90 protein-coding genes, 4 tRNA genes and 3 pseudogenes (1 of these 97 cut by a window edge) are annotated in these 100,452 nt (G+C 72.0%); 53 read left to right on the top strand and 44 right to left on the bottom strand.

The window, feature by feature from the left end; genetic code table 11:
* The first annotated feature begins 332 nt into the window (after positions 1 to 332).
* The 3 genes from IE239_RS06690 (at position 333) to IE239_RS06680 (ending at position 4,562) form a co-directional block, all read left to right on the top strand.
* Positions 333 to 2,768: a helicase-associated domain-containing protein gene (locus IE239_RS06690; RefSeq protein ID WP_190148303.1), complete on the top strand. Its 2,436-nt coding sequence runs from the start codon at positions 333 to 335 to the stop codon at positions 2,766 to 2,768.
* A gap of 75 nt (positions 2,769 to 2,843) precedes the next feature.
* Positions 2,844 to 4,265: an ATP-binding protein gene (locus IE239_RS06685; RefSeq protein ID WP_190148302.1), complete on the top strand. Its 1,422-nt coding sequence runs from the start codon at positions 2,844 to 2,846 to the stop codon at positions 4,263 to 4,265.
* A 69-nt stretch (positions 4,266 to 4,334) separates the two neighbouring features.
* Positions 4,335 to 4,562: a hypothetical protein gene (locus tag IE239_RS06680; protein ID WP_190148335.1), complete on the top strand. Its 228-nt coding sequence runs from the start codon at positions 4,335 to 4,337 to the stop codon at positions 4,560 to 4,562.
* Between the two features lie 140 nt (positions 4,563 to 4,702).
* Here IE239_RS06680 and IE239_RS06675 read toward each other — a convergent pair whose 3' ends face one another.
* Positions 4,703 to 6,025, bottom strand: coding sequence for a wax ester/triacylglycerol synthase domain-containing protein (locus IE239_RS06675; RefSeq protein WP_190148301.1), 1,323 nt, complete (start codon positions 6,023 to 6,025; stop codon positions 4,703 to 4,705).
* 415 nt (positions 6,026 to 6,440) lie between these two features.
* On the opposite strand from IE239_RS06675, the gene IE239_RS06670 reads away from it, so the two are divergent.
* Both IE239_RS06670 and IE239_RS06665 read left to right on the top strand, forming a co-directional pair.
* Entirely contained in the window at positions 6,441 to 7,637 is a 1,197-nt protein-coding gene (locus IE239_RS06670) for a macrolide family glycosyltransferase (RefSeq protein ID WP_229877849.1), read from the top strand.
* Complete coding sequence (locus tag IE239_RS06665) at positions 7,634 to 8,101, top strand: acyl-CoA thioesterase (RefSeq protein ID WP_190148300.1); 468 nt, start codon at positions 7,634 to 7,636, stop codon at positions 8,099 to 8,101. The genes IE239_RS06670 and IE239_RS06665 overlap by 4 nt, the downstream gene beginning before the upstream one ends.
* Before the next feature lie 96 nt (positions 8,102 to 8,197).
* Here IE239_RS06665 and IE239_RS06660 read toward each other — a convergent pair whose 3' ends face one another.
* The 3 genes from IE239_RS06660 to IE239_RS06650 form a co-directional block, all read right to left on the bottom strand.
* Positions 8,198 to 10,162, bottom strand: coding sequence for a copper resistance CopC/CopD family protein (locus IE239_RS06660; protein ID WP_190148333.1), 1,965 nt, complete (start codon positions 10,160 to 10,162; stop codon positions 8,198 to 8,200).
* A 442-nt stretch (positions 10,163 to 10,604) separates the two neighbouring features.
* On the bottom strand, positions 10,605 to 11,216 hold the full coding sequence (locus IE239_RS06655; RefSeq protein ID WP_190148299.1) for a GNAT family N-acetyltransferase: 612 nt from the start codon (positions 11,214 to 11,216) through the stop codon (positions 10,605 to 10,607).
* The gene (locus IE239_RS06650; protein WP_190148298.1) at positions 11,209 to 13,383 is read right to left on the bottom strand and encodes a penicillin acylase family protein; all 2,175 of its coding nucleotides are present in this window, start codon (positions 13,381 to 13,383) and stop codon (positions 11,209 to 11,211) included. The genes IE239_RS06655 and IE239_RS06650 overlap by 8 nt, the downstream gene beginning before the upstream one ends.
* 75 nt (positions 13,384 to 13,458) lie before the next feature.
* On the opposite strand from IE239_RS06650, the gene IE239_RS06645 reads away from it, so the two are divergent.
* From IE239_RS06645 to IE239_RS42910, 4 genes are all read left to right on the top strand, one after another.
* Positions 13,459 to 14,202 carry a siderophore-interacting protein gene (locus IE239_RS06645; protein WP_190148297.1) on the top strand — a complete coding sequence of 248 codons (744 nt, stop codon included), beginning with the start codon at positions 13,459 to 13,461 and terminating at the stop codon, positions 14,200 to 14,202.
* A 24-nt stretch (positions 14,203 to 14,226) separates the two neighbouring features.
* Entirely contained in the window at positions 14,227 to 14,829 is a 603-nt protein-coding gene (locus IE239_RS06640) for an HhH-GPD-type base excision DNA repair protein (RefSeq protein ID WP_190148296.1), read from the top strand.
* 240 nt (positions 14,830 to 15,069) lie between these two features.
* The gene (locus IE239_RS06635; protein WP_190148295.1) at positions 15,070 to 15,384 is read left to right on the top strand and encodes a hypothetical protein; all 315 of its coding nucleotides are present in this window, start codon (positions 15,070 to 15,072) and stop codon (positions 15,382 to 15,384) included.
* A gap of 46 nt (positions 15,385 to 15,430) precedes the next feature.
* A complete protein-coding gene (locus tag IE239_RS42910) occupies positions 15,431 to 15,562 on the top strand; it encodes a hypothetical protein (protein ID WP_268254491.1) in 132 nt (43 codons plus the stop codon).
* A gap of 169 nt (positions 15,563 to 15,731) precedes the next feature.
* Here the strand turns inward: IE239_RS42910 and IE239_RS41855 are convergent.
* Positions 15,732 to 15,986: pseudogene (locus tag IE239_RS41855) on the bottom strand (helicase HerA-like domain-containing protein); the annotation flags it as partial.
* A gap of 208 nt (positions 15,987 to 16,194) precedes the next feature.
* Between IE239_RS41855 and IE239_RS06625 the strand changes: the two are divergent.
* Together IE239_RS06625 and IE239_RS06620 are read left to right on the top strand one after the other, a co-directional pair.
* Positions 16,195 to 16,491 (top strand): type II toxin-antitoxin system VapB family antitoxin, encoded by a 297-nt coding sequence (locus IE239_RS06625; protein WP_004943146.1) that lies wholly within the window; start codon positions 16,195 to 16,197, stop codon positions 16,489 to 16,491.
* 199 nt (positions 16,492 to 16,690) lie between these two features.
* Entirely contained in the window at positions 16,691 to 17,359 is a 669-nt protein-coding gene (locus IE239_RS06620; protein ID WP_190148331.1) for a LytR C-terminal domain-containing protein, read from the top strand.
* A 102-nt stretch (positions 17,360 to 17,461) separates the two neighbouring features.
* On the opposite strand, the gene upp is transcribed toward IE239_RS06620, so the two are convergent.
* Positions 17,462 to 18,097: a uracil phosphoribosyltransferase gene (gene upp, locus IE239_RS06615; RefSeq protein WP_190148294.1), complete on the bottom strand. Its 636-nt coding sequence runs from the start codon at positions 18,095 to 18,097 to the stop codon at positions 17,462 to 17,464.
* 156 nt (positions 18,098 to 18,253) lie between these two features.
* Between upp and IE239_RS06610 the strand changes: the two genes are divergently transcribed.
* The 9 genes from IE239_RS06610 to IE239_RS41850 all read left to right on the top strand — a co-directional run bounded on the left by IE239_RS06610 (position 18,254) and on the right by IE239_RS41850 (position 24,101).
* Positions 18,254 to 18,454 (top strand): hypothetical protein, encoded by a 201-nt coding sequence (locus IE239_RS06610; RefSeq protein ID WP_190148293.1) that lies wholly within the window; start codon positions 18,254 to 18,256, stop codon positions 18,452 to 18,454.
* 325 nt (positions 18,455 to 18,779) lie between these two features.
* Entirely contained in the window at positions 18,780 to 19,331 is a 552-nt protein-coding gene (locus IE239_RS06605) for a tRNA adenosine deaminase-associated protein (RefSeq protein WP_190148330.1), read from the top strand.
* Positions 19,332 to 19,381: 50 nt separating this feature from the next.
* Positions 19,382 to 19,813, top strand: coding sequence for a tRNA adenosine(34) deaminase TadA (gene tadA / locus IE239_RS06600; RefSeq protein ID WP_190148292.1), 432 nt, complete (start codon positions 19,382 to 19,384; stop codon positions 19,811 to 19,813).
* A 57-nt stretch (positions 19,814 to 19,870) separates the two neighbouring features.
* Positions 19,871 to 19,955, top strand: a tRNA-Ser gene (locus tag IE239_RS06595).
* 227 nt (positions 19,956 to 20,182) lie between these two features.
* Positions 20,183 to 20,359: a hypothetical protein gene (locus tag IE239_RS06590; RefSeq protein ID WP_167467658.1), complete on the top strand. Its 177-nt coding sequence runs from the start codon at positions 20,183 to 20,185 to the stop codon at positions 20,357 to 20,359.
* 41 nt (positions 20,360 to 20,400) lie between these two features.
* Positions 20,401 to 20,694, top strand: coding sequence for a Dabb family protein (locus tag IE239_RS06585; RefSeq protein ID WP_190148291.1), 294 nt, complete (start codon positions 20,401 to 20,403; stop codon positions 20,692 to 20,694).
* Between the two features lie 208 nt (positions 20,695 to 20,902).
* Positions 20,903 to 21,787, top strand: coding sequence for an RNA polymerase sigma factor SigF (locus IE239_RS06580; RefSeq protein WP_229877847.1), 885 nt, complete (start codon positions 20,903 to 20,905; stop codon positions 21,785 to 21,787).
* A gap of 299 nt (positions 21,788 to 22,086) precedes the next feature.
* Positions 22,087 to 23,013, top strand: coding sequence for an RNA polymerase sigma factor SigF (locus tag IE239_RS06575; protein ID WP_190148289.1), 927 nt, complete (start codon positions 22,087 to 22,089; stop codon positions 23,011 to 23,013).
* A gap of 845 nt (positions 23,014 to 23,858) precedes the next feature.
* Positions 23,859 to 24,101 (top strand): hypothetical protein, encoded by a 243-nt coding sequence (locus IE239_RS41850; RefSeq protein WP_229877846.1) that lies wholly within the window; start codon positions 23,859 to 23,861, stop codon positions 24,099 to 24,101.
* A 373-nt stretch (positions 24,102 to 24,474) separates the two neighbouring features.
* On the opposite strand, the gene IE239_RS06565 is transcribed toward IE239_RS41850, so the two are convergent.
* Entirely contained in the window at positions 24,475 to 24,672 is a 198-nt protein-coding gene (locus IE239_RS06565; RefSeq protein WP_069773421.1) for a hypothetical protein, read from the bottom strand.
* Between the two features lie 412 nt (positions 24,673 to 25,084).
* On the opposite strand from IE239_RS06565, the gene IE239_RS06560 reads away from it, so the two are divergent.
* From IE239_RS06560 to IE239_RS06545, 4 genes are all read left to right on the top strand, one after another.
* A complete protein-coding gene (locus IE239_RS06560) occupies positions 25,085 to 25,660 on the top strand; it encodes a MarR family winged helix-turn-helix transcriptional regulator (RefSeq protein WP_190148287.1) in 576 nt (191 codons plus the stop codon).
* A 94-nt stretch (positions 25,661 to 25,754) separates the two neighbouring features.
* Entirely contained in the window at positions 25,755 to 28,262 is a 2,508-nt protein-coding gene (locus IE239_RS06555) for an MFS transporter (RefSeq protein ID WP_491591136.1), read from the top strand.
* 114 nt (positions 28,263 to 28,376) lie between these two features.
* Complete coding sequence (locus tag IE239_RS06550; protein WP_190148285.1) at positions 28,377 to 29,198, top strand: YceI family protein; 822 nt, start codon at positions 28,377 to 28,379, stop codon at positions 29,196 to 29,198.
* A 154-nt stretch (positions 29,199 to 29,352) separates the two neighbouring features.
* A complete protein-coding gene (locus IE239_RS06545) occupies positions 29,353 to 29,823 on the top strand; it encodes a PPOX class F420-dependent oxidoreductase (RefSeq protein WP_190148284.1) in 471 nt (156 codons plus the stop codon).
* Between the two features lie 30 nt (positions 29,824 to 29,853).
* On the opposite strand, the gene IE239_RS06540 is transcribed toward IE239_RS06545, so the two are convergent.
* The 8 genes from IE239_RS06540 to IE239_RS06505 form a co-directional block, all read right to left on the bottom strand.
* Complete coding sequence (locus IE239_RS06540; protein ID WP_190148283.1) at positions 29,854 to 30,618, bottom strand: TetR/AcrR family transcriptional regulator; 765 nt, start codon at positions 30,616 to 30,618, stop codon at positions 29,854 to 29,856.
* Between the two features lie 167 nt (positions 30,619 to 30,785).
* A complete protein-coding gene (locus tag IE239_RS06535; RefSeq protein WP_190148282.1) occupies positions 30,786 to 32,390 on the bottom strand; it encodes an MFS transporter in 1,605 nt (534 codons plus the stop codon).
* A 140-nt stretch (positions 32,391 to 32,530) separates the two neighbouring features.
* Positions 32,531 to 34,750 carry a glycosyltransferase family 39 protein gene (locus tag IE239_RS06530; protein ID WP_190148281.1) on the bottom strand — a complete coding sequence of 740 codons (2,220 nt, stop codon included), beginning with the start codon at positions 34,748 to 34,750 and terminating at the stop codon, positions 32,531 to 32,533.
* A complete protein-coding gene (locus IE239_RS06525) occupies positions 34,747 to 36,417 on the bottom strand; it encodes a bifunctional glycosyltransferase family 2/GtrA family protein (RefSeq protein ID WP_190148280.1) in 1,671 nt (556 codons plus the stop codon). Before IE239_RS06525 ends, IE239_RS06530 begins: the two co-directional genes overlap by 4 nt.
* A 14-nt stretch (positions 36,418 to 36,431) precedes the next feature.
* Positions 36,432 to 38,135, bottom strand: coding sequence for a sensor histidine kinase (locus tag IE239_RS06520; protein ID WP_190148279.1), 1,704 nt, complete (start codon positions 38,133 to 38,135; stop codon positions 36,432 to 36,434).
* Entirely contained in the window at positions 38,132 to 38,872 is a 741-nt protein-coding gene (locus IE239_RS06515; protein WP_190148278.1) for a response regulator transcription factor, read from the bottom strand. Before IE239_RS06515 ends, IE239_RS06520 begins: the two co-directional genes overlap by 4 nt.
* Before the next feature lie 318 nt (positions 38,873 to 39,190).
* Positions 39,191 to 40,063, bottom strand: coding sequence for a DUF2797 domain-containing protein (locus IE239_RS06510; RefSeq protein ID WP_190148277.1), 873 nt, complete (start codon positions 40,061 to 40,063; stop codon positions 39,191 to 39,193).
* Positions 40,064 to 40,367: 304 nt separating this feature from the next.
* Positions 40,368 to 40,775: a RidA family protein gene (locus IE239_RS06505; RefSeq protein WP_190148276.1), complete on the bottom strand. Its 408-nt coding sequence runs from the start codon at positions 40,773 to 40,775 to the stop codon at positions 40,368 to 40,370.
* Positions 40,776 to 40,913: 138 nt separating this feature from the next.
* Here IE239_RS06505 and IE239_RS06500 point away from each other — a divergent pair, with 138 nt between their 5' ends.
* Positions 40,914 to 41,294, top strand: a complete 381-nt coding sequence (locus IE239_RS06500) for a winged helix-turn-helix transcriptional regulator (protein WP_190148275.1) — start codon at positions 40,914 to 40,916, stop codon at positions 41,292 to 41,294.
* Between the two features lie 214 nt (positions 41,295 to 41,508).
* Here IE239_RS06500 and IE239_RS06495 read toward each other — a convergent pair whose 3' ends face one another.
* The gene (locus IE239_RS06495; RefSeq protein WP_190148274.1) at positions 41,509 to 41,802 is read right to left on the bottom strand and encodes a hypothetical protein; all 294 of its coding nucleotides are present in this window, start codon (positions 41,800 to 41,802) and stop codon (positions 41,509 to 41,511) included.
* A 116-nt stretch (positions 41,803 to 41,918) separates the two neighbouring features.
* A pseudogene (locus tag IE239_RS41845) lies at positions 41,919 to 42,034 on the bottom strand (XRE family transcriptional regulator); the annotation flags it as partial.
* Positions 42,035 to 42,294: 260 nt separating this feature from the next.
* On the opposite strand from IE239_RS41845, the gene IE239_RS06485 reads away from it, so the two are divergent.
* Entirely contained in the window at positions 42,295 to 43,818 is a 1,524-nt protein-coding gene (locus IE239_RS06485; RefSeq protein WP_190148272.1) for an FAD-binding oxidoreductase, read from the top strand.
* Here IE239_RS06485 and IE239_RS41840 read toward each other — a convergent pair.
* Positions 43,751 to 44,047, bottom strand: coding sequence for a hypothetical protein (locus IE239_RS41840; protein WP_229877855.1), 297 nt, complete (start codon positions 44,045 to 44,047; stop codon positions 43,751 to 43,753). The two genes, IE239_RS06485 and IE239_RS41840, sit on opposite strands and share 68 nt — an antisense overlap.
* Here IE239_RS41840 and IE239_RS41835 point away from each other — a divergent pair.
* Positions 43,961 to 44,167 (top strand): hypothetical protein, encoded by a 207-nt coding sequence (locus IE239_RS41835; RefSeq protein ID WP_229877857.1) that lies wholly within the window; start codon positions 43,961 to 43,963, stop codon positions 44,165 to 44,167. The genes IE239_RS41840 and IE239_RS41835 overlap by 87 nt on opposite strands.
* 230 nt (positions 44,168 to 44,397) lie before the next feature.
* On the opposite strand, the gene IE239_RS06475 is transcribed toward IE239_RS41835, so the two are convergent.
* A complete protein-coding gene (locus IE239_RS06475; RefSeq protein ID WP_229877844.1) occupies positions 44,398 to 45,498 on the bottom strand; it encodes an META domain-containing protein in 1,101 nt (366 codons plus the stop codon).
* A gap of 131 nt (positions 45,499 to 45,629) precedes the next feature.
* Here IE239_RS06475 and IE239_RS06470 point away from each other — a divergent pair, with 131 nt between their 5' ends.
* Positions 45,630 to 45,929 carry a hypothetical protein gene (locus IE239_RS06470; protein WP_190148271.1) on the top strand — a complete coding sequence of 100 codons (300 nt, stop codon included), beginning with the start codon at positions 45,630 to 45,632 and terminating at the stop codon, positions 45,927 to 45,929.
* Positions 45,930 to 46,084: 155 nt separating this feature from the next.
* Here IE239_RS06470 and IE239_RS06465 read toward each other — a convergent pair.
* Positions 46,085 to 46,157: transfer RNA gene (locus IE239_RS06465), tRNA-Arg, on the bottom strand.
* Between the two features lie 241 nt (positions 46,158 to 46,398).
* Positions 46,399 to 46,489: transfer RNA gene (locus IE239_RS06460), tRNA-Ser, on the bottom strand.
* 157 nt (positions 46,490 to 46,646) lie between these two features.
* On the opposite strand from IE239_RS06460, the gene IE239_RS06455 reads away from it, so the two are divergent.
* Both IE239_RS06455 and IE239_RS06450 read left to right on the top strand, forming a co-directional pair.
* Complete coding sequence (locus tag IE239_RS06455; RefSeq protein WP_190148270.1) at positions 46,647 to 47,177, top strand: SSI family serine proteinase inhibitor; 531 nt, start codon at positions 46,647 to 46,649, stop codon at positions 47,175 to 47,177.
* 553 nt (positions 47,178 to 47,730) lie between these two features.
* On the top strand, positions 47,731 to 52,308 hold the full coding sequence (locus IE239_RS06450) for a hybrid sensor histidine kinase/response regulator (protein WP_190148269.1): 4,578 nt from the start codon (positions 47,731 to 47,733) through the stop codon (positions 52,306 to 52,308).
* 92 nt (positions 52,309 to 52,400) lie between these two features.
* On the opposite strand, the gene IE239_RS06445 is transcribed toward IE239_RS06450, so the two are convergent.
* A complete protein-coding gene (locus tag IE239_RS06445; RefSeq protein ID WP_190148268.1) occupies positions 52,401 to 52,982 on the bottom strand; it encodes a TetR/AcrR family transcriptional regulator in 582 nt (193 codons plus the stop codon).
* Positions 52,983 to 53,113: 131 nt separating this feature from the next.
* On the opposite strand from IE239_RS06445, the gene IE239_RS06440 reads away from it, so the two are divergent.
* On the top strand, positions 53,114 to 54,352 hold the full coding sequence (locus tag IE239_RS06440; protein ID WP_229877842.1) for an MFS transporter: 1,239 nt from the start codon (positions 53,114 to 53,116) through the stop codon (positions 54,350 to 54,352).
* A 324-nt stretch (positions 54,353 to 54,676) separates the two neighbouring features.
* Here the strand turns inward: IE239_RS06440 and IE239_RS06435 are convergent, their stop codons facing one another.
* The 5 genes from IE239_RS06435 to IE239_RS06415 form a co-directional block, all read right to left on the bottom strand.
* The gene (locus tag IE239_RS06435) at positions 54,677 to 56,356 is read right to left on the bottom strand and encodes a long-chain fatty acid--CoA ligase (protein ID WP_190148267.1); all 1,680 of its coding nucleotides are present in this window, start codon (positions 56,354 to 56,356) and stop codon (positions 54,677 to 54,679) included.
* 118 nt (positions 56,357 to 56,474) lie between these two features.
* Positions 56,475 to 57,023 carry a SigE family RNA polymerase sigma factor gene (locus tag IE239_RS06430; RefSeq protein WP_190148266.1) on the bottom strand — a complete coding sequence of 183 codons (549 nt, stop codon included), beginning with the start codon at positions 57,021 to 57,023 and terminating at the stop codon, positions 56,475 to 56,477.
* A 386-nt stretch (positions 57,024 to 57,409) separates the two neighbouring features.
* Positions 57,410 to 58,579, bottom strand: a complete 1,170-nt coding sequence (locus IE239_RS06425) for a lipid-transfer protein (protein ID WP_190148265.1) — start codon at positions 58,577 to 58,579, stop codon at positions 57,410 to 57,412.
* Positions 58,576 to 58,971 (bottom strand): MaoC family dehydratase, encoded by a 396-nt coding sequence (locus IE239_RS06420; protein ID WP_190148327.1) that lies wholly within the window; start codon positions 58,969 to 58,971, stop codon positions 58,576 to 58,578. The genes IE239_RS06425 and IE239_RS06420 overlap by 4 nt, the downstream gene beginning before the upstream one ends.
* A 26-nt stretch (positions 58,972 to 58,997) precedes the next feature.
* Positions 58,998 to 60,041: a bifunctional MaoC family dehydratase N-terminal/OB-fold nucleic acid binding domain-containing protein gene (locus tag IE239_RS06415; protein WP_190148264.1), complete on the bottom strand. Its 1,044-nt coding sequence runs from the start codon at positions 60,039 to 60,041 to the stop codon at positions 58,998 to 59,000.
* 193 nt (positions 60,042 to 60,234) lie between these two features.
* Between IE239_RS06415 and IE239_RS06410 the strand changes: the two genes are divergently transcribed.
* Positions 60,235 to 61,149: a bifunctional DNA primase/polymerase gene (locus tag IE239_RS06410; RefSeq protein ID WP_190148263.1), complete on the top strand. Its 915-nt coding sequence runs from the start codon at positions 60,235 to 60,237 to the stop codon at positions 61,147 to 61,149.
* A gap of 83 nt (positions 61,150 to 61,232) precedes the next feature.
* Here IE239_RS06410 and IE239_RS06405 read toward each other — a convergent pair whose 3' ends face one another.
* Positions 61,233 to 61,949, bottom strand: a complete 717-nt coding sequence (locus tag IE239_RS06405) for an LAETG motif-containing sortase-dependent surface protein (RefSeq protein WP_229877841.1) — start codon at positions 61,947 to 61,949, stop codon at positions 61,233 to 61,235.
* Between the two features lie 426 nt (positions 61,950 to 62,375).
* On the opposite strand from IE239_RS06405, the gene IE239_RS06400 reads away from it, so the two are divergent.
* Positions 62,376 to 62,660 carry a hypothetical protein gene (locus tag IE239_RS06400; protein WP_190148262.1) on the top strand — a complete coding sequence of 95 codons (285 nt, stop codon included), beginning with the start codon at positions 62,376 to 62,378 and terminating at the stop codon, positions 62,658 to 62,660.
* Between the two features lie 124 nt (positions 62,661 to 62,784).
* On the opposite strand, the gene IE239_RS06395 is transcribed toward IE239_RS06400, so the two are convergent.
* From IE239_RS06395 to IE239_RS06370, 6 genes and pseudogenes are all read right to left on the bottom strand, one after another.
* Positions 62,785 to 62,871: transfer RNA gene (locus IE239_RS06395), tRNA-Ser, on the bottom strand.
* 202 nt (positions 62,872 to 63,073) lie between these two features.
* Positions 63,074 to 64,225 (bottom strand): ABC transporter substrate-binding protein, encoded by a 1,152-nt coding sequence (locus IE239_RS06390; protein WP_190148261.1) that lies wholly within the window; start codon positions 64,223 to 64,225, stop codon positions 63,074 to 63,076.
* Positions 64,226 to 64,343: 118 nt separating this feature from the next.
* Positions 64,344 to 64,616: pseudogene (locus tag IE239_RS41830) on the bottom strand (nuclear transport factor 2 family protein); the annotation flags it as partial.
* Positions 64,617 to 64,761: 145 nt separating this feature from the next.
* A complete protein-coding gene (locus IE239_RS06380; protein ID WP_190148260.1) occupies positions 64,762 to 65,184 on the bottom strand; it encodes a nuclear transport factor 2 family protein in 423 nt (140 codons plus the stop codon).
* On the bottom strand, positions 65,175 to 65,981 hold the full coding sequence (locus tag IE239_RS06375; protein WP_190148259.1) for an MBL fold metallo-hydrolase: 807 nt from the start codon (positions 65,979 to 65,981) through the stop codon (positions 65,175 to 65,177). The genes IE239_RS06380 and IE239_RS06375 overlap by 10 nt, the downstream gene beginning before the upstream one ends.
* 232 nt (positions 65,982 to 66,213) lie before the next feature.
* On the bottom strand, positions 66,214 to 66,570 hold the full coding sequence (locus IE239_RS06370; RefSeq protein ID WP_190148258.1) for a hypothetical protein: 357 nt from the start codon (positions 66,568 to 66,570) through the stop codon (positions 66,214 to 66,216).
* 126 nt (positions 66,571 to 66,696) lie between these two features.
* On the opposite strand from IE239_RS06370, the gene IE239_RS06365 reads away from it, so the two are divergent.
* Entirely contained in the window at positions 66,697 to 67,134 is a 438-nt protein-coding gene (locus IE239_RS06365; RefSeq protein ID WP_190148257.1) for a MarR family winged helix-turn-helix transcriptional regulator, read from the top strand.
* Between the two features lie 153 nt (positions 67,135 to 67,287).
* Entirely contained in the window at positions 67,288 to 67,596 is a 309-nt protein-coding gene (locus IE239_RS06360; protein ID WP_268254490.1) for a transposase, read from the top strand.
* A 320-nt stretch (positions 67,597 to 67,916) separates the two neighbouring features.
* Here IE239_RS06360 and IE239_RS06355 read toward each other — a convergent pair whose 3' ends face one another.
* Entirely contained in the window at positions 67,917 to 69,548 is a 1,632-nt protein-coding gene (locus IE239_RS06355; protein ID WP_190148255.1) for a S1C family serine protease, read from the bottom strand.
* Positions 69,549 to 69,832: 284 nt separating this feature from the next.
* Here IE239_RS06355 and IE239_RS06350 point away from each other — a divergent pair, with 284 nt between their 5' ends.
* The 3 genes from IE239_RS06350 to IE239_RS06340 all read left to right on the top strand — a co-directional run bounded on the left by IE239_RS06350 (position 69,833) and on the right by IE239_RS06340 (position 72,877).
* Positions 69,833 to 70,669 (top strand): glycerophosphodiester phosphodiesterase, encoded by an 837-nt coding sequence (locus tag IE239_RS06350; RefSeq protein WP_190148254.1) that lies wholly within the window; start codon positions 69,833 to 69,835, stop codon positions 70,667 to 70,669.
* 274 nt (positions 70,670 to 70,943) lie between these two features.
* Complete coding sequence (locus IE239_RS06345) at positions 70,944 to 71,582, top strand: ATP-binding protein (RefSeq protein ID WP_190148253.1); 639 nt, start codon at positions 70,944 to 70,946, stop codon at positions 71,580 to 71,582.
* A 329-nt stretch (positions 71,583 to 71,911) separates the two neighbouring features.
* A complete protein-coding gene (locus tag IE239_RS06340) occupies positions 71,912 to 72,877 on the top strand; it encodes a DUF5926 family protein (protein WP_190148252.1) in 966 nt (321 codons plus the stop codon).
* 276 nt (positions 72,878 to 73,153) lie between these two features.
* Here IE239_RS06340 and IE239_RS06335 read toward each other — a convergent pair whose 3' ends face one another.
* The gene (locus IE239_RS06335; protein WP_190148251.1) at positions 73,154 to 73,747 is read right to left on the bottom strand and encodes a hypothetical protein; all 594 of its coding nucleotides are present in this window, start codon (positions 73,745 to 73,747) and stop codon (positions 73,154 to 73,156) included.
* A gap of 56 nt (positions 73,748 to 73,803) precedes the next feature.
* The gene (locus IE239_RS06330) at positions 73,804 to 74,469 is read right to left on the bottom strand and encodes a bifunctional DNA primase/polymerase (protein ID WP_190148250.1); all 666 of its coding nucleotides are present in this window, start codon (positions 74,467 to 74,469) and stop codon (positions 73,804 to 73,806) included.
* A gap of 523 nt (positions 74,470 to 74,992) precedes the next feature.
* Between IE239_RS06330 and IE239_RS06325 the strand changes: the two genes are divergently transcribed.
* Complete coding sequence (locus IE239_RS06325) at positions 74,993 to 76,549, top strand: PP2C family protein-serine/threonine phosphatase (protein ID WP_190148325.1); 1,557 nt, start codon at positions 74,993 to 74,995, stop codon at positions 76,547 to 76,549.
* A 90-nt stretch (positions 76,550 to 76,639) separates the two neighbouring features.
* Positions 76,640 to 78,097: an aminopeptidase P family protein gene (locus IE239_RS06320; protein ID WP_190148249.1), complete on the top strand. Its 1,458-nt coding sequence runs from the start codon at positions 76,640 to 76,642 to the stop codon at positions 78,095 to 78,097.
* Between the two features lie 99 nt (positions 78,098 to 78,196).
* On the opposite strand, the gene IE239_RS06315 is transcribed toward IE239_RS06320, so the two are convergent.
* Positions 78,197 to 78,652: an ATP-binding protein gene (locus IE239_RS06315; protein ID WP_190148248.1), complete on the bottom strand. Its 456-nt coding sequence runs from the start codon at positions 78,650 to 78,652 to the stop codon at positions 78,197 to 78,199.
* 241 nt (positions 78,653 to 78,893) lie between these two features.
* Here IE239_RS06315 and IE239_RS06310 point away from each other — a divergent pair, with 241 nt between their 5' ends.
* From IE239_RS06310 to IE239_RS06270, 9 genes are all read left to right on the top strand, one after another.
* A complete protein-coding gene (locus tag IE239_RS06310) occupies positions 78,894 to 79,775 on the top strand; it encodes a hypothetical protein (protein ID WP_190148247.1) in 882 nt (293 codons plus the stop codon).
* 127 nt (positions 79,776 to 79,902) lie between these two features.
* A complete protein-coding gene (locus IE239_RS06305) occupies positions 79,903 to 80,664 on the top strand; it encodes a YcnI family copper-binding membrane protein (RefSeq protein ID WP_190148246.1) in 762 nt (253 codons plus the stop codon).
* A gap of 161 nt (positions 80,665 to 80,825) precedes the next feature.
* Positions 80,826 to 81,473: an SCO family protein gene (locus IE239_RS06300; RefSeq protein ID WP_190148245.1), complete on the top strand. Its 648-nt coding sequence runs from the start codon at positions 80,826 to 80,828 to the stop codon at positions 81,471 to 81,473.
* Positions 81,470 to 81,940: a copper chaperone PCu(A)C gene (locus IE239_RS06295; protein WP_373308062.1), complete on the top strand. Its 471-nt coding sequence runs from the start codon at positions 81,470 to 81,472 to the stop codon at positions 81,938 to 81,940. Before IE239_RS06300 ends, IE239_RS06295 begins: the two co-directional genes overlap by 4 nt.
* 13 nt (positions 81,941 to 81,953) lie before the next feature.
* Entirely contained in the window at positions 81,954 to 84,047 is a 2,094-nt protein-coding gene (locus tag IE239_RS06290; protein WP_190148244.1) for a copper resistance CopC/CopD family protein, read from the top strand.
* A 7-nt stretch (positions 84,048 to 84,054) separates the two neighbouring features.
* Positions 84,055 to 85,515 (top strand): iron uptake transporter deferrochelatase/peroxidase subunit, encoded by a 1,461-nt coding sequence (gene efeB / locus IE239_RS06285; RefSeq protein ID WP_229877839.1) that lies wholly within the window; start codon positions 84,055 to 84,057, stop codon positions 85,513 to 85,515.
* A 138-nt stretch (positions 85,516 to 85,653) separates the two neighbouring features.
* Positions 85,654 to 86,586, top strand: a complete 933-nt coding sequence (pheA, locus tag IE239_RS06280) for a prephenate dehydratase (RefSeq protein WP_190148243.1) — start codon at positions 85,654 to 85,656, stop codon at positions 86,584 to 86,586.
* Between the two features lie 581 nt (positions 86,587 to 87,167).
* The gene (gene serS, locus IE239_RS06275) at positions 87,168 to 88,445 is read left to right on the top strand and encodes a serine--tRNA ligase (RefSeq protein WP_190148242.1); all 1,278 of its coding nucleotides are present in this window, start codon (positions 87,168 to 87,170) and stop codon (positions 88,443 to 88,445) included.
* On the top strand, positions 88,442 to 89,260 hold the full coding sequence (locus IE239_RS06270) for an HAD family hydrolase (protein WP_190148241.1): 819 nt from the start codon (positions 88,442 to 88,444) through the stop codon (positions 89,258 to 89,260). Before serS ends, IE239_RS06270 begins: the two co-directional genes overlap by 4 nt.
* Before the next feature lie 530 nt (positions 89,261 to 89,790).
* On the opposite strand, the gene IE239_RS06265 is transcribed toward IE239_RS06270, so the two are convergent.
* The 5 genes from IE239_RS06265 to IE239_RS06245 form a co-directional block, all read right to left on the bottom strand.
* Positions 89,791 to 90,033 carry an SGM_3592 family protein gene (locus IE239_RS06265; RefSeq protein WP_190148322.1) on the bottom strand — a complete coding sequence of 81 codons (243 nt, stop codon included), beginning with the start codon at positions 90,031 to 90,033 and terminating at the stop codon, positions 89,791 to 89,793.
* Between the two features lie 129 nt (positions 90,034 to 90,162).
* Positions 90,163 to 90,882 carry an ABC transporter permease subunit gene (locus IE239_RS06260; RefSeq protein ID WP_190148240.1) on the bottom strand — a complete coding sequence of 240 codons (720 nt, stop codon included), beginning with the start codon at positions 90,880 to 90,882 and terminating at the stop codon, positions 90,163 to 90,165.
* Positions 90,883 to 90,892: 10 nt separating this feature from the next.
* Entirely contained in the window at positions 90,893 to 91,804 is a 912-nt protein-coding gene (locus IE239_RS06255) for an ABC transporter ATP-binding protein (RefSeq protein ID WP_190148239.1), read from the bottom strand.
* Positions 91,801 to 92,709: an ABC transporter permease gene (locus IE239_RS06250; RefSeq protein WP_190148238.1), complete on the bottom strand. Its 909-nt coding sequence runs from the start codon at positions 92,707 to 92,709 to the stop codon at positions 91,801 to 91,803. The genes IE239_RS06255 and IE239_RS06250 overlap by 4 nt, the downstream gene beginning before the upstream one ends.
* Positions 92,699 to 93,676 carry an ABC transporter ATP-binding protein gene (locus tag IE239_RS06245; RefSeq protein WP_190148321.1) on the bottom strand — a complete coding sequence of 326 codons (978 nt, stop codon included), beginning with the start codon at positions 93,674 to 93,676 and terminating at the stop codon, positions 92,699 to 92,701. The genes IE239_RS06250 and IE239_RS06245 overlap by 11 nt, the downstream gene beginning before the upstream one ends.
* Before the next feature lie 600 nt (positions 93,677 to 94,276).
* Here IE239_RS06245 and IE239_RS06240 point away from each other — a divergent pair.
* The 4 genes from IE239_RS06240 to IE239_RS06225 all read left to right on the top strand — a co-directional run bounded on the left by IE239_RS06240 (position 94,277) and on the right by IE239_RS06225 (position 99,804).
* Positions 94,277 to 96,097 carry an SDR family oxidoreductase gene (locus tag IE239_RS06240; RefSeq protein WP_190148237.1) on the top strand — a complete coding sequence of 607 codons (1,821 nt, stop codon included), beginning with the start codon at positions 94,277 to 94,279 and terminating at the stop codon, positions 96,095 to 96,097.
* Positions 96,098 to 96,933: 836 nt separating this feature from the next.
* Positions 96,934 to 97,497 carry an RNA 2'-phosphotransferase gene (locus tag IE239_RS06235; protein ID WP_190148236.1) on the top strand — a complete coding sequence of 188 codons (564 nt, stop codon included), beginning with the start codon at positions 96,934 to 96,936 and terminating at the stop codon, positions 97,495 to 97,497.
* 452 nt (positions 97,498 to 97,949) lie between these two features.
* Positions 97,950 to 98,840 (top strand): LLM class flavin-dependent oxidoreductase, encoded by an 891-nt coding sequence (locus IE239_RS06230; protein ID WP_190148235.1) that lies wholly within the window; start codon positions 97,950 to 97,952, stop codon positions 98,838 to 98,840.
* A 76-nt stretch (positions 98,841 to 98,916) separates the two neighbouring features.
* Positions 98,917 to 99,804: a Cof-type HAD-IIB family hydrolase gene (locus IE239_RS06225; protein WP_190148234.1), complete on the top strand. Its 888-nt coding sequence runs from the start codon at positions 98,917 to 98,919 to the stop codon at positions 99,802 to 99,804.
* On the opposite strand, the gene cydD is transcribed toward IE239_RS06225, so the two are convergent.
* Positions 99,788 to 100,452, bottom strand: partial view of a thiol reductant ABC exporter subunit CydD gene (gene cydD / locus IE239_RS06220; RefSeq protein WP_229877838.1) — the 3' end only. The gene runs 2,884 nt beyond the window's last position; the window shows 665 of its 3,549 coding nt (coding positions 2,885–3,549); the start codon falls outside the window, past its right edge; the stop codon is at positions 99,788 to 99,790. The two genes, IE239_RS06225 and cydD, sit on opposite strands and share 17 nt — an antisense overlap.

The following is a 100,452-nucleotide window of genomic DNA, read 5'->3' as shown; positions in this document are numbered from 1 at the left end:
CCAACCTGCGGGGCCCCTGAGGCTTCCGCTCATCCCGAATCTCGAAGTCCATCGCATCCCCTGAGCTGGGGTGTTGCGACGACCACTAGAACGGAAGTTCGCGGTGGGGCCCTTCGTCGTGCGTGGTTGCACTTTTGGTTGCGCTTACGCCCGGCATTCAGAACATTTCACCGAACAGTCAGGCGCGCGCTTCCACACACAAGCCGCCAACGCCTGCTGGGAGGAACCTCTCTGATGCGGCACTCGCCGGCCATGGAGGTACGCCATTCTGGAAACCCGGCGCCGAGCCTCCCGCCCGACTGCGACTCCCCGGCCTGACGAGGTGCACCCCCATGAAATCCCGATCAACGCTGGCGACATGGCTGAGCAGCCTCGACGGCTCTCGTCTGGCACGCGTGCTCGAAGCACGGAAGGACGCCATGTCCCCTCCGGGGCCGCGCTCGGTGGGGGAACTGGCGGACCGTCTTCAGCGCCCCGGATCGGTGGCACTGGCCCTGCCACGGCTCGTGCTGCCACACCTCCAGGTGGCCGAGGCGCTGGCGGCGCTGGGTGCGCCCACGTCGCGCGATGCCCTGGCAGAGCTGCTGGGGGCGACGGACGACGAAACCACCCGCGAACTGGACGTCGTACTGGAAGTGCTGGCCGATCAGGCTCTGGTCTGGCCGGACGGCGCGGGGAAACTCCGCATGGCCGGACCACTGCGCCAGGCATGGGACGCGCCCTTGGGACTGGATGCGCCGCTGGAGCGGCTGCTCGCGGGCGCGACCTCCGAGGACCTGCGCGGCATGCTGGCTGCCCTGGGCATCAAGCCGCCGGGCACCAAGCCGCAGCGTCTGGCCGCACTGGTGGCACATCACAGCAACCCGGAACAGGTCGTCCGACTGGTCTCGAAAGCTCCTGCGGCAGTTCGGAAGCTGCTCGAACGCCGCGCGGAGGGCACGCCAGGGCAGCCGCAGTCCATCGTGTTCGGCGCTCCCGGCCCCGGCCTCGAACCGGGCGCCCGGTGGGCACTGGAGCGGGGACTCCTGATCCAGGATCGTCACGCCTACGGTCCGGCCCGTATGCCGGCCGAGGTGACGCTCTCGCTGCGCGGACCCGGCTGGCACGCTCCGTTCGCACCACTCCCGCCTTCCGTGCGATCGGCGTCCGTCACCCCGGCCGAGGTGGACCACGAGGCGTCGGCCGCGGCCACGGCGTTCGCGTCCCGTGCCGTCTCGGTCCTGTCGGCCTGCTCGGGCACCGCGCCGACCCGACTGAAGTCCGGCGGGATCGGGGCGCGTGAACTGGCCCGCATCGGCAAGGCCGCGCAGGCCGACGACGCCGTCGTACGCCTTGTCCTTGAGACGGCGTACGCCGCCGGACTCCTGGGCCGGGACGGCGATCGCGTGGCGCCCACCGAGGCGTACGACGCCTGGGCGGAGCTGGAACCCCCGGAGCAGTTCGCGGTACTGCTCCAGGCATGGCGGAACCTGCCGCTCACCCCGACCGAGTCGCGCGATGAGGACAACAAGGCGCTACCCGCTCTCGCGGGAGCACCACCCTGCAATGGCTGCGTGCAGTCTCGCCACGGGCTCTTGGACGCAGCCGGACAGCTTCCGGCAGGGCAGGGCGCAACGGTCACCTCGGGTCTGGGGCCCCTGGTCACCTGGCACCGCCCGCTCGCCCACTCATCGCCCCTGGACGGGACACCGTTCGCCACCGTGATCCGTGAGGCCGAAATTCTCGGCGTACTCGCTCGCGGCGCTCTGTCCGCCTTCGGTATCCATCTGCGGACCGGCGACACGGAGGCGCTGGGCATGGAGTGCCGACGGCTGCTGCCCTCGGCCACCGCGACGGCACGGATCGGCGCCGATCTCACCGCCGTCGTCACCGGCACGCCGTCCGCGCGACTGGCCTCGCTCCTGAACTCCGTCGCCGACCGTGAGACCAGCGGCACGGCATCGGTGTGGCGGTTCAGCGCCGGCAGCATCCGCCGGGCACTGGACGCCGGCCGTGTCTGCGACGACATCACGGCCGACCTGGCCGCTGTCGCCGCCGGGCCGCTGCCGCAGCCGCTGTCCTACCTGATCGCCGACACCGCACGCGGCCACGGCCGCGTGCGCGTCGCCCCCGCCGCCTGCGTCATCCACGGCGACGAACCCGCTCTCCTGGCCGAACTCGCCGCCCACCGCAAGCTCGCCAAGCTCGGGCTCCAGCAGTTGGCGCCCACGGTGCTGATCAGCCGCAGCCCGCTCGACACGACCCTCGCCACGCTCCGGGCCGAGGGATACGCCCCCGTCGCCGAGACGGCCGAGGGCACGGTACGGGTCGAGAAGCCCCGACCTCAGCGGGCCGCCGCGCCGGTGCCGGCTCCGCGCGGCGCCGGCGCGAGGGACAGTGGCCGGATCGCTGCCACAGGCACGGCGAAGAAACCCGCCCCAGTCGACCCGAACACCTTGGCGGCCCAGTTGCTGGCCGCACCACCGACGACTCCGGAACCCGCGCCGTTCGACGGAGGACCGCCCTTCGCCACGGACACCGAGGAGATCGTCGCAGGGTGGGCGAAACACCTGCCGTACAGCGACGTCCGCCAGCTCGCCCACGCCATCGACGCCGACGCACCCATCATCGTCGACTACGTCGCCACCTCGGGGAACCGGACAGTACGCACCCTCAGCCGCCTCGAGCTCGACCCGCCCTACCTCGAAGCCTGGTGCCACCTGCGAGAGGACAAACGCGTTTTCACCCTGTCCCGCATCCACGGCGTCATGAGCCCCGTGCCCGAATAGAGAGAGTCGGCAACCAGGATCGGTATCAATAGGGATAGTATCTCTGGCGATACTATCCCTACCGGGAGGCTTGCCATGCGTCGTTTCATCGGACGGGATCGCGAGCTGAACGTGCTCGGCACCGCCTTGCAGGCGGTCCGCGATGCCGTCGGGTCGGCGAAACCGGGGCAATGCGTCCTCATGCGGGGAAGACGGCGGGTCGGCAAGTCCAGCCTCGTCGAGGAGTTCCTCCGGCGTACCGAGACGCCGTACCTCTTCTTCACCGCTGCGGGCGGCACGGCACAGGACGAACTGACGGAGCTGCTCGACGCCGTCGCCAGATGCAACCTGCCGGAGCGGGAACTGTTCTCCGAGGAGACCCCGGCGCAGTGGAACGCGGCCTTGAGGCTGCTCGCGGAGATGCTTCCCGACGACCGCCCGAGCGTGGTGGTCATCGATGAGGTTCCGTATCTCATGGACCGCATCGACGCCTTCGAGGGCATGCTCCAGCGGGCATGGGACCGGCTGCTCAGCCGAAAGCCGGTACTTCTCCTCCTCGTCGGGTCCGATCTGTCGATGATGGAGGCGCTGAACAGCTACGACCGCCCCTTTCACCAGCGGGGGCGGGAAATGATCGTCGGGCCCCTCAACCCCGCCGACATCGGCGAGATGCTCGCCCTGTCGCCGGCGGCCGCGTTCGACGCCGCGCTGGTCACGGGGGGTCTTCCCCTGATCTGCGCGGAGTGGCGGGCCGGGGCCGACGTCTGGGAGTTCCTCCGCGACTCGCTGGACAACCCCATCTCGGCCCTGCTGGTCTCCGCCGAACGCTCCTTGGCCGCGGAGTTTCCACCACAGGCGATGAGCAGGGAGGTACTGCGGGCCATCGGATCCGGGGAGCGGACCTTCACCAACATCGCGCGCGCGGCCGGCGGTATCGCCCACACCACTCTCACCCGAGCCACAGACGTGCTGACCGAGAAACGGGTCGTGGCCGCCGAACTCCCCCTCTCCCTGAGGCCGTCGAAGGAACGCCGCTACCGGGTGGCAGACCCCTACCTGCGTTTCTGGCTCGCGTTTCTGGATCCGCACATGGCGGAGATCGAACGGATGCGGGGGGATCTCACGCTGAGCCGCATCCAGGAGCAGTGGACGAGCTGGCGGGGCCGCGCTGTCGAGCCCCTGGTGCGGGAATCCCTCGCCCGTCTCCTGCCGGACGGGCCCCTGCCTGCCGCCCCGGCGATCGGCGGGTACTGGACCCGCAGCAACGACATCGAAATCGACTTGGTGGGCGCCGACCGGCAGCCGGTGGCCAAGCAGTTGCTCTTCCTCGGCTCGGTCAAGTGGCTGGAGAACTCCGCGTTCGACAGCCACGACCTGGCCGCACTGCAGAAGCACCGGGCAGCGATCACCGACGAGCCGGTACCGCTCGTCGCGGTCTCCCGCAACGGAGTCGGTTGTTCCGGCCTCCAGGCCGTGTACGGTCCCCAAGAACTGCTCGGCGCCTGGCTCAGGACGTGAGCGGGAACTGGACCCGGCGGGCCCGGCGCTCGTCATCGAGGCCGCACGGCTGGGGAGCGAGCCGACCGAGTGGAGCGGCTGCTCGTCCCGCGCGCCGAGACCGAGACCCTGCTCGCCTGTGCCGCGGCGCCTGCGCCTGGCTCCCGCTGCGGAGGCTGCGTCCAACTGCGCCTGGGCCTCGACATCCGCTGGTACCCCTGCCTCCGAGAGGACGACGGCGCATGGTGGCCCGCGGCACCAGCCAACAGTGACCCGGTCACCGCGCTCACCGCGGCCCGGTCGCAGAACGGCGGTTGAAGAGGCGATTCCCCACCGACCGGAGGCCACGGGCAGAAGCTGGACACACACACTGCCCCGCTTCCCTGGTTGCACTTCTGGCTGGGTCACCGGCGTACAGCGCCGTTCAGAAGCTCCGCCCGCACCCGCTGCACCGCAGGTCAGCACGTTCGTCCGGTGTCGTCCGGCGTCTGCGCCCGCGCCTGCTCCGCGCACCGCTCCGCCAGCGAGGCGAGTTCGGCCAGGAAGGCCTCAGCCAGGAGGGCCGCGTCCTGGCTGCCCGAGTTGGTGGCGACGCTCAGGGTGTGGCCCTGGGCGCAGCCGCCCAGGGCGAAGGTGGCCGTGCCGGCCGGGGGCACCATGGGGACGATGTTCAGGCTGCGCAGCGGTCGTCCGGCCAGGGTGGGCGCCTGTTCGCGCAGGTGGACGTAGGAGCAGGCGGCCGGCGCGTAGGCGGGGGCGAAGATCTTGCCGCCGGCCAGCGCCATGGTCGCGCCGGGAAGTGCCGCGAGCGTGCCCTCGACGAGTCTCTCCGAGGTGCTCCGGGTCCGGGTGACGGTCGTCAGCAGGCCGGTGCAGGCGGTCAGCCGCGCCGCCGGGTCGGCCAGCGTCACCGGCGCGGGGACCCGCACGTTGGCGAACGCGTTGCCCAGGAACTCCCCGCAGTCGTCGGGGCGTTCGTCGACCGGAACCGACAGCCAGACCGGCCGGGGGGCGGATCCGGGGGCGGCGTCGGAGTCGGTGTCGCGGTCGCGGAGCCGGGAGCGCAGGACTCCGGAGACCGCCGCCAGGAACACCTCGTTGGTGGTCGCCTTGCGCGCCGGCGCGGCTTCCCGCGCCGCCCGCAGAACGTCGGCGCGCAGCGCGACGAGCGCGTAGGCCGGCTCCCGTGCGCCCTGGTGCGGCAGGGGCACGGCGCGTCCCGCGGTCAGCAGCCCGGGCGGGCCGCCCGCCGCCGCGGCGGGGCGCGCCGTCCGCCGCCGGGGGCCGGGCACCGCCAGGGAGGCGGCGCCGTCCAGTGGGCGGCCGTCGTCGAAGAGAGCGCGCAGCAGGGTCGTCAGGGAGCGACCGTCGAGCAGGCTGTGGTGCATCCGGAACAGCAGGGAGAACTCGCCCCGCGTCGAGCCCCGCAGGAGGTGCAGTCCCCACGGCGGACGGCCCGCGGGGAAGGGGGTGTGAAACCACTGCCGCACCGCGTCCCGGAGAGTGCCGTCGACGCCGTCGACCTGTCCCGCCGGCTCGTGGCCGTCCGCGCGGGCCCAGCGGTGCCGGCCGGTCCACCAGGCCAGGCCCGGCCGGGCGCCCGGGGCGACCAGGGTCTGGGTGAGACGCGGCACCGCCTTCCACCGCTCCTCCACCAGCGCCCGCAGCTCGTCCAGCGCGGGCGGCGCGCCCGTGAAGTCCAGCGCGATACCGGCGTGGGGCGGGCCGAACGGCCAGCGGGCCATCCCCTCTTCCAGCAAGGGCAGATGCGATCCGGGCATGAGACTGCTCCTGTCGTGGGCCGTCCTTGTCATGGGCCGGTCCTGTCATGGGCCGTCCCTGTCATGGCCCGGTCCTTTCGTGGACCGGCCGCCGGCGGACGACGTCCTGTACCCCCAACGGCCGATCGGACCGGCGGTCACGTGGCACGCCTCCCGCGGGGTGTCAACGCGCGGGCGCGCAGGCTCCCTGATGGGGTGACACTGCAGCAGGTTTGCGGTCGGGAGCGGTGTCGGAGCGCCTTTAATCGGGACTCCGCGTCCGCGTTCGCGTTCGCGTCGGAACGCCCCGTCACCCGTCCTCGGTCCCCGCCCGTCCTCGCCCCCATCCCCCCCCGGCCCCCATCCCCATCCGCCCCCGGTCCCCGCCCGTCCTCGGTCCCCGCACCGGCTCCGCGCCGGACAGGAGTTACGTGTCGTGCCTGGTACCCGTGCGCATCCCGCGCACATCGCCGTGTTCAACGTCCCGATGCACGGACACGTGAATCCCACGCTGGGGGTCGTCGAGGAGCTCGTACGACGGGGGCATCGGGTCACCTACGCCATCACCGAGGACTTCGTGCACCAGGTGAAGGCGGCCGGCGCCGAGCCGGTGTTCTACCCGGACACGGGGGACGGTTCGGAGGCGCCGGAGGAGATGGGCGAGGGCTTCGCCCGGGTCGTCCGGCTGGCGCTGGCCGGCCTGCCCGCGCTGACCAGGGCGTACGACGGGGACCGGCCCGATCTGGTGCTGTGCGACGTGTACGGCTTGGCGGGTCTGCTGCTGGCGGCCCGCTGGCAGGCGCCCACGGTGGTGGCGTCTCCCACCCACCTCGCCTACGACGGCATCGTCCCCGAGTTCTTCGGCGTGCCCGGGCTCCCCCAGGTGCCGGGCTTCGCGGAACTCGTGGCCGGTTTCGCCGAACACGGGGTGGACAGCGCGCGGATCCAGGATCTCGTGCGGCCGGAGCACGCCGTCGCGTTCTTCCCCCGCGCCTTCCAGCGCAGGTCGGACACGGTCATGGCGCGGCACGTCGCCTATGCCGGGCCGGCCCTCGGGGACCGTTCCTACCAGGGCTCCTGGCAGCCCCCGCGGCAGGACCGGCCGGTGCTGCTGGTGTCGCTGGGCTCCCAGTTCAACCGGCGGCCCCAGTTCTACCGGGCCTGCGTCGAGGCCTTCGCCGAGCTGCCCTGGCATGTGGTGATGTCCGTCGGTTCCGCCGTCCCTCCGGACGGGCTGGGGTCGCTTCCCGACAGCGTCGAGGTGCATCCGCACGTGCCCCAGCTGGCCGTGCTCGCGCAGGCGGACGCCTTCGTCACGCACGCCGGGATGGGCGGCACGATGGAGGCGCTGCACCACGGCGTTCCGCTGGTGGCGGTCCCGCAGATGGCCGAGCAGCGGATCAACGCCGCGCAGATCGAGCGCCTGCGGCTCGGCGTCCATCTGCCGCGCGAGACCGTCACTCCGGAGGCGCTGCGCGAGGCCGTGCTGCGGGTCTCGTCCGACCGGGGCATCCGCGCCGCCGTGGCGGACATGCGCCGGGAGATCGCGGCGGCGGGAGGGGCGGGCGCCGCCGCGGACCTGATCGAGCGGGCCCTGTCGGCCCGCAGCCCTTCTCTAGGAGTCACGTCTTGACCCACGCCCTGGCGGCCGACGTCCGCCGCACGACCACCGCGGCGGACTGCCGGCCGCACCTGTATCTGCGCCAGGTCCGCATGAGCGACCTGGACTCCATGAACCATGTGAACAACGTCCGGCTGCTGGAGATGATCCAGGACGCCCACATCGACATGTTCTATCTGCGCCCCGGGCTGCCCGGCCAGGAGATCCGGCCCCGGTTCGTCTACGCACGCCACGAACTCGACTACTCGGAGCCTCTGACGCTGCAGCCGGAGCCCGTCACCGTCACCACCACGATCGGCGACCTGCGCCGCTCGTCCTTCCGCGTCACCAGCCGGGTCACCCGCGACGCCCGGGTGTTCTGCACCTGTGTGAGCACGGCCGTCGCCTACGACCCGGACGCACGCTGCTCCCGCCGTCTGGAGGAGGCGGAACTCGCGCTGGCCGCCCGGCACGCGACGCCCGAGGCGGGACGCTGAGTTCGGACGGGACGCTGAGCCCCGGCCGCCCCCTGTCCTTCCCGGCCGGCGCGTGTGTGCGGGCGGGTCGGCGGGTCGGCACGCCGCCGGGTCGGCTCAGCGTTCGATCCGGACCGGCTTCGACTCGCTCACCTGGTCGATGTCCGACACCCGGATCGTCACCTTCATCTCCCACTCGCCCGGCATGGGCAGGTTCACTGCGTCGGCGCCCCAGTAGCCGCCGCGGTTGGCGATCCTGGAGTCGAGAGGGCCGAGGTCCCGGTCGGGAAGGCTGAAGGAGATGCGCAGTTCGGGGACGCTGACGAAGCCGCCGTCGGGGCCGTAGACCACGGCCTGGAGCTTGTTGCCGCCGACCCGGCCCGGGTCCAGGGTGACCTGCACCTTGCCGCGCAGTTCGCCGGTCTCCGGGGAGCCGAGGGAGAAGGGGACGTCGGTCACGGAGGCCACGGGCAGCCCGGCCGACTGCTCGGACGCCGCCGCCTCGGCCGCCGCCCGGCCCGGGAGAGTGCCGCTCAGCACGGTCGTCAGGACGAGGACGACGACCGAGACCGCGACCTCGGCCAGCACGGAGCGGCGCAACGACCGACGCCTGTCCTCACCGGCCGGGGCGAGCGGCCGGGGCTCGTGGTGAGACCGCTCGGGAGCGGCGGGCTCCTCGGTCCGGGGGTCCTCGGCCTGCGGGACACCGGACGACGGTGAGTCGTCCGACGGCCGGTGCGACGACGAGCCGCCCACCGGCTCCGGCACCCGGACCTCCTTCCTGAGCGCCACGGTCGCCCCCGCCGCCACGGTCGCCCCTGCCGCAACGCCGGTCTCGGCCGCCCCGGCCGCCACCCCGGCCTCGGTCTCCCCCGCCGTCGTGGCCGTGGCGCCCGTGGTCTTCGCCGTCGTCGTCCGCGCGGCGCCGTGCACCGTCCGGCGTGACCACGCCCCCGCCAGCAGCAGCAGCGCCACGGCGGCGAGCTTGGCCAGCAGCACCCGCCCGTACGTGGTGTCCGTCAGGGCGGACACCGAGCCGAGGCCGCGCCAGGACTGGTAGACGCCGGTCACCACCAGGACCGTCACCGACAGGGCCGCGAGCCGCGAGAAGCGGTTGACCACGTGCGAGGGGACCGACGCGCGGTGGAGCAGGGTGAGCAGGGCCGTCAGGCCGCCCAGCCAGGCGGCCATCGCGAGCAGGTGCAGCACCGAGGAGGTCATCGCCGCAGGGACCTGGATGCCGGCCGACGCGTGCTCGGCGGCCGCCCAGGTCAGGGTCAGGCCGACCGCCAGCGCGGCGCCGGTCAGCAGGGCCGGACGGGACGGCCGCCCGCCGTCGCGTTCCCTCAGCAGCCCCCGCTGCCGCCGGAGGAGGACCGCGACCGCCGCCAGCAGGGCGAGGCGTGTGACCAGGGCCAGGCCCGGGCGGGTGCCCAGGGTGCGGGTGAGACCCGAGGGGTCGAGGGCTTCGGCCGGGCCGGCGCCGGTCTCGTAGGGGGCGCGCAGCAGGAGCAGGAACACCGTCGATCCGACGAGCGCCCACCAGCCGGCGGACAGAAGCCGGCGCAGCGGCCGGATGTCGGGCGGACCGCAGACGGCGACGAAGACGGCCGTTCCCACGAGGAGGGCCGCGGCGAGGTAGGCGACGTAGCGGCCGATGTTGAACAGGCCGCTGGTGGCCGGGTCCTCGACGGAGGCGCTGGGCAGGGTGGGCGGGACGGCGGAGGGCCTGCCGACGGAGAAGGTGAACGCGCCGGCGATCGGGTGGCTGTCCGCCGACACGACCCGCCAGGCCACCGTGTACGTGCCGGTGCCGAGGTTGCCGGGCAGGGTCACCCGCGCGGTGTCGGCGCGGCCGTCCACGTGCTCGGGCCTGCCCGTGCGCACCCGCTGGTTGTCGGGGTCGAAGACGCGGAAGGAGTCGTCCAGCAGGGCCACGGACTCGGTGAAGGCGAGGGTCATGGAGCGGGGGGCCGTCTTGACGACGCTTCCGTCGACGGGGTCGGCGCCGCGCAGGGCCGCGTGCGCGGAGGCCGGTCCGCCGCCGAGGAGGAGCAGGACCAGCACGGAGCCCAGCAGCACCAGTCCCCGAAGCCGCCGTCGGCCGTCGCCTCGGCGGCCACCGCCATGACGGCCGTCGCCGTGGCCCTCACCGTGGCGGTCACCGCCATGACGGCCGTCGCCGTGGCGGTCATGGCGGTGGCCGCCGTCACCCTCGCGACCGTCGCCTTGGGACCCGCCGCACTGTCGTCCGTCCTCGTGGCTTTCGCTCACGTCACCGCTCCGCCTTGCTCGAGGCCTGCTCGGAACTCGTGATCCGAGACTCGCGTGCTCGCCGGTACGTACGCATGCACAGGGCATCCGGTTCACCGGGCCGGCCTCCTCCCGGCCGATGCCGGACCCACGGCGCTGTCCGCGCCGACGCCGAGCGGCCCCCGGCCCGTGGCCGCGCCGGGGGCCGCTCGGGGGCCGTGTCGGGGGCTGCACCGGGAGCCGTCACGCGGGGGCCGTCGCCGTGGAGCCGTCACGCGGGGAAGACGGTCTCCCGGCGCAGGAAAGCGAGTTGGGCCCTCTTCTCCGGCAGGTACACGTCGGGCAGGTCGACCTCGGGGAGCGTGGCGACCGGGCCCGCCTCGAAGCCCTGCCGCAGGAAGCGGGCGACCGCCTTGGTGTTGCGCACGTCGGGGTCCACCACGACGCGCCGCCGGTCCAGGCCGAGCAGCACATAGGAGGCGAACACGCCCATCAGCGCCGCCGACCAGCCGGGCCGCGCGCCCCCCTCGTCGGCCGGTGCGAGGAGCACGTGGACGCCGATGTCGCCGGTCTCCACGTCGTAGACCTCGCCGACCCGGTCCGCGGTGGGCTCGTAGGTCTGCAGCAGGGCGACCGGGACGCCGTCCAGCTCGGCCAGGAAGGCATGGTGGGTGTCCAGTGCGTCCAGGTGGGCGTACGTCTCGGCGACCTGGTCGCGCGTCAGTCCCGTCATGCCCCAGAACGCGGCCCGCTCCTCGCTCACCCACGCGTGGACGGTCGCCGCGTCCTCCTCGGGGTCGAGGGGGCGCAGACCTACGGCGCCGAACCCCTCGACGGTCTGCTCGTGGACGTACGCGTGTGCGGGCGCATGACGGTCATCCATGGTCGCTCTCCTTCGTCAGCAGTGCCCAGTCGGTGACGACCGGGGCCAGCTCGCCCTCGAGCCACAGAGGGAGCTGGTCGTGGTGGTGGGGGTGGCCGGGGAGGCCGGACGCGCCGAAGGGGACGACCCACAGGCTGTCCTCGCGGCGGGCCAGGTCCCACACGTAGCGGGCGGCGGGGCCGCGCGCGGCGAGGTCGGTCCAGCCGGGCACGGCCGACGTGCACAGCACGCAGTCGTGGTCGCCGTCGAGAGCCGGGGCCTCGGGGACCGGGGCGTCGGGGGCCTCGCCCGAGGGGTCGGGCAGGGCCCGCCAGGGGGCGAGGCGGTGGGTGTCGCCCCAGCGGGCGTCCGGCTGTGCGGCGAACGTCTCGGCGGTCTCCTCCACGGCCTCGCGCAGGAGCCGCTGCCGGTCGATTCCGTACAACTCCCTTGCGCGCAGCAGGTGTTCCAGGGCGAAGCCGACGCGCGGAAGCAGGGCCAGCCAGGGCAGGAAGACCTCCGGGTAGGCGGGCGGGGTGGTCAGGCCCGCGAAGGCCGGGTGGGCGGCGAGGCGGCGGACGAGGGCGCTGCGCAGGGTCGCGAAGCGGGCCGCGTCCCGGCTGTCGGCGTCCATGCGGCGGTCCCAGCGCAGGAGCCGTTCGCGCAGGTCGGCGGCCGGTCCGGTCAGCCCTTCGAGGGCGGAGAGACGGTCCAACAGGGGTGCGGCGGAGGCGAGATACGTGTCCGTGTGGAGCGCCGGCATGTCGGACGCGGACCATCGCCGGCGCTGCGCCAGCAGGGCGCGGATGCGGTCGGCGCGGTGCGGCGCGGCGAACTCGACGCCCAACTCAGTTGCGACGCCTCGCTGGTTGGCCATCACGGCGACGCCGTCGGTCAGTCCCGCGCGGGGCATCTCGTGCCAGCCGGTCCACTCGTGACCGGGCTCCCAGGCGGGGGCGAGCCGCGCGCCGTTGGACTCCGCGCGCAGCGGCACCCGGCCCGCGACCCGGTGCAGCAGGCCGCCCTCGACGTCGGCCGCCTGGACGACGTCGACCGGCTCGGCCCAGAGGTCGAAGGCGCGGTCCACGTCGGCGACCCGGCGGGCCCGGAGCAGGGGCAGCAGCGCCTGGAAACCCAGGTCGGCGGTGACGCGGGGCGGATAACGCAGGGCGAGGGCGAGCGGGGCGCCGTCGACGAGGCCCTCGCTGTCACCGAGAGACTCGCCGTCACCGAGAACCTCACCATCGACCAGGCGCTCGCCGTCGCCGAGGCCCTCGGGGCCGCCCGCGATCACCGGCCCCCGCTCGGTCTCCAGCACCTCCACCTCGACGGTGTCCCCGCCCGCGACGCGCACCGGCTCGGTGTGGCGGGCGACCCGCCGCCAGACGCCGTCCGGGCCGAGCGCCTCGACGCCCGTTCCCGTGCGGCGCAGCCGTTCGCGGTAGAGGTCCTGGTAGTCGGCCATGGCGTTGGTGATGGCCCAGGCGACCGTGCCGGTGTGGCCGAAGTGCGCGATGCCCGGGACGCCGGGGACGGCGAGGCCGACGACGTCGAACTCGTCGCAGGCCAGGCGGATCTGCTGGTAGACGCCGGGATCCTCGACGAAGCGGTGCGGGTCGCCGGCGATGACGGCCTGGCCGGTGACCGTGCGGTCCCCGCTCACCAGCCAGCCGTTGCTGCCGGCGGAGCCGGGGCCGTCGGCGGCGAACAGGCCGACCGCCCCGGGGCCGAGCCGGCGGGCGGCCTCCTCGCGCCACAGTTTGGCGGGGAACCCGGCGAACAGGATGTGCGTGGCCAGCCAGACGGCGAGCGGGGTCCAGGGCTCCCAGCGGCCCGGCGCGAGGCCTACGGCCGCGAACTCGGGGGCGTCGGCGGCGGCCAGGCCCTCGTTGACGCCGTCGACGTACGCCCGGACCCAGTCCGCCGTCTCCGGGTCCTGCCTCTCCAGCGCGGAGAAGCAGCGTCTCGCCGTGTCGTCGAGGCGGGCGCGGCGCACGAACACGTCCCAGGACAGGGCGTCGGGGCCGAGGAAGGCGGCCGAGGCGCCACGCGCGCGGTGCCGCTCGACCTCCAGTTGCCAGGCGCGGTCGCGTGCCGTGACCAGCCCCTGGAGACGGGCGAGTGCGAGGGCGCTGTCGGCGCGCAGATGCGGGACGCCCCAGGCGTCGCGGTAGATCTCGGTGGTCACCCTGTGGCCCCTTTGCGCTTTAGGTTAGGCTGCCCTAAGTATTCTGCGGAATCGTACGCGAGGGGCGGGCAGGTCATGGCGCAGGGGCGGGGCTGGGAGGGCGCGGTCCTCCGCATGATGCGGGCGAAGGACTTCACCCTCACCGTCACGGGCACGCAGGACGTCACAGACCGCTACCGCCGGCTGCGCCTCTCCGACGGCGGGCTGCTCGCCGCCACCGGCGTCCATCCGACGATGTGGGTGCGGCTCTGGTTCAAGAACGCGGGCCGGCCGCACCAGCGGGCCTACACCCTGGTCGACCCCGACCCGGCGGCCGGCGCCTTCGGCCTGGAGTTCGCCCTGCACGACGGCGTCGCCAGCGACTGGGCACGGGCGGCGAAGCCCGGCGACACCATCGAAGCGACCGTCCAGGGCACCGGTTTCACGTCCCCCTCCCCGGCCCCCTCCCACGTCCTCGTGATCGGCGACCCGGCCTCGCTGCCCGCCGTCAACTCCCTGCTCGGCGACGGCGAGAGCGCGCTGGGATCCGCCCCGGCGACCGTCTGGTTCGAGAATTCCGCCGAGGACTCGGCCGGTCTGCCCTTCCTGACCGACCCCGCGCGCCACGAGATCCGGCACGTGCCCCGGCGGGACTCCGGCGGCCATCTCGTCGAGCGGGTGAAGGCGGAGCTGCCCGGCCTGCTGCGGGCCACCCCCGACCCGTACGTCTGGATCGCCTGCGACACCGGCACCACCCGGACGCTCTCGGCGTACGTGCGCAAGGAGCTCGGCGTCCCCAAGGAGCGGCTGCACGCGCTCGGGTACTGGCGCGCGAGCTGAGGTCCCAGGCGGGATCATCGACGCATGGACGCCACCCTTCACCTCTCCCAGGACCCCGAGGCGGACGAGCTTCTCGGCCGCTCCCCGCTCGCCGCGCTGGTCGGGATGCTGCTGGACCAGCAGGTTCCGATGGAGTGGGCGTTCAAGGGGCCCCGCACGATCGCCGACCGGCTCGGCGCCGACGACCTGGACGCGCACGACATCGCCGCCCGGGACCCGGACTCCTTCGCCGCGCTCCTCTCCGAGAAGCCGGCCGTGCACCGCTACCCCGGCTCCATGGCCAAGCGCGTCCAGCAGCTGTGCCAGTACCTCGTCGAGCACTACGACGGTGACGCCGGGGCCGTCTGGAAGGACGTCGCCGACGGCAGGGAACTCCTGGGACGCCTGGAGGGGCTGCCCGGCTTCGGCAAGCAGAAGGCGCAGATCTTCCTCGCCCTGCTGGGCAAGCAGCTCGGCGTGCGCCCCACGGGCTGGCGTGAGGCGGCCGGCGCCTACGGCGAACCGGAGTCCTTCCGCTCCGTCGCCGACATCACCGGGCCGGAGTCCCTGACGAAGGTACGGGCCCACAAACAGGAGATGAAGGCAGCGGCGAAGGCCGCGAAACCGGCCAAGGCCAAGAAGAACTGAAGAACTGAAGAACCAGCGAACACCCGAGCGCGGCCCGCCGGCCCGGGGCACTGTCTGAGCGGGGGCCCGCCCGGTTCGGAGTCCGGCGGCCTGGAGCACCGCCCCCGACGGGTGGCCTCCGGCAACCGGACGCTCCCGCCCTCCTCCCCGCGCGCCCGCCCGCGGGTCGCGTGTGCGCCGAACGGGCGTATCCGGGCCCGTCGTGCTGAACCCCGTGCGGGTCGCGGGGAAATGCCTTCCATGGGCACCGCACGCAGTCACTCCCGCAGCCACGGCTGGCTGCGCGTGCTCGTGCTGCTGCTCGCGCTGCTGGCGCCGAGCGCGCCCTCCGAGCTCTCCGCACCGCCGGTCGCCGCCGCCGAGATCGGGGAGTACGACGTCCTCGGCGCGGCGCTGCGGCCCGCCCCCCGCGCCCACCGTCCCGCCGCGCCCCTGGGCTCCACGCCCCGTCCGGCTCCGGCCCCCGCGGCCGCGACGGTCCGGCCGCTCCCCGCCTCGCCGGCCACCTCTCCGTACACCGTGCGCTGCCTGCGCACCGTGGTCCTGCGCTGCTGACGGGCACCGCGCCGAGTCCAGTCAGTACGACGCGAGGAGCACCGTCATGCCCACCGACCCGTACGCGGTCCTGCGCGCCCTGCTGCGCGCGGAGGCCGTCCGCAGCACACCCCCACCGGCACCGCAGACGAAACGGCAGCCCCGTCCCGAACAGCCGCAGGCGAAGCGGGACCGCTGACCGGTCGGCGGGGGCGGGGCCCCGCAGCCGCCGCCTCCGCCGGGCCGATGCCGTCGATGCCGTCGATGCCCTCGATGAATGCCGTCGATGCACTTGATGCCCTCGGCTGCCCCAATTCCCCGGGTCCGGTCGGATCCGTCCGGCGTGGCGCTCGGCGGGGGAAGCCGGTCGCCGACCATTTCTGGCCGACTTCCGCCGCCCTGGCCCGCGCGCCCGGCCGTGCACCGTCCCGGGGGCCGGTCCCGGACAGGTCGCCCTCGACGTCGGCGTGGCCGAACGGCATGCCCTGCGCCGAGAGCTGCCCGGCCGTCAGCCGCAGCGTTCCTGTCCCGCAACTCCCGGTGGCGTCCGCACCCGGCCCGTTCCTGTTCAGTGCCGGAGCCCGCTCCTGTTCAGTGCCGGAAGGGGGGCGCGCGCGGCACACGGACGCCGGGCAGACGCCGCCCCCAGCACAGCGCCCCAGGCGAGGGCAGGGCCCGTGACGCGCGCCCCACGACGAGGTCAGCGGCGCTCGTCGACTCGCCCGCCGACGGGCCGTCGATCCGTTTTACCCCTGTTCATCATGTCTTTTCCAGCGTCGCACTCCGTCTCCATGGCTGCGCCCGGAACGTCTGGACCGGTAGGCTTTCCGTGTGATCTTCAAGCGCATCGGAAACGGCCGGCCGTACCCCGACCACGGCCGGGAAAGCACCCGGCAGTGGGCGGACGTCGCGCCGCGCCCGGTCCGCCTCGATCAGCTGGTGACCACCAAGCAGCAGCTCGACCTGGAAACCCTGCTCGCGGAGGACTCCACCTTCTACGGCGACCTGTTCGCGCACGTCGTGAAATGGCAGGGCGACCTGTATCTGGAGGACGGGCTGCACCGGGCCGTGCGGGCGGCGCTCCAGCAGCGCCAGGTGCTGCACGCGCGCGTGCTGGAGCTGGACTGACGCAGGAGCGGCCCCGCCGTGCCGTCGCACGACCGGATCGACATGGCCTCGTCGGCCGCCCCGTTCGCCCCGCAGCGACCTCGGACTGATCCTTTCGGGTTCTTTCCCCTGCCCCCACCCGGTGTCGGATGATCGTTTATTAGTCACGGCCGCCCGGGCGCACTACGCTGCGCCCATGAGCATGCTGACGCCCCCGGGCATGGGCGGTAAGTACCGGATCACGGGGGACAAGTACCCCCGCATGCGCCCCCACCGGCGACGCGGCAGGCTGGCCGTCGTGGTCGTCGCGTGCGGCGCCGTGCTCGGCGTGGCCGGCTGGGGCGCCCTGCAGCTCATCGACGTCTTCACAGGCGGCGGAGGGACGGCCACGGCCGCCGACGCCTCCTGTTCCCGGAAGACGGCCGGGACGAACAGGACCAAGGCCGGGGCGGTCCCCTCCGCGGCCGCCTCGCCGTCCGCCTCCGCAGCGGGCGTCGGTGCGGGCTCGGTGCCCAAGCCCGCGCAGATCACCGTGAACGTCTTCAACGCCACGACCCGCAGCGGCCTGGCCAAGACCACCGCGGACGAGCTGAAGAAGCGCGGCTTCCGGATCGGCGAGGTGGGCAACGCCGCCAAGCAGTACGACAAGAAGGTCACCGGCGCCGGACTGCTCCTCGGCCCCGCCTCCTCGCTCAACACCTCACTGCCGGTTCTCGCCACCCAGCTGACCGCCGCCGAGCGCCGCACCGACGCGGCCCGTGCGGGCACGGCCGTCGACCTGATCATCGGCAACGGTTTCAAGTCGCTGACCAGCCGTCCGGACGCCGCCAGGGCGCTGACGGCCCTGACCGCGCCGAAGCCGACGCCGTCCACGAAGAAGGGCTGCTGAAGCCCCGCCGAGGAGCCGGGAGCGGGAGCCAGAGCCCCGCCCGAGGGGCCCCGCAGGGCGCGAGGCCTCCAGACGGGCCGGCGGACGGACCCGCGGGACGGCCTACTCGGCCGCTCCGTACAGCCGGTCGCCGGCGTCTCCCAGACCCGGGACGATGTAGCCGAGCTCGTTGAGGTGGTCGTCGACGGCCGCCGTGACGACGGTGACCGGCGCGCCCGCGAGCTCACGCTCCATGATCGCGACGCCCTCCGGGGCGGCGAGCAGCACGACGGCCGTCACATCGTCGGCGCCACGCCGGATCAGCTCGCGGATCGCGGCGACCAGCGTGCCGCCGGTGGCCAGCATCGGGTCCAGGACGTACACCTGCCGGCCGGAGAGGTCCTCCGGCATGCGCGTGGCGTAGGTGGACGCCTCCAGGGTCTCCTCGTTGCGGATCATGCCGAGGAAGCCCACCTCGGCGCTCGGCAGCAGCCGGACCATGCCGTCCAGCATGCCGAGCCCCGCGCGCAGGATCGGCACGACGAGCGGCCGCGGGTAGGAGAGCTTGACGCCGGTGGTCGAGGCGACCGGCGTCGTGATGTCGACCTGTTCGGTGCGCACGTCACGCGTGGCCTCGTAGGCGAGCAGGGTGACCAGCTCGTCGGCCAGCCGGCGGAAGGTCGCGGAGTCCGTGCGCCGGTCGCGCAGCGTGGTGAGCTTGTGGGCGACCAGAGGGTGGTCGACGACGTGGAGACGCATGTCCACAACAGTAACGGTGCCCACCCCGCCCGGCGTCCCCACACACAGTGAACCTTTCCCCCCGACTTGAGCCGTTCGTCGGCATCAAACCGCCCGTCGGAGGGAAAGCGAGGGGCAGGTATGACGACGAACCGGGGTACCCGGGGTGGTGTGCTGATGCCTGACCTGCCCGACGAATCGCCCGAGGCGGCCGGCCGCGCCGACCGCGCCGAGAGTGACGCCGAGCGCCGCCGACGGCGCGCCCGGTTCCTGCGCGAGCTGGCCGAGGCCCGCGAGCTGCGCGACCGCGTCCAGCCGCGCCGCGCCAAGACCGCCCGGCTGCGCCACGCGATGCGCATGCGCACCTTCCGCTGGTAGCGGCGGCCGTGCAGGACTTGGGGCATTCGGGGAAGATCGCCACCGTCACGGGGGCCGCGTGGGGGTGGGGGTGCGTGGCCGCACGGCAAACCCGCGTACGATCCGCTCGTGGCCGCAACTGGTGCGCTGGTGAGTCGCTCACGGACGTCACCGCGGACGTGCGATCAAAACCACCGGACACAGGGAGCCGAAGACGTCCCCTGAACGCCTTGTTTCTGCCACGATTCCGAGTGGGTGGGGCTCGGAGCCTGAGCTCTCTCTCCGCCCGCAACCTCCGCCGGGGGGACCCCCAACCGGCACGCCTATGACCAGTGGGAGAGTCACGGTGTACTTCGCCGCACTGCTCGCGCGCACCGAAGACGGGTGGGAAGCGAGCGACACGGAGCTCGACGATGTGGAGACCCTGTCGGATCTGGCCGACCTGGCCCGGGAAGCCTCTCCCGACGAGGACACGGTGCTCGTGCTGATCGAACAGGAGGGCTCCTGGTTCGGGGTCGTCCGCATCGACGGCGAGGAGGACCCTCGCATCTACGTTTCCGACGCCGCCGCGGCCGCCCGCAGCTCGTACGGCGAGATCCTGCTCACCGACGAACTGCTCGGCCGGGACCCGGGTGACGAGGACGTCCTGGACGCCCTCGACCTCGACGGCACCGAGGACGGTGAGGCCGACGACGAGATCCAGGACGACGACGAGGAAGCCCAGGTCGTCGTGGGCGGCGGCTCCGCCGAGGCCGTGCCGCACGGCCCGGTCGGCGACGTCCGCATCCTCGACGACCTCGGCGTCGGCGAGAAGGAACTGAGGGCGCTGTCCGAGGACGCCGTCAACGAGATCGCCGAGGCCCTGGGCGCCTCGGAGGTCCTGGAGACCGTCCGCTGACCGCACCGCAGACGCCGTCGGACCCCGTACGCGACCGCTGGCGGGCCGCGATGCGGCTCGCCCTGGACCAGGCCCGGCTCGCCGCCCGGGACGGAGACGTCCCGGTCGGCGCCGTCGTGCTGGCCGCCGACGGCACGACGGTCCTCGCGACGGGCCACAACGAACGCGAGGCCGGTGGCGACCCGACGGCGCACGCCGAGGTGCTCGCCGTCCGGCGGGCGGCCGAGGCGCTCGGGGAGTGGCGGCTGTCCGGCTGCACGCTCGTCGTGACGCTCGAACCGTGCACGATGTGCGCGGGCGCGATCACCCAGTCCCGGCTGGACCGGGTCGTCTACGGCGCGCGGGACGACAAGGCGGGTGCGGTCGGCTCCCTCTGGGACGTCGTCCGCGACCGCCGGCTCAACCACCGCCCCGAGGTCGTCCAGGGAGTCCTCGCCGAGGAGTGCTCCGCACTGCTCACGGAGTTCTTCCGGGAGCGCTGAGACGGCCGCCCGATACCGATTTCAAACCGGGGCTCACCTTGCTGTAAGGTCTCCCTCGGTAGCGTGTCCGAGCGGCCGAAGGAGCTCGCCTCGAAAGCGAGTGTGGCGCAAGTCACCGAGGGTTCAAATCCCTCCGCTACCGCTGGTGGACGAAGGGTCCGGCTCATCGAGCCGGGCCTTTCGCGCGTCTCCACGCCCCTTTTTCCCGCGCCCCGCTCTCCCGGGCGCCGTTCCCGCCGGCTTGCGTCCGGAGAGCGGGAACCTGTTCACGAACGCGCCGTGGCGTTCAAAAGCGGTGTGTAAATAGCACTTCCAGATACACTCGCGGCCGTCAACACGGGCCCGAGCGGGCACTACAGGGGAGGCCAGGTGGCGGTGAACGCCAAGAAGATCGCCGTCTACATGCTCGTGGTCTTCGTGCTCTACGTGATCATCACCGACCCCGCGAAGGCGGCGGACTACGTCCAGATAGGCTTCCAGGGCATATCGGACGCCGCCAAGGCCATCGGCGACTTCTTCACCTGGCTCGCCGACGGGGCCAAGTAGCCCGGGCTCGCAGGAGACCGTCGTACGCACAAGGAGTTCCCATGATCCGCCACCTGGTCCTCTTCAAGCTCAACGAGGGCGTCGAGCGCGACGACCCCCGGGTCGTGCGGGGCGAGGCGGCCTTCCGCGCACTGGACGGGAAGATCGAGGAACTTCGCTTCTGGGAGCTGGGCTGGAACGTCAGCGACCGCCCCATCGCCTACGACTTCGCGATCAACTCGGCGGTCGAGGACGCGGACGCCCTGAAGCGCTACCTGGAGCACCCGGACCACCGGTCGGGCGTCGCTCTGTGGCGCGAGTTCGCCACCTGGGTGGTCGCCGACTACGAGTTCTGAGCCGCCCCGCCCGGCACGCCGCGCCCGCGGCACGGAGCCCTCCGCCCTGACGGCGGAGGGCTTTCGCACGTCCGAGGAGACGAGAAAGCCCCAACTTGACCCCCAACACGGCATTATGAGGTGCTTGCACACAGTGCACATGTCTTGTGATGCTATGACCGCTTTTGACGGATGAGTTGACCGATGTTGACCTGACGAAGAGGTGGCGTTGACCGTGTCGGCCAGTACTGCGCCGCCTCAGGAAGAGGCACCCCCGGCACCCGCACCGGCCCCCGCCCTGGAAACCGTGCCGGAGGCCGCCACGGAAGCCGCGCCGGCCCCGGAGCGGCGCCGCGGCGCGGACACCCGGGCGCTGACCCAGGTGCTCTTCGGCGAACTCAAGGAACTCCAGCCGGGCACGCCGGAGCACAACCGGGTGCGCGGCGCGCTCATCGAGGCCAACCTCCCCCTCGTGCGCTACGCGGCGGCCCGCTTCCGCTCGCGCAACGAGCCGATGGAGGACGTCGTCCAGGTCGGCACCATCGGTCTGATCAACGCCATCGACCGCTTCGACCCGGACCGGGGCGTGCAGTTCCCCACGTTCGCCATGCCCACGGTCATCGGCGAGATCAAGCGGTACTTCCGCGACAACGTCCGCACGGTCCACGTGCCGCGCCGGCTCCACGAGTTGTGGGTGCAGGTCAACAGCGCCACCGAGGACCTCACCACCGCCTTCGGCCGTACCCCGACGACGGCCGAGATCGCCGAGCGGCTGCGGATCGCCGAGGACGAGGTGCTGTCCTGCATCGAGGCGGGCCGCTCGTACCACGCGACCTCGCTGGAGGCCGCCCAGGAGGGCGACGGCCTGCCCGGACTGCTGGACCGCCTCGGCTACGAGGACCCGGCGCTGGACGGCGTGGAGCACCGCGACCTCGTCCGACACCTCCTGGTCCAACTGCCGGAGCGGGAACAGCGCATCCTCCTCCTGCGGTACTACAGCAACCTCACGCAGTCCCAGATCAGCGCCGAACTCGGCGTCTCCCAGATGCACGTGTCCCGGCTGCTCGCCCGTTCCTTCCAGCGGCTTCGCTCCGCGAACCGCATCGAGGCCTGACGGGGCGGGACACGTCACTCGATAAGGGATCGCACGCCCGACCGAGTCGTCACCGTTGGGAGCGAATCACCCACCTCGGCCTTTCCCGACGGATTCGCGCTGAAAAGCCGTCAGACCCCCTGTTTCCAGGGCTGATTCGTCACTCACATGTCGACATGTCACTACAGCGTGTTGCCGACATGTGACATTCTGCCGGAAGAGCGTTTGCCGGGGCTTCGGCTCCGGTATTCAGGTGAAGGCTGACGTTCCTCAAGCGGGGGCGTTGCGCCGCGACCGTCCCGCGACCCAAAGGGGGTGGCATGTCCGCAGAACAGGGCAGCTCGAAGGTGCTCACGCTCACGCTCACGCCGAGCGAGTCCGCGCCCGTCGCGCCTGTCGCGCCGGTCGAGCCCGATGTGCTCGACGTGCTCGACGACGTCACAGCCCCCGAGGCCCCCGAGGCCCCGGCTCTCACGGCCACGGGGGCCATCGACACCCGCACCCTGTCCCGCTCCCTGTTCCTGCGACTGGCCACGCTCGCCGAGGACAGCCCCGAGCGCGTCTACGTCCGGGACACGCTGATCGAGCTCAACCTCCCCCTCGTGCGCTACGCGGCGGCCCGCTTCCGCTCGCGCAACGAGCCCATGGAGGACATCGTCCAGGTCGGCACCATCGGCCTGATCAAGGCGATCGACCGCTTCGACTGCGAACGCGGCGTGGAGTTCCCGACGTTCGCGATGCCGACGGTCGTGGGCGAGATCAAGCGCTTCTTCCGCGACACGTCGTGGTCGGTGCGCGTCCCGCGCCGGCTGCAGGAGCTGCGCCTGGCCCTCACCAAGGCCAGCGACGAGCTCTCCCAGAAGCTGGACCGCTCGCCGACGGTCGCCGAACTCGCCGTGGTGCTGGGCGTGTCCGAGGAGGACGTCGTCGACGGCCTCGCGGTCGGCAACGCCTACACGGCCTCCTCGCTGGACTCCCCGGCCCCGGAGGACGACGGCGGCGAGGGCTCCCTGGCGGACCGCCTCGGTTACGAGGACACCGCGCTGGAGGGCGTGGAGTACCGGGAGTCCCTCAAGCCCCTCCTGGCCAAGCTTCCGCCCCGCGAGCGCCGCATCATCATGCTGCGCTTCTTCGCCAACATGACCCAGTCGCAGATCGGCGAAGAGGTCGGCATCTCCCAGATGCACGTCTCCCGCCTCCTCACCCGGACCCTGGCGCAACTGCGCGAGGGCCTGATCTCCGACTAGAGCCCGTCGTCCGGCCGTCCGGAGCGGGGTGGGACCCTCCCAGGGAGCGCGTCCCGCCCCGCGTCCGTCGCCTGCCCCAACGCCCCTTCTCGTGAGTCGAGTTCGCTCCCGCTCGTCCGTCAGGACGGGTGGAGGCGGCGACCGACCGGGACCGGGGGCTGCCTTCTGGCGAGTCGGAGGCTGTTTCTTCCTGACGAGCCCACAGCTCTTTTTCCTGACGAGCCGAGAGCTGTTTTCCCGACGAGCCGAGGCTGTTTTCCTGACGCCACGTCAGGCAGACTGCCGGGATGCGAAGTCCGACACGGGCACGTGGCCGGCGACGCGCCGCATGGGGTGCGTCGGCGGCTGCCGCCGTCGTCGTGGGAGCGGCGGGACTGGCCGTCGGCTGCGGAGGCGGCGGCCACGGCGGCGACTACGTCGCCATCGGCGCGGCAGGGGGCCCGGCGACGCCGGGCCCGGGCGGCACGGCGGGCCCCACGGGCGGGGTGCGTCTCGTCCCGTTGGACGGGCAGGCCGACGCCCCCGGCGGCACACCCGGTCCGAGCGTTCCGGCGACGAGCGCGGCGGGGGCGGCGACCAGCGCTGCCGAACCGCGAGGCCGGACGCCCGGCTCCGCGCCCGCTTCCGGCGCCGGAGGGGCTCCGGCGCGGGGCGCGCCCGACGAGGCCGGCGCCGCCGGTCGCACGTCCCCCGGCCCGCCCGCACCGCCACCACCACCTCAGCCCTCGTCACCGGCGTCTTCGCCGACGTCGCCGGGTTCGTCCGGCGCTCCGCCCGCCGGACCGGCCTCCCTCGCCGTGAGCGAGCCCGTCCGTGTGAAGACGGATCAGCGATGGTGCGAGGACGTGACCCTGACCTTCGTCAACTCCGGTGGCACCGCAGTCGGTTCGGGGACGATCACCTTCGGCTCCCATGTCGTGGATGTGCTCGGCACGGACTGGGCCACCCGCGAGTCGACGGCCCCGCTGCCCACCCCGATCCCCGCCGGGACGCGCATGAAGCGGACCTGGACGGTGTGCGTCGACGCGTGGCGCGTACCCCTGGGGATGCACATCGAGACACGTGACGTGTCGGTGCGGTGGGAGTGAGGACCAGAGCCGGAGCCAGAGCCAGAGCCGGAGTGCGGGTGTGAGTAGACGTCTGAGTGGGATACGGGCCGGTGCGGCAGGCAAGAAGAAGCCGTGAAGCAGAGGACCCCGTGCGGCAGAGGACTCTGAAACAGAGTCAGTAAGGCATGGCCCGCGAGGCCGGGCCCGTGTGGGAGAGCCGAGGGAGCACCCGGGCGCGGCGACGGTGAGGCGCGGGCCCTGAGACGGGAGGGCGCAGGCGCGACGACGGTAGGGGCGCGGGCGCGACGACCGGCACGGGCGCGGCGACGTCGTCGGGACGACGTCCCGTGCCGGTCGTCGCGTCCGTGCTCGCCCGGGCGCCCGCGCCCACCCGCGCTGCTTCGTAGGGAAGTTACTTCAGCGCGAGCCAGGCGACTGCCGCGACGATCACGACAGCGGCGACGATGCCGACGATCAGGCCGATGCGGGAGCCGGCCGGCGCGGGGGCCGGCTGAGCGGCCCGAGGGGCGCCCTCGTCGACGAACGCGCGGAACATCTGGGTGCTGCCGGCGGGGTCGTGGTTGCCCTGGGGGCCCTGGGTGTTAGCCATGGGCCGAGACACTAGCGAAAACGGGTGGGCGAGCCCAAGCGGGGGTCCTCGCGGAGTTCCTGGCACCCGCCCCGAGGGAGTCCCGGCCGGGCGGCGGCCCCGGCCCGAGACAGTCAGGCCGCGGCGGTGGCGTGCGCCCGCAAGAGTCCGGCCCGGGACGTTGGTGTGCTGCTGCCAGAGTCCGGCCGGGGCGGTGGCGTGCTGCCGCGTGAGTCCGGCCGGGGCGGTGGCGTGCTGCCGCGTGAGTCCGGCCGGGGCGGTGGCGTGCTGCCGCGAGTGGGCTTTCCACCTGCGCATTTACCGCAGCGATACTTGCCTTTGCCAACTTTTTGTGGCCCTGGAGCCCACTTTATTTGCCTGCAGCAACCAATCGCTTCTATGGTTGCCCTAAGCAACGATACCGGGAGGTGTGATGGCAGGGCAGGCGCAGTACGAGGAGCTGGCGCGTCAGCTCAGTGCCGTCGGGGCGGTGAAGCGGGATCTCGGGCGGATCCTGCCGCAGGACTGCCCCGCCGGCTCGGCCGCCGTGCTGGCCCTGCTGGGCAGTCACGGCGACATGCGCCTGAGCAACCTCTCCGAGCTGCTCGCCGTGGACATGTCCGTGACCAGCCGACACGCCGCGCACCTCGCCGACCGGGGCTGGATCGAACGCTCCCCCGACCCGGCGGACAAACGCTCACGCATCCTGCACCTCACCCCCGAGGGGCACGCGATGCTCGTCGAACTGTCCCGCCGCAGCGCCGGCTTCCTGGCCGAGCGGCTGAGCGACTGGTCCGACGCCGAGGTCGGCCAGCTCATCGGACTGCTGACCCGGCTGCGCGCCAGCTTCGGCGACTGCCGCACGGTTCCGCACCGGCCGCCGCCTCCCCCCGAGTCCCCGCCTCCCGCGGCTCACCCGCCTGCCGTTCCCGCCGTCCCGGTGAGCGAACCCACCGTCCCGGTCAGCGGACGGACACCGACCACCCGTACACCCGCACAAGCGACGTAAGAGAAGGAAGCCCATGGCAACGACCACACCAGCCGGTGTGCGGGCTCACGCGAAGCACGGCGGAGGGTCCCACGGCTCCGCCGGTGACGCTCCGATGACCCACCGGCAGATCATGGAGGCGCTCTCCGGGCTGCTGCTCGGCATGTTCGTGGCGATCCTGTCCTCCACGATCGTCTCGAACGCCCTCCCGGAGATCATCGGCGACCTCGGCGGCGGCCAGTCCGCCTACACCTGGGTCGTCACCGCCGCGCTGCTGTCCATGACCGCGGCCACGCCCCTGTGGGGCAAGCTCTCCGACCTGTACAGCAAGAAGGCGCTCGTCCAGATCGCACTCGTCATCTACGTGCTGGGCTCGGCCGCCGCCGGTCTCTCCCAGAACGCCGGCATGCTGATCGCGTGCCGCGTCGTCCAGGGCATCGGCGTCGGCGGTCTGTCCGCCCTCGCGCAGATCGTGATGGCCGCGATGATCTCCCCGCGTGAGCGCGGGCGTTACTCCGGCTACCTCGGCGCGACCTTCGCCGTGGCCACCGTCGGCGGCCCGCTGCTCGGCGGCGTCATCACGGACACCAGCTGGCTGGGCTGGCGCTGGTGCTTCTACGTCGGCGTGCCCTTCGCCGTCATCGCGCTCATCGTGCTGCAGAAGACCCTGCACCTGCCCGTCGTGAAGCGGGACGTCAAGGTCGACTGGAGCGGCGCCTTCTTCATCTCCGCGGCGGTCTCGCTGCTGCTGGTCTGGGTCACCTTCGCCGGTGACAAGTACGACTGGCTGTCCTGGCAGACGGCCGCGATGGTGGGCGGCTCGATCGTGCTCGGCCTGATCTTCGTGCTCGTCGAGTCGAAGGCCGCCGAGCCGATCATCCCGCTGCGGCTGTTCCGCAACCGCACCATCACGCTGTCGTCGCTGGCCTCGCTCTTCGTGGGCGTCGCGATGTTCACCGGCACCGTGTTCTTCAGCCAGTTCTTCCAGCTGGCCCGGGACAAGTCGCCGACGATGTCGGGTGTCATGACGATCCCGATGATCGGCGGTCTGTTCATCTCCTCCACGGTCTCCGGCCAGTTCATCACCCGGACCGGCAAGTGGAAGGTCTGGCTGGTCAGCGGCGGCGTCCTGGTGACGGCCGGCCTCGGCCTGCTCGGCACCATCCGGTACGACACGGACTACTGGAAGATGGCCGTCTTCATGGCCCTGCTGGGTCTCGGCATCGGCATGATGATGCAGAACCTGGTGCTCTCCACGCAGAACCAGGTGGCGCCGTCCGACCTCGGCTCGGCCAGCTCCACGGTCACGTTCTTCCGCTCCCTCGGCGGTGCGGTCGGCGTCTCCGCGCTGGGCGCCGTGATGGCCCACCGCATCACCGACTACGCCCAGGACGGCATCGCCGGCCTCGGCCCCGAGTACGCCTCCCTCGCCGGCGGTTCGAGCTCGTCGAGCGAGATCCCGGACATGGACAAGCTGCCCGCGCCGCTGCGCACGGTCATGGAGAGCGCCTACGGCCACGGCATCGCGGACGTCTTCCTGATCGCGGGCGGCCTCGCCCTGCTGGCCTTCCTCATCACCCTGTTCATCAAGGAGGTCCCGCTGCGGACCAGGGGCGCGCTGGCGCAGGCCGCCGACGCGGACGCGGACACGGCGCCCCTCGCGGACGCCACCCGCGCCACGGAGGCGACCCCGGCTCCGGTTTCGGCTTCGACCGCGGCTTCGACCGCCGGTTCGGCTCCCGCTGCCTCCGCTTCGGCCGCTTCCGCGGTTCCCGCGGTTCCCTCCGTCGACACGGCTTTCGCCGGTGAGAAGGCCCCGAGCCGGGCCGTCGCCACCGTCGAGGCCCCCCACTCGCCCTCGGGCGGCATCCCCGTGCACGGCTTCGTCCGCGGTGCGGAGAGCGCGCCCGTCCCGCAGGCCGCCGTCACGCTCATCTCGCTCGCCGGACGGCAGCTCGGCCGCTCGGTCGCGCAGGGCGACGGTACCTACGCGCTGGACGCGCCGGGCACGGGTTCGTACGTGCTGATCGCCTCCGCCGACGGCTTCCAGCCGCAGGCGTCCACGATCGTGGTGAACGGCGAGCCGGTCGCGTACGACATTCTGCTCAGCGGGACCAGCGGGCTCAGCGGCGTCGTGCGCGCCGCCGAGTCGGGCGAGGCCGTCAAGGACGCGATGGTGATCGTCACCGATGTGCGCGGCGATCTGCTGGCCACCGCCGCCACCGGTGAGCAGGGGGAGTTCTCCTTCACGGAGCTGGTCCCGGGCGCGGTGACCGTCGCGGTCAACGCCGTCGGTTTCCGGCCGCGCGCCCTGCCCGTCGAGATCGGCGCGACGGGCGTGACCCGCGCGGACGTCGTCCTCGACGCGGGCGCCCAGCTCCAGGGCATCGTCCGGGCGCCGCACGGTCCGCTGGCCGACGCGCGGGTGACGCTCGTGGACGCGGCGGGCAACGTCGTCGGCACGGCCACGACCGGTGTGGACGGGGCGTACGCCTTCGCCGACCTCGACGGCGGCGACTACACCGTCATCGCGACCGGCTACCCGCCGGTGGCCACCGCGCTGACCGTGTCGGGCGCCGGCGTCGACGGCCACGACATCGAACTCGCCCACCCCGGCGAGTAGTCCGGACGGACATCGGCTCCGGCCCGGTGCGGGGCGACCCCCCGCACCGGGCCGGTCCGGTTTTCGCAGTGTGGCCGGTGTGATCGGCCTGAGCAGTGTTGAGGAGTACATGAGATGGGACTGACCGCGAAGATCCGCACGCGGGACGGGTGGGCCGTGTCGCACGCGGTCGTCACGGTGACCGACATGACGGGCGGCCAGGTGCTGCGCGCCGAGGCCGACGCGGAAGGCGCCGTGCGCGACACGACCGAACTCGCCCCGGGCGCCTACACGGTGATCGTCACGGCCGTCGGGTACGCGCCCGCGGCCTCCAGCGCGATCGTGACGGCGAGGGGGCGCGCCGAGGTGGGGACCGTGACCCTGGCCCGGCAGGGCGGCACGGAGCTGCCCCCGCCCGGTCCCTGGACCGTCGACCCCGCGCACTCGACCGTCGGCGCGGTCGCCCAGCACCTGGGCATCTCCAGCGTCCGCGGCCGGTTCACGGAGTTCACGGCGGCGATCGAGGTCGCTCCGGACGACGTCGCCCGCTCCCGTGTGGAGGCGGTGATCCGGGCGGCCTCCATCGACACGGGCAACGCCATGCGCGACACGCATCTGCGCTCGTCGGACTTCCTCGACGTCGAGACGTACCCGGAGATCACCTACCGTTCGACGGGTCTGACGCCCGCCGGCCCCGACCGCTGGACCGTCCACGGCGAGCTCTCCCTGCACGGCGTCGCCCGTCCGGTGAACCTGGAGCTTGCCTACCTGGGCACCGGCGCGGACCCGTGGGGCGGCACGCGGGCGGCCTTCCGGGCCACGACCGAGCTGCGGCGCGAGGACTTCGCGATGAACTACAACCAGGTCGTCCAGGCTGGCATCGCGGCCATCGGCACGACCCTGAAGGTGGAACTGGACGTCCAGGCGGTACAGGGCGACGCCCTGCCCGGGGTGTAGGAAGCTCCCCCGACCCGCCGACGGGCAGGCAGGTCCGCGGTTGAGTCTTCGGCGGGCGGGTCGGCCGGGTCGGCGGGGCGGTCGGCGGGGCGGACGCGGTCGTGAACCCGGCAGGGTCAGCCGGAACCCGCGGTCCGCCGCCTAGGCTGACCCCATGGCACCGAACATCGCGACGAACACCAAGGTCTCCCTGGACGAGTTGCTGGACTTCGTCCGCCCCCGTCACCGCGCGATCCTGCTGACCCGGCGCACCGACGGCGGCCCCCAGGCCTCGCCGCTGACCTGCGGGGTCGACGACTCGGGGCGGATCGTCGTCTCCACTTATCCCGAGCGGGCCAAGACGCGCAACGCCAAGCGCGACGACCGGGTCGGCATCCTCGTGCTGAGCGACGACTGGGACGGCCCCTGGGTCCAGATCGACGGCACCGCGGAGGTCATCGACGCGCCGGAGTCCGTCGAGCCGCTGGTGGAGTACTACCGCAACATCGCAGGCGAGCACCCCGACTGGGACGAGTACCGGCAGGCCATGCTGAAGCAGGGCAAGTCGATCATCCGGATCACCCCGCAGCGCTGGGGCCCGGTGGCCACCGGCGGCTTCCCGGCCCGGCTCGTCCCACAGGACTGAACCACGGCCGGCCCCGCGCCGGGCACCGGCTCAGCCGCGTCGCACCATCGCCTCGATGCCCGCCACCAGCAGGTCCAGGGCGAAGGTGAAGTCGCGGTCCATCATCTCGGCGACCGTGTCGCCGCCGCGGGCCGCCATGAGGTTCCGGGACTGCTCGACGACGTCCGCGGTGTCCGGGGCCTCGGCCGTGGCGGTCATGGCGTCGCGGAAGTACTCGTCCGGGGTCAGGCCGGTGTCCGCGACCCGCGCGAAGAAGTGGCCCTCGATCGTCCCGTAGCCGTACACGAACTGGAAGACGGCCGAGATCGCGCCGGTGACGCCGTACGCGGGCAGACCCGTGCGCAGCACCACCTGCTGGACCGCGCGGGAGAAGCGCAGGGAGTTCGGGCCGATGTTGAGGTAGCGGCCGGCGAGCGGCGACAGCCAGGGGTGCCGGACCAGCAGCCCGCGATAGGACGTGGCCAGTGCCCGGATCTGCTCGCGCCAGTCGGCGTCCTCGTCGTGCGGGTCGGGCAGGTCCTCCAGCTCGCCGAAGGCCGTGTCCAGGGCGAGTTCGAGAAGGTCGTCCTTGGTGTCGACGTACCAGTACACCGACATCGCCGTCACGTTCAGCTCTGCCGCCAGCCTCCGCATGGAGAACTTGGCCAACCCCTCGGCGTCCAGCAGCCGTACGGTGACCTCGGTGATCCGGTCCCGGTCGAGCCCGGAGGGCTGCCCCCCGCCACGCCCACGCCGACGCGCCCTGCCTTGCAGCCACACACTGTGCCGCGCGGCATCCTTGGCGGTCTCGGCCATGGCTGGGCACCTTCCTGGACTTCCGGTCACTGGTGAAGATGCTAAGCGGAGGCGACGACGGGCACGGCGGCCCGCCACGGCAACGGGTGCGCTGCCGGCACGGACACGCTTCGGGCGGCGCGGAGACGACTGACGGTGGAGCCTCCCGAGGGGGCGGCCCCGGGGGGTCACCTGGCCTGAATCGGTGGCTTTCCCCCGCGGTCCTCCCGCCTCCCGCCGTCGTCCCGCCTCTCGCCGTCGTCCCGCTCGTCCCGCTCGTCCCGCTCCTCGCGCTCCGCCCTGCGCAGCAGGCCCGCGGCCAGCACCCCGCCCAGCAGGACCGCCGAGGCTCCGAGCAGCTGACTGGTCTCCAGGCCGGCGGAGAACGAGCCGACGATGCGTGACCTCTCCCGCGCCGACCCGGCGCCGGCCAGCGCCGTCGGGAGCGACTCCGCGGCGAACCGCGCGGTCAGCACCGCCCCGAGGACGGCGACGCCCAGCCCGTTCCCGAACTCCGCCACCGTGCCGTTGAGGCCGGCCCCCACCCCCGCCTTCGCCGGCGGTATCGAGCTCATGATCGCGTGGGCCATCGCCGGACCGGCGAGCGCCGTTCCCACCCCGATGAGCACCAGTCCCGCCGCCAACCCGGCGTACCCGTCGGCGGCCAGGGCGATGGACACCAGCCCCGCCGACACCGACACCATCCCCGCCAGCACCGACAGCGGCCCGCCCAGCCCGGCCATCACCTTGGCCGACAGCCCGGTGAAGTTGAGGGCCACGACGGTCAGCGCCAGCGGCGCGGTCCGCAGGCCCGCCTCCAGAGGGCCGTATCCGAGGACGAACTGCAGCTGCAGAGTGAGCAGGAACAGCGCTCCGGCCATCCCGAAGGTGACCAGCACCGCGCCGGCCACCGCGCCCGTGAACCGCCGGTTGCGGAAGAAGGCCAGGTCGAGCATGGGATACGGGATCCTGCTCTCCCAGCAGGCGAACAACGCGAGGACGACGGCCGCCACCGCCGCACTCGCCAGCACTCTGGAGGACGTCCAGCCGTGCGACGGGCCGGAGATGATCGCGAAGACCAGTGAGGTCATGCCGATCGTGGACAGGAAAGCGCCGAGCAGGTCGGGACGCTCGCCCTGCGGATTCTTCGACTCGGGAACCATCGAGACGACGGCGACCAGACCGAGCGCCGCCACCGGCAGGTTGATCAGGAAGATCGCACCCCACCAGAAGTGGTTCAGCATGACGCCGCCGATGAGGGGGCCGGTCGCGAAGCCCAGCGAGTTCACCGCCGCCCAGACGCCGATCGCCTTGGGCTGCTGTTCGGGCGTGAAGATCTGCATCACCACGGCGAGCGTGGTCGTCAGCAGCAGCGCGCCGCCGACCCCCATCCCCGCCCGCGCTGCGATCAACTGGGCGGTGGAGTCCGCGAGACCGGCCACCAGGGAGCCCACGCCGAACAGCGCCAGGCCCGCGGCCAGCAGCTTCTTCCGGCCGTACCGGTCTGCGGCACTGCCCGCGGTGAGCAGCAGACCGGACTGCACCAGCGCGTACGCGTTGATCATCCACTGGATGTCGGAGGTGGCCGCTCCCAGCTCGCGGGTGAGCGACGGGATCGCGACGTTCAGGACGGTGTTGTCGAGCACCACCGTGAGCTGCGCGAGGCAGATGACGCCCAGGATCAGCCAGCGTCGGGGGTGCCCCTGCGGGGACGGGGACGGGAGCGGGGGCGGGGACGCGGAGGGTGAGGGAGGCGGGGGCGGGGAGGTGGGAGGGGGCGAGGACGGCGTCATGCCGTACACCGTAGAAGGATTCCCATACGACGTACAAGGAATTTACCCGGGGGCGTCGTCCAGGCGCCGTCTCGCCCCGCGACATGAAGAAGGGCGGTGGCATTCAGCCACCGCCCTTGCCCCGGCCGTTCGGTGAACGGTCAGCCGCTCGTCTTCTGCGTCAGGTCGTAGAAGGTGGCCGAACCGACCGTCACCTTCTTGAAGTTGGCCTCGACCCAGGTGGTGATCTGCGAGGACGCACCGGTGCTGTTGCCTGCCGGGCCACCGCCGCCCGAGCCACTGCTGATGAAGTAGTGGATCCTTCCGTCGGCCACGTACTGCTCGAACTGTGCCGGCGTCGGGGACGGGTCGGTCCCGTTGAAGCCGCCGATCGCCATCACGGCCTCGCCCGTGGCGAGTTGGTAGCTCGCGGCGTTCTGAGCGCCGACCGCGGCCGCCGCCCAGGTGTACTTCCCGGAGTCGGCCTCCAGCAGCCTCTTGGCCTCGTCGGTGACCGATGCGCCGTTCAGCAGCCCGCCGGCACCGCCACGGCCGCCCATACCGCCGCCGTCGCCGGTCCCGCCGCCCGGCATGCCGTTCTGCTGGTTCTGGCCGGGCGCGCCCCCACCGGGGAAGCCGCCCGTGCCACCGCCCTGCTGGTTCTGACCCTGCCCCTGACCCTGGCTCGGGCCCTGGCCCTGGCTCGGGCCCTGTGTGGTGCCGTTGCCGTTTCCGGTGCCGTTCTGCTGGTTCTGGGCGCCGGGGCCGCCGCCGAACCCGCCTCGGCCGCCGCGTCCGCCGCCGCCCGGACCGCCGCCCATCATGCTCGTGCCGGCCGGACCGGCCGTCACGATGGAACCGGTGTGGCCCTCCCGCAGCGTGCTGACGGTGTACGCCGTCGGGCCGGCCAGCGCGGCCACCAGGCCCACGGAGGCCGCAGCGACGGCGAGCCGACGGCTGATCCGGCCCGCGAAGATCAGGCCGAGCGCGGCGGCCAGACCGCCGACCAGGACCAGCCACTTCAGCCAGGGCAGGTAGTCGGGGGTGCGGTTGAGCAGGACATAGCTCCAGCCCGCGGCCGCCACGACCGAGGCCGCCAGGGTGATCGAGGCCCGGAACCCGGCCCGCCTCTCCCACAGGGTGGCGGCGCCCATGCCGGTCACGGCGGCGATGTAAGGGGCGAGCGCCACCGTGTAGTACTGGTGGAAGATGCCCGCCATGTAGCTGAAGACGACCACGGTGATCAGCAGCGAGCCGCCCCAGACCAGGAACAGGCCCCGGGTCGCGGACGTCCGCCTCAGCTTCCGTGTCGCCACCAGGCCGCCGGCAAGCAGGATCAGCGCGGCCGGCAGCAGCCAGGAGATCTGCCCGCCGATCTCGGAGTTGAACATCCGGTCCCAGCCGGTCTCGCCCCACTGGCCCGTGTTGCCGCCGCCACCGCCGCCGCCGCCGACGCTGCCCGTCTCCTCGCCGTTGAGGCGGCCGAGACCGTTGTAGCCGAAGGTCAGCTCCAGGAAGGAGTTGTTCTGCGAGCCGCCGACGTACGGACGGGACGACGCCGGCCAGAGCTCGACGATCGCCACCCACCAGCCGCCGGACACGACCAGCGCACCCGTGGCGACGGCCAGCTGGCCGAACCGCTTCTTCAGGCCCACCGGGGCGCACACCGCGTACACGATCGCCAGCGGCGGCAGGATCAGGAAGGCCTGGAGGGTCTTGGCGAGGAACGCGAAGCCGATCGCGACCCCGGCCCACACCAGCCACCTGGTCCGGCCGTCCTCCACCGCGCGGGCGGTGAAGTAGCAGGCCACGGCCATCAACAGGGCCAGCATCGCGTCCGGGTTGTTGAACCGGAACATCAGCGCGGCGACGGGCGTCAGCGCGAGCACGGCGCCCGCGATCAGACCGGCCACGGGACTGAACCGACGGCGCACGGAGGCGTACACGACGGCGACCGTGCCGACGCCCATCAGCACCTCGGGCGCGAGGATCGCCCAGGAACTCAGGCCGAAGATCCGGACCGACAGCGCCATCGGCCACAGCGAGGCCGGGGGCTTGTCGACGGTGATGGCGTTGCCCGCGTCCAGCGAGCCGAAGAAGAAGGCCTTCCAGGACTGGCTGCCGGCCTGGACGGCCGCGGAGTAGAACGAGTTCGCGTACCCGGAGGCGCTCAGGTCGTAGAGGTAGAGCAGGAGCGTGGCCGCCAGAAGGCCGAGGAAGGCCGGGCGGGCCCAGCGCGGGTCCTCGGGCCGGCCGCGCCAGAGCCTGTGCGGAAGGGGCTGCCTGGGCTCGCCCGCGTCAGGGGCGGGGACGGCCGGTTCCTGCGGGGCCGCGGTGGAGGGCGGGCCCCAGGCGGTCGGCTGGTCGAGATGGGTGGTCATCGGGCGTCCCCCGGCTCGATGTCATGGGGGCGCACCGGCTGCATCCGCATGGTGGCGTCCCTCCAGGTGTCGTCCGCGGTTTCGCCGGCACGGAAGCGGTGCGTGGTCGGAGCGCTGCCGTGCGGGTCGGCGACCGGGCCCTGCGGCAACGGCGATGGCAACGGCGATGTCAGCGGCAGCGGTCCGAAGGGGCCGCCGGCCTGCGCGGACGCAGTCGTCGGACGCGCCGTCGGGGACGTGCCCGCGGTCGGGTACGCCGAGGAGGACGGACCCGCAGCCCGGTGAGCCGAGGAGGACGGGTGCGCGGGAGAACCGGAGGAGCCGGAGCCGGGCATGGTGGGGGCGGCCGTGGTGCGGTCGGGCGTGGTGGGGGCGGCCGTTGAGAGGGTGGGGGCCGCGGGCGTCGCCGTCGCCGGGTCCGCGCCGTCGCGCCGGTCGGAGAAGACCCACACCCGCAGGAGCAGGAAGCGCAGCACCGTGGCGGCGAGGTTGGCGGCGACGAGCACCGCCAGCTCGGTGGAGTGCGCGGGGTCGGAGCTCGCGGCGTTCAGCGCGGCGAGCGAGCCGCTGGTCAGCGCGAGGCCGATACCGAAGACGACCAGGCCCTGTGCCTGGTGCTTGACGGCTCCGCCGCGGCCGCGCACCCCGAAGGTCAGACGCCGGTTGGCGGCCGTGTTGGCGACCGCGGAGACCAGCAGGGCCAGCGCGTTGGCGATCTGCGAGCCGCTGAACTGCCGGAAACCGCTGTAGAGCAGGAGGTAGAAGAGGGTGGACAGACCTCCGACGACGCAGAACCCGACCAGCTGACGGGCCAGGCCCACGGGCACGTCCTGGAGGTCGCGGTCACGCGGGTCGTCGCCGAACGGGCGGCGGAGCCGGTCGAGGGACAGCGAACCGGTGGCCAGGGCCTTGCCCACGCGCCACACCCCTTTCAGGTCGTCGGTCGCCGTCTTCACGATGTGCACCGTGGAGTCCGGGTCGTCGACCCAGTCGACCGGCACCTCGTGGATACGGAGACCGGCGCGCTCGGCGAGTACCAGCATCTCAGTGTCGAAGAACCAGCCGGTGTCCTCCACCAGGGGGAGCAGAACTCGGGCGACGTCACGCCGGATCGCCTTGAACCCGCACTGTGCGTCCGAGAAGCGGGCCTGCAGCGAGCCGCGCAGGATCAGGTTGTAGGCGCGGCTGATGAACTCCCGCTTCGGGCCCCGCACCACACGGGACTCACGGGCCAGCCGGGAGCCGATCGCCAGGTCGGAGTGACCGGAGATCAGCGGCGCGACCAGCGGCAGCAGCGCGTTGAGGTCGGTGGACAGGTCGACGTCCATGTAGGCGAGGATCGGGGCGTCCGAGGCCGACCAGACGGTCCGCAGCGCACGGCCGCGGCCCTTCTGCTCCAGCCGGACGTTCCGCACCTCCGGGATCCACGCCTCCAGCCGCCGCGCCACCGAGGGCGTCGTGTCGGTCGACGCGTTGTCCGCGACCGTGATGCGGAAGGAGTACGGGAACGTGCGCGTCAGGTGGTCGTGCAGTCTCCGGACACAGGGCTCGAGGTCTCTCTCCTCGTTGTAGACGGGGATCACTACGTCCAGGACAGGTGTACCGGCTGTGGCGGCCGGGAGGTGCTCCCGCGCCGGCAGGGTGCCGGGAGAAGAGTCGGTTCGCATGTCGTCGACTTTCGTCAGACGCCCTGTCGCACCCATGTGGTGGCGCTGTGCTCCACCTGTGAGTAGTCGGCCTGTGCCTGCGCGGCCTGCGAGTGCGCGGCCTGCGAGTGCTCGGCTCCTGGGTCGAGTTGCCGGTCCGTCTCGGGGGAGGGCTGGGGCACGGCCGGGCCGAGCGCGGGCAGGTGCACGGTGAACACGGTCTGCCCGGGCACGCTGTCGACGGTCACCGCGCCGCCGTGCGCCGTCGCCACGGCCTGCACGATGGCGAGGCCGAGGCCGGTCGAGCCGGCGTTGCGGGAGCGCGAGGAGTCGCCGCGCGCGAACCGTTCGAAGACGTGCGGGAGGAGGGCCGGGGGAATGCCCTGGCCGTCGTCCTGGACGTCCACGCACAGCCACGGTCCGCGACGCCGCACGCGTGCGGTGACCGTGGTGCCGGGCGGGGTGTGCGTCCGGGCGTTGGCCAGCAGGTTGACGAGCACCTGTTGCAGTCGCGCCGGGTCGGCCGGCGCCAGGGCGGGCTCGTCGGGGAGTTCGAGGCGCCAGACGTGTTCGCGTCCGGCGGCGCGGGCGTCGCTGACGGTGTCGATGACCAGCGGGACGAGGTCGGTCTGCTCGAACTGCAGCGGGCGGCCCGCGTCGAGCCGGGCCAGCAGCAACAGGTCCTCGACGAGCAGGGTCATCCGGCCGGCCTCGGACTCGATGCGGCCGAGCGCGTGCCTGGTGTCGGGCCCGACCTCCTCGCGTCCGCGCCGGGTCAGCTCGGCGTACCCGCGGATGGAGGCGAGCGGCGTGCGGAGCTCGTGACTGGCGTCCGCGACGAACTGCCGGACCCGCGTCTCGCTCTCCTGGCGGGCGTGCAGCGCGCCGTGCACGTGGTTCAGCATCCGGTTCAGCGCCGCGCCGACCTGCCCGACCTCGGTGTGCGGATCGGTCTCCGTCTCCGGCACCCGCTCGCTGAGGTTGACCTCACCGGTGTGCAGGGGGAGTTCGGAGACCCGCGTGGCGGTGGCGGCGACCTTGCGCAGGGGGCGGGTGGCGACGCCGACCATCACGGTGCCCGCGAGGGTGGCGGCCACGAGTCCGGCGACGGTGAGGCTGACCTCGACGAGGATCAGGGTGTTGATGGTGCCGTCGGCCTCGGACGTCGGGATGCCCACATAGAAATCACCGTTGTTTCCGTGGATGTACTGGACCCGGTACGTGCCGAGGCCGGGGATCTCGACGGTGTGCCGCTCGCCGTCCTGCGCGACCGAGCCGAGTTTCCGCGTCTGGGCCCCGGTGAGGTCCTCGGCGCTCATCTGCGGGATGTCGTTGTCGTCGGTCCGCTTGTCGCCGACCTTGCCGCCGGTGATCGACCCGTCGACCACCGTGGCGGCGAGGGCCTTCCGCGGGCCCGGCCCCTGGCTGACGAACTTGCCGATGTCGGTGACCCGCTGCCTCTGCACGTCGACCCCGCTGCCTGCGCCGCCGTCGCTCTTGGCGCCGCCCTTGCCGCCCGGTCCCCCGACGGGCCCGCCGGAGACAAGCATCGCGGCCTCCCTCAGGGAGCCGTCCAGCTGTCCGTAGAGATGATCGCGCAGCACCAGGGTGGTCACGGTGCCGATCAACGCGCAGACCACGGCGATCAGGGTCACGGACACGACGACGAGCCGGGTCCGCAGGGTGCGCGGCTTACCCGCTCGTCGCTTCTGCGGACGCGGTCGTCGTCGCCCGCTCATGACACGGCGGGCTTGATCAGGTAACCGGCTCCGCGGCGCGTGTGGATCATCGGCTCACGGCCGGCGTCTATCTTGCGCCGCAGGTAGGAGATGTACAGCTCGACGACGTTGGCCTGACCGCCGAAGTCGTACGACCACACCCGGTCCAGGATCTGCGCCTTGGAGAGCACGCGCCGCGGGTTGCGCATCAGAAAGCGCAGCAGCTCGAACTCGGTGGCCGTCAGATGGATGCCGTCGCCGGCCCGCGAGACCTCGTGGCTGTCCTCGTCGAGGGTGAGGTCCCCGACGACGAGCACGGAGTCGGAGCGCCGGTCGGCGGCGCCGGAGCGGCGGATGAGCCCCCGCAGCCGGGCCACGACCTCCTCCAGGCTGAACGGCTTGGTGACGTAGTCGTCGCCGCCGGCGGTGAGACCGGCGATACGGTCCTCGACCGCGTCCCTGGCCGTCAGGAACAGCACCGGAACGTCCGGCAGTTCACGCCTCAGCCGCCCCAGGACGGTCAGCCCGTCCATGTCCGGCAGCATCATGTCGAGGACCACGGCGTCGGGCCGGAACTCGCGGGCCGTCTGGAGGGCGCCCGTGCCGTCTCCGGCACTGCGGATCTGCCAGCCCTCGTAGCGCAGGGCCATGGAGAGCAGTTCGGTGATCGACATCTCGTCGTCCACCACAAGCACTCGGACGGGGCTTCCGTCCGGCCTCAGCAGTTCGGTGCGCCCCTGGGGCGAGGTCGTGGTCATGATGGACACCCTGTCGGGGCCCCCTGAGAGCACTCTTTCACTCGTCTGTGATTTCCCTGAGAAGCGCACAGGCGCCTCTCAGGGAACACCTGGGAAGCGCTTGCCGTGCCCCGGCCGCACGGGCCGGAATGCCCATGAACGATCCGTTCCGCACCCCCGGGGCCCGTCCTCCCCGAGGCCCTCGCGGGGCCGTGCGCCCAGAACCGTTCCTGTGGGCGGCCTGGGTCGGCTTGGGGGGGCTGGACGCCGTCGCCCGAGACCGGACCGGATCCGCCGACGCGCCCCGTACCCGCTGTACCCGGCCGGTTCGGGCCTTCCTCAGAACAGCCCGTCCTGACGGTGGGCCGCCGGCACCTCGAAGTGCCGTACGGGAAAGGCGATTTCGCCGCTCGCCGACGGGACCAGGTCCCACCCCCTCATCAGCCGCGTGTCGAGGACGACCACCCCGTCCTGTGCGGCGAGATGCAGATCGGGCCCGGCGGCCGCCACCAGCTCTCCGCTCAGCGACCCTCCGGCCACGAGCTCGCGCACCTCCCCGAGGGCGGCGGGCGCGTCTGCCAGCCCGAACGCCCGCACGTGGTCGACCGACCGGAACGGCTCACGCGTCAACGTCTCCGGCCAGCCGCCCAGTTGCACGGCCTTCTCGTACACCACGCTCAACTCGGCGGCCCGTTCCTCTTCCTTCTCCGGCAACGCGGCGCGCACCGCCCGCTTCTCCGCGTACGGGATGCGGTCCGGCACCCGCAGCGCGGCCCGCAACAGTTCCTCGGTGCGCCGGGCGGCCATCAGGGGACCGGCGCCGAGCCACGTGAAGCAGACGGCCCCCTGCTCAAGCAGTCGCGCCGACCCGCGCCCGACCGCCGTGATCCCGACCTTGACCAAGCCGGGGCCGAACCACGCGAGGTACACGTGGTAGGGCCGCGGATCGTCGGCGATCCCGTCCGCCGCGACGGAGTGCGCCCGGTCCAGCCGCGCGCACTCCTCGCACCGGGCCCCCGCACTCCTCCCGGAGACCCCCGCGCGCAGCGGACACGGATACCCCCGGGCCCCGACGCAACTCCGCACACCCGCCGCCGCCGCGAAGGAGACCCGCTTCCCCCAGGACAGCGGGCTGAGACGCCCCCCGTCCCACGCCAGCACGGGGCCCTGCGCCGACCACCGCAGCCCCGAGCACTTCCACGCCTGTGCCATCACCGACCACGGTAGACCGGCCCACTGACAACGCGCCCCCGGAGGGGTTGCTCCGTTGATCCCGCTGACTGCAACGAGATGGAGCGCGTGGCCGTCGCTCTCGTCGCAATCGTCGTCCGGCCGGTGCACGACGCCGCCCACCGGCTGAGCCGGTCCGACCGGCGGGGACGTCATCAGGCCCGGTCCCGAGCCGGCCGCTACCACCGGCGAGCCGCGAACCCAGACATGATGTGCCGAGCGCGTCGGCCGGCAACTGCGCACCCCAGTCGGCCACTTCGGTGCCGAGCGGGCGAAGGGCATCTGTTCAGGCGAGGACCGCGGTGGCTTCGATCTCGACCAGATGGTCGGGAACGTCCAGTGCCGCGACGCCCAGCAGCGAGGCCGGCGGGACCGGGGTGGTTCCCAGCTTTGCGGCCGCCCGGGAGATCCCCTCCAGGAGCGCGGGCATCTTGTCGGGAGTCCAGTCGACGACGTAGACGGTCAGTCTCGCCACGTCGTCGAAGGAGCCGCCGGCCTCGGCCAGGGCGGTGCCGATGTTGAGGTAGCACTGCTCGACCTGCGCGGCGAGGTCGCCTTCGCCGACCGTGATCCCCTCGGCGTCCCAGGCGACCTGCCCGGCGACGAAGACCAGCTTCGACCCGCTGGCGATCGAGACCTGCCGGTAGACATCGATCTCGGGCAATCCGCTGGGGTTCACCAGGGTGATGGCCATGCCGTCCGCCTCCTTGTCCGGGCATCGTGGGCCCGCACTCGTCACTCGAGACCCCGTGGTCTCTTGTGGTTACTCAGGAACCGTAAGAGAGTGGTCGCTGACATGGAAGAACGCACTTTTCAGTGACTGGGGAACCTGATGGTGACCAAACAGATCAAGGTCATGTCCGAGGACGCGGACCTCAGGCGCGCGGACTCCCTGGCGCGAGAGATCTTCTCCGACGTCGCCAACAAGTGGGCGTTCCTGATCATCGAGACTCTTGGTGAACGCACCCTGCGTTTCAGCGAGCTGCGGAACGAGATCGAGGGCATCAGCCACAAGATGCTCACGCAGAACCTGCGCATGCTGGAGCGCAACGGCCTGGTCGAGCGCAATGTGCACCCCACCGTCCCGCCGCGTGTCGAATACACCCTCACCGAGCCGGGCCAGGGCCTACGCGCCACCGTCGACGGCATGTGCGACTGGACCCACCGGTACCTCGGCCACATCGAGGCCGCCCGCCACCGCTTCGAAGCCTGACGGCTGATCACGGCATACAGCTGGATCACTGATGGTCCGCTCCGGCCGAACAGCCGGCCGCACGCGGCACGCCAGCAGACCGGCGACGGGAAAGCCGCCGCCGATCGGATGGACGACGCACACTCGGCGACGACCCCAGGGACGCCATCGCCATCCTGCAATCGGGCCCTTGACGACGTCGCCGCTCAGGCCGGTCTACAGCCTGTCGCCCGCATCAGGCCGCGGTCCGACGGGCGCGGAGCCAGTGGACGCCCTTTATGGCATAGCCGGCGGTCATGAGCATCCAGCCGGGGACCGCGATCCACAACCAGGATTCCGCCACCAGGAGACTCAGTAGCCCGCCGCCGAAGAGCAGCAGGCCACCGACTGCGTCCAGCAAGTCGAGACGCGCCTCGAAGCGCACCGCGGAGTCGAGTCCGCGCAGTCGGTGGATGATGGGCACGAGACCGAGGACCTGCAAGGCCACCAGGCCGAGAAAGATCCAGGCGAACCAACCGGGTATGTCCACGGCGCGCACTGTATCGCTCGTCCGGGACCCCACGAGCAGGAGCTCGAAGTCAGCCGATGTACGGCTGGTTGCGGTGCTCCAGAAAATGCCGAAGCCGTAGCTGTTGGGTGTGGTGCATGGGTCCGCACCTCGATGCCCGGCACCCCGATGAGGGTCGGCAGTGCATCAGCGCGAGACGGCAACGGGACCAGATGCCGCGGCCGAACTTCTCCTCGTCGCCCCGCTGTTGGACCCGCTGTTCCCCGTGATTCCCCGCACGTACTGGCACGCCGACGGCACGGCCCGACCGTTCCCCGAAGAGTCTCTGCCCTGGCTCCACCTGGAGCTGGGACGGATCTCCGCGTAGACGGTCCTCCGGCGCCCGGCGTCCTGGCCGTGATGGTGAGCGTGTCGAGACGACTCCCCGTGACCATCCTTGCTACCGTCCACTTCGCCTTAAATGATCCATAAAGAACCGATTCACGCCCACGGGTGGTTGAGAGGACACGGACCATGAACGACTTTTCCCGGCGTCGGCTGCTGAAGAATTCGGCGGTAGCTGCCGCTGGCGCCGTTGTCGTGCCGGGTGTCGCTGCCGCCGAAGCCCCCGTGGCGAGCGCTGTGACGGAGGCTTCGGCGAGCGGAGCGCACGGAGGGCACGGAGGGCACGGACACTGCCCGCCGGCGAAGCTGACCGGCCGGATCGTCCGCCCCCACGACCCCGGATACACGGACGCGCGCCTGGGCTGGGACCAGCTCTTCTCCCACTATCCGCTGGTCATCGTCTTCGCCCAGAACACCCAGGACGTGGTCAACGCCCTGACGTGGGCACGGCAGCACGACACCGCGGTGCGGATCCGCAGCGGCCGCCACAGCCTGGAGGGCTGGTCGAACGTCGACAGCGGCCTCGTGATCGACATCAGCGAGCTGAAGTCGGTCCACATCGACGCCCACGCCCGCGTCGCGACCGTCGGCGCCGGACTCAACCAGGAAGAAGCGGTGACCACGCTCGCGAAGCAGAACTTCGCGGTGACGACGGGCACCGAAGGCAGCGTGGGTCTGTCCGGCGCCACGCTTGGCGGCGGCTTCGGCTTTCTGACCCGCTGGCTCGGCATGGCCTGCGACAGCCTCATCGGAGCCGAGATCGTCGTCGCGGACGGCGACGAGTGCGCCAAGGTGATCAAGGTGGATCTGAACCACCACTCGGATCTGCTGTGGGCGCTGCGCGGTGCGGGCAACGGCAACTTCGGCATCGTCACCTCGCTCACCTACAAGCTGGCGCCGCTGAAGAGCGTCACGTACCTCCAGGCGACGTGGGACGGAACCGGCGACCTGCGCAGGCTCTTCGAGGCCTACCAGCGCACCGCGCCGTTCACCGACGCCCGCCTCGGCACCCAGCTCGAGGCCCACCGGAACCAGATCCTGCTGTTCGCGGTGCTCCCGGAGGGAACCCCCGCGGAGACGAAGAGGCTGCTGGCCCCGCTCCTGTCGGTCGGCAGCCCCCAGGTCACGACGCAGGTGGGCAACTGGGGCGACGTGTACGCGGGATTCCAGATCCCGATCGAGCTCGAGCCCGCGAACTGGAAGTTCTACTCGCAGTTCGCCCGCAAGCCGTTCCCGGCCAAGGCGATCGACGTGGTCATCTCGTTCATCAGGAACGCCCCCACGGACGACAGCAACTACTTCCTCCAGGCGTTCGGCGGGAACGTCAGGAGGAGCCCCCGAGGCGGCACGGCGTTCCCGCACCGCGACGCGCTCTTCTACGCCGAGCCCGGCGTCGGCTGGGGCAAGCGCAGCGACCAGCCGGGCATCTGCGACCCGCTCACCCCGCAGGCCCAGGCCTGGATCGCCGAGTTCAGCCAGGAGCTGCGCCCCTACGTGGACGGCGCCTACGTCAACGTGCCGAACATCGGCACGCAGGACTGGGAGACCGCCTACTGGCGGAACAACTTCGACCGCCTGCGCAAGATCAAGGCGAAATACGACCCGCAGAACGTCTTCCAGTACGACCAGAGCATCCCGCCCGCGGTCTGCTGACCCGACCGAGCACTGACGGAGCCCCCTCTCCACCGCTGGTTCTACTGATCCCCGCAACACCCTGGAGCTCAGGGAGTTGCGGGGATCGTGGATTTTGAGGTGCTGAAGGCGAAGTTCTTCGAGGCGCTGGACCAGGGGGGCGGTGGCCGCCGACCGCGAGCAGCGACGTTGCCCCCGCCAGCACCGCGCAGGCAGCCAGGGCAAGAACGCCGACCAGAGCGTGGCGCACTCCACGCGGATCACGTGGATCGGGCACCTGGGCGAGGCGGCCCAGCAGTCCAGGCACTTCGCCCGGCGCGAGTCCTGGATGCTCGCGGAGTTGGTCAAGGGCAGGCGGGATCAGAGATGATGCTTCGGCAGGCACGCTCTTCCAGGCAGGTCACGGGGCGTCGAGAACTCCATGATCTTGGAAGCCGTGCCTGCTTCGCTCCCCCCTGCCGGCCAACCTGGCAGACGGTCACGAACCGGATGCCCGGCGACTGCGCCCAGGCCCTGCGGGGCCACCTGGTAGATCAATGATCGGCGAAGAAAGTCTGCCAAGGTCAGGGGTCCCGTTGCAGGAAAGGCGGGCGACCGTGGTCAGTTCCCGGGGGTGGCGCTGATCCCCTGGCCGTTGTCACCAGTCAGTGTGATGCCGCGGTGATCGCCTTCGTAAGCGATCTTCTTCTGAAGCAGATCCTGCATGGCTCGTTCGGTTTCCATGAGTGCGCCGGAGCACATCCGTCGGGTGGTGCCGAGAGGGCCGAGGGTGATGTGCCCGTCTCGTACGGTCGCTTGGGCGGTGACCCGGTTGCAGCCGAGGCTGCCGGTGAACCTGCTGGACTTCTTGTCAAGCGTGAACCACACCTTGCCGTCGGCGCCCGGCGGGAGCGCACGGGCCGTGTTGTCGTCGACGAGCGCGTCCACTGTCCACTTGATGCCGTACAGCTGCGCGGGCTTCTCCTCGCTGAGCTGCACTTTGTCGCCGCTGTCGGAAGTGAGCGTCAGCCCGCCGCCCTTGATCCGGGCCTCCAGCCTGCCCCCGGTGAGGGTGCTGTGCAGTGAGTCCTCGAAGGCGAGCGGGACGTCGTCGCAGGCCATCTCGGTGAAACCCGCACCCTCGAACGTGATGCTGCCGCCGGTCATCTTTGCGGTGGCTCGGAAGTTGTTGCAGCCCGTGCTGCCGTGGACCTTGCCGTTCTTGCCGATCTCCAGAGACGCGCCTTTGGGTGCCGCCGTCTGCTTGCCATCGACGGTAAGGCTGTCGACAGCCCAGCGGACACCGGTGACAGAGTCCGTGGAGAGGCCCGAGCCGACGGAGACGCTGCCCATCTCGCTGCCACAGGACACCACGAGCGGAAGCAGGATCAGGGAGGTGAAAGTCAGTCGCTGCTTATTCATGCCACGGGGACGGCCGAGGTAGGTGAAACGTTCACGTGAAGCCGGCGCAGGTCGGCCAGGTCGCGGATCTGAGCGGCGGACAGCTTCGGGGAGGCATTGAAGGCGAACCCTCCCAGGGGTCGGAGCCCTCCACACCGCCGGAGTGAAGAACACACCTTCGTCCGGCTCGACTCGCAGCGCTCGGCGTTCGATGGAGTGGGGGACGCCCTGAGAGGTGACGGCAACGATCCGGACGATGACGATGGCTCGGCCGGTGCCCTCGCAGCTGTCCAGCCGCCCATGAAGAGCAAGGAAGCGCACGTTCAGCTGCTGTCCGAAATGCGATCACTCGTTCGCAGGACTTCGACATATAGGGCCGATTTGGCGACAAGCCTCCCGTCAGACGCCGAACACGGCCAGGCAATCGCACCCTCACACGAAGGAAGTCGACCATGAGCTTCATCCAGACCGGCAAGATCGACCTGAGGTCTGACGACCCGATCGAGACGAGCGGCGGTAACACCTCGACCTTCACGCGCGTCACGTTCCCCAGCCCGTTCCCGTCGGGTTCCAACGTCGTCGTCTTCCCGCTGACCCAGACCTTCAACGGCCCGGAGACGCCGGGCATCCGCCTCCATGACGTCACCGACACGGGCTTCCTCATCCGCCTGAACGAGGTGTACGCCGGTGCCGCCAAGAGCGACGGCAAGCACACCACCGAAACCATCGGCTGGCTGGCCGCGACCGTCTGACGCACATGCTCCGGCCGGGTGCAGGTATCCCCGCTTCTTCAAGCAGTGGCAGGCCAGAGTACTTCCCGTCGGCTGAGGCGGTTGCCGTCAAACACTGCCGTCAACGTAAAAGCCAGAGGCCCTAAGGAGTGATCCTCAGGGCCTCTGGTCTGCTGTGCACTCGGCAGGATTCGAACCTGCAACCTTCTGATCCGTAGTCAGATGCTCTATCCGTTAAGCTACGAGTGCTTGTTATTCGATTTTTCTGTCTTCTGCTCCCGGCCCTTCCGGCCCGCTCGCGGCGACAGGAAGAACATTACATGACTGCCGCCGTCATGTGAAATCCGTTTGCCATACCCATTGTGACCTGCGAAAACCCCTCCAGAGACGGGTTCGGGAGCCTGGTCCGGCCGGGAGGGGCGGAGCGGTCGGATCGAGGTGGGGGAACGACGAAGCCCCGGTCGCGGGGACCGGGGCTTCGTCGTTCGAGCGGAGGCGGAGGGATTTGAACCCTCGATGGGATTGAAGTCCCAAACCGCATTAGCAGTGCGGCGCCATAGACCGGACTAGGCGACGCCTCCAGCACAACCGCTCGCGTGTGTGCGAGTGGTGCGTTGCAGATGATGACACAGTCGAGCGTCGTGTCACCAATCGGCCTCCACGGTACTAGGCACCCCGGTCACAGGGCAAAGGCATTGCCGGGCGCAACGTACTCGGCGGTGGGCCGTTAGTCCGGTCATGCCCCAGGTCACCCCGCTCCGACGGCTCGCCGTCACCGCCTCCGTCGCCTGCGCCGCCGTGGTCGCCGCCTCCGGCGCGGGCCCCGGCGCCGCGTACGCCGGGACGGTCGACGCGCTCACCGCCGTCAGGCCGCTCGTCGGCGGCGCCGTACCCCTCGCGCCTCCGCCCGTCCGGGAGGAGGACCAGGTCTCCGGCGACCACCTCACCGTCACCGTCCGGCACGCCGGCGCACGGGCGGACGGGACCTTCGAGGTGTACTGCCACCCGGACGGCGGCAGTCATCCGGACGCGACCGGCGCGTGCGGCGCGGTCGACCGGGACACCCGGTGGGGCCGGGAGGTGTTCGCGCCCGTACCCGAGGGCGGTGTCTGCACGATGCGGTACGGCGGCCCGGCCACCGCGCATGTCACCGGACGCTGGGCGGGGCGGCCGGTCGACGCGTCGTACGACCGCAGCAACGGTTGTGAGATCGAGCGGTGGGACCGGCTCGTGCCGCTGCTGCCCGATATGCGCCCGGTGCGTCGTTGACCCGGCCGGCCGGACCCCGGGAGGCGAGGCGCCGGACCTCACCCACGGGTCGGCGGGCCCTGGAGCACTCACCCGAAGCACGGAACCCGGAAGCCGGGAGCTGCAAGCTGAAAGCCCGGAGTCTCGGGTTTCCGGTATGGGCGTGCGCAGGGGGCGGGGGCAGGTCGTCCGGGCGTTCCCTCGTTCCCTCGTTCAGTGGGTCCTCGGTCAGTGGTTCCTGCGTCGAGTGGTTCCTCGTTCGGCGGGCGGCGGGCGCGTACAGGTCGTGCGGGGCGGAAGCACCCGTTCCGTAAAGGTCGGGCGAAGGTCCCGCGAAGTCGCGGGATCGCCCGGGCGGACGCCGAGCCGGCTTCGCGGCAGGCCGGCGGGCGGCAGAGCGGGTGAGGACGGGCACGGACATACGTTCTGTGGCGCTTCGTCGTGCGAGCTCCCTCTCATCCGGCGTCGCCGGAGGGACCCCAGCCCTTAGACTCCCTCGCGTGACACGCTGCGGACCGGTTGGCAAGATGGCCCGAGCGGTCGACAAAGTGCGGTAACAGGGAGGAAGCGACTCGTGAGCAGCAGGCCATCCCGAGGCGCTGCTCGCCTCGCAGCCATACTCGACGCTCTTCCCGACGCGTTGTTGCTGGTCAACGCCAACGGGACCGTCGTCAACGCGAACACCATCGCGCTCGAGGCCTTCGAGACCCCGGGCACGGCGCTGGTGGGGCGGGGGCTGCTCGATCTCCTCCCGCAGTTCGACTCCAAGCTGATCCCGGGCTCCATGCGGCGGCCCGACCACATGGACCCGCGCGGCCGGACCAAGCCGACCCGGATGGTCGCCCGCCGGACCGACGGCGCCGAGTTCCCGGTCGAGGTCACCAGCGCGAACCTCGAGAACGGCCAGCAGGCCTACGACGGCTACGGCTACACCTCCGCCTCCGACGAGCTGCTGATGCTCGTCGTGCGCGATCTCTCCGGCACCGTCGACACCGAGGCCGAGCTGGCGCGTTCACAGCGGCAGACCGAGATGATCCTGCGGGCCGCGTCCGAGGGCGTCGTCGGCACCGACACCGACGGGCGGATCGTGCTCGTCAACCCGGCAGCCGCCCAGATTCTGGGATACCGGGCCAGCGATCTCGGCGGCAAGGAGCTGCACGACCTCGTGCTGCACTCGCGCGCCGACGGCTCGCCCTTCGCGTACGACGAGTCGCCGCTCGCCGACACGCTGCGCTCCGGACGCAAGCACCGAGTGCGCGGGCAGGTGCTGTGGTCCAAGAGCGGTGACAGGGTCGCGGTCGATCTGACGACCGCGCCCGTGCGCGACGGCGATCAGCTCGTCGGCGCCGTCATGACCTTCACCGACCGGCGGCCCTTCGACGCCCTCGCCGAGGAGAAGGAGTCCGTCGAGAAGCGGCACGCGGCGGAGTTGGAGAAACTCTCCGAGGAGCACGCCTCCGACCTCACCGCACTGCGCCAGCAGCACGTCACCGAGCTGGAGGAGCTGCGGGAGCAGCACGAGGAGGAGCTCGCGGCGGGCGAGGACCGCTACGCCGCGCTGGGCGAACGGGAGAAGGACCGGTACGAGGCCCTCGCCGGCCGGCACGAGCAGCTGCTCACCCTGCTCGGGGGCTCCCTGCGCGGCCCCCTGGACGAACTGCGCCGCGAGCTGGCGGCGCTCGCCGCGGACGACGCCGGTCAGCTGTGGCCGGAGGCCAACCAGGTGCTCCATCACCTGTCGGCCGGCTACTCGCGGATCACCACGCTCATCGACAACGTCCTCGGGTACCAGCGGCTGGACACGGGGGCGGAAGCCGTCGTCCGGACGAAGGTGATGCTGGACGCCGTCGTCGCGGCCGGCGTCGACGGAGCGGTCGATCTCATCGGGCCCGGCCGGGTCCAGTTCGCCGTGCACGCGCCGCCCATCGAGGCCGAGGTCGACGCGCGGCTCCTCGCGACCGCGCTCGCGCACCTCGTGGCCGACGTCGCGGGCGTGGACGCGACCGGCAACGCGCCCGTCTCGCTCGGCGGTTACATGGACAACACCGTCGTGGTGGCGGCCGCTCAGCGCGGTGAGGTCGTGCGCATCGAGGTGCGCGGACCCTACGCGGGCGGCGACCCCGTGCACGAGCCGATCGTGCGGGGCATCGTGCGGGCGCACGGCGGCGTGCTGCAGACGCACGAGGTGCCGGGCATGAGCGGCAGCGCCTATGTGCTGGAGGTGCCGCTCGGCGGCGGGGCGGGGGCCGTCGCCGCTCCGGCGGCCATGGCGCTGCCCGCCCTCGCGGCCGGTCCGGGCGCCGTCGCGGAGGAGGCCGTCCCGGCCGAGCAGGGGGTCGGTGGACGTCGGCGGGCCCGGCGGTCCTCCGTGGACGCGTTCCTGGAGAGCGAGGCTCCGCTCCCCGGTGCGGAGGGCGGCGCGGACGCGGACGCGTCGGCGCCGACCGGACGCCGGCGCAGGCGCGGCCCGGCCGCACAGGAGACCCCGGGCGAGCTTCCGCCCGCGGTGGGCGAGGCCGACGGCGCGGACAGCGCGGACGGTCCCGGCGGCACCGGGCGGCGGCGCGGGCGGTCGGCCGAGGTCGCCGTCGTGGGGAGCGCGGGTGCCGACAGCGGGGTGAGCGAGGGCGCCGTCGTCATGGCGGCGGAGCACGCGGCGGGAACCGCGGCCTCGGGCACGGGACTCGGCGGCACCGTCCCGCCGCAGGGCGTCCCCGCTCCGGGCGGACGGCGGGCCCGACACGCGCCGGACGAGCAGCAGCCGCAGAACGCCCTGCCGCCCGCCCTGCCCGCGCTCGCGAGCGCACCGGCGGACCCCCAGGGCATGTCGAACACGACGTCAGGCACGGGCACCGGCGCCGGGACGGGTCCCGAGGCGGATGCGGAGAGCGGGCAGCCGACGGGGCGTCGGCGACGTGCCCTGGCCGCCGCGAACGAGCGCGCCGCCGCCCAGGAGGCGGGGCCCCGCGCGGTGTTCGCCCTGCCGCCCGCGACGGCGGACCGGACACCGGACGGTCCCGGCGGCACCAGCGCGGCGGACCAGGCCCGCGCCGTGGGGCCGGTGCCCCCTGCGGGCGCCGGCCCCCTTCCTGCACCGGGAGCCGGAGCGGTCCCCGGAGCGGGAGGGCTCTCCGGGCCCGGAGCGGTTCACGTTCCGGCGCAGTCCCCGATTCCGGCGCAGGCTCCCGGGCCCGTGCCCGCCCCCCTCCCCGTGCAGACGCCGATTCCCGCACAGGCGCAGGCACCGGCCCAAACACCGGTCCAAGCGCCCGTCCAAGCCCCGGTCCAGGGGTCCATGGACGGCCCGGCGACGGACCACGGGCGGCATGACGCCGTCACGCACGACCAGTCCGACGACCACACGCCGCCCCAGCCGCACCCCACGAACGCCCCCACCGGCCGACGCCGTCGCGCCGTCGCCCAGCCGCCCGCCGAAGGCGACGGCGTGCCCGGACAGGCCGGACCCATGGTGGCCCAGGCCGCCGTCCCGGCTCAGGTCCAGCCGCAGGCACAGGCGCAGGCGCAGGCCGGGCAGCCTGTCGTCGGTGCTCAGCCCGTCCCGGCCCCCGTCGCCGTCCCGGGGCAGCCCTTGCCCGGGCAGCCCGCCGCAGCTCAGGCCGCTCCCGGCGTTCCTGTGGGCGCCGTCGCGCCGCAGGCGCCCGGTCAGGGGCGGCCGCTGCCGGCCGAAGCGGCGCCGGGGGCCGTGCCGAGCGCCCCGGTAGCGCCGAACGGCACGACGGCCCCCGCGCAGGCCGCGCAGGCCGCCCCGCTCACGCCGACTCCTGGGGGAGGCACCCCGCTTCCGCCCGAAGCCGCCGTCGGACAGCCGCGGGTCGCACAGCCACTGCCCGCCGAGGCCGCGGCCGCTCCGGCCATGGACCCCCACTCCACTCAGGGGCGTGCGATCAGCGTGCGGACCCTGGGCCAGGGCGTGCCGTTCACCCGGCAGGCCGCGCAGGTGCAGCAGGCTCACCACGCTCAGCAGGTGCTCCAGGCACCGTCCCCGTCGGCTTCGGCCACCCCCGCTCCGCACTCCGCCGGCGGTTCCGGGCGGCGTCGCAAGCTGGGGACCCCGCCCGATCCGGCGACCCGCCCGGAGCAGGCGGCCCGGCCGCACCCGCCGGCCGAGCAGCCCCTCCCGCCCCAGGCCGGGCAGGCCCCCGTGGCCCCCCCGATCCCGACGATCCCCACGGCACCGCAGGCCGCCGCGGGGGCCGCGGGCCCGGCCACGCCCGCACCGCAGGCGCACCCCTCGCTCGCGGGGCAGCCGCGGCCGGCGCCCGGCGGTCCGGGCACCGACGGCGCCGGACGGTCGTACGCCATAGGAGCCCCGGACGAGAACGCCGCCGAGGGGCCCGAGCCGCTGGACGGTCCCGGTGGGGCAGTCGAGGTGGCGGATCCGCCGAGGCCTCAGCCGCTGGACGACGAGCTGCCGCCGGAGCCGCTGGACAACCCGCGCCGGCTGCTGGTGTGGCCCGCGCCGGACGTCCACACGCAGCAGGCGCTCAGCGACCGCGGCTACCGTCCGGTGATCGTGCACTCGCGCGAGGAGGTCGACGCCCAGATCGCCGCGTTCCCGGCGGCGCTGTTCGTGGACCCGCTGACCGGGCCGATCACCCGCACCGCGCTGCAGTCACTGCGAGCGGCCGCGGTCGCCGCCGAGGTCCCGGTACTGGTCACGGCCGGGCTCGGGCAGGCGACGCGCGAGGCGGCCTACGGCGCCGACCCCGCCGTCCTGCTGAAGGCTCTCGCGCCGCGTGACAGCGAGCAGCATCCGCCGCGGGTGCTGCTCATCGAGGAGCACGCCGAGATCGCCCTCGCGCTGACCTCGACGCTGGAGCGGCGCGGGATGCAGGTGGCCAGGGCGGCCAGCGACGCGGACGCCGTCACCCTCGCCGGGCAGCTGCGGCCGAACCTGGTGGTGATGGACCTGATGCAGGTGCATCGGCGGCAGGCCGGGATCCTGGACTGGCTGCGGGCGAACGGGCAGCTCAACCGCACCCCGCTGGTCGTCTACACGGCAGCCGTGGACCAGGCGGACCTGCCGCGGCTCGCGTCGGGGGAGACGGTCCTCTTTCTCGCCGAGCGGTCGACGAGCCCCGAGGTGCAGAGCAGGATCGTGGACCTGCTGTCGCGGATCGGCACCAACTAGACACCGCTGCAGTACCGGCCCGTCCACCGGATGCGGCCCGTCCTTGGCCGGTCGGAGCCCGACCGGCCAAGGACGGGCTCCGAGACCTGAGCTCAGTTCGCGACGATCCTGCGGGCCGCCTCCTTGATGGAGGCGCGCAGACGGTCGCGGTCGGTGTCCTCGGATCCCGCCAGGATGCGGCTCATCTGGGGGACGACGGTGGCCCAGTCGGCGATCGCGATCAGCAGGAAGAGCAGGTCGGGGGCCGGGATCGCGTCGGTGATCACGCCACGGTCCTGGCCGTCCTGCATCGCGCCGACCTTGAGCGCGTAGTGCTGTCGGCGTTCCGCCTCGTCGGGCAGCTCGGCGGTGCCGTACTCGATGCCCTCCCAGTAGAGGAGACGCAGCAGCTCGGGGTGGGCGGCGTGATAGTCCATCAGCCGGTCGAGCCAACCGTCGATGTCGTCCGGGTCGACGGGGACGGCCGCCGCGAGGTGCACCATGCTGCGGCTGAGGACCAGGGAGAACAGCTGGGCCTTGTTGCCGAAGTAGGCGTAGATCAGCTGTTTGTTCGCCTTGGCCTCGGCGGCGATGCGGTCGATGCGCGCGCCCGCGATGCCGTGGCGGGCGAACTCCGCGACGGCGGCCTCGAAGATCCGGGCGCGGGTGGCCTCGGGATCCCTGGTGGTTGCCATGAGGACATCGTAGCGAGGCGCATAACCAACCAGTTGGTTGACAGGGAATCGACGGCCGCCCCGCACTGTTACACCCATCGATCCAACCAACTGGTTGGTTGACTGAGCCGCCTAGAAGGAGCGTCTCCCCCATGTCGCCCACAGTCACCCGCACACCGGCCGCCACACGTCGGCGGATCCAGGATGATCCGGCCACGCACCGGAGCCGGAACCTCCTCCTGGTCCTCATCGCTCTGTGCGCCGCCGTCACAGCCGCCAACATCTACCTCGCGGCCCCGCTGCTCCCCCTCATCGCCCACGACTTCGGCTCGACGCCCTCGGCGGTGGCCTGGATCGCCTCGGTCGCCCAGTTCGGCTACGCGGCCGGCCTGCTGTTCTTCGCCCCGCTCGGCGACCGCGTGAACCGGCGGCGGCTGGTCGCCGTCCTCTCCCTGGTCACCGCCGTGGCGCTGATCGCCGGCGCGGCCGCCACCGGAGCCGCGGCCCTCGCGGCGGCCGTGCTCGTCGCCTCCGCCGCCACGGTCGTCCCACAGCTCCTCATCCCGCTGGTCGCCGCACGGGCCCCGGCCGACCGGCGCGCCCGTCACGTGGCCGCCGTCATCGCCGGACTGTTCACCGGCATCGTCGCGGCCCGCGTCCTCGGCGGACTGGCCGGGCAGGCCTTCGGCTGGCGGGCGGTGTTCGTCGGCGCGGCCGTCCTCACCACCGTTCTGGGGCTGCTGACCGCGGCCGCGCTCCCCGCCGAAGAGCCGCGCACCCGTGAGGGCCACCTCTTCGCCGGCCTCACCGCGATGCCCGGTCTGGTGCGACGCTCGCCCGAGCTGTGGCGGGCCTGCGTACGGCAGGCGGGGATGTACGGCGCCTGGAGCGCCCTGTGGACCTCTCTCGCGCTGCTGCTGACGGACGGCTCGTACGGTCTGTCGACCGCGACCGCCGGTCTCTTCGGACTCTTCGGGCTGGCCGCCAGCGTCGTCGCGCCCCTGGCCGGAGGCCTGGTCGACCGCTTCGGCGCGGCGAACACGGTCCGCGGCGCGTACCTTCTCGCCGCCGTCTCGGTTCCGCTGTTCTGGCTGGGCGGGCACGTCCTCGCGGCGCTGTTCGTGGCCGCGATCGTGATCCACGCGGCTCTCGTCACGTCCCACGTCGCCAACCAGACCCTCGCCCTGACGACCACCTCCGCACCGGCGACCGCCAACAGCGCCTATGTCGTCGCGGGCTTCGCGGGCGGGGCCACCGCTTCGGCCCTGGCCGGCCTCGCCTTCGCGAGCTTCGGCTGGGGCGGGGTCGTCGCGGTGGCGGGCGCGTGGCTGCTCCTGGGCTGGAGCACCACGGCCGGACGACGCCGGCCCGCCGGGCAGGGCACAAGGTGAGATCCCCCGGCCGGCGCCACCGGCCCCCGGCCGCCCTACCCAGGACGGCCGCCGTACGTGGGACGGGTTCCGCACGCCGGACAGGCTCGCGAGACGCCCGTCCGGCAGCGGCGCGCCGGACGGGCGTCACCACGTGACCTGACCAGACCTGACCTGACCGGCCCTGACCGGCCCCGTCCGGCGTACCGGCACACGCCCCACGCCCCGCTCGCCCCAAGCCCACCCCCCGCTCGGCCCAGGTGCCCGCCAGGCCCAGGCGCGCCCGCTCGCCCCGCGGACCGCCCCGCGCAGGCCGCGTACCGGTGTGGGACGCGGCGCCGGCGCTCAGAGGCGGGTGATGTCCAGCTCGCCCTCGGCGTACTGCCGGCGGAGCACCTTTTTGTCGAACTTGCCCACGCTCGTCTTCGGGACGGCCTCGACGATCGTCCAGCGCTCGGGGAGCTGCCATCTGGCGATCCCGCCCTCGTCGGCGAGGAAGGCGCGCAGCGACGCGAAGTCGGCGGTGGATCCCTCCTTGAGGACGACCGTGGCCAGCGGGCGCTCGCCCCACTTCTCGTCCGGGACGGCGACGACTGCGGCCTCCATGACGTCGGGGTGGGCCATCAGCGCGTTCTCCAGCTCGACCGACGAGATCCACTCGCCGCCGGACTTGATGACGTCCTTCGCACGGTCGGTGAGGGTGAGGAAGCCGTCGGGGGAGATGGTGCCGACGTCACCGGTCTTCAGCCAGCCGTCCTCGCTGAACTTGTCGGCAGGGCGCAGGGGTTCGGCGTCGGGGCCGTTGTAGTAGGCGCCCGCGATCCACATGCCGCGCACCTCCAGCTCGCCCGCGGACTCCCCGTCCCAGGGCAGGAGTTCGCCGTCGCGGCCCATGAGCCGGCCCTCGACGCCGGCCGGGAAGCGGCCCTGGGTGATGCGGTACGCGAACTCCTGGTCGGTGCCGATGGCGTGGGCCGGCGGGCGGGCGACGGTGCCGAGCGGAGAGGTCTCCGTCATGCCCCACGCGTGGCAGACGCGCATGCCCAGCTCGTCGAAGGCGGCCATCAGGGAGGGCGGACAGGCCGCGCCGCCGATGGTGACCTGGGTGAGGGTGGAGACGTCCCGCGGCTTGGCGGTGAGCTCCGTGAGCAGGCCCTGCCAGATGGTGGGGACCGCCGCCGCGTGGGTCGGCCGCTCGCTCTCGATCATCTCGGCGAGCGGCGCGGGCTGCAGGAAGCGGTCCGGCATCAGCATGTTGACGCCGGTCATGAAGGTGGCGTGCGGCAGGCCCCAGGCGTTGACGTGGAACTGCGGGACGACGACGAGGGAGGTGTCCTCGTCGGTGAGGCCCATCGACTCGGTCATGTTCACCTGCATCGAGTGCAGGTAGATCGACCGGTGGCTGTAGACCACGCCCTTGGGGTCGCCGGTGGTGCCCGAGGTGTAGCACATGGCGGCCGCCGAGCGTTCGTCCAGCTCGGGCCAGTCGTACGTCACGGGCTTCCCCGTGAGGAGTTCCTCGTACTCATGCACGCGCGCGTGGGCGCCGTCCAGGAGGGAACGGTCGCCGGGGCCGGTCACCACGACGTGCTCGACCGTCCGCAGGCGCGGGAGCAGCGGCGCGAGCAGGGGCAGCAGGGAGCCGTTGACCATGACGACCTTGTCGGCGGCGTGGTCGACGATCCATGCGAGCTGCTCCGCGGGCAGGCGCAGGTTGAGGGTGTGCAGCACGGCGCCCATGGAGGGGATCGCGAAGTAGGCCTCGACGTGCTCGGCGTTGTTCCACATGAGTGTGGCGACCCGGTCGTCGCCGGTCACTCCGAGGTCGTCGCGCAGGGCGTGCGCCAGCTGGGCCGCGCGGTCGCCGATCTCGGCGAAGGAGCGGCGCTGCGGCTCGCCCTCGCCCGTCCAGGTGCTCACCTGCGACGTCCCGTGGATCTTCGCCCCGTGGGTCAGGATCCTAGAGATGAGCAGCGGTACGTCCTGCATGGTGCTCAGCACGGCGTCCTCCCAGGGCGGCAACATTGCCTACGCGGTGGTAATCGTTGCGCTGATTCTGCGCACATACCACTCGGTATGTCACTAGCTGACGATGATCGATCACGTCACGACAAAGCCCAGGTCAGCACATCGGGACGGCGCGCTACCGGACAAGTCCCAGTTCAGGGTCCTCACGGAGCTTGCCCAGGGCCCGTGACACCGCCGACTTCACCGTGCCCACGGACACGTCGAGCACTTCGGCCGTCTGCGCCTCACTGAGGTCCTCGTAGTACCTGAGGACGACCATCGCCCGCTGCCGCGCGGGCAGCTTCATGATCGCCCGCCACATGGCGTCGTGCAGCGCCTGCCGCTCGGCCGGGTCGTCGCAGCCGCCGACCGGATCCGGCTCCGGCAGCTCCTCGCACATGAACTCGTCGACCTTGCGCTTGCGCCACTGCGACGTGCGCGTGTTCAGCAGGGCCCGGCGGACGTAGCCGTCCAGCGCCCGGTGGTCCTCGATCCGCTCCCACGCGACGTACGTCTTCGTGAGCGCGGACTGCAGCAGGTCCTCCGCATCGCTCGGGTTCGCGGTCAGCGACCTGGCGGTGCGCAGCAGCACCGGCTGCCGGGCCCTGACGTACGACGCGAACGACGGGTACGGTGAAGGCCGCGTCATGCCGTTCGAAGCGCTGGTGCACACGGGTGTGGTCATGGCTCCACGCTAGGTTCGCCCCCCGGCCGCGCGGATCGCCCGCAGGTCCCTAAGGCGGGTCCGTCTCAGGTTGTAGGGGTGGTGCAGGCCCCACCTACTGAAGGTGGACGAGAAGCCGCCGACCACTGCGGGATGACCCTAGGTCCTGCGGGACGGCCGCTGGTCCCGCCGATGCCCCTTGGCCCCGTGGGACGGCCGGTGGTCCTGGGGACGGCCGGTGGTGCTGCGGGCGGCCGGTGGTCCTGGGGGCGGGCACCCGGACCGCGGCGATCCCTGGCACTGCCGAATGCCCCGGCTCCCGGCCCCCGGCCCTCCCTTCCAGGCCCCCGGACTTGGGGGCGGCAGGCCGTCGACCCGGCGGGAATCCCGGGCGTGCGCCCCGCCGCTCAGCCGTCCGAGGCGAGGATCAGGCCCGACGTAGGCACCCCGGTTCCCGCCGTCACCAGGGCCCGAGCGGCCCCCGGCAGCTGGTTCACGGAGGTGCCGCGCAGCTGTCGTACGGCCTCCGCGATGCCGTTCATCCCGTGCAGGTACGCCTCCCCGAGCTGACCGCCGTGGGTGTTGAGCGGCAGCCGGTCCTCCGCCGCGAAGGCCGCCGCCTCGCCGGGGGCGCAGAAGCCGAACTCCTCCAGCTGCATCAGCACGAACGGCGTGAAGTGGTCGTACAGGATGCCCACGTCGATGTCGGCCGGCGACAGCCCTGAGCCGCGCCACAGTCGACGGGCGACCACGGACGTCTCCGGCAGTCCCGTCAGGTCGTCCCGGTAGAAGCTGGTCATCTGTTCCTGGGCCCGGCCCGCGCCCTGCGCCGCCGCCGCGATCACGGCGGGCGGCCGCGGCAGGTCGCGAGCCCGCTCCAGTGTGGTGACGACCAGCGCCTGACCGCCGTCCGTCTCCTGACAGCAGTCCAGCAGCCGGAGCGGCTCGGCGATCCAGCGCGAGGCCGCGTGGTCGGCGAGCGTGATCGGACGGCCGTGGAAGTACGCCGCCGGGTTCGTCGCCGCATGCCGCCGGGCGGTGACGGCGACGGGTCCGAAGGCCTCCTCCGCGCTCAGCCCGTAGGCGTACAGGTACCGCTGCGCCGCCATCGCCACCCAGGAGGCGGGCGTGAGCAGCCCGAACGGCAGCGACCAGCCGAGCGCCGCCCCCTCCGCGGACGGTTCCCGATGCCGCACGCCCGACCCGAAACGGCGCCCCGAACGCTCGTTGAAGGCGCGATAGCAGACGACGACCTCGGCCACGCCCGTCGCCACGGCGAGCGCCGCCTGCTGCACCGTCGCGCAGGCCGCCCCGCCGCCGTAGTGGACCCGGGAGAAGAAGGACAGCTCACCCATGCCGCAAGCCTGCGCCACGGTGATCTCCGGGCTGGTGTCCATCGTGAAGGTCACCAGGCCGTCCACGTCGGCGGGTGTGAGGCCCGCGTCGGCCAGGGCCGCCCGCACCGCCTCCGCCGCCAGCCGCAGCTCGCTTCGGCCCGAGTCCTTGGAGAACTCCGTGGCCCCGATCCCGACGATCGCGGCCCGGCCGCCGAGAAGGTCCCGCCCGCGCCCGCTCACGCGCCGGGCTCCCGGGGGAGAGTGAGCGTGACCGTCCCCGTGACGTGCCGGCCCACACCGTTGTCCCCGGTGACCCGCACCACGGCCGTGTCGCCGTCGACCTCCTCGACCCGGCCCCTCAACACCATGGTGTCCCCCGGGTAGTTGGGCGTACCGAGCCGGATGGCGACCTTGCGGAGCACCGCCGCGGGGCCGAAGCAGCCGGTGAGGTAGCGGCCGACCAGGCCGTTGGTGGTGAGGATGTTCATGAAGATGTCGGGTGACCCTTTGCGCCGGGCGGCCTCGGGGTCGTGGTGGACGTCCTGGTAGTCGCGCGAGGCGACGGCTCCGGCGACGATCAGGGTCCGGGTGACCGCGATCTCCAGCGGCGGCAGCTCGTCGCCGGCCTCCACCCGGCCCCCTCCCTCACGCGGAACGTTCACGCGGCCCCCTCCCTCGCGCGGAACACGGGCAGTGTCAGCTCGTCGTCGAAGACCCGGAACTCCAGCGCCACCGGCATCCCGATGCGCACCTTGTCGTAGGGCACGTCGACGACGTCGCTGATCACGCGGACGCCCTCGGCGAGTTCGATCAGCCCCACCGCATAGGGCGGGGAGAACGCCGGGAAGGGCGGATGGTGCATCACGACGTACGAGAAGACAGTGCCCTCGCCACCCGCCTCGACGGTGTCCCACTCCGCGGAACCGCAGGCGTTGCAGCCGGGCAGCCAGGGGAAACGCAGGGTGCGGCAGGCGGCGCAGCGCTGGATGAGGAAGCGGTGGTCGCGCACTCCCGCCCAGAAGCCGGCGTTGTCGCGGTTGACGACGGGACGCGGCCGAAGCTCCGACTGCTTCGCCGGTGCCGGCGCCGACGCTGGTGCCGGTGCCGCTGCCGACGCTGTTGCCGGTGCCGGTGCCGGTGCCGCCGGCTTGACCGCCGTCGTCTTCGTCTTCGCCGTCGTCTTCGTCTTCGCCGTCGTCCCGGGTTCCGGCTCCCGTGCGGCGGCGGGCGCGTACTTGAGGATGCGGAAACGGTGGGTGCCGACGAGCGCCCCGCCCACGCGGACCTCGGTCCGTGTCGTCACGAAGTATCCGGCGCCGAGCCTGGTCGTCTTGCGCCGCGAGACCGACTCGATCACCGTGTCGAAGGCGACCTCGTCCCCGGGGCGCAGCGGGCGCACGTACTCCTGCTCGCAGTCGGTGGCGACCACCGCGGTGCAACCCGCCTCGTCGAGGAGGGCCAGCAGCTCGTCGTAGGCCTGTGCCCGTCCCTCGTGGCCGCTCAGGCCGCCCATGATCCACGCCTGGAGCATGGTGGGCGGGGCGATCGCGCCGGGGCCGGTGTACGCCGGGTTGACGTCGCCCATCGCCTCGCACCAGTGCCGGATCATGGGCGCGTTGACGGGATCCCGGCCCACGCCGGCGACCGCGGCGGGACGGCCCTCGTAGGCCTTGAGCCGCAGGTGGAGCTGGTCGTCGTCCACGGCCGCACTCCTTCCAAGACAGTTTCTGACTGTCCGTCAGAAACGGTCGCCTGTCAAGGTCGTCGCCGCACGGGAACGTCTGCGCGGCCGCACAGAAACACCGCCCGCGCCCGGGGCGGCACAGAAGCGCCGCCCCGGGCGCGCAGCCGACCGCCCCCTTTCCTTCATCGAACACAAGTACGACACTGATGTCATGGCCACCACCGACCGGTACCCCCGGCAGGCCGCCACCCTGGCCCTCGCCCACGCGCTCTCGGCCGCCGAACGCGGCCTGGCCGTCATACCCCTGTCCCGGACGAAACTCCCGGCCCTGCGCTCCCCCCACCGCGACGCTCCCGCCCCGGCCGGGCCGCCGTGCCACGGCGAGTGCGGCCTCTTCGGCCACGGCGTCCACGACGCCTCGACCGACCCGGCCCGCATCCGCGAACTGTTCGCCGCCGCGCCCTGGGCCACCGGCTACGGCATCGCCTGCGGCCTGCCCCCGCACCACCTCGTCGGCGTCGACCTGGACACCAAGTCGGACACGGACTCCGCGGCCGCGCTGCACGCCCTCGCCCTGCGCCACCGGTTCACCATCCCGCCCACGATCATCGTCCTCACCCCGTCCGGCGGCAGGCACCTGTGGCTCACCGGGCCGCCGGACGTCGTCGTCCCCAACTCGGCGGGCCGTCTCGCCCCCGGCATCGACATCCGGGGCGCCGGCGGGTACCTGGTCGGCCCCGGCTCCCGCACCGTCCACGGCGCCTACGCCACCGCCCCCGGGACCGCGCACCTCGCCCCCGCGCCCTGCCCGCGCGCCCTGCTTCGCCTGCTGCTGCCGCCGCGGCCGTCCCGCTCCGGCGCAACCGGCCCGACGGCGGGCGGCGCGCACGGCCGCGGGCTGGTCCAGTTCGTCCTGGCCGCCCATGAAGGGCAGCGCAACACACGGCTGTTCTGGGCGGCCTGCCGGGCGTACGAGGACGGCATCGGCCCCGAGCTGACCGCTGACCTGATCGCCGCCGCCCTGAGAACGGGCCTGCCGTCGAGAGAGGCTCGGGGCACGATCGCGTCGGCGGCACGCATGACCACGCATCGCCCGACCCGTGACACCCCGGGCACCCAGAACTGACGCGCGCCGGACCCGCCCCTGAGCCGGATGCGGCTCAGGGTCCGGACGCCGGGTCCGACGCCGGCGTGAGCGCGGGCCCGCCGTCAGTGGGAGCGCGGCACCCTGCGACGGCGCACCGCGAGGACGGTGCCGCCACCGACGACAACCAGCGCGGCGGCGACACCGGCGACCACCGGAGTACCGCTGTTCGCCCCGGTCTCGGCAAGGTCGGTGCCACCGCCCGCGGGCGACGGACCGCTGCCGCCCTGCACCGGAGCGGCCGAAGCGCCGGACGGCACGGAGGACGGCGGAGAGGACGGCGGAACGGAGGCCGAGGACGGCGACGGAGAAGACGACGCCGACGGTCGCCCGGACGGCGCGGTGGACGCCGACGCCGACGGGCCGACGGTCGCGCAGGACTCGTCCTGGACGACGACCAGAGGCTCGATGTCGTCGTCGACCTGGTCGGCTGCCTTGACGTGAACCTGGAACGTTTCGCCGGCGTACCAGTCCAGGGGAATGAGATCGACGGTGACGCCCCGCGCGGTCGGGTGCTCGATCCTCTTGGTGTCGATGAGGCGCAGATTGTTGATGGGCTGGTTCAGCTGGAGGAACAGGGAGACGGTGGCGGGCGTGCCGGAGGCATCCTTGTCTGTGACGCGGATGACGCCGCTGCCGTGCGGACCGCAGACGGCGGCCGCGGAGAAGTCGCCGATGCTGCTCGCGAGTGCCGTGGAGGCGGCGCCGACGGCGAGCGCGGCCGAAGCCGCGAACGTGCCCATGACGCGGACCGCCGTGGCGGCGCGGGTTGAACGAGACACACTTGTCCTTGAGTCGATCAGGATGCGACGGAACGGGTCCCGGGAACACCGGCCGACGACACGGCCGGACGAGCCCTCAGGACCCCTTGAAGTTCTCCGTCAAACACACATCGCCGCAGACCAAGGCGGGGTGAACAGACGGCAATGATCACCTGTGCACCCGTCAATAAACGGTCAAGCAAGCCCGGTTCACCTGCCGGTGGCAGTAGCCCTCCGGCCGTCCGCCCCGGCCGGCCGGCCATCCCGGCGCCGGCAGCACGGCCTCCTGCTTCTCGCTGGACTCGACACCCGCGACCTACCGGCCGGAAACTTGCGGGCCATGATCACTCGCCCCAGGGCGGCTCCCGCCCGAAGCCGCTCCGCCGACCGCGCTGTAATCTCAGCGCCGCCAGATCACCCGCTGCGAAACGCGAGTCCGCCGTGTCCATGCGTGAGACCTTCACCGACCTGTTCAAGCGCACGACGAAGACTGCTGAGGGCGCGCCATTCGCAGGGGAACGGCTCTGCCGGTGCTCTCCGGCATGGCCTGGTCTGGAGACGACAGCGAACGGCTACGTGCTCCCCGCCGAGGCGTCCGGCCACTACAGCGTTCTGACCAACCCCGACATAGGACCGTTCGTCGCACGCTGCACCGGCTGTCAGGCCCGGTACCCCCACCCGTGGGTGATCCCGGCAGGCGCCCCCATGCCGTTCGACTGGGCCCAGGAGTGACAAGCGACGCGTGCCCCTCGCGTGCCCGGCCGCCCGGGAACCCACGGGGAACCGCAGTGCTTCACAGCACTCGGGACATGAACAAGCCCCCGACCTCTCTCCCAGGTCAGGGGCCGTTCACCTGCGGTGGGTGTGGGATTTGAACCCACGGTGACATCGCTGCCACGACGGTTTTCAAGACCGTTCCCTTAGGCCGCTCGGGCAACCCACCTCGGTCCCGCCCACCAGGGGCGGAGCGGGTACAGCGTACCGGGATCGTGCGCTTCACGGAGGCCATGGTCCACACGGGGTCCGCCGGCTCGGTTCCGGCTCGTTGGCGCCACCGGCCCGCTGCAGCAGATCCCTGGTCCGGAATTGCCGGGCCGCCGGCCCATCGCGCGGGGAGTGCGGGGCCGGGCGGCGCCGGTCGGCGGTCAGGCTCCGGGGTGCAGGCCGAGCCAGCCCGGTGAGGGGTCGCCCTTCACCTCACCGAAGTACAGGGCGAAGGTCTGCTTCCAGCGCTCGATCGCCGCGCGGTCGGCCATGAAGCGAGGGAAGCCGTCGAGGTTGCCGTTGGGGTACTCCCAGACGGGCTTCAGCCCGCTCGGCGGGGTGACGTCGGTGCGGACGGACCAGCCGTTGGTGGCGGCCTTCTGCTGCTCGAGGGAGAGCCGCCAGTTCAGGTACAGCTTGGCGGCGGTGGGGTTCTCGGCCTGCTTGAGGATCGCGGCCCGCTGTCCCCAGGACATGAACGGCGCCTGCTCGGGCAGTACCCACTTGACCGGCCCGGTGGACAGCGGCGCGCCGGACCCGCCGATGCCGATGGCCTTCTGGCCGCTGGTGACGGCCGCGCTCGGGGTGTAGCTGCCGCGGGCGAACTGAAGGTCCTGCGTGGCCAGTCGAGCGAGCCAGTCCCAGCCGTACTTCTCCACGTAGAGGGTGTAGAGGTAGAGGACCGCGTCGTCGTCGTGCGGGTACGAGGAGGCGATCTTCCCCTTCCAGCGGGCGTCGGCCAGGTCGAGCGGACCGCTGGGGATGTCGGAGCCGACCGCGGCGGGACCGTACATGTAGCTGAAGGCACTGACCTGGACGGCGACCCACGCGCCGTGCGGGTCCCTGAAGGGGGCGTAGAGCTTGGAGAAACCGGCCGGCTTGTAGGCGAGCAGGCGACCCTGCTCCTTCCAGCGCACGAAGTCCTGCACGGTCTGGAGCTGTACGACGTCGGGTATCAGGGTGTCGGTCGCGAACTGGTTGTCGACGCGGACGTCGTGGAACTTGCTGTAGTCGACGACCACCGTCAGGTCGATGTCCGGGAAGCGGCTCTTGAAGCCGTTGCGGATCCCGTCCGCCTGGCTGGAGACGTCGCCGCCGGCGTAGATCACGAGCTTGCCGCCCTCGGCGAGGGCTGCCCGGTAGAGCTCGTCAAGAGTCCGGTTCTCCTCGGCGCCGCCCGTTGCCACGCGGCCCGCAGAGGCTTGGCCGGTGGCGGCCTGAGCGGGGGTGACGGAGGCAGTGGCGACACCGAGGCCGAGAGCGGCGCCCGCTCCGGTGGCAAGCAGGCGGCGTCGGCTGGGAAGGCTGGTCATGGTGGGGGGAAGCCTCTCTGTCTGTTCTGTTCGGTTGTCTGTCGGGTGCGCCTGGACCACGGCAGCGGAGCAGCACGGCACCCGCGTACGGCACGAGTGCCGTGCTGCTGCTGTGGGGTCAGAACATGGTGTTGTCGTTGGCGCTCTTCTCGGGCGCCTCCTGGATCACGTCCCAGTGCTCGACGATCTTCCCGTCGACGACGCGCCAGAAGTCCGCGACGGCCATGCCCCGGTCGCCGGGCTTGAGGTGCAGGTTGCTGTGGGTGACCACCAAGTCCCCTTCGGCGATGGCCCGCTTGATGTCCAGGCGCAGGTCGGGGAACTGCCCGCGCAGCCAGTGGACATAGCCGACGAAGGCTCCCGGGCCGTCCTGCGCCTCGGGGTTGTGCTGGGTGTAGCTGTCGCCGAGCTACGCGGTGGCGGCGGCCTCGGGCTGGTGGTCGTTGAAGGCCTGCTCGTAGAAGGCGATCACGAGCGCCTTGTTGTCCGCGGCAGACATACGTGTCTCCTGCCTGGGGTGACGGGTGCGGTACGGCTCAGTCGGTCATGGCGTCGCGGACGAGCGCGGTGTCGACGAACTGCTCGAAGCGCACGATGAGTCCACCGCGTACGACGAAGTGGTGGGCGACGCGGACGTGGATCGGCTTGCCGGTGGCCTTGTTGACGGCGGTGTAGCGGGCGAGCACGACGACGTTCTCGCCGTCGACGACATAGGTGTCGTCGTGGGCGGCCCAGCCGTCCCAGTCCTGACCGAGCTTCTCCATGACATTGGAGGTGACGCCCTCGGGGGTGCGGTAGGTGCCGGCGAGCGGGAAGCCGGCCATCTCCGTCCACTCCACGTCCGGGGCGAGGGTGGCGCGCAGGGCGTCCAGATCCCCGGCGGCCGAAGCCAGGTACTGGCGGCGGACGACGTCGGCGGGCGCGGTCGAGATGGCGAACTCGCTCACGGTCAGCCCCACTTCATCTCGCCCTTGGCGACCTTCGAGCCGATCTGGGCGGCGATCAGCATGCCGTTGTCCGGGAAGCGCCTGACGAGGGCGTCGTTCAGCGCGGCACCGTCGGCGGCCTTGCCCAGCTCCTCCTCGAAGGCGATCAGGTAGTCACGGGTGGCGGTGATGGCGGAGCCGTCGGCCGCGGTGCCGGGGAGGCGGTGGCCGGGGACGACCAGGTGCGGGTCGAGGGCGGCCATCTCGTCGAGCAGGTCGATCCAGGCGGCGCGGTCGCCGGGGGTGGGGGTGTCGGCGACCCAGACGTGCTCCTGCTGGAAGAGCAGGACACCGCCGAGCAGGGCGCGGTGCTCGGCCTGCCACAGGTAGTGGCGGTCGGGCAGGCCGGCCGGGCCGCCCCTGAGCTCGAAGCGGTGGCCCTCCAGGGTGAGGTCGCCGGTGAGCGGCTCCAGGCCGACCAGGCGGGTGGGGAGGTTCGGGCCGAGCGCCGCCCAGGCCTTCAGCTTGCCCTCGTAGGAGTGCTTGATGTGCTCGATGACGATCGGGGTGGCGACGAACCTCGCCTCGGGGAAGGCGTCGGCGATCACCTCGGCGCCGAAGTAGAAGTCGGGGTCGCCGTGGGAGACGAAGACGGTGGTGAGGGTCTTGCCGGAGTCGAGGATCTCGGCGGCCAGGCGGTGGCCGTCGGCGCGGGTGAAGGCCGCATCCACCAGCAGGGCCTCGCTCTCGCCGGTGACGAGGGTGGCCGTCTTGTTCTTGCTGCCGGCCGGGAAGTCGAGGTCGAGGACTTTGAAGGAGAGAGTGCTCATGCGTGCTTCCTCAGGTGAAGGGTGATGGTCGGGGAAATCGCCTCGCGGCGACGTGTACGACATGAACCGGGTCGAGGCGGGCAGCCCGTGTGGAGCAGGGGTTCAGCCTTGGGCGCCCTGCCGGTCGATCGGGTGGAGGCTGAAGACGTGGGACGGGACGGGTCGGTGCCGTGGACATCGCCGACGGAGAGCCTGAGGCGGGCCCTGTAACGGTCGAGGGCAGCGCGGTCGCTCATGAACCGGCCGGGCCGAGCGGGTTCATGGTGGCGTGGTCGAAGATGCCCCTGCGGCCGGCGGGCGGGGCGACGTCCGTGCGGGCGCGACTGCGCGCTCCTGCGCGTCCCTGGACAGCGGCCGGCTCAGGTACGGCTTGACGGCGGCCTGGTGCGGAGCGTTCTTGCGGAGGGGCGCCGGTCTGCGGCCAGGCCACCCGCAGCACCCGTGACCGGGCCTCCTCGCTCGAGCCGGTCCGCTCGGCGGTGGAGGAGGTGACGGCGTCCGCCGAAGCGGGCGCCGCAGACAGCCCGGACACGAGGACGCCTTCCATGGGAGCTACGACGCCGAAGGCGGCCAGGACGCGCTTTCCCATGGGGCGGACTCCACATCTGTGGGGTGGACACGACGGAAGTATCTGCTGACGCAGACAATATATCTGCTGCAACAGATATTGCAATAGCAGTTTCTTCCACTCATGCCCTTCTGCCATCCTTGAGGAGTGAACGAGCAACTGCTGAACGACGACGACGTGACACTCTTCGGTCTCTTCGTGGAGGCCCACAGCCGTATCAAGCCCCTGGTCAACCGCGATCTCGGCATACCGCATACCTGGTTCGAAGTGCTGCTGCGACTGGGCCGCACCCCCGGCCACCAGCTCCGCATGTCGGACCTGGCAGAGGCCGTGTCCTTCAGCTCGGGCGGCTTCACCCGGCTCGCCGACCGCATGGAAAAGGAAGGACTCATCCGCCGCGACCCCGATCCCGCCGACCGACGAGCCGCACTCGCCGTACTGACCGACAAGGGCGGTCAGGCGCTCGACCACGCACTGACCGCCCACGTCTCCCACCTGCGCAACCACCTCGCCGGGCCACTCTCAACCGAGGACCGCCGCCACCTCGAGCGCATCCTGCGCACGCTTCGCGACGCGAACGCGTAAGTTCCCGTCCTTGATCCGGATCACCGTCGCGGGCTTCGGACGCCGCCAGAGCCTGCCTCTGGCTCCACATGACGGTCGTCGGTTTGAGGTTCCCCCGAGATGCGGGGACGGGTGACAGAAAGTCAGATGGGTCTCGTGAGATGAGCCCGGACAGTGCCTGCCCCGAGGAAGTGCCCGCTGGGGTTGCGCGAGCGTGCGGTTCGGATGTACCGGACCGCCGAGCCGAAGCCCGTGATCCGCCGCATGGCCGAGGAACTCGGCGTGCACCACGAGGCTCTGCGCGGCTGGATCCGTCAGGCCGAGGCCGATGCCGGCGAGCGAGACGACATGCTCACCACCGCCGAGCGTGAGGAGTCGGCGGCTCTGCGGAAGGAGAGTGCCCGGCTCAAGCGGGCGAACGAGGTCCTGCGGACGACCTCGGCTCTTTTCGCGGCCCAGCCCGACCCGACCCGGCCCAGGTGAGAGCGCCGGCCGATGCGCACCCGCATCTGGGGAACCGTTCCCTCAGGCCGCTCGGGCAACCCACCTCCGCCCCGGCCCACCCGGGGCGGAGCGGATACAGCCTTACCGGCACTCCGGCGTCGCGCGAGGCTTGCGGGCGGTCGACCGGGGATCGCCCGCTGCCCCTGGCCGCCGGTCCGCCCTGACGGCGAACCGGCTTCCCCTGCCCCGCACCTCTCGGCCTCCCCTGTTCGTCGACGTCTTCGACGTCTTCGGAGCACACGCGCGTGGGGCCCGTGGTCGCCGCGCCCGGGGAGGTACGGGAGGTAGCGCGCGAGGGGTCAGTTGTCGCCCTTGCGGGAGCCGAGGGTGAGGTCCACCGTGTGGGTCTTGCCGCTGCGCTCGTAGGTGATCGTGACCTTGTCGCCGGGCTGGTGGGTCCAGATCTCGCCGATGAGGGTAGGGCCGCTGTCGATCACCATGTCGTCGAGCTTGGTGATGACGTCGCCGGGCTTGAGGCCGGCCCGGTCGGCCGGGCCGCCGGTCTCGACCGCCGAGGCGCCGCCCTCCGCCGTGTCGGTGATCTTCGCGCCGCCCGAGCCCTCCTGCAGCGAGACCGACGCGCCGATCTTGGCGTAGACGGGCTCGCCGGTCTTGATCAGCTGCTGGGCGACGTACTTGGCCTGGTTGATCGGGATGGCGAAGCCGAGGCCGATCGAGCCGGACTGGGTGGTACCGCCCAGCCCGCCGCCGCCGGTGGACTGGATAGCGGAGTTGATGCCGATGACGTTGCCCGAGGCGTCCAGCAGCGGGCCGCCGGAGTTGCCCGGGTTGATCGAGGCGTCCGTCTGCAGGGCGCTCATGTAGGAGGAGGAGCTGCCGGAGCCGTCGCTGGAGGCCACCGGGCGGTTCTTGGCGCTGATGATGCCCGTGGTGACGGTGTTGGACAGCCCGAAGGGGGCGCCGATCGCGATCGTCGAGTCTCCGACCGCCACCTTGTCCGAGTTGCCGAGGGTGAGCGGCTTCAGGTCCGAGGGGGCGTTCTTCAGCTTGATGACGGCGACGTCGTAGCCCTTCGCGTGACCGACGATCTCGGCGTTGTACTTCTTGCCGTCCGGGAAGGTGGCCGTCAGCTTGCCGCCGTTGACCGCTTCCGCCACCACGTGGTTGTTGGTGAGGATGTGGCCCTGGGTGTCGAAGACGAAACCGGTGCCGGTACCGCCCTCGCCGCTGCTGGACTCCGCCTCGATGGTGACCGTGCTGGGCAGCGCCCTGGCGGCCACGCCGGCGACCGTGCCGGGATCACGCTTGACGTCGCCGCCGCTGGTGGAGGCCGAGACGGTGGTGGAGCCGCTGTTGTCGTCGTTCCTGGCCAGGGTGTAGCCGAGGCCGCCGCCCAGGCCGCCGGCGACCAGCGCGGCGACCAGGACCGCGGCGACGAGCCCGCCGCGGCCACGGCCCGGCTTGGGCGCGGGCTGCTGGTAGGAGGCCCCCCAGACGGTGCCGCTGCCCCCGCCGGCGCCGGCATCACCTGCGCCTGCACCTGCACCTGCACCTGCGGCGCCGTACGCGTGCGGGCCCGCACCGGCTTCGGCGTACAGGGGGGTTGCCTGGGGCGGGTTCTGCCAGTCGCTCCCGGGGGCGGGCGGGCCGCCATGGGGCGATGCGGACTCATACCCGGAGGAGGCGTGGGGGACGGCCGGCGGCGGCCAGTCCCCGTCGACCGGAGCGGACGCGGCGGGCGCCGTCCGCGGCGGGCCGGGCGGAGGCCAGCCTTCCTCGGGCGCTCCGGCCGTGCCGGCCGCTCCCGCCCGGCCGGCGTCCGGCGCCGCAGGCAGCGGGGTGGTGGGCGCGCCGGCGTCCGGCGCGGGCGCCTGTGAGGCGGCCGAGGGAGACTCCACCGGCACGGGGGGTGCGGACGGGGCCGGGGGTACCTGAGTGCCCTCGCTCTTGCCCTCGTTCTCGGTGCTCACAGCTCTTCTCCTCGATCCACGGCTGTCTTCGGCGGTCGCGCTGGGTCATGCTCGTCGGCGCTCGGCGCGCTCCGTCGCACGTTTCTTCCCCTACCCGGCGCGCTGAAGCTGTCGCATGTCCTTTTGTACGTCTCAGCTTTTCCCACGGGCCGTCAGAGCACCATAAGCGGTGCCTGTGGGTCCTCGGTCTTTCTTTATAAGGGTCAATACGCACAATAAGCGCGCATCTTCGGAAGATCTCAGAGGGTTCTCAGACGACGGGCCGACGGTGGCACGATGACGCCGTGACTCACGCACGGCAGCACCACATTCAAGTCGTCGCCCACCGGGGCGCCTCCGAGGAGGCTCCCGAGCACACTCTGGCCGCGTACAAGAAGGCGATCGAGGACGGTGCGGACGCCCTCGAATGCGACGTACGGCTGACCGCGGACGGTCATCTCGTCTGCGTGCACGACCGCCGCGTCAACCGTACGTCCAACGGACGTGGCGCGGTCTCCGCCCTGGAACTCGCCGACCTCGCGGCACTGGACTTCGGCTCCTGGAAGACGAAGGAGGCGCACGAGGCCTGGCACGCGCGCGAGGAGGACCCCGACTGGGAGGTCCGGCCCGAGGACCGCGAGGAGACGTCGGTCCTGACCCTGGAACGGTTGCTGGAGCTCGTCTCCGACGCGGGCCGACGGGTCGAACTGGCCATCGAGACCAAGCACCCGACCCGCTGGGCCGGACAGGTGGAGGAGCGGCTGCTGGCGCTGCTCAAGCGGTTCGGCCTGGACGCGCCGGCCTCGGCGGCCGAATCGCCGGTGCGGATCATGAGCTTCTCGGCACGCTCGCTGCATCGCGTGCAGGCCGCCGCGCCCACGATCCCGGCGGTCTACCTGATGCAGTTCGTCTCGCCCCGGCTGCGCGACGGGCGGCTGCCCGCGGGGGTCGGGATCGCCGGCCCCTCGATCCGGATCGTGCGCAACCACCCGGCGTACATCGAGCGCCTGAAGCAGGCCGGGCACCAGGTGCACGTGTGGACCGTGAACGAACCGGCGGACGTCGATATCTGCGTCGGGCTGGGCGTCGACGCCATCATCACCAACCGCCCGCGCGCGACCCTGCGACGCCTGGGCCGCTGAGCCTGGCTCCCGCCCGAATCCGGACCGGCTTCGTCCGGCGGCCCGGGGCGATCCCCGGAGCAGCTCTCGAAGTACCTCGGGAGCAGCGCTCACGGAGCCCTCGTCGCCGCCGGGAAGTCACACAAGTCCCAGAAGCCCCATCCACACCTCTTGACCCACAGCGCCACCTACAGCATTCTCCGTTCTCAGCCATACCGTTCACATCCGGCCACTCACTGACCAGCCCCTCACAGGGAGTGCTCCGGCGCGTTCGCTCCGTGTTCGACCGTTCCGAATGCGTCCTCGGACCCGCATTGGCCGGTTTCCGGTACAGGCCAATGGGGCATCCACACCGTGGCGTGGGGCGAAGGAGGTCTCGGGGGTGGCGTTGGTGGTGGCACAGGAGGTGCCCGCGTCGTCGAGCATGGCCGTACCCCATGGTCTTGCGGGCGTGGGGAACGCGAGACACCGCATGCGCGATCAACTGCGCAGGGGCGGGGTGTCGGAATCGGTCATCGACGACGCCGTACTGATCCTTTCCGAACTTTTGAGCAACGCCTGCAAGCACGGCAGACCCCTGGGCGAGGCCCTCGCCGGGGACGGCGACGTCCGGGCCGCCTGGCGCGTCGATCCGGGCGGCCGGCTGCTGGTCGAGGTGACCGACGGCGGTGGTCCGACCCGCCCGGCTCCGGCGACCCCGTCCGTCACCGCGCACGGCGGCCGTGGGCTCAACATCATCACGGCTCTGGCCGACGACTGGGGCGTCCGCGACGACGCCCGCGGCGAGGTCACGGTGTGGGTCGTCGTCCACGCGGACGTGTACGACCCCGACGCGGGCTGCCGGCGCGACGACTTCGCGTCCCGGGTCGCGGCCCCCGCTGTCGCGTCGATGCCCGGCCTGGACTTCGTGGACGTGTTCGACGACATGGACTAGATCCGTGGACCGCGCAAGGCCGGCGGTCGGAGACCGTCGGCCGCGCGGCGCCCCCGGCCCGGCCCGTGCGTCATCCACGCGCAGGTCGGCGGGGCAGCACGCCGTCGGCGGGGTCGCGCTTCGTCGGCGCGGTCGTGCTCCGTCGGCGGGGCGGCGCGTCCTCGTCCGCAGCCGTGTCGCCCGCGAGCCGTCCGTGGCCCGCGACGGCGCGTCGTCGACGAGCCGTCCCCTCGTCCACAAGCCGTGCGTCGTCCACAGGTTCCCGTGACGGAGCGTGCGAACGGCTAGGCTCCCGCCGTACCAGACGAGCCGTACCCGGGAGACACCCAGTGGCCAAGAAGCGACCCCAGACGACGGCCAAGCGGCCGCAGCTCACCGACGCGGACATCCCGGTGGTCGGCGCGCGGGAGCCCTGCCCCTGCGGCAGCGGCCGCCGCTACAAGGCCTGCCACGGCCGGGCCGCCGCACACGCCGCGACCGAGCTGGTGCAGCGCCCCTTCGAGGGGCTGCCGGGCGAGGGCGACTGGGTGGCGCTGCGCGAGCTGGTGCCGGCCGCCACGGTGGAGCTGACCCTCAGAGACGGCCTGCCCGAGGGCGTCCCGTCGGTCACGCTCGCCACGGTGCTGCCGATGGCCTGGCCCGCCCTGCGCCGCGACGACGGCTCGGTGCTGCTCGGTCTGCAGAACGACACACCCTCCGGCGACATCAGCCGCGACCTGGCCGACACCCTGCGGCGCGCGCTGGAAGCGGACCCGGGTACCCCGGTCCAGGCGCGTCGCGCCCCGGCCGGCGGTCCGCGGATGCAGGACCTGCTCGACCCCGAGGGCGCCTTCGCGCCGGTTGTGCACAGCGGCTTCGAGTTCTGGGTGCCGGACCCGGAGAACGCCGCGCCGGAGGTGGCCGCCTCCCTGGAGCGGGCCAACGCCGCTGCCATCCCGACCGTCAAGCTGACCGGTGTGGACTCCGCGTACTGGTGCGAGACGCCGGAGAAGAACCATCTGCGCTGGGTCATGCCGTACCCGGAGGAGCAGCTTCTGGACGCCCTCGCGCGGCTGCACGCCGCCGGGCGGGCCGGCCTCGGGGAGGGCACGCGTCTGGTGGGCTCCTTCCGGGCGCACGGCCTGACGGTGCCCGTGTGGGACCTGCCCAGCGCGGTCACCGCGGACGACGTGGAGAAGCCGGCCGCCGAGTTCGCCGAGCGGCTCGCCGTCGCCCTGGCCTCGGACGCACCGCTCACGGCGGACGAGCGTCGCGCACGCGGCGGCCTCACCAACCGGCAGGTGACGCTCAGCTGACGTCCGGGACTGCAACTGGGTTGCATTGAGCAGCCGTTCAGCATTCCAGTCCGAATCTCCGGAGTGAGCCTGCTCACAACTGCCGTTCGCACAAGGCGAGTCGACGCCAGAAGAGCCGATTCGCCCGTGTCCGGAAAGCCGAGGAAAACAAGAGATCGAATTTGCGCAGGGCGGATCTCTTGTTACCGTTCGAGTAGCCCGGTTGCTGGTGCATCCCCCGTCGCCAGCAACCGGGTTTTTCCGTGCGCGAATCCGCTCACAGGGAGGCGGTCGGCCTCAACTGCCTTTGTCCGTGCGGAAGTTGCTGCCGGTGCGCAACAGCAGCGGCCCGTCGCCGGACGCCCGGGAGATTTCCGCGACCGCCGTGTAGGCCGGCAGGTTCCCCCGGCTCCGCTCATGGGGCGTCTCGCAGGAGCGCGGTTCGTCCTCGGCACCCACAGCGCAGCTTGTCCGCACCGTGCGCCCCGCGGGTCCCATGAGGCTCAGGGAGGCGTCCAGGGAGCGTCCGGTGGCGTTGCGGTAGTAGGTGCGCGCCCAGGTGTCCTCGCCCTGGGACAGCACGCAGGTCTGCGCCTCCACTCCGTCGCGGGAGGTGAGCTCGGGGCCGCAGCGGGCGGCGGTGGCCAGACCCAGGCCGAGCAGCAGGGGCGACCGGGACGGCGCGACGGACGGCGTCTCGGGATCGGCGCGCTCCCCGGCATCCGGGCCCCTCACACGGGTGGCGCGCGGGTCGCTCATGCCGAGCGCGCGGGTGACGGTTCCCTCGGCCGCGCGCCCCCCGTCGCCGACCGGCCCCGCGGACGCCATGGCCAGAGGCAGTGCGATCGCGCCTGCCACGGCGCCCCCGAGGGCGAGGAGACGAAGGTTCATGCAGCGGAAGATAGAGGGCGGATCCGGGCGCCTCGCCCGGCGCACGCCCGACACCCCTACAACTCGGGGGCGCTCACACCCGTACGAGTGAGGGCGTCGACGACGGCGTCGACCAGGGCCTCGACATCGGGCACCCACGGCGATGCCGAGCCGGGCAGCGGCGCGCGCTCCCACCGGATGTCGCCGCGGCCGGTCTCCGAAGGCGGCAGGGGGATGTACCCGCCGTCACCGTGGAAGCGCAGTGAGCCGGGGACGAAGTCCTTGGCGTAGAGGAGCTCGCCGAGCTGCTCCATCGAGTAGGGGCGCACCAGGAAGAACCAGCGGGTGGGAGAGGCCGCCACCGGCCCGAGGCGCATGCCCTGCAGGTCGAGCGCCACGAGAGCGCGCGAGGCGGCGAGGGCCGGGAGGCTGACCGCGCAGGGAGCCGTGCCCCCGGTGGCCAGGATGATCGGTGACGCCGGTCGGTTGCCCCACCACCAGCGCACCATGCGGGCGTCGGTGGTGGCCGCGAGGAGGCCGGGGTCGAAGGGATGGGCGCCGGGGACCGTGCACTCCGGGTCGGGGCAGGTGCAGCGGGACGTGCTCCGCTGGTCCGCCGTCGCCCCCGGGAGGACGGGCCACTGCCACTGCGTCGCGAACGTCAGGGCCGCGTCGAGCAGTTCGGGCCCTCCGTTGCCGCGCCGGGACAGCAGCCTGCGTCGCTTTCCGAGGATCTCGCGCATGAGCGCTCGTTCCTTTCCGTTGCACCGCTGGCAACACCGAGGGTCACATCACACCATGTGTCGATCACTTCACTGTGCGTACCTTGTGGCGCATCACACCCTGTCCTGGACAAGGGGGACCCCTCGGGGGCGAGGTGGCGACCGCTTCCGCGGCCACTCCGTCCGACTTGCGTCCCTCTTATGCCTGGGCGTGGCGTGGGGTGGCGAAGTCTGGCGTTTGGCGTCGCGCGTATTTCTCTCCGCCTCCGCCACGGGAGGATGGGGCACGGTCGTCGATGACTATGACGCCCGGTCCGGTCACCAGGTTCCGGGAGGCTCCGTACGAGCTCCCGACGACCCCGGCCCTTACCGAGTACGTACCCATCGCAACCGCTGTGACGCTCCGTCGAGCAAACCCAGTCGACCGCAATCAACCGTTACCCGAGGCAGTTTTAAGCCAACTTTGCATTTTCGCAAGGGAGCCGGAAGAACCGTGCGTGATTCTGCCAAAGACCCCGCGGACACCAGTAATCCCAGCAGGACAATGCTGGACATCCCCTCACGAGTGCGTGTACATGTGGAGACACCGCTAGCGGCGCAGAATGACATGGGGGTTTGCGATGCTTTTGAGCAATATGCTCCGGTCCGAGAGCCGGACACCATGAACGCCCCTCACCCTCCGAAAGTGGCTGGAATCGATTCAACGGTTCCCTCGCCCGCACACACTGTCCCGCCCGCGTCCGCCGCACCGGGCACCGCCACGGTCCCCGCGCCCCCCTCCGGCCCCCTGATCCCCTCCGCTCCCGGAGCCGTGCTGACGGACCGGCTCGCCGGCTGGGTCTCGGACCTCACCACCCTCCACGAACTCACCGAACGCCTGGCCCGCACCGACGTGCTGGCGGACGCCCTGACGGAGTTGCTGCACGCCGGAGCCGCCCTCGTGGGCGCCCGCCGCGGTCTCGTGGTCCTGGAACCCGCCGACCGGCTCGGCCCCGACCGCACGATCGGCCTGGGCCTCGGCCGGGCCGACCTCGGTCACATCGAGACCGTGCCGCGCAGCGCCCTGTCCTACGGCCGGATCCTCGACGGACTGCCCGGCGGCGAGAGGGAGATCGCCGAGCCCGACCTGCTCGCCAGGGACGGCCTGGACCCCCGCCACCGCGAGGTGGCCGCCCGCCTCGGCTACGCCGCCAGCTACGCGCTGCCGCTGCAGGCCGACGGCGCGCCGGGCCGGCTCGGCGCGGCCGTGTGGCTCTACGACGAGCCCGCCCAGCCCGGCGAACGCCAGCGCCACCTGGCCGGCCTGTACGTCCGGTACGCGGCGGAGCATCTGTCCCGCCTCGTGGAACTCGAACGCACACGCGTGTGCATGAAGACGATGACCGAGGAACTGCTGCCGTCCCGGCTGCCGCGGGTGCCCGGCGTCCAGCTCGCCGCCCGGCACCGCACCGGCCCGCGCGCGGGCGGCGACTGGTACGACGCGCTGCCGCTGCCGGACGCGGCTCTGGGTCTCGCCGTCGGATCGGTCACCGGGTCCGGGCCGAGCGCCGTCGCCGCGATGGGCCGGCTGCGCGCCTCCCTGCGGGCGTACGCGGTCATGGAGGGCGAGGATCCCGTCGCCGTCCTGTCCGACCTGGAGCTGCTGCTGCGGCTGACCGAACCCGCACGGTCCGCCACCGCCCTGTTCGCCTACTGCGAGCCCGCCCTGCGCAAGATCACCCTGGCCGGCGCCGGGCACTGCCCGCCGCTGCTGGTCGGCGAGCGGCGCACGGAGTTCGTGGAGACCTCCGTCTCCGCGCCGCTGGGCATGCTGGCCTGCTGGGAGGCTCCCAGCGTGGAGCTGGAGGCGGAGCCCGGCGAGACCGTCCTGCTCTACACCGACGGTCTGCTGCGCCGCACCAGCGAACCCGTCGACCGCGCCTTCGCCCGGCTGCACGCGGCCGCCGCCGGGGTGCCCAGGCCGCTGCGCCAGGACCCGGGCGCGATCGCCGACCACGTACTGCGCACCCTCCTGCCGGACGGGCAGGCCGAGCAGGACAGCGACGAGGACGTCGTGCTGCTGGCGGCACGCTTCGAGCACGGCGGCGCCGACTGCGGGTGACCGGCCCGGCAACAGGTCCTTCGCCCCTGGACCCCCTTACGTACGACCGTACGATGGAGGGGGTCCAGTGCCGTATCTAGGAGGATGACCGTGGCCGACGAGCTCACCCCGGAGACCCCGGAAGAGTCGGAAGAGCCCATCAAGCAGCGGAAGAACGGCCTGTACCCGGGCGTGTCCGACGAGCTGGCCGAGAGCATGAAGTCCGGCTGGGCCGACACGGAGCTGCGCGACCTGGAGCCGATCGTCCAGGCCGCGGAGACCGCCGCCCGCCGCGCCGCGCTCTCGGCGCGCTTCCCGGGCGAGCGCCTGGTGATCCCCGCGGGCAACCTGAAGACGCGCTCCAACGACACGGAGTACGCCTTCCGCGCCTCCGTCGAGTACGCGTACCTGACCGGCAACCAGACGGAGGACGGCGTGCTCGTGCTGGAGCCCGTCGCCGACGGCCACCAGGCCACGATCTACCTCCTGCCCCGCTCCGACCGCGAGAACGGCGAGTTCTGGCTGTCCGGCCAGGGTGAGCTGTGGGTGGGCCGCCGGCACTCGCTCGGCGAGGCGGAGCAGCTGTACGGCATCCCGGCCTCCGACGTGCGCGAGCTGGCGGACCGGCTGCGCGAGGCCACCGGGCCCGTGCGCGTCGTGCGCGGTCACGACGCGGGCATCGAGGCGGCCCTGACCGACAAGGTCACCGCCGAGCGCGACGCGGAGCTGCGCGTCTTCCTCTCCGAGGCTCGGCTCGTCAAGGACGCGTTCGAGATCGGTGAGCTGCAGAAGGCCGTGGACTCGACGGTCCGCGGCTTCGAGGACGTCGTGAAGGTCCTCGACAGGGCCGAGGCGACGAGCGAGCGCTACATCGAGGGCACGTTCTTCCTCCGCGCGCGGGTGGAGGGCAACGACGTCGGCTACGGCACCATCGCCGCCGCGGGCCCGCACGCCTGCACGCTGCACTGGGTGCGCAACGACGGGCCGGTGCGCCCGGGCGATCTGCTCCTGCTGGACGCGGGCGTCGAGACCCACACGTACTACACCGCCGACGTCACGCGCACGCTGCCGGTCGACGGCCGCTTCACCGAGATCCAGAAGAAGATCTACGACGCCGTGTACGACGCCCAGGAGGCCGGTATCGCCGCGGTGAAGCCGGGCGCCAAGTACCGCGACTTCCACGACGCGGCGCAGCGCGTGCTGACCGAGCGGCTCGTCGAGTGGGGCCTGGTCGAGGGTCCGGTCGAGCGGGTCCTGGAGCTCGGGCTGCAGCGCCGCTGGACGCTGCACGGCACCGGGCACATGCTCGGCATGGACGTCCACGACTGCGCCGCCGCGCGCGTGGAGTCCTACGTCGACGGCACGCTGGAGCCCGGCATGGTGCTGACCGTCGAGCCCGGGCTGTACTTCCAGGCCGACGACCTCACCGTGCCCGAGGAGTACCGGGGCATCGGCGTCCGCATCGAGGACGACATCCTCGTCACCGAGGACGGCAACCGGAACCTGAGCGCCGCGCTGCCCCGGCAGTCGGACGAGGTCGAGAGCTGGATGGCCTCGCTGACGAACTGACGGGCTGACGTCCGATCGACGGCCGGGCGCCCCTGCGGCGTCCGGCCTTCGTGCCTGCTGCGGGTCGTGGAAGCGGCGGCCGGCCGAACTGACGGCTGGTCACACAGCCATCAGCGGCGCGTCCTTGCGCCACTTGAGGATCTTGTCGAAGCTCACCACCGTCCCGACGCGCCCCGGCTTGTTGCCGATGTGGACGTGGTCGGCGAGTTCCTGGATGAGGAAAAGGCCGCGGCCGTGCTCGGCCTCGGGGCTCGCGCGCACCGGTACGGGCGCGGGACGTTCGGCGGTGAACCCCGGGCCCGAGTCGGCGACCTCGATCCGGCACTTCTCGCCGTCGAGGTACGCGGTGACGCGGTACGCCCCCGAACGGCCGCCGCGCGCGGTGTCGCCGCCGTGCTCGACGGCGTTGGCGCAGGCCTCGCTCAGGGCCACGGAGAGGTCGTAGCTGACGTCGGGATCGACGCCCGCCGTCTCCATGGTGCCGAGCAGCAGGCGGCGGGCGAGCGGAACGCTCGCGGCCTCGCGCCGCAGATGGAGTGACCACCAGATGCTCATGCTCCAGCCTCCTGGCTGCGGCTCGACATACCGATACGTATTGCCGCACCGGGCCGTATGTAAGCGCGGTTTCCGCGTGATGCCGCCCATATGGGGGATGCGCTCAGGCCTGGAATCGGTGTATGCGGGACTCGACGGCATCAGCAGTACCAGTCACACCAGACGGTGATCTTCCACGTGGCGGGGACCTTATGGACCTGCCGTGTGGCCGGGGTGAGCCCAGTGCGATGATGAGCGCGCCATGACTGCCCCCTACAGCGAACGCTCCGGTCGCGATCTACGGCTGCTGCGGGCCGCGGTGTTCGCCGCGGTCTGCGTCTTGCTGGCCGCCGCCGCGCACTCGACGGCCACCTGCGCCGTCATCCCGCTGTGGACGCTGGGCGCGGGATTCCTGGGCGTCCTCGCGGTCGTGGCGCCGCTCGCCGGGCGCGAGCGCTCGCTGCCGGGCATCGCGGCGCTGCTCGCGGTCGGACAGACCGCGCTGCACACCCTCTTCGGACTCGGTCAGCACACCGTCTCCGGGTCCGCCGCGCTCTCCGCCGACGCCTCCGCCACGCTGTCCGGGACGGACGCCACGCTCGTCGCCCGGGCGGCGCGGCTGGTGTGCGGGGCCACGGCGGCCGCGCTCAGCCCGGCCGAGGCCCAGAAGATCCTGGTGAACGCGCGGCTTTACCCTGCCGGAGCCGGAGCCGGAGCCGGCAGCGGCGGCGGCACGACAGCCATGAGCGGCATGACCGGGATGGGCTCGATGCGCCATCCCACGGACGTCCTGTCCGCGGCCGGCTCGCCGATCTCCCCGCTGCCCTCCCTGCCGATGCTGCTGGGCCACGTCCTGGCGGCCGTCGCCGCCGGCTGGCTGCTGCGACGCGGCGACACCGCCCTGCTGCGGCTGCTCGCCCTGTCGGCCCACGGAGTCGCCGAAGGCGCGCTCGTACGGTCCCTGCGCGGGGCGCTCGCGCTGGTGCGCGCCCTGCTCGCGGGGCTGCCGACCGCGCCCGGAGCGGGACCGCGCGTCCCGTGCGCCGCTCTGCTCACGCCGGCCGCTCCCCGCATCACCGCCCTCCAGCACTCCGTGATCAGGCGGGGCCCGCCGCACGCGTCCGCTCTCGCCCTCGCTGCCTGACGCGACACGACCAGCACTCCACCACGACCGGGGAGAGCGGCCGCCGTCGTGCGGCACGCGCGCGTGCGCACGTCCGTGCACACGCCTCCCCAGTCACCGACTCACTCGGAGTGGAGTGCTCCCCGCCATGAAGACCTCTCGTCTCACCGCCCGTGTCATCGCCGCCGCCACCGTCGCCGGGGCCGGCGTCCTCGCCCTGTCCTCGCCCGCCCTCGCCCACGTCAGCGTCGCCGCCGAGGGCGCCGCGGCCAAGGGCGGCTACGCGGTCGTCGACTTCAAGGTCCCCAACGAGCGGGACGACGCCTCGACCGCCAAGCTCGAGGTCGCCTTCCCGACCGACCACCCGCTGGCCTCCGCGCTGCCCGAGCCCATCCAGGGCTGGAAGATCGAGGTCACCAAGGCGAAGCTCGCCAAGCCCCTCGAGGTGCACGGCAAGCAGATCTCCGAGGCCGTCTCCAAGATCACCTGGACGGCCACCGGCGAGGGCGTCAAGCCCGGCTTCTTCCAGAAGTTCCCCGTGTCCATCGGCGCCCTGCCCGAGGACGCCGACGAACTGGTCTTCAAGGCGATCCAGACGTACTCCGACAAGGAGGTCGTGCGCTGGATCGAGGTCCAGAAGGACGGCGCCGAGGAGCCCGAGAACCCGGCCCCCGTGCTCGCCCTGACCGCCGCCTCGGAGGACGGCCACCACGGCGCCGCCGCCGAGGACGCCTCCGACAAGTCCGACGACGCCAAGGCGACCGCCACCACGACCGAGGCGGCCTCCGGCTCCGACGACAGCGACACCACCGCCCGGATCCTCGGCGTGGTCGGCATCGTCGTCGGCGCCGCCGGCGTCGCGTACGGCGTGCTCGCCGGCCGCCGCCGCACCCCCGCCAGCGAGGCCTGACCCCCGCCCGCGTCGGGCGGCAGCCGCCGCCCGACGCCGGCACCCGACGGGGCGCACCGGGGTGCACGGCCTGCCGTACACCCCTCTCCGCACACCCGATCCGTACCTCCTGTCCGGGCCCCCGGTGCGCACCGGATTTCATACATCTGGGACATTTCTCTATGCGTAAGAAGACGTTCGCCGCGGCCGTGCTGCTCGCGGCCGCCACCCTCACTCTCTCCGCCTGCGGCGGCAGCGACAGCGGAAGTCCCGTGGCCTCCGTCTCCCAGGAGACCGGGAAGCGAGCCGTGACCGTGCTCGACCAGCCCTTCACCAAGCCCGCCCTGGTGCTCACCGACACCCAGGGCAAGCCGTACGACCTCCGCAAGGAGACGGCCGGCCGGCCGACGCTGGTCTACTTCGGCTACACCCACTGCCCCGACGTCTGCCCGCTGACGATGAACAACATCGCCGTCGCCAAGAAGCAGCTGCCCAAGGCAGAGCAGGACGACCTGCGCGTCGTGTTCGTCACCACCGACCCGGACCGCGACACCCCGGCGGCGCTCGGCAAGTGGCTCAAGGGCATCGACCCCCAGGCCGTCGGCCTGACCGGGAAGTTCGCCACCATCCAGGCCGCCGCATACCGCCTCGGCATCACCGTCGAAGCGCCGCACAAGGACAAGAACGGCAAGATCGTCTCCACCCACGGCACCCAGGTCGTCGCCTTCTCCCCCAAGACGGACGCGGGCTACCTGCTGTACGGCGAGGACGCCACGGTCGACGACTACACCAAGGACCTTCCCAAGATCGTCAAGGGTGAGAACCCGTGAGGCCGATACGGTCCGCGCGGCTCGTCGCCGTGCCCGCCACGGCGGTCGCCGGCGCGCTGCTGCTGGCGGCGTGCGGGTCGGACACGGACGGCAGGGCGGAGCTGTCCGTCCAGGCCGCCTACATCCCGCAGCCCGTCTCCGACACCATGGCCGCCGGTTTCCTCACCATCGTCAACAAGGGCGACGCCGAGGACGAGCTGACCTCCGTCACCAGCCCGGCCGCGGGCCAGGTGACCCTCCACGAGACCGTCGGGTCGTCGATGGAGCAGGTCAGCTCCCTCGACGTGCCCGCACACGGTCGACTCGTGTTCAAGAGCGGCGGGAACCACCTGATGTTCGAGATGCTGAAGAACAAGCCGGTACAGGGCGCGACCGTGACCGTCCGACTGCACTTCGCCGCCTCCGATCCGCTCGAGGTCGAGATCCCGGTGAAGTCGGCCACGTACAACCCCAAGACCGGCCACTGAGGGAGGGACCACCTTGACGCAGACCATCGCCCCCCGCGTCCGGATGCTCGTGCTGCTGTTCCTGGCGGTCGCCGGCGCACTCCTGGCGGGTGCCGGACCCGCGTCCGCGCACGCCGCGCTGACCGGCAGCGACCCCGCGCCGGGGGTGGTGGTCGACAAGGCGCCCACACAGGTGTCGCTGACCTTCTCCGAGACCGTCTCGATGAACGACGACTCCGTGCGCGTCCTGGATCCCCAGGGCACCCGGGTCGACACCGGCAAGCCGTCGCAGGTCTCCGGCGCCGGCTACGCCGTCCAGCTGCACTCCGGGCTGCCCGACGGCACGTACACCGTGACCTACCAGGTGGTCTCCGCCGACAGCCACCCCGTCGCCGGCGCCTACACCTTCTCCATCGGCTCCCCCTCCAAGACCACCGTGTCGGTGTCCGACCAGGTGGCCGGCGGCGGAGTCGTCGGCCTGCTGTACGACCTCGGGCGGTACGTGTCGTACGCCGGGTTCATCGTGATGGTCGGCGGGGCCGTCTTCGTGCTGACCTGCTGGCCGCGCGGCACCGGGGTGCGGGCCGTGCAGCGACTCGTTCTCTCCGGCTGGCTCGCGATGACCGCCGCCACCCTGTTCCTGCTGCTCCTGCGCGGCTCGTACGCGAGCTCGGGCAAGCTCGGGGACGTCTTCGACCTCGACCTGCTGGGGCAGGTCCTGCAGACCAAGACCGGCGCGGCCCTCGTGTCCCGGCTGCTGCTGCTCGCCGCGGCCGCGCTGTTCATCGCCGTGCTCTTCGGCGCCTACGACAAGCGGGAGGACGAGGAGAAGCGGGACCTGACCTTCGGGCTCGCGATCGGCGGAACCGTCGTGTCCGCAGGACTCGCGGCGAGCTGGGCCATGGCCGAACACGCCTCGACCGGGTTGCAGCCGGGCATCGCGATGCCCGTCGACGTGCTGCACCTGCTGGCCGTCGCGACCTGGCTCGGCGGACTCGCCGCCCTCCTCGTCTCGCTGTACCGGGCGCCCGCGGACCGGCCCGTCGAGGGCTCCGCCGTCCAGCGGTTCTCCCAGGTCGCCTTCGGCAGCGTCCTCGCCCTGGTCGTCACCGGCGTCTACCAGTCGTGGCGCCAGCTCGGCTCCTGGTCCGCCTTCACCGACACCCGCTACGGACAGCTGCTCCTCGTCAAGATCGGGCTCGTCGCGGTGCTCGTGGGCATCGCCCGGATCTCACGACGGTGGACCGCGCGACTGGCGGACACGACGACCGGGACGACTACGTCGACGGCCTCGACGGCCGCGAGGACGGCATCGGCACGGACGTCCACGGCCGAGAAGCCTGTGGTCACGGCGGGCAAGCGGGCGGGGGACGCGGGCAGCACGGCCGTCGGCGCCGACGAGAACGACACCGGCGAGAGCAGCACGGGCGGCGGCGGGAGCAGCACCGGCGACGGCGGGAGCAGCACCGGCGACGGCGGGAGCAGCACCGGCGACGGCAAGGGCGGCTCCAAGAACGCCACGGCCGTCTCCGGCGGCGACGAGCGGGCCGTGCAGCTCGCGCGGCAACGCGCCGTCGTCGTCGCCACACGAGAGAAGAGGCTGCGGGACTCCGACGCCGACCGCTTCGGTCTGCGGCGCTCGGTGCTCGCGGAGACCGGCGTCGCCGTCGTGCTGCTCGCCGTCACCACCGTCCTGACGTCGACCGAGCCCGGCCGTACGGAGCAGGAAGCCGCCCGGGCCACCGGTTCCTCGTCGTCCGCCTCGCCCTCGTCGGACTCCCCCTCCGGGGCGCTGACGCTGGACATGTCCTTCGACACCGGCGGCACCGACGGCAAGGGCGTGGTCAGTGTCGACCTCGACCCCGCACGCGCCGGCGCCAACGAGATGCACGTCTACGTGACCCGGCCCAACGGCCGCGCCTTCGACGTGCCCGAGGTCAAGGTCGCCTTCACCCTCGAAGCCAAGGACATCGGGCCACTGCCCGTCACCCCCGACCACATCACCACGGGCCACTGGGCGGCGAGCGCGGTGCAGATCCCCATGGCCGGCGAGTGGAAGATCGCCGTCACCGTGCGCACCTCCGACATCGACCAGGCGACCGTGTCCAAGAACGCTCAGATCGGCTGACCGCACCATGCCCGACCAGTCCCTCCCCGACGCCCGTACACCCGAGACCCCCGGCCCCGGCACCAACACGAGCGGGACCGGCACGCCCAAGACGGGCGCCGGCAAGCCTCGTAAGCCCAAGACGGGCCCCGCGAAGACCCCTGCGCCCAAGGCCGGCACCGGCAGGGCCGGGGCCGAGGCCGCCCGCGCCTCCGTCGGCGACGGCGTCCGCCCGGAATCCCCCTCCCCCTCCACCCCCACCTCCGTCGAGGGGCTGACTCGGCGCAGGCTGCTCGGCACGGCCGGAGCGACCGGGCTCGTCCTGGGCGCTGCGGGCGCGGTCGCCGGCTACGCCGCGGCCCCCGCGCAGGCGACCCCTCCTCTCTCCTCGATCGGGTCCGGGCAGGTGATGTTCCACGTGAAACATCAACCGGGGATCACCCAGGGCCTCCAGGCGCGCGGTCATCTCGTCGCCTTCGACCTCGCGGCGGGAGCCGGCCGCAAGGAAGCCGCCGCACTGCTGCGCCGCTGGTCGGAGACGGCCCGACGGCTGATGGCGGGCGAGGCCGCCGCACACGACGACACCGGCGTGGCCCGGGACGCCGGCCCCTCCTCCTTGACGGTCACCTTCGGCTTCGGCAACAGCTTCTTCGCCCGCACCGGTCTGGAGAAGCAGCGTCCGGTCGCTCTCGACCCGCTCCCGGACTTCTCCTCCGACCACCTCGACAAGGCCCGCAGCAACGGTGACCTGTGGGTGCAGATCGGTGCGGACGACGCCCTGGTCGCCTTTCACGCCCTGCGCGCGATCCAGAAGGACGCGGGCACGGCCGCGAAGGTCCGCTGGCAGATGAACGGCTTCAACCGGACGCCGGGCACCACCGCCCACCCCATGACGGCCCGCAACCTGATGGGTCAGATGGACGGCACCCGCAATCCCAGAACGACCGAGCCCGACTTCGACGAGCGCATCTTCGTCCCGGCCTCCGGCACCAAGGACCCCGCGTGGATGGCAAACGGCTCCTATGCCGTCGTACGCCGCATCCGCATGCTCCTCGACGACTGGGAGAAGCTGTCGCTCAAGGCGCAGGAACAGGTCATCGGGCGACGCAAGGCGGACGGCGCGGCGCTGACGGGCGGTACCGAGACCACCGAGATGGACCTGGAGAAGACCGACGCGAACGGCGACCTGGTCGTCCCGATCAACGCGCACGCCCGCATCACGCGCCCCGACCAGAACGGTGGCGCGGCCATGCTGCGGCGGCCCTTCTCCTACCACGACGGCATCGACCCGGACGGCACTCCCGACGCGGGCCTGCTGTTCGTCTGCTGGCAGGCGGACCCGCTGCGCGGCTTCGTCACGGTGCAGCGCAAGCTGGACCGGGGCGACGCGCTGTCCCTGTACATCCGCCACGAGTCGAGCGGCCTGTTCGCGGTGCCGGGCGGGGCGGCCGAGGGGGAGTACGTGGGGCAGCGGTTGCTGGAGGCGTGAGGCTGCGGCTGCGGCTGCGGCTGATCGCCAGGAACTGCGGATCCTGGGAAGTTACGCCCCGCGGTGGGGATTCATTCCTGCGAGGGCACCTCGTGAGATGCGTGCGCCCGAATACGCAAGGGCCATTAGGGTGAGGTCATGCCAGCGAGCTATGCGTATCTCGGCCCCGAGGGCACCTTCACGGAGGTCGCCCTGCGCACGCTTCCGGAGGCGGCCACCCGGCAGTTGCTGCCGTACGTGTCGGTGCAGTCCGCGCTCGACGCGGTGCGCTCGGGTGAGGCCGAGGCCGCGTTCGTGCCCATCGAGAACTCGGTCGAGGGCGGGATCACCACGACGCTGGACGAACTGGTCGCGGGCGCGCCGCTGATGATCTACCGCGAGGTGCTGCTGTCGATCACCTTCGCGCTGCTGGTCAGGCCCGGCACCCGGCTGGCGGACATCAAGACGGTCTCCGCACACCCGGCCGCACAGCCTCAGGTGCGCAACTGGCTGAAGGCGAACCTCCCCGACGCCGCCTGGGAGTCGGCCGCCTCGAACGCGGACGCAGCCCGGCTGGTCCAGGAGGGCCGCTACGATGCCGCCTTCGCCGGTGAGTTCGCTGCGGCCCGGTACGGGCTGACCGCCCTGGAGACCGGGATCCACGACGCCGAGAACGCGCAGACCCGTTTCGTGCTGGTGGGCCGGCCTGCCCGTCCGGCGGCGCCGACCGGCGCGGACAAGACGTCCGTCGTGCTGTGGCAGCGCGACGACCATCCCGGTGGCCTGCGCGACCTCCTGGGCGAGTTCGCCACCCGGGGCGTCAACCTCATGCTGCTGCAGTCCCGTCCGACGGGCGCCGGAATCGGCAACTACTGCTTCTGCATCGACGCCGAAGGACACATCTCCGACCGCCGGATGGCGGAGGCCCTCATGGGGCTGAAGCGGATCTGTCGCGAGGTGCGTTTCCTGGGCTCGTACCCGCGTGCGGAGGTCAGCGCGGCGGACGTCGAGGCTCCGTTGCCCGGAACGTCGGACGGGGAGTTCATGGCGGCTGCCGACTGGGTTGCGGGCTGCCAGGACGGCCGTTTCTAGCCTGTCCGCCCGCCTGACACTGGTCCTACCTGCATATCTTCGTTATCCACAGAAGTTATCCACAGGGCCGCTTCTCGACCTGGGGACAAGTCGACAACGAAGTGCCATTCAGTCGACAAATCGGTCCCCACTCCCTCGGGGTGGCTCGCAACCCGTACGTCACCCCTCGTCCACCTGTCTCCTTCGATCAATCCTTCAGGGCGACCCTTTTCCACCCGAAAGTGGGCCCGAGTCGGGTTTGGGCACGGAATTCTCCAGCGCGCGAACAGGCCTCGGAATGATCCATTCCGATGTCCACAGATCTTTCGCACACCCTGTGGATAACTCACACGGGGTGCGGATCCCTGTGGACAACTCGGCCCCCAAATCCCGTGCGCCGCAAGGAAGTCGAGTCAATGCGACGCCCGTCACATGCTTCGTCCCAGGGAATGAGACACGTTTTACTGACACACTCGGCAATTGCCGCATAACCCACCGTAAGGCGCGATTCGGAACGCCCGGCAGAGGACGCCGGAAGACTCGGCGCGCGGCACCCGAATCTGAGTCGTGAGCCGCAACTCCGCACGGGTAGCCTTGACCGCGTGATTGACCTTCGCCTGCTCCGTGAGGACCCCGACCGTGCGCGCGCTTCCCAGCGTGCCCGTGGAGAGGACGTCGCGCTCGTCGACTCCCTCCTGTCCGCCGACGAGCGGCGCAGGTCGTCCGGCGTCCGCTTCGACGAGCTGCGCGCCGAGCAGAGGTCGCTCGGCAAGCTCATCCCCAAGGCCTCCGCGGACGAGAAGGCCGAACTGCTGAAGAAGGCGAGCCAGCTCGCCGCCGACGTCAAGGCCGCCGACGCCGAGCGCGCCGAGGCCGACGCCGAGACACAGGAGTTGCTCCAGCGGCTCGGCAACCTCGTGCACCCCGACGTGCCCGTGGGCGGCGAGGAGGACTTCGTCACCCTCGAGACGCACGGCACGATCCGCGACTTCGGCGCCGAGGGCTTCGAGCCCAAGGACCACCTGGAGCTCGGCCAGATCCTCGGCGCGATCGACGTCGAACGTGGTGCGAAGGTCTCCGGATCCCGCTTCTACTTCCTCACCGGCGTCGGCGCCCTGCTCGAGCTGGCCCTGGTCAACGCGGCGATCGCGCAGGCCACGGCGGCCGGCTTCACCCCGATGCTGACCCCGGCGCTGGTGCGTCCGCAGTCCATGGCGGGCACCGGCTTCCTCGGCCAGGCGGCCCAGGACGTCTACCACCTCGACAAGGACGACCTCTACCTGGTCGGCACCTCCGAGGTCCCCCTCGCCGCGTACCACATGGACGAGATCATCGACGCGGACAAGCTGCCGCTGCGCTACGCGGGCTTCTCGCCCTGCTTCCGCCGCGAGGCCGGCTCGCACGGCAAGGACACCAAGGGCATCTTCCGCGTCCACCAGTTCGACAAGGTCGAGATGTTCTCGTACGTCACGCCCGAGGACTCGCAGGCCGAGCACCAGCGCCTGCTGGCTTGGGAGAAGCAGTGGCTGTCCGCGCTGGAGCTGCCGTTCCGCGTCATCGACGTCGCCTCCGGTGACCTCGGCTCCTCGGCCGCCCGCAAGTTCGACTGCGAGGCCTGGATCCCGACCCAGGGCAAGTACCGCGAGCTGACGTCGACCTCGGACTGCACCGAGTTCCAGTCCCGCCGGCTGTCGATCCGCGTCCGCGAGGGCAAGCAGATCCGCCCGCTGGCCACGCTGAACGGCACGCTGTGCGCCGTCCCGCGCACGATCGTCGCCATCCTGGAGAACCACCAGCAGGCCGACGGTTCCGTGTACGTCCCCGAGGTGCTGCGCCCGTACCTCGGCGGCCGGGAGGTCCTGGAGCCGGTCGCCAGGTGAGTGCCGTCTCTGCCGCCGGAGAGTTCCCCTACCGCCTGATCGCGACCGACCTCGACGGAACGCTGCTGCGCTCCGACGAGTCGGTCTCGCGACGCACCCGTGACGCCCTCGCCGCGGCCACCGCGGCGGGCGCCGCGCACATCGTCGTGACGGGCCGTGGGGTCCCGTGGACCCGGCACATCCTCGACGACCTCGGCTACGACGGCATCGCGGTCTGCGGGCAGGGCGCCCAGGTCTACGACGCCGGTGCGCACCGCCTGCTGACCTCGGTGACCCTGGACCGCCAGTTGGCGGGCGTGGCCCTGGCCAAGATCGAGGCGGAGGTCGGGCCGTTGCACCTGGCGGCCAGCCGCGACGGGCTGGACGGGGACGTGCTGGTGGGGCCCGGTTACGCCGTCCACGGCACGCTCCCAGCCACGCCGTTGAGGGACGCGTCCGACCTCTGGTCGGCCCCGCTGAACAAGATCTACATCCAGCATCCCGAGCTGTCGGACGACGAGCTGGCCGAGGCCGCACGGCAGGCCGCGGGCGGCTTCGTCACGGTCGCGATGGCCGGCGCGGGAATCGTGGAACTGCTCCCCCTGGGCCTGTCCAAGGCCACGGGCCTCTCCCTGGCCGCCCGGCGGCTGGGCCTGAAGGCCGCCGAGACCATCGCCTTCGGCGACATGCCCAACGACATCCCGATGTTCGCCTGGTCCGCTCACGGCGTGGCCATGGCCAACGCCCACCAGGAGCTGCGGACGGTCGCCGACGAGGTGACGTCGTCCAACGAGGCCGACGGAATCGCCGAAGTCCTCGAACGCTTCCTGAGCTGAAGTCCCGGAACGCTTCCTGAAGCCAGGACACCCGGCCCGGGCAAACGCGCGAACCGGGCCGGACACCCGGATCCCGGCGTCCCTCACCGGCACCCGCGAGCCACCGCCCGGCCGCGCCCGGCCTCCCGGGTGCGGCTGAGGGCGCCCGAAGACGCCCTCAGCCGCGCCCCCGGCCAAGAAGCCCTGACAACGTCTCGCTCGGCAAGCCGGTGCCCGGCCGCTCGGCCGACGTTCCGGGAAGGGCGGCCCACGCGAGAGCGACATCGCGTGCTCGAAGCGGCCGCCCCGGGCAGCTCCCCTGTGAGGAGCGGGTTCGACGGAGGCGTAACTACTCCGGAACCCGCCACAGGCTGCCCTGAAGGGAGTTCGACGGACTGCCGTGCATGGGCATCGTCGAACTCCTCACCCGGTCCGTGTCGCCGGACGTCCTCCGGCCGACCCGCGTTCTGCGGGTACGACCACTGTGCCCTCAGGGCGACCGGGACGCCACCGAATAAAACATCTGTGCGACGGCCGTGGTGCAGCGGCGACTACCGGCGGCGCCACCTGCGTCGACGCGCCTTGCTGAAGAACCAGCCCGCCGGCGGCTCGTCGGAGCGCCAGGGCTGCGGCTCGGGCGCCTGCGCACGCCACCTCGCGGCCAGCATCCGGGCGCGGGCGGACGGCTCCGACGCCTCGGCGGCACGTATGAAGTCGTCGTCCAGGACGAGGTCGTCCCAGAGCTCGTCCCCGGACCGCTCCCGACCGCCGTTCGTCGTGTCGTCGTCCGCCATCCCGTCCTCCCCGTCCTCCCAGCCCTCGCGCCCTGTGCCGGTCACCAGGCGCCGGATGCCGCGCCCAGTGTGCCGGGGCGCGGGTGAAGCCGTCGTCAAGAACGGCCGCCCCGCCCCCGGCACGGCGGCTCACTCCTCGCCGGCGAGCGTCAGTGTCCGCAGCTTCTGTCCCGCGTACCAGGTGGCCAGCACGGTCACCGCGACCAGCAGCACCGTCGCCGTGGTCAGACCGACGTCCGAGGTCACGAGGTCCCCGCCCGCCACCTTGTGGGCGACCGCCAGCGACCACTGCTGGACGCTGAGCGTGCGCGCGCCCGGCACCAGGGACCCGAACAGGGCTTCCCAGACGAGGGCGTAGACGAGACCGAACACCACCGCGTGCCGCGAGACGGTCCCGAGAAGCAGGAAGACGGCGGCGTAGGCGATGGAGGAGACCAGCGCGGCGACGGTGTAGGCGACGGCGATCTGCTGACCGTTGCCGTTCAGGATGAACCCGGCGATCAGCGTCGGCAGGGCCGAGAAGACCATCGTCACCGCGACCGCCACGATCAGCTTGGTGAAGATGATCGTCGGCCGCTTCAGCGGCTTGGACAGCAGGTACACCACGGAGCCGTCGTCGATCTCGGGCCCGATCGCGCCGGTGCCCGCGATCACGCCGATGATCGGGACCATGGTGGCCAGCGCGAGGCCGCCGAGCAGGTCGGCCGCCGTCTGGTCGTCGGCCCCGGCGAGGCCGCGCACGACCACGGAGATCGCGATCAGCAGCAGGGGCAGAGCGCCCAGGATGAGAGCCCGGCGACGGCCGAGCAGGGCCCGGTAGGTGAGCCGGGCGACTGTGGGGTCGTACATCTTGGGCCTCCTACGCCGCGACGAGATACGAGAAGACGGACTCGAGGGACTCGTCGGACGGCGAGACCGTGAGCAGCCGGATGCCGTGGTCCCTGGCGACCCTCGGCAACAGGGCCGTGAAGCGGCCGAAGTCGACGGCCTGGACACGCAGCGCGCCCTCGGCGAGGTCGACCTCGATGCCGGAGGTCGACGGGTCGGCGATCAGCGCGGCCGCGAGGGCGCGGTCGTCGCTGGAGCGCACCAGATAACGGTGCGGACGGTCGGTCATCAGCCGGCGGATCTTGCGGAAGTCGCCGCTGGCCGCGTGCCGGCCCGCGACGACGACCTCGATGTGCCAGGCGAGTTGCTCGACCTCCTCGAGGATGTGCGACGAGAACAGCACGGTGCGGCCCTCGTCGCCCATACGCCGCAACAGGTCCATGAGCTGCATGCGCTGGCGCGGGTCCATGCCGTTGAAGGGCTCGTCGAGCAGCAGCAGCGACGGGTCGTGGACGAGAGCGCTGGCCATCTTGACGCGCTGGCGCATGCCCTTGGAGTACGTCTGGATCTTGCGGTCCTGCGCGTACTCCATCTCGACGGTGGCCAGCGCCTTCTGGGCGGCCTTCGCCCCCAGACCGTGCAACTCGGCGTTGGCGACGACGAATTCGCGGCCGGTGAGGAAGTCGTACATCGCCTCGCGCTCGGGGACGATGCCGATCTGCCGGTAGATCGCCTCGTTGCGCCAGACCGTCTGTCCGTCGAGGGTGACCGTGCCGGTGGAGGGGGCCAGGAAGCCGCCCATCATGTTGATGAGGGTGGACTTCCCGGCGCCGTTGGGGCCGAGCAGGCCGGTGACGCCGGGGCCGATGGTCATGGTGATGTCGTTGACGGCGACCACGTTGCCGAACCAGCGGGAGACGTGGTCGATGCTGAGCGTGGTCACAGGCCCACCTTCCGGTAGCGGCGGATCAGGAGGGCGTGGGCGGTGCCGATCAGGCCGAGGACGACGAGGACGTAGACGACGCCCTGTCCGTCGGAGGGGCCGACCCCGCCCGGGAAGGCGGAGGAGGCGCCCAGGAACGCCGACTGCACGCCGTCGATCAGCGTGACGGGGGAGAACAGGCCGATCCAGGGGATGGAGCCGGCGCTGTCCTGCGCCTCGGCGATGGCCTGGAGCGTGGAGACCGCGCCGTACGAGATCGTCAGCACGGCGATGACGGCGGCGATGCCGAAGCCGCGGCGCGGGGTCACCGAGGCGATGACCAGGCCGATGCCGGCGAACAGCAGTGAGAGCAGTGCCACGGAGACGAGTCCCTGACCGAATCCCTTGGTCTGGTCGGCGAAGTCGAGTTTGGCCAGCAGGGCGCCCACATAGAGCACGAGCAGCGGGGCCGCGGTGAGCACGAAGAGTGCGGAGGCCATCGCGGCGAGCTTGGCACGTACGTAGTCCGCGGTCTCGATGGGCCGCGAGAAGTACAGCGGCACGGTCTTGAAGCGCAGGTCGCGCGAGACGGACTGGGGGGCCTGCGAGGCGACGTAGAGGCTGATGACGGCCTGCATGATGATCGCGTAACGCGTGTAGTCGACCGGCAGTTCCTTGGCCTTCGTGGCGACCGCGACGGCGACCATGATGGCCGCCGGCACGCACATCACCACGAAGAGCAGCATCGGCAGCACCTTGGACTTCACCGAGCGGCCGAGGCCGTAGGCGCCGCGCAGGGACTGCGAGTAGAGGGAGCGGCGGGCGTAGGCGCGGCCCAGCCGGGGGCCGTCGTAGCTGCGGTAGCCGATGTTGTGGATGCGGGTCTGGTCTCCCGCGGGGGCGGTGACCGGGTGCTCAACTGCCATGGCCGACGGCCTCCTTCCGCTGCTGGTCGTTTTCGGCGTCGCTGTCGGTGAAGACCTCGGAGATGTGGTGCCTGCGCTGTTCCATGCGGACGAGGCCCAGGCCCAGTTCGGCGACCGCGTCCCGGACGACGTCGTACGTCTCCTCGCCCTGCGCGGTCAGCAGCAGGACGTGACCGGCGCCGGGCAGGGCGCTGTTCGCGTCGAGCACCTCGACACCGCGCGCGCGGAGCGCCTCGCGCACCGCGCGGGTGCCGTCGGGATGCGCGTCGGTGTCGGTGACCTCGATCGCGAGGGTGGTCGTGGTCTGCGTGAAGTCGGTGGTGGAGCTGGAGCGCAGAAGCTTGCCGCCATCGACGACCACGACGTGGTCGCAGGTGCGCTCCAGTTCGCCCAGCAGGTGGGAGGTGACCAGGACCGAGATGCCGAAGTCGGTGTGGATGCGGCGGATCAGGCCGAGCATCTCGTCGCGGCCGACCGGGTCGAGGCCGTTGGTCGGCTCGTCCAGGAAGACCAGCTGGGGGTCGTGGACGAGGGCCTGGGCGAGCTTCACGCGCTGCTTCATGCCGGTCGAGTAGCCGCCGATGGGGCGGTAGCGCTCCTCGTACAGGCCGACGTGGCGCAGGGTGTCCGCGGTGCGCTCACGCGCGGCGGTGGGCGGCAGACCGGACATCCGGGCCATGTGCACGACGAACTCGGTGGCCGAGACGTCGGGCGGCAGGCAGTCGTGCTCCGGCATGTAGCCGACCCGCTCGCGAATGGCGGCGCCCTTGCTCGCGACGTCGAGGCCGAGCACCTCGGCTCGGCCCTCGGAGGCGGGCGACAGACCCAGCAGGATCTTGATCAGTGTGGACTTGCCGGCCCCGTTGGCTCCGACGAGCCCGGTCACACCGGGTCCGACGTCCACGGAGAGCCGGTCAAGAGCGGTCACCCGGGGGAACCGCTTGCTCAGGCTTTCGGTCGCGATCACAGTCACGCCCTCAAAATTAGTGACGCACGCCACGAAAATCATCAGACCTCAGAGCCGTCTTCGCCTCAGACCTCAGATGTACGGGCACGTAGGGGATGCCCTGCCTGAGATCTACGGGTCCGAGGGGCCGCGGGCATGTTCTCCACAGGTGGCCCCTCGTCCTGTTGACGTCGTCTCTAACAACTGTCACATTCGGTGATGCCACGTCACGGACGCGTAGCGCGGTCGACAGGCCCGCAAGGCGTTCGGCACGGGCACACGGACGGCACAGGCGCACACGGACGGCACAGGCGGCACAGGCGGCACAGGCGGCACAGGCGGCACAGGATGACATGACGACGGCATCGACGGTGCCGACATCGGCGCCGCGACGTCCGCGACGCCGTCGACGAGCCGCGAGCTCTCCGCCGAACCGCGCGGGGTTCCGGCAGGTGCAGCGGCCGGCCTGCGCGGGCGGGCGGGCCGTCGCCGCCGTCATGCGACCGGGGTGACCCGGGTGGCCCCCGGGAGCGCCTTCTGGCTCGACGACGACCTGCCGCACGTGCGGCGCCGGGCGGAGGGGAGGGTGAAGGGAATGCTGGAGCACGAGGTGGAGGGCAGATGACGTTGCCGCAAGGAGCGCGTGAGCGCCGGGTACGAACCGGTGGGATCGAGTTGTGCGTGGCCGAGCTGGGCGATCCGAGCCGGCCGACGGTCGTCCTGGTGCACGGCTATCCGGACAGCAAGGAGGTCTGGTCCGAGGTCGCGACACGGCTGGCCGACCGCTGCGGGCTGCACGTGGTGCTCTACGACGTCCGGGGCCACGGCCGTTCCGGCACGCCCGAGCCGCTGCGGGGCGGGTTCACCCTGGAGAAGCTGACCGACGACTTCCTGGCGGTGGCGGACGCGGTCAGCCCGGACCGGCCGGTGCACCTGGTGGGGCACGACTGGGGTTCGGTGCAGGCGTGGGAGTTCGTCACGGTGCGGCGCACCGAGGGCCGGGTCGCGTCCTTCACTTCGATGTCCGGCCCGTGCCTCGACCACTTCGGCCACTGGATCGACAAGCGCCTGAAACGGCCGACTCCGCGCCGGGCCGGCCAGCTCCTCGGCCAGGGCGCGAAGTCCTGGTACGTGTACCTGCTGCACACCCCCGCGCTGCCCGAACTGGCCTGGCGGGGCCCGCTCGGCAGGCACTGGCCGGGCATCCTGCGGCGGATCGAGAAGGTCCCCGCGGGGGCGTACCCGACACCGTCGCTGCCGTCGGACGCCGCCCACGGAGCGTGGCTTTACCGCGACAACGTGCGGAGCCGGCTGCGCCGCCCTCGACCGGACGCGTTCGCGCACGCGCCCGTGCAGCTCATCACGCCCCTGGAGGACAGGTTCCTCTCGGAGCGGCTGTACGACGAACTGGAGGAGTGGGTCCCGAGGCTGACCCGGCGCACGCTCGCGGCCGGGCACTGGATCCCGCGCACCCGCCCTGACCAGGTCGCCTCCTGGATCGACGACTTCGTCACGTCGGTGGAGCGGGAACGGGCGGGCGAGGCGGGCGAGGCGGCCGGGCAGGCCCGGGAGGAAGGCGGCGAGCCCGTGCGCAAGCCTGCTGCCACCGGCCGGTACGCCGAGCGCTTCGGCGGCCGGCTGGTGCTGGTCACCGGCGCGGGCAGCGGCATCGGGCGGGCCACGGCGTTCGCGTTCGCCGAGGCCGGCGCGCGCGTGATCGCCGTCGACCGGGACGCGGACGCGGCCGCGCGGACGGCCGAGCTGTCCCGGCTGAGCGGCGCGCCCGGCGCCTGGGCGGAGACGGTGGACGTCTCCGACGAGCAGGCGATGGAGAAGCTCGCGGCGAAGGTGCACGCCGAACACGGCGTGCTGGACGTGCTGGTGAACAACGCGGGCATCGGGCTTTCGGGCTCCTTCTTCGACACGACGTCCGACGACTGGCGCAAGGTCCTGGACGTCAACCTGTGGGGCGTCATCCACGGGTGCCGTCTGTTCGGCCGGCAGATGGCCGAGCGCGGGCAGGGGGGCCATATCGTCAACACGGCCTCGGCTGCCGCCTACCAGCCCTCCAAGGCGCTCCCCGCCTACAGCACCTCCAAGGCGGCGGTCCTGATGCTGAGCGCGTGCCTGCGCGCGGAACTGGCCGGGCGGGGCATCGGCGTCTCGGCGGTATGCCCGGGCCTGGTGAACACGAACATCACCGACACGGCGACCTTCGTGGGGGTGGACGCCGAGGAGCAACGACGCCGTCAGAAGCGATCCACGCGCGCGTACAGGCTGCGCAACTACCCGCCGGAGAAGGTCGCGGACGCGATCCTGCGGGCGGTGCTGCTCGATGAGGCGATGGTTCCGGTCACTCCGGAGGCGAAGGTCTCCTACGCCCTGTCGCGTTTCCTGCCAAGGGCGTTGAGGGCGCTGGCGCGGGTGGGCCCGCCGCTGTGAGCCGCCCGGCCGGCCGCCCGCGCCCCACCGGCGCGGGCTCGGGTCCGGGTGCGGGCTTGGACGGGCGTGCGGACTCGGGATCCGGTACGGGCTTGGGCAGTGCTGGGCAGTGCTTGGGCAGAGGGGCGGAGTCGGGCTCCGGTGCGGGCTTGGGCGGGCCTGCCGACTAGGGCGGGGGCACGAGGGTTGCGTTGACGGCGAGTTGACCTCCTACGCGTCGCCCCGGCCGCGTTCCGCATCGAGGTGCTCGCGCATCTCTCCGGTGCCCCCCTTCCGCCTCGTGCATCCGCGGAAGTTGAGCTACCAGGTAGCGCACTTGGCCTTCTGTTTGCCGGAGTTCAGCAGCGAGCACGTCTGCACCCGCCACCTCGACGGTCCACACCGGCCGACCGACACCGACGAGGCCCCGCTCGGACGTCGGCCGCGTCCGCTCGCCCGGCGGACCGAAGAGGCCGAACCGGCCCGTGTCATGCGGCGGTTCGTCATCCCGCGTCGGTGCAGGCGTCTCCACTCCGGCGGTCCGGCGTCCCTCGTGCCACGACGTGTTCCGTGGCGATTCCCGCCGAGGCAACGCGGTCCGCGGGCAGGCTGGTCAGCGTGGAGCACACCGTCACCTCTGGCACGCGGATGGCCCAACGCGATCTGCCCCTCTGAATGTTGGAAGATCAGTCATCAAGGCATCGCTAGGCAAAGGGCATTGATGAACGCCCGCGCAGAGTTGCTTGGTTGTCCACAGAATCGCCAAATAGCCTGTGGATAACCTTAGTTGCTTGTGGATCAAACCTCAGCTGCAAAACAAAATGCGTGATCCGCGTCTCTCGCGCCATGCTGAGCGGATGAACGAGAAGGACAGTGCCGCGAGACGCACCGTGAAGGTGTCGAAGTACCTCTCGAAGCACCTGCGACACCAGCCCGAACGCATCGGCCTCACCCTCGACGAGGCCGGCTGGGTCGAGATCGACGAACTGATCGCGGCGTGCGCCGCCCATGGCTTCCGCTTCACCCGCGACGAACTGAACCATGTCGTCGCCGCCAACGACAAGAAGCGCTTCGCGATCGAGGGCACGCGGATCCGCGCCAGCCAGGGCCACAGCGTCGAGGTCGACCTCGGGCTGCCCCCGGCGACCCCTCCGCCGTACCTGTACCACGGGACGGTGGGCCGTTGTCTGGACGCGATCCGGGCCGAGGGGCTGCGCCCGATGAACCGGCACGACGTGCACCTTTCCGCCGACCGGGAGACCGCGACCCGCGTCGGCGCCCGCCGAGGACGCCCCGTGGTGCTCTCGGTCGACGCGGGTGCCATGCACCGCGACGGCCATGTCTTCCACGTCAGCGCCAACGAGGTGTGGCTGACGAAAGCCGTGCCTCCGCAGTACCTGCGGTTCCCCGAGCGGCACTGAGCCGAGTCACCGGCCCGCGTCGACGAGGCGAGTCCAGGTTCGGGATGGTCACCGCCATGACTCGCCTCCCGGCCGCCCAAGAGGCCGTCGCCGCCCTTCGTGCCCTCGCCGCCGAGAACGCGCGCGAGCTCGAGGTGACCCACGACACCGGGGCCGACGGACTCCCGGCACACCGCCGCCGGAGTGGGCGCCGCCACCGACCCGGACGCGACACTGCCGCACGAGGCGTACGCCGAAACCCGCCGGACGACCCGGCGTGAGCGTGCCCCGCCCCCCAGGGGAAGCGGACCGGACCCGGGAACGGGGGCGCGCCGCGTCTTCGCACACTCCCGCGAGAGCTGAAGGGCCCTGGCACCGCTCCGGAGACATACGCGACGCGTACCGACGCGACCCCAGCCGTCGAGGTATGCCTCCCCGGTCGCTCGCGGTCCCGGAAGCATAGGGTCGCAGTCATGCGACTGAGCACCGTGATCCTTCCCATCCATCACTGGAGCGAGGGACAACAGATCTGGCGGCGCGCCGAGGACCTCGGGTTTCACGCCGCCTATACCTACGACCACCTGTCCTGGCGCAGCTTCCGGGACGGGCCGTGGTTCGGGGCGGTTCCCACCCTGACCGCGGCGGCGGTCGTCACGCAACGTATGCGATTGGGCACGCTTGTCACCTCCCCTAACTTCCGGCACCCGGTGACCCTCGCCAAGGAACTGATCTCCCTGGACGACATCTCGGGCGGCCGGATGACCCTGGGCATCGGTGCCGGAGGCACCGGCTTCGACGCCACCGCCCTCGGCCAGGAACCGTGGACCCCGCGCGAGCGGGCCGACCGGCTCGGCGAGTTCGTGCCGCTGCTCGACCGGCTGCTCACCGAGGACGCGGTGTCCTACGAGGGCGACCACTACTCGGCGCACGAGGCACGCAACATTCCCGGCTGCCTCCAGCGCCCCCGGCTGCCCTTCGCGATCGCCGCGACGGGACCGCGCGGGCTGCGGCTCGCCGCCCGGTACGGACAGGGCTGGGTGACCACCGGCGACCCCAGGCTGTACGAGGACGGCACGCCCGAGCAGTCGGTGCGGGCGCTTCGCGACCAGGCCGAGAAGCTCGCCGACGCCTGCGCCGCTCGCGGACGGGAGGTGGCGGAGCTGGACAAGATCCTGCTCACCGGGTTCACCCCGGACCGCGGCCGACCGCTGGAATCCCTGGACGCCTTCGTCGACTTCGCAGGCCGGCACCGGGAACTCGGTTTCACGGAGCTCGTGGTCCACTGGCCCATCCCGGACTCCGACTTCGCCGCCGACGAGAAGGTCTTCGAGCGGATCGCCACGGAGGCCCCGGCGCAGCTGTGACGACCCCCGGCGTCCGAACCGGCGGCATCCCGCCCTGGCCTCATGTGGGCGGGCTCTCGCACGGCCGTACGGGCGGATGCGCGAGAATGACCCGGTGACCTCAGCGACTCGACAGCCCGTGACCCCGGCCGAAGCTCTCCCGCCGCGGCTGATCGCCACCGATCTCGACGGCACTCTGCTGCGCGACGACAAGTCGGTGTCCGACCGCACGGTCGCCGCGCTCGCCGCAGCCGAGGAAGCGGGCATCGAGGTCTTCTTCGTCACCGGTCGGCCGGCCCGCTGGATGGACGTCGTCAGCGACCACGTCCACGGACACGGTCTGGCGATCTGCGGCAACGGCGCCGCCGTGGTCGACCTGCACGGCGGCGCCGGAGCCCACCGGTTCGTGAAGGTGCGCGAGCTGGCGCGGGAGAACGCACTGGACGCCGTGGGGCTGCTGCGGGAGGCCGCGCCGGGGACCATGTACGCCATCGAGCAGACCTACGGCTTCTACCAGGAGCCGGAGTACCCGAAGATGCACATGGAGATACCCGACCACCTCGCGCCGGCCGAGCGGCTGCTGGCGTCGGACGCCCCCGGGGCCGACGAGCCGGTGCTGAAGATCCTCGCGTTCCACCCCACGATCGACCCCGACGCCTTCCTCACCCTGGCCCGACTGGCCATCGGCGACCGCGCCAACGTCACCCGTTCCAGCCCCAGCGCCCTGCTGGAGATCAGCGGCCCTGACGTCTCCAAGGCCAGCACGCTCGCGCTGTGCTGTGCGGAGCGCGGCATCTCCCATGAGGAGGTCGTCGCGTTCGGGGACATGCCGAACGACGTCGAGATGCTCACCTGGGCCGGCCGGTCGTACGCCATGGGCAACGCCCACCCGGACGTCCTCGCCGCGGCCTCCGGCCGGACGGCCGCCAACAACGAGGACGGGGTCGCCGTCGTCATCGAGCGGCTGCTCACCGAGCGGGTGTAGCGCTCACGACCCGACGGGAGCGCCGCGAGGCGTCGTGACCCGGCTCCGCGCCGCTGAGCAGCTCCGCGGCCGCCTCCCGCTCCGCCATCCTCCGCAAGGGGCCCTCCACGAGGGCCAGTTCCGCGTACGGGCCTCGCTGCACCACCCGGCCCTCGTCCAGCACGACCACCTCGTCGACCGCGTCGAGTCCGGCCAGCCGGTGGGTGATGAGCAGCGTCGTCCGGCCCTCGGTCGCGGCCAGGAGGTCCCGGGTCAGCGCGTCGGCGGTCGGCAGGTCCAGATGTTCGGCCGGCTCGTCGAGCACCAGGACGGGGAAGTCGGCGAGCAGCGCCCGTGCGAGGGCGAGCCGCTGTCGCTGCCCGCCGGAGAGTCTGGCCCCGTGCTCGCCGACGAGCGTGTCGAGACCGTCGGGCAGACCGTCGGCCCATTCCAGCAGCCGGGCTCGCGCCAGCGCGTCCCGCAGGTCCTCCTCCCTCGCCCCCTTCCTCGCGAGCAGCAGGTTCTCGCGCACCGAACTGTCGAAGAGATGCGCGTCCTGCGCGCACAGCCCGACGAGCACACGTACGTCGTCGCCGTCCAGGGACCGGGCGTCCACCCCGGCCAGCTCGTACGAGCCCGCGTCCGCGTCCAGGAACCGCAGCAGCACCT

The sequence above is a fragment of the Streptomyces humidus genome (assembly GCF_014649655.1).
Taxonomy (GTDB): Bacteria; Actinomycetota; Actinomycetes; order Streptomycetales; family Streptomycetaceae; genus Streptomyces; species Streptomyces humidus.
Note: the sequence above shows the minus strand (reverse complement) of the source record. Positions and strands in the feature narration are given on the sequence as shown.

Excerpts from the sequence above, each read along its gene's own strand:
- IE239_RS06690 (WP_190148303.1), top strand. The coding sequence starts at position 333 with ATGAAATCCCGATCAACGCTGGCGACATGGCTGAGCAGCCTCGACGGC.
- IE239_RS06685 (WP_190148302.1), top strand. The coding sequence starts at position 2,844 with ATGCGTCGTTTCATCGGACGGGATCGCGAGCTGAACGTGCTCGGCACC.
- IE239_RS06675 (WP_190148301.1), bottom strand. The coding sequence starts at position 6,025 with ATGCCCGGATCGCATCTGCCCTTGCTGGAAGAGGGGATGGCCCGCTGG.
- IE239_RS06655 (WP_190148299.1), bottom strand. The coding sequence starts at position 11,216 with ATGGATGACCGTCATGCGCCCGCACACGCGTACGTCCACGAGCAGACC.
- IE239_RS06645 (WP_190148297.1), top strand. The coding sequence starts at position 13,459 with ATGGCGCAGGGGCGGGGCTGGGAGGGCGCGGTCCTCCGCATGATGCGG.
- IE239_RS06640 (WP_190148296.1), top strand. The coding sequence starts at position 14,227 with ATGGACGCCACCCTTCACCTCTCCCAGGACCCCGAGGCGGACGAGCTT.
- IE239_RS06635 (WP_190148295.1), top strand. The coding sequence starts at position 15,070 with ATGGGCACCGCACGCAGTCACTCCCGCAGCCACGGCTGGCTGCGCGTG.
- IE239_RS42910 (WP_268254491.1), top strand. The coding sequence starts at position 15,431 with ATGCCCACCGACCCGTACGCGGTCCTGCGCGCCCTGCTGCGCGCGGAG.
- IE239_RS06620 (WP_190148331.1), top strand. The coding sequence starts at position 16,691 with ATGGGCGGTAAGTACCGGATCACGGGGGACAAGTACCCCCGCATGCGC.
- upp (WP_190148294.1), bottom strand. The coding sequence starts at position 18,097 with ATGCGTCTCCACGTCGTCGACCACCCTCTGGTCGCCCACAAGCTCACC.
- IE239_RS06610 (WP_190148293.1), top strand. The coding sequence starts at position 18,254 with ATGCCTGACCTGCCCGACGAATCGCCCGAGGCGGCCGGCCGCGCCGAC.
- tadA (WP_190148292.1), top strand. The coding sequence starts at position 19,382 with ATGCGGCTCGCCCTGGACCAGGCCCGGCTCGCCGCCCGGGACGGAGAC.
- IE239_RS06585 (WP_190148291.1), top strand. The coding sequence starts at position 20,401 with ATGATCCGCCACCTGGTCCTCTTCAAGCTCAACGAGGGCGTCGAGCGC.
- IE239_RS06575 (WP_190148289.1), top strand. The coding sequence starts at position 22,087 with ATGTCCGCAGAACAGGGCAGCTCGAAGGTGCTCACGCTCACGCTCACG.
- IE239_RS06565 (WP_069773421.1), bottom strand. The coding sequence starts at position 24,672 with ATGGCTAACACCCAGGGCCCCCAGGGCAACCACGACCCCGCCGGCAGC.
- IE239_RS06560 (WP_190148287.1), top strand. The coding sequence starts at position 25,085 with ATGGCAGGGCAGGCGCAGTACGAGGAGCTGGCGCGTCAGCTCAGTGCC.
- IE239_RS06555 (WP_491591136.1), top strand. The coding sequence starts at position 25,755 with ATGACCCACCGGCAGATCATGGAGGCGCTCTCCGGGCTGCTGCTCGGC.
- IE239_RS06550 (WP_190148285.1), top strand. The coding sequence starts at position 28,377 with ATGGGACTGACCGCGAAGATCCGCACGCGGGACGGGTGGGCCGTGTCG.
- IE239_RS06545 (WP_190148284.1), top strand. The coding sequence starts at position 29,353 with ATGGCACCGAACATCGCGACGAACACCAAGGTCTCCCTGGACGAGTTG.
- IE239_RS06540 (WP_190148283.1), bottom strand. The coding sequence starts at position 30,618 with ATGGCCGAGACCGCCAAGGATGCCGCGCGGCACAGTGTGTGGCTGCAA.
- IE239_RS06535 (WP_190148282.1), bottom strand. The coding sequence starts at position 32,390 with ATGACGCCGTCCTCGCCCCCTCCCACCTCCCCGCCCCCGCCTCCCTCA.
- IE239_RS06530 (WP_190148281.1), bottom strand. The coding sequence starts at position 34,750 with ATGACCACCCATCTCGACCAGCCGACCGCCTGGGGCCCGCCCTCCACC.
- IE239_RS06525 (WP_190148280.1), bottom strand. The coding sequence starts at position 36,417 with ATGCGAACCGACTCTTCTCCCGGCACCCTGCCGGCGCGGGAGCACCTC.
- IE239_RS06520 (WP_190148279.1), bottom strand. The coding sequence starts at position 38,135 with ATGAGCGGGCGACGACGACCGCGTCCGCAGAAGCGACGAGCGGGTAAG.
- IE239_RS06515 (WP_190148278.1), bottom strand. The coding sequence starts at position 38,872 with ATGACCACGACCTCGCCCCAGGGGCGCACCGAACTGCTGAGGCCGGAC.
- IE239_RS06510 (WP_190148277.1), bottom strand. The coding sequence starts at position 40,063 with ATGGCACAGGCGTGGAAGTGCTCGGGGCTGCGGTGGTCGGCGCAGGGC.
- IE239_RS06505 (WP_190148276.1), bottom strand. The coding sequence starts at position 40,775 with ATGGCCATCACCCTGGTGAACCCCAGCGGATTGCCCGAGATCGATGTC.
- IE239_RS06500 (WP_190148275.1), top strand. The coding sequence starts at position 40,914 with ATGGTGACCAAACAGATCAAGGTCATGTCCGAGGACGCGGACCTCAGG.
- IE239_RS06485 (WP_190148272.1), top strand. The coding sequence starts at position 42,295 with ATGAACGACTTTTCCCGGCGTCGGCTGCTGAAGAATTCGGCGGTAGCT.
- IE239_RS06470 (WP_190148271.1), top strand. The coding sequence starts at position 45,630 with ATGAGCTTCATCCAGACCGGCAAGATCGACCTGAGGTCTGACGACCCG.
- IE239_RS06455 (WP_190148270.1), top strand. The coding sequence starts at position 46,647 with ATGCCCCAGGTCACCCCGCTCCGACGGCTCGCCGTCACCGCCTCCGTC.
- IE239_RS06445 (WP_190148268.1), bottom strand. The coding sequence starts at position 52,982 with ATGGCAACCACCAGGGATCCCGAGGCCACCCGCGCCCGGATCTTCGAG.
- IE239_RS06440 (WP_229877842.1), top strand. The coding sequence starts at position 53,114 with ATGTCGCCCACAGTCACCCGCACACCGGCCGCCACACGTCGGCGGATC.
- IE239_RS06435 (WP_190148267.1), bottom strand. The coding sequence starts at position 56,356 with ATGTTGCCGCCCTGGGAGGACGCCGTGCTGAGCACCATGCAGGACGTA.
- IE239_RS06430 (WP_190148266.1), bottom strand. The coding sequence starts at position 57,023 with ATGACCACACCCGTGTGCACCAGCGCTTCGAACGGCATGACGCGGCCT.
- IE239_RS06410 (WP_190148263.1), top strand. The coding sequence starts at position 60,235 with ATGGCCACCACCGACCGGTACCCCCGGCAGGCCGCCACCCTGGCCCTC.
- IE239_RS06400 (WP_190148262.1), top strand. The coding sequence starts at position 62,376 with ATGCGTGAGACCTTCACCGACCTGTTCAAGCGCACGACGAAGACTGCT.
- IE239_RS06390 (WP_190148261.1), bottom strand. The coding sequence starts at position 64,225 with ATGACCAGCCTTCCCAGCCGACGCCGCCTGCTTGCCACCGGAGCGGGC.
- IE239_RS06375 (WP_190148259.1), bottom strand. The coding sequence starts at position 65,981 with ATGAGCACTCTCTCCTTCAAAGTCCTCGACCTCGACTTCCCGGCCGGC.
- IE239_RS06370 (WP_190148258.1), bottom strand. The coding sequence starts at position 66,570 with ATGGGAAAGCGCGTCCTGGCCGCCTTCGGCGTCGTAGCTCCCATGGAA.
- IE239_RS06345 (WP_190148253.1), top strand. The coding sequence starts at position 70,944 with ATGCGTCCTCGGACCCGCATTGGCCGGTTTCCGGTACAGGCCAATGGG.
- IE239_RS06335 (WP_190148251.1), bottom strand. The coding sequence starts at position 73,747 with ATGAACCTTCGTCTCCTCGCCCTCGGGGGCGCCGTGGCAGGCGCGATC.
- IE239_RS06330 (WP_190148250.1), bottom strand. The coding sequence starts at position 74,469 with ATGCGCGAGATCCTCGGAAAGCGACGCAGGCTGCTGTCCCGGCGCGGC.
- IE239_RS06325 (WP_190148325.1), top strand. The coding sequence starts at position 74,993 with ATGCTGGACATCCCCTCACGAGTGCGTGTACATGTGGAGACACCGCTA.
- IE239_RS06315 (WP_190148248.1), bottom strand. The coding sequence starts at position 78,652 with ATGAGCATCTGGTGGTCACTCCATCTGCGGCGCGAGGCCGCGAGCGTT.
- IE239_RS06310 (WP_190148247.1), top strand. The coding sequence starts at position 78,894 with ATGACTGCCCCCTACAGCGAACGCTCCGGTCGCGATCTACGGCTGCTG.
- IE239_RS06305 (WP_190148246.1), top strand. The coding sequence starts at position 79,903 with ATGAAGACCTCTCGTCTCACCGCCCGTGTCATCGCCGCCGCCACCGTC.
- IE239_RS06300 (WP_190148245.1), top strand. The coding sequence starts at position 80,826 with ATGCGTAAGAAGACGTTCGCCGCGGCCGTGCTGCTCGCGGCCGCCACC.
- efeB (WP_229877839.1), top strand. The coding sequence starts at position 84,055 with ATGCCCGACCAGTCCCTCCCCGACGCCCGTACACCCGAGACCCCCGGC.
- pheA (WP_190148243.1), top strand. The coding sequence starts at position 85,654 with ATGCCAGCGAGCTATGCGTATCTCGGCCCCGAGGGCACCTTCACGGAG.
- IE239_RS06265 (WP_190148322.1), bottom strand. The coding sequence starts at position 90,033 with ATGGCGGACGACGACACGACGAACGGCGGTCGGGAGCGGTCCGGGGAC.
- IE239_RS06260 (WP_190148240.1), bottom strand. The coding sequence starts at position 90,882 with ATGTACGACCCCACAGTCGCCCGGCTCACCTACCGGGCCCTGCTCGGC.
- IE239_RS06250 (WP_190148238.1), bottom strand. The coding sequence starts at position 92,709 with ATGGCAGTTGAGCACCCGGTCACCGCCCCCGCGGGAGACCAGACCCGC.
- IE239_RS06240 (WP_190148237.1), top strand. The coding sequence starts at position 94,277 with ATGACGTTGCCGCAAGGAGCGCGTGAGCGCCGGGTACGAACCGGTGGG.
- IE239_RS06235 (WP_190148236.1), top strand. The coding sequence starts at position 96,934 with ATGAACGAGAAGGACAGTGCCGCGAGACGCACCGTGAAGGTGTCGAAG.
- IE239_RS06230 (WP_190148235.1), top strand. The coding sequence starts at position 97,950 with ATGCGACTGAGCACCGTGATCCTTCCCATCCATCACTGGAGCGAGGGA.
- IE239_RS06225 (WP_190148234.1), top strand. The coding sequence starts at position 98,917 with ATGCGCGAGAATGACCCGGTGACCTCAGCGACTCGACAGCCCGTGACC.